Below are 113040 nucleotides of genomic sequence, written 5' to 3'. Positions count from 1 at the left end.
CAGCATGTCGCCGCACCCAGCGCTGCAAGTTCATAAACAGGCATATACGCCGCTCGTCATAATGCACCTGACCGCATGGGGCACCGCATTCCTGTACCGACCGCACTGTTTCAGGACATCTACCGCGCTGGAAGGACAATGCGGCCCGGTTTCAAGCCATGCACAAGATTCGCTGGATACGACAGGTCCAGAACTGGCCAAATCGGGGGTGCCAGCGTTCGGCAGGCGATAGTCGCCGCTGCTGCAGCCTAATCGAGGCGGGAAACGGCTCCAATTCGACGGTCGACCTCGCGGACAACAATGTCGGTGTCGAAGCGAATGACCTCCCCTCCCCGCCACCTTCTGCTCCAGCGCGCTGCTGGGCATGGGTCATATCTTCTCAAGGTGGGCAGCGCGTGGCTACTGAAAACTCAAGGCTGGCGAACGCGACGGCCGCGCGCGAAATGAAACTTAATCACAAAAAGGACTTTGACAATCACGACAATTCCGCGATAGATGAAATTAAATTTCATATCGCAGGAACACCTGATGCGCGCATTTTGTGCCTCGATCGCCACCGAGACGAACACCTTTTCGCCGCTGAGGACCGACTTCGCCGACTTCGCGCAGAGTTTCTACGCCCCTCCGGGCAAGCACCCTGAAACGCCGACTTTATGCAGCGCCGTCTTCCCCGCGTTGCGCGCTTGTGCGGCCACGGGCGAGATTGAACTGATTGAGGGTACCGCGACCTGGGCGGAACCCGGCGGGCTTCTGAACCGGCAGACCTGGGAGACGTTGCGCGACGAGATTCTGGAGCAGGTCAGGGAAGCGCTGCCGCTCGACGTAGCCGTCCTCGGCCTTCATGGCGCGATGATCGCCGATGGCTGTGTAGACTGCGAGGGCGAGTTGATCGCCGCGGTGCGCACGATCGTTGGCCCGGAAACGAAGATCGGCGTCACCTTCGACCCGCACAGTCATCTGAGCGCGCAGCGGGTGGCGAATGCGGACGTCATCGTCGTGTTCAAGGAGTTCCCGCACACCGATTTCGTCAAGGCCGGCGAAGACTGCGTCGATCTCACCCTGAAAGCCGCCAGAGGTGAAATCAGGCCGGAAATCTCGGTCTGGGATGCACGGATGATCGACATCTTCCTGACCAGTCGGGAACCCATGCGCGGTTTCGTCGACCGGCTCCGGACAATGGAAGACCGCGGCGACGTTCTGTCGGTTTCGGTGATCCACGGTTTCATGGCGGGAGACTCACCGGACCTCGGCGCAAAGATCCTGGTCGTCACCGACGGTGACAGGGCCAAAGGCGACCTTATTGCTAGGAAGCTTGGGCAGGAGCTTTTCAGCATGCGGGGCCTGGCTCAGCCAGATTTTCTGACGCCAGAAGAGGCGCTTGACCGCGCATCGGCCGCCGATGCCACTCCTGTCGTGATGGCCGATGTGTGGGACAATCCCGGCGGCGGCGTCGCGGGCGATTCGACCATCCTGCTCGGCGAGGTTCTGCGCCGCGGCATGCCCGGCGTCGCCGTTGGCACGATCTGGGATCCGATGGCGGTGCGCCTCTGCTTTGCTGCCGGCGAAGGCGCCGAGTTCGAACTGCGTTTCGGCGGCAAGACCTCCGCGCATGCCGGCGACCCGATCGATGCACGCGTGACTGTGACAAAGCTTCGCCGTGACACGGTTCAGCGTTTTGGCGCGTCACTGGTACCTCTGGGCGACTGCGCGGCCATTCGGGTCGGCGGCGTCGACATCGTCCTCAACACCAACCGTTCGCAGGCTTTTTCGCCCGACATATTCGACAATCTCGGCATCGAGGCTGTCAGCAGAAAAATCCTGATCGTCAAATCCACCAACCACTTCCACGGTGCCTTTTCGCCCATCGCCGCAGAGATACTTTATGTGGCAGTCGACGGCCCCTACCCCAGCAAGCCTGAAAAGACCCGCTATCGCGAGCTGACGCGGCCAATGTGGCCCATCGTGGCGAACCCTCACGCTGAGGAGGCGGCCGAATGATTGCCGCTGCGATCGACACCCCCGCAGTGCTGATCGACCTCGATACGGCCGAAGCGAACATCCGCGCCTATCAGCGCTATTGCGACGAACACCGGCTGAAGCTGCGGCCGCACATTAAGACACACAAGCTGCCCGGCCTTGCCGAATATCAGCTGGCTCAAGGCGCCGTCGGCATCACCTGCCAGAAGGTGAGCGAGGCGGAGGCCATGGTGAATGCCGGCCGAATGCAGGATGTCCTCATCGCCTACAACATCCTCGGCGAGGCCAAGGTCTCGCGCCTGCGACGGCTGGCCGAGCGCGTCAATATCTCCGTCGTTGCAGACAATATTGTCGTGGCAAACGGCCTCAGCCAGGGATTTGCCGATGCCGACCGCCCGCTGCCGGTTTTGGTGGAGTGCAATACAGGAGCCGAGCGCTGCGGTGTGCCGACACCTGCCGCCGCTGCGGATCTCGCGCTCGACATCGCCGCGCTGCCTGGCCTCGCATTCGCAGGGCTCATGACCTATCCGCCGGCCGGCCAGACCGCCAGCGTTACCGCCTGGCTGAGCCAGGCGCGCGACTTGATCATTTCCCGGGGGCTGGAGGTTCCGGTCATCTCCTCTGGCGGCTCACCGGACATGTGGCACGCGCACGAAAAATCGGCCGCAACGGAGTACCGGGTCGGCACCTATGTCTACAACGACCGCTCTCTCGTCGAGCGCAAGGTCTGCGGCTGGCAGGATTGCGCGCTGACGGTGTTGTCGACTGTCGTCTCTGTCTCCGGCAAACATGCGATCATCGATGCGGGATCGAAAGCGCTCACCTCGGACCTTTTCGGCCTCGAGGGTCATGGCTTTGTGCCGGACCGCCCCAACCTCTTCATAGACCTGTTAAGCGAGGAACACGGTCGCGTCGTTTCTCGCGACGGCGCTCTCGACCTGAAGATCGGAGACCGGCTGAGGATCGTGCCCAATCATGCCTGCGTGGTGTCGAATCTCTTCGACACGGTGGTCCTGTTGCGCGGCGACCGGCATGTCGGAGAAGCCCGCGTGGCCGCACGAGGGCAGGTATGGTGAGCGCGCTCGGAATTGGCATCGACTGGGGTTCCAGCAATATCCGCGCCTGGCTCCTGAGGAAGGACGGAACACCGGCGGCGCAAGGCCGCCTCGCGGTCGGCCTTGGCGAAGCCCGCACCCGCGGTTTCGCGCAGGTTCTTCAGGAGCTCCTCGCCGCCCTGCCCCCAGCGGACAATCTGCCGATGATTGCGTGCGGCATGGTCGGCGCTCGCGACGGCTGGCACGAAGCGCCCTACCTTCCCTGCCCGGTGGAACCGGCTGGGATCGTGCGCGCAGCGCGCACCGTGCCAGGCAGCACCCTGAAAATCCTTCCCGGCATCATACAGCAGGGGCCGCTTCCGGATGTGATGCGGGGAGAAGAAACGCAGCTCATCAGCATGATCGCGCAAATGCGGGATGCGACCTTCTGCATCCCGGGCACTCACAGTAAATGGGTGCAGGCTGAAAGTGGTCGTCTCACCGCGTTTCGCACCTATGCAACCGGCGACCTCTTTGCGGCAGCGCGCAAAAGCGCGGTCTTTGCCGCGTTGACACAAGAAGCCCCGTTCGATGCATCCGCATTTCGCGAAGGCGTCGAGCTCTCGGCAATCGTGCCGCTGGCACGTGCGTTGTTTCAGACGCGCAGCCGCGTCGTGACCGGCAACATGCGACCCGAACAAGCCTACTGGTTCCTTTCAGGCCTCACCATAGGAGCCGAGCTCCGGTGGGAGCTGGAAGGTGCGGCTGAGCCGTTGGTCCTGCTCGCCGAAGGAAAGCTGCGCGAGCCCTACGAATTTGCTTTCGGCGTGCTGAGACGGCCGGTGACATGCGTTTCGTCGGAAGACGCGACGCGCGCCGGCCTCACTCTTGCGCTTCAGCACCAGGCGGGTGCGTTCGCATGAGTTTCGTTTCTTCACATTTCGACGACGCCCCGTTCCTCGCGATATTGCGCGGCATCACGCCGTCCGAAGTTCTTCCGGTCGCCGAAGCGCTGGTCGAAGCGGGAATTCGCGCCATCGAAGTGCCGCTGAACTCGCCCCAACCCTTCGTTTCCGTCGCACGCCTCGCAAAAGCCTATGGCGACGACATCCTGATCGGTGCAGGCACCGTTCTTTCGGCCACCGAAGTAGCGCGGGTGCACGAGGCCGGCGGACGCCTCGTTGTTTCGCCGAACTGCGACCCCTCGGTCATCGCCGAAACGGTCAGGCGCGACATGTTCTCGATACCGGGCGTCTTCACGCCGACCGAGGCATTCTCGGCACTCGCGGCCGGCGCGACGGCGCTGAAGTATTTTCCAGCCGAAGCAGGCGGCCCCGCAGTCATTCGTGCCTGGCGGGCAGTCCTTCCCAATGCTGTGCCGATCGTCGTCACCGGTGGCGTATCGCCGGACACCGCACAAGCCTGGCTCGATGCCGGCGCCGACGTGCTCGCACTCGGCAGTTCGCTCTACAGGCCAGGAACGACCCCAGCTGCTGCGGCCGAAACCGCAAGCCGGCTATTCGAAGCCTGCCGGAGGCAAGCCGATGCATGAGGCGGGCTCTTCAACACTCAAACAAAGACGAGGTGCTGGTTATGGCGATTGAACGGATAGGCCTGGAGCGAACCGGAGCCGGCGGACAGTCATTGCCCTTCTCGCCTGCTGTGCGAGCCGGAGACTTCGTATTCGTATCCGGTCAGGTCGCCATGAACGACCGCGGCGAAATCGAACCGGGCGGCATCGAGGCCCAGACGCGCCGGACCATGGACAACATCGTCAAGGTGCTCGACCAGGCGGGTTGCACGCTGGACGATGTCGCCAAAGTGTCCGTCTGGCTCGACGACACACGCGACTTCTGGACCTTCAACCGAGTTTACGCCGGCTATTTTCCCGACGGAGCGCCCGCTCGTTCCACAGTGCAGGCCAGCCTTATGGTCGACGCCAAGATCGAGATCGACGTGGTCGCCTACAAGCCAGTCTCACAACCAGGTTCGGGCTGACGCCCAACCGGCCGGCGCGGCACGCCGGCCGTCAACTGCGCATAATAATGGGAGAGAGAGAATGAAACCGAATGTAACTTCCATCTCAAGGCGACGGCTGCTGCAAACCGGCGCCATGGCGGCTTCCTTCGCGGCCATGCCGGGACTGGCAATGCGTCCGCTCTTCGCTGCGGAAGCACTTTCCGGCAGCATCACGATGATCAAGGGGCCGCACTCCGCCGACGAGGCGAAATTCGAGGCGATGATCATCAATGACTTCAAATCGGTAGCGCCCGAGGTCGACGTCGCTTTCACGACCTATGACTGGGCAAACATGAATGCCGAACTGACGACGGGCTTCGCCTCCGGCAATCCCTCGGACGTTCTGTATCTCGTGGATCTGATCTATCCGGCCTACGCCAAGCAGGGTGCCCTGCACGACATGACGGCGCTGGTCGACAGCCCGGACTGGGCGGCAGAGCGCGCGCACATTCCCGAGTTCGCATGGGCGCTTGCCAAACAGGGCGGCGGCACCTGGGGCGTGCCCGTTCTGGGCGCGGTGTACAACATCTTCATCAACAAGGACTTGCTCGCCAAAGCCGGCGTCCTGGACAGCTGGAACAAGTCCTATGGCGACATGATGGAAGCTGCCAAGAAGATCACCGGCAACGGCACATACGGCTTTTCCGCCCGGACCCGAACCGGCGACTTCGCGTTCTGGGACTGGCTACCATACGTCCATAATGCTGGTGCGGACCTGCTCAATGATGACTGGACGGCTTGCGGCCTGCAGGGAGCCGAGGCCGCAACCCAGTTCCTCATCGACATGCATCAGGCCGGTGTAACGCCGCCTGTGGGCTCGATGTCGACGCAGGAGCAGTTCGACCTGTTCAAGGCCGGCCGCATCGCCATCTGCCACGGCGAAACGCCACAGATCGGCGAACTTGTCGCCAATTCGCCCGCATTCGAGTGGGACGTCGCCTATGCCCCGCCCGGCGAAAAGGGCCAGACGGTCATGGGCAATTTCGGTATCCTCTCCATCGCAGAGGCAAGCCCCAACAAGGATGCCGCCTGGGCGTTCATCAAGCACTGGGCATCGGGCCCGCAGGTTGGCCGGTTCGCCGAGCAGGTGAACCTGCAGGTGGTGCGCGACGACATCGTGGCGAACATGTTTGCCAACAGCCCGGCGATGCAGAAGGTCCAGCAGGACTTCGTGCCGCGCGTCAAAGGCATTCAGCCGCATCCGCAGATCCTGAAGATGCTGCAGTCGATCTGGCCGGTTGCCGAGCGCGCATATCGCGGCGAACTGTCGGGCGCCGCGACCATCGAGGAGATGTGCGGTATCATCGATGGTATTTTGAAGCAGTAACGACGGGGCGGGGTCCTACGGGATCCCGCCTTCGCATGCTCTTTGGGGGGAGCCATGCCAGGCACCAGCGAACTTATCCGAGCGAGGCGACGTCAGTCGCTGCGGCGCAATCTGACTGCATATGCCTTCCTTGCGCCAGCACTGGCGATGTTCGTGCTGTTTCTGGCCTGGCCGGTGGTGATGCTGTTCATACAGAGCTTTCAGACGGGCGGCGTCATGGGGCCGGCGAAGTTCGTCGGGCTCGCCAACTGGCGGCAGATTTTCTCCGACGATCTCGTACGCCAGACCATCTTCAACACGCTGTTTTACGCCGCCATGGCGATACCTGCGGTGTTCATCATCGCGATGGTTCTGGCACTGTGCCTGAACGCGATCCGCATCGGGCATACGCCGATCAAGACGATCCTTTATTTTCCAACGCTTCAGCCAATCCTGATCGCTGCGCTGATGTTCACATTCGTGCTGCATCAGGACTTCGGCATCCTGAACATTCTCATGCGCGCGATCACCGGCGAGCCGGTCAACTTCCTCGGCAACGCCTCGCTCGCAATGCCGACGATCGCGATGGTCGAGGTGTGGAAAGGCGCCGGCTTCTGGACAATGCTGTTCCTTGCCGGAATCCAGGGCCTGCCGCGCGATCTGTTTCACGCCGCCGAACTTGATGGCGCAGGCCCGCTTCGCCGCTTCTTCGAACTGACGCTGCCGCTGCTCAAACCCACATTCTTCTTCTCGGTGGTCTTCGCGACAATCGTCAATCTCCAGGTGTTCGATTCGGTCTTCGTCCTCACCGACGGCGGCCCGGCCAATGCGACAGCAACGACAGCCTGGTACATCTACCGCAGCCTCTTTTCCTTCAACGAACCGGGTTACGGGGCCACGCTCTCCTTCATCCTGGTGCTGGTCGTATTGGCACTGACCATCGTTCAGAGCTTCTGGTTCCGGGAGAAATAGGATGACGAAGGGACTGTTCAGAAGGCGCAACGCGGTGTCGCTGCAGCCGACGCGTTCGATGACGACGATCGCCTACGGCATCCTTCTCATTGGCGTGCTGATCTCGCTCACCCCATTCTTCTACATCCTCTCCACCTCCCTCAAGGAAACGCGGTCGCTCTTCAGCTATCCGCCGGAATGGATCCCCTCCACGCTGTTCTGGGGCAACTACGCAAAGCTGCTTCAGGAAACCGAGTTCGTGCGGTGGACATTCAACACGCTGTTTGTCGGCGTGGTGGTGACGGCACTCAAGCTGGTGCTCGACGCGATGGCCGCCTACGCGCTCGCGAAGCTGGATTTCTTCGGCAAGCGGGCGATGACGGGAACGCTGCTTCTCGCGGTGGCGGTTCCGGTCGCCGCACTCATCATCCCGCTGTTTTTCATCGTTCGGTCGATGGGGCTTATCAACACCTGGTGGGCGCTCATTCTGCCGGCGCTCGCCAACCCGCTCGGCATCTTCATGCTGCGCAGCTTCATAGTCTCGCTGCCGGATGATCTCGGCCACTCGGCGAGGCTTGACGGCGCCAGTGAATGGCGGGTCTTCACCCAGATCATACTGCCGCTGATCAAGCCCGGACTGGTGGTCCACGCGATCTACACCTTCATGCTGCAGTACACGAGCTTCCTGTGGCCGCTCGTCGCCATCCAGACCGAGTCCCGCCAGGTGCTCACCGTCGGCATATCGGGGCTGAAGGCAAACTTCGTCGTCGATTGGGGTTTGATCTCGGCAGCCTCGCTGCTCGCCACAATCCCCATCACGCTTCTCTTCATCTTCCTGCAGCGGTTTTTCCTCGCGCAGAATCTATCTGGTGCCCTGAAAGGTTGATCATGGCCGGTTCCGCCATCGAATTTCGTTCCGTCAAGAAGTCCTACGGGACGCATGATGTCGTACGCACGCTCGACCTGTCGGTCACGCCGGGTGAGTTTCTCGTTCTCTTGGGCCCGTCCGGCTGCGGCAAAAGCACGATACTGAAAATGCTGGCGGGCATCGAAGAACCCAGCTCGGGCGAAATCTACGTCGACGGCCAGCTGGTCAACTACGCGCTGCCACGCGACCGTAACGTCGCCATGGTGTTCCAGAACTACGCGCTTTACCCGCATATGACCGTGGCTGAGAACATCGCCTACCCCCTCAAAGCTTCCGGCCGGCGATTGTCGCCGGGCGAAAGCCGGACAAAAGTCGAGGAAGCGGCCGAGCTGGTGCGTATCTCGGATCAGCTTCCGAAACACCCGGACGCGCTTTCCGGCGGCCAGCGGCAGCGCGTCGCGCTCGCCCGTGCGCTGGTGCGCGAGCCCGCCGTATTCCTGATGGACGAACCCCTATCCAATCTCGATGCCCAGCTGCGCGACGCCATGCGCCACCAGCTGATCGAGCTGCATCGCCGCATCGGCAAGGCCACGATCTACGTGACCCACGATCAGCTTGAAGCGATGACGATGGCCGACCGCATCATCGTTCTCAATCAGGGGATCATCCAGCAGATCGGAAGCCCGCGCGACATCTACCACTCCCCCGCAAATCTGTTCGTCGCGGAATTCATCGGCCATCCGAAGATGAAGTTCGTGCCGGGCGTTTCGCTTGGTGGCAACAAGGTACGTATCGGCTCCGTCGTGCTGACGGCGACTTCACCCACCGGTGCAGAAGGGCAGGCTCTGACCGTCGGATTGCGGCCGAGCGATTTGCGGATTGAAGGCAGTGGCGAGAACCTCATTGCCGGGCGCGTTGTCTCCAGCGAATTCACCGGCGCCGATACATATCTGACGCTGGCGAGCGACGCTGGTGAAGCGGAACTTTGCGTTCGTTCCGCCAACGCCAATCCACCCGAACCGGGCGCCGCACTTTCAGTGTCGGTTGCCCCGCAGGATGTCCACATATTCGACGCAGACGGACGAAGGATGTAGCCGATGCCGAGCCCAGTCGACGCGAACCCGTTCTCCGGCATCAATGAGGACCATGCCACGCTTTGGAAGGTGCTGGTGCATGACGACATCGAGGCCTTCATCGACTGCGACTGGGAACGTCATGCCGCCGACATCCTGCCCTCGGCATTTTTCGGTATCGATGCCAACGGAGCGCGCAAACCCGAGGCATGGTCGCCAGCGTTCAACTCGCTGGATCAGTACAGGGAAAACTGGCTGGGTTTCGCCAGAAAAAGTGCCGCCCGCGCCGATCGCGCAACGCTGAGGCAGGCCCATTTCGCAGCGTCGAGCCTGCGCAAGATCGAGATCAATGGTGACTTCGCCATGTGCCTGAAACACTTTGACGGCGAAGTCAGATATGCCGACGGCGCGGTCGAGCAGCTCGACTGGGAGACCGCCTATATGTGCAGGAAGCTCGCGGACAGGTGGTACATCGCGGCATTTGTCGGCTTCCTGCCGGCGAACTGACGATCCGGAAAAGATCGCCCGTTCGGCGATCATCCAAGGTCGTAGCTGATCGTCTTCACGTCTGTAACCGCCTCCAGAGTGTGCCGTCCGCCCAGCCGGCCAAGTCCGCTCTGCTTGCCGGACGCACCGCCAAACGGAATATGAAGCTCCCAATAGTGGCTGGGTCCATTGATGTTGACGAGTCCGGACTGAACGGTTTCGGCAAACCGGAAAGCCTTGGCGAGGTCACGGGAGAAGATGCCGGCAGCAAGGCCGTGTCCGGCGCCATTGGCGACGCGAATAAGGTCGTCCTCATCCTTGCAGACGATGATCGGGGCGACCGGTCCGAATGTCTCGGCACGATTGAGGTCGGCATCTTCCCCCAGATCCGCGATAACCGTCGGTGCATAGAACAGGTCGGAGCCCAGTTCGGGCCGCCTGCGGCCGCCGGCGAGCAGCTTGCCGCCACGAGCCAGGCCATCGGCAACATGCGCTTCCACTTTTGTGAGCACCGCCTGGTTGTTGAGCGGCCCGATCGTGGTTTCAGATAAAAGCGGATCGCCCGCAACGCGTTCCCCCGCCGCAACTGTCAGATGGTGGGCGAGCTCCTCATAGGTCTTTCGCGTGCACAGGATACGTCCGGTCGCTGCGCAGACCTGACCTGCATTAAAGAATGCACCGTCCGCGGCAGCACCTGCAGCACGCTCGACGTCGGCATCGTCAAGGACGATGACCGGGCCGTTACCGCCCAGTTCCAACAGCATTGGCTTGCCGGCGCCCCGCTGCGCGATCTTCGCTCCCGTTGCCGGGCTGCCGGTAAAACCAACCCCGTGAGTGCCCGGGTTGGAAACGAACTCGTCGCCGACCACGGCACCGGGTCCGTGAACGAGATTGACCGCCCCGTCCGGCAGGCCGGCTTCGGCGATGCATTGCATGAGCGCCGAAGCGCAAAGCGACGTCGTTGGAGCCGGCGCCCACACCACTGCGTTGCCCGCCGCCAGGCACGGCGCCAGATATTCGACCGGGATGTTGATCGGAAAGTTCCAGGGCGTCACCACAGCATAAATGCCGCGCGCGACGCGGTAGCTGATGACCCGCTTGCCGGGTGTTTCAGCTGCGATGAAATCGCCGTTCATGAATTTGAACAGCTCCGCCGCCTCGCGAAAACCCGTCGCAGCGGCTTCAATCTCTCCGTAGGCTTCGCTTTTGAGAGGTTTGCCCTGTTCGAGCGAAAGAATATAGGCGAGGTAGTTTTTTTGCGCCTCGATACGCTCGGCAACTCGATGGCAAAGGTCGGCACGTTGCCACCGCGTCATGGCTGCGAGTGCATCCTGCCCCGCTTTTGCGGCTTCGATCGCAGCAACCGCGTCCTGCCGGTCGCCTTCCGCGACCTCGCCAATCGTTTCGCCCGTTCCGGGAGACTTGGCGGGACGATACGTTCCTGATGCCGGCGCGCGCCAGGCACCCCCGATGAAATGCTGCCGATGTTGTTCCGGGATTTGCATGGTGAGCGGCTCCGCTGATTTGAGATGAATGATCGCGAATCCACGGCTGTCCCGCGCACGGCACGGGCCATCCTCCGCAATCAGCGCGGACAGGTCAGTGAATTCGAATGGTGTTTCGGATCAGTCGCCGAGCGGCACCGACGCGTCATATGCGTCGGAAATCGTCAGCGTCTGCTTGATGCGTCTCAGGTTTTCGAGCACTTCCGGACCGAGCATCTGTGCTGTGCGATAAGCCAGACAATCGACCAGAACCATCAACGCGAAGCGTGATGAATTGGGTTTATAGACATGGCCGTCCTCGATGTATCGATATGGGATGACGTGGTTTGCTATGCGGGCGAGTTGCGTATCGCTGGGCGCAATCGCGATCGTGCGTGCGCCGTACTGCCGGGCAATCGACAGCGCATCGATGACCGACGTCGCGCCTCCCGAAAGCGAGAACCCGATCGCAACGGTGTCGGTATCTGACAGCGCAGCCGTCATGCGCTGCATGCGCCCCTCGACCTGAGTGACCACGTTTAGGCCGAGCCGGAACAGCCGGAATTCCATCTCCTGAACGGTGGCTGAGGAGATGCCGCCGGAACCGAAAAGCTGAATGCGCTTGGCCCTGGCAATATGGCCGGCGACCTCGTCCACGAGCGCTGGCTCTACCTGAGACTGAAAATCGTGAATCGCCTTGGCTGCGTAGTTCGCGATGAACTGTAGGGCGTCGCCGTCCTCGTTTGGTTCGGCGTACTCCTTGCCGGCGAGGTAAGCGCCTCCGATAACCAGAGCCTGCGCCAGCTCGAGCTTGAGCTCCTTCGTGCCGCTTAATCCGAGACTTGCAGTCAGGCGCGAAACCGTGGGTTCGCTGACCTCGGCTTTCCTGGCGAGATCCGAAATCGAATTGCGCGCCGCCCAGGACACGTCGTCCAGAATGACCGCCGCGAGCCGTTGCTCCGCCGGAGTTCCGTCCGACGTCTTCCTCTTCAGGAGGGTGATGATGTCGACTTGCTGGTTCAAATGCGCAATCCGCTTTGGCGGTCGAAGATGTGTATCGTATCGGGTGTAGCACTCAAATGCAGGATATCGCCTGCCGAAATCTCCGGTCGACCTCTGAACGCACAACGTATCGGCCGGCCTGCCACCTGGCCGTATACCAGCACCTCAGAGCCGGTGGGCTCTACGACTTCCACATACAGTTTGATCGGACCGCTTTTTTCGAACAGCAGGTTGTCGGGACGAACGCCGATTTCAACGGCACAGTTCGACTTGTGGCCCGCAGGTTTGCGCACCGGGATCCTGCTCCCTTCATGAAGCTCCACGACCGCATTATTCCCCTCAACGAGCAATTGTCCCTCGATGAATGCCATTGAGGGCGACCCGAGAAAGCCAGCGACAAAGCGGTTTACCGGCGCGTCATAAAGTTCAAGCGGCGTACCGACCTGCTCTATACGGCCTTCGTTCATGATCACGATACGGTCGGCAAGCGTCATCGCCTCGATCTGATCATGCGTCACGTAGAGCACGGTCGCTTTGACGGCGCTGTGCAGCCGCTTGATCTCGGTCCTCATCTCGACGCGCAAATGTGCATCGAGATTGGACAGCGGCTCATCAAACAGAAACACGTCCGGATCGCGAACGATGGCACGCCCCATGGCCACGCGCTGGCGCTGCCCGCCCGAGATTTCGCTGGGCTTGCGGTCGAGATAGGGCGTCAGGTTGAGGATCTCGGCGGCGCGCAATACGCGCTTCTTGGTCTCCGCCCGATCCACGCCCCGCACCTCGGGGCCGAATGCGATGTTCTGTTCAACCGTGAGATGCGGAAACAGCGCGTAGGACTGAAACACCATCGAGATGTTGCGTTTCTGCGGCGGCAGGTCGTTGGCGCGAAGCCCGCCAATCATGAGGTCGCCGCCGGTAATCGGCTCAAGGCCGGCAACCATTCGCAACAGCGTGGACTTGCCGCATCCGGAAGGCCCCACGATCACGACGAATTCGCCATCGGCGACCGTCAGATCCAAAGAAGGAATGATAGTCAACGCGTGGAAGGACTTCTTGATGTCCTTAAGGGTTATGTCTGCCACGGACGATCCATTGAGCTGAAGGTAGTGTTCTTTCGAAGCATACCATCCCGGCAAGATGCCGGGATGGTAGTTTGCGCGCGGGCGTTATGGGAGAAAAACCCCCGCGCAGACTGGCTTAGAAGCCGCGCAGCTTGTCGATTTTTGCCGCCGCGTCGGAGAGCGCCTGCTCGGGCGTCTGATCGCCAAGGTAAATGTGTTGCAACGCGCTCCGGGTGATCTCGATGATCTCATCCCACCGCTCCACATTCGGCTGGAACTTGGCGTAGGCCAGGCCGTCGGCGAATGCCTTGATGTCCTGGTTTTCCTGGTAATACGGATCCTCAACAACGCTTTTTATGACCGGCAACAGCCCGTCCGCCTTGTTGAACTCCAGCCGGAAATCATGCTGGAAGATGAAATCCATGAATTTGCGAACGTCCTCCTTCGCGTCGGACGTCTCGAACACCATGACGGAATCGGTGATTGCCATCGTGCTCTTTTCCGCCTTCACCGGAAACGGCATGACCGAGTATTTCAGTTCAGGCGCTTCCTCCTTGATCTGCGGAACAAGCATGGGAAACGTGAAGATGGTTCCGATTTTTCCCTGCTTGAACATGTTGAACACGTCCTCGCGGCTGTAGGCCGTCGGTGTCGGCTCCGTACTCCCGCTGTGAACCAGGTCAGCGTAGAGCTTGGCTGCGGCAATACCTTCGGGTGACGCGATCGCACTGCGCCCTTCCTCGTCGAAGATCTGACCGCCAAACGACCAGAGGGCGTAGTAGAAATAGACGTCGACCTCTTCTTCCTTACCGGGAAGGCCAAAGCCGAAAACATCCGGCATCTTGGCAATGCTGGCCGAGGCCGCTTCGAGCTGATCCCAGTTTTCGGGCGGCGTCGCGCCGGCTTTCGCATAGAGCTCGGTATTGATCATCATGGCACGCGCCGAAGCTGCGATCGGCAGGCCCATCAGCTTTCCATCGATATAGGAAGGCGTGAGCATCGCCGGTATGAACTTGCCGACCAGGTCGGGCGAAACGACATTCTCGATCGGCTCGACTAGACCCTGGCTTGTGAACTCCGAAAGCCAGATCGAGGCGACAACGGACATGTCCGGCGCGTTGCCGCCTGAAATGTCGGTCGTCAAAGCCTGCAGATAGTTGCTCCACGGAATCACCTCGATGGTGACGTCGATATCCGGGTTCTGCGCTTCGAACGCCTCGACAATGCGGTCGAAAGATTTCTTGGTGTTGGCGGAGTATTCGCCGAGGGTGAACCTGATCTCGCCGGACGAAGCGCTGGCCGTGCCCAGGGCAAGCAGTGCCGCACCCGCCGCCAGCATCTTCGTATGTCTGAATATTCTTTTCATTATGTCCTCCTCTGATCCCCTGGGCGCCCCTGCGCGCCCCTCAAGCGGATGCTCTGACCTAGCAGCCGGCACGAAAACAATCAACAGTTTTGTAAATTATTTTCGCCTCGAACGGCAGTCCGGTCACAATTTCGCATAGATGGCTGCCGGCAGTCTCAGCGTGCCCATAAAGGCATTTACCCGCCAATAGGGCAGATTTCCGAGCTGCGTAGCTGGCTCCTGGTCGCCCTTCATGCGGCTGCCGATCTGTGTTAATAATTTTCATTACTTCAAATTCATGTTGACAAATTTTCATCAATAGAGAAGGCTTGGCATTCGTAATTTGAAGCATGGCAGACGGAAAATGAGCGCGAGGCTCGGGTTCAATCCCTACCTGTTGATGTTACCGGGCCTTCTGATCAGTGGCCTGGTCATCCTGTGGCCGCTGGGGCAGCTTTTTGTGCTGTCCATCAGCGAAGTGAATCGCTTCGGCCAAATCCTCGGCCCCGACGGCATCGACAACTATGCGCGCGTGTTGTCCGATCCGCTGCTTTATCAATCGCTCTGGCGCACGGTTGTCTGGACTGTGGGGATCGTGGGCGGAACCTTCGTGCTTGCCCTGCCTATCGCGATGGCCCTGAGCCAGGACTTCATCGGTCGGGGTCTCGCCCGCCTGCTGGTCATGTTGCCCTGGGCGATATCGCTCGCAATGCTTGCGATCGTCGGCCGCTGGGCACTGAATGGTGAGAGCGGAACGCTCAACATGATCCTGAGCGACGTCGGAATAATCGACGAAAATATCGCCTGGCTCGGACAGTCCGGAACTGCATTTCCAATGCAGATCATCCTCGGCATCATCGCCACGCTGCCATTCACCACCACGGTCCTCATCGGCGGCCTCTCGTCCATCCCGACGGATATCTACGAGGTGGCGAGGATCGAGGGGGCCAGCTGGTTCGCCACCTTCCGGCGGCTGACCCTGCCGCTCCTGCGGCCATTCATCAACATAGCAATCGTGCTGAACACGATCTACGTGTTCAATTCATTCCCGATCATATGGGCAACGACCCAGGGCGGGCCGGCCAACTCGACCGACATTCTCGTAACCTATCTCTACAAGCTGGCGTTCAGGTTCGGGCGTGTCGGCGAGGCGGCTGTCCTTTCACTGGTCATGTTCGCGCTGCTTCTGATCTTCACGCTGTTTTACGTCCGGCTGGCCATGCGGAAAGACGAACAATGACAATGAGCCGCGCGAAAAAATCACTTCTCATCTGGCTCGGGCTGCTGCCGGTGTTCGCCATCACCCTGTTTCCGTTCCTGGTGATGTTGCTGACGGCGATCAAACCGAAGGAAGAGGTCTTCGAACGCAGCTGGGTTCCAAGCAGGATCGCGTTCGAGAACTTCACCGCCATGTGGACGCAGACGGGCTTCGGTCGCGCACTCCTGAACTCCCTCTATGTTTCCACGCTGGCGACGATCCTGGCAATTTTGATTGCGATCCCCGCCGGTTACGCCCTGTCCCGCTACCGTTTCATCGGCAGGAGTTCCTCACGGCGCTTCCTGCTCGTAACGCAGATGCTGTCGCCTATCGTGCTCGTACTCGGCATTTTCCGGTTGCTGGTCATTTTTGGCGTGCTGAACGACGTCAATGTGGTCGCGGTTCTTTACGCCGGCTTCAACATCGCATTTTCGGTCTGGATGCTCGAAAGCTACTTTTCGACCATTCCGCGCGATCTGGAAGAGGCCGCGTGGATGGAGGGCGCGTCGCGCCTGAAGACGCTTGTGAAGGTGTTCCTGCCGCTTGCGCTGCCGGCGATCGCCGTGACGGCGCTCTTCACCTTCGTGAACTCATGGAACGAATTCGTCATCGCACTGACGATGTTGCGGCGCGAAGGCGACTTCACCCTGCCCATCCAGATTCTGTCGATCGTTTCGGGCCGCTATGCAGTGGAATGGCACCTGGTGATGGCGGCGGCCTTTTGCGCCACGCTGCCGGTCGCAGTCGCCTTCGCATGGATGCAGAAATTCATGCTGCGCGGCCTCACAGCAGGGGCCGTGAAATGAACGATCGAAACAAAGATACGCCAATTGCAGCAAGGCCTTGGTGCCTCGCAGCGCATACAGGGATTTGGCCGAAACTTGCGTTTTCGGCAGGAGAGATATTTTGACGATATTCGACCGCTTCAAGCTCGATGGACAGACCGCACTCGTAACCGGCGGCAGCCGCGGATTGGGTTTGGAGATTGCCAAAGCACTGTCAGAAGCCGGCGCAAAGGTTGTCATCTGCGGGCGCAGCCAGTCTTCGCTTGATGACGCAGCCGCCTGCTTCGCGAAGCGGGGCAGCGACGTCCTGACATTCAAAGCCGACTTCGCTTCTCCAGCCGTCGCCGAAAATGCTTTTCAGCAATGCCCTGGCAAGTTCGGCCCTATCGACATTCTGGTCAATAATCTCGGCGGCCGCGGGTGCGCCACACCTTTGCAGGAACAAAGCCTTTCGGATTGGCAGGCCGCGATCGATCTCAACCTGACCACATCCTTTCTTGGAATGCGCACCATCGGCAAAGCACTGATCGAGCAAGGCCGGAGCGGCCGCATAATAAACATCTCGTCCATGAACGCCTTCATCGCCAATCGCGGCATCGGCGGACGCTCCTACGAGGCGGCAAAGGCGGCGGTCGTGCAATTGACGCGGACGGCTGGCGCTGACTGGGCACCGCATGGCATCAACGTCAATGCGATTTGCCCGGGGCTGTTCATGACGGACGCCAACAAGAGCTGGAGCGATTCGAACCCCGAGGTCATCGAAACCATGCTCGCGGCAATTCCGATCGGCCGCGCGGGGCATCCGGAAGAAATCGGGCCGCTGGCAGTATTTCTGGCCAGCCCCGCTGCAAGCTACATCACCGGCTCAACATTCATGATCGATGGCGGATATACGCTTTGGTGAGCGATCGCTGCCGGATTGCCATTCGTGGTCGGCGTGGTAGAACCGACAGGTGCGGAAACTCACCTCGTGGGCACCATTTCAGGCACGAATGTGCATTGTGTTTTCAGGGAGCGTGTTCAGGCCGCGCCCGGCTCAACCATCAGGCTCAAGGTTGATCCCGCCAGCATTCACGTTTTCGAGGGGGATAAAGGGCGTCGCATCTGATCCGGTGGCGGCGTCCGAGATCATATGAACACCGCGCTGGACATCGTTGCCGAGCTGCACCAGCTCGCGGAGGAAGGAAGCAAGCTAGACCGTCACCTGGCCAGGATGGTGTTGGCCGATCCCGAGTTTTTCGTTCACGAATCAATCGCGAAAATTGCCGAACGGGCACAGGTGAGCGAGCCGACGGTCACGCGCTTCTGCCGCTCGCTCGGGCTCAACGGCATGCGCGAATTCAAAGTCAAACTGGCGCAAGCTCTGGCGGTGGGAGCGCGGTTCCTGCAGGTCGCCAACCCCGACCGGGAAACCGCCAACAGGCGGATCCCCGACACGATCGCGGCGTCCGCCTATGACGCGATCAACGTAATCTGCAACAGCATTGATATGACACAGCTGGCCGCCGCAGCAGAAGCAATCGTCACGGCCAAGCTGATCCGCGCATATGGCTCGGGCGGGTCTTCTTCCATGGCGGCGGTTGAACTGGAAAACCGTCTGTTTCGCCTTGGGCTGCCGGTTGCGGCGAGTGTCGACGGCGAAATGCAACGCATGACTGCCTCGGTTGCCAATCCCAAGACCACCATCGTCACCTTCTCGATTTCAGGCCAGTTGCGCTCCACGGTCGACGCGCTGGCGATCGGCCGCCACTATGGCGCCAAGACCATCGCTTTCACGGCACCGGATTCAGAACTCGCGCGGACCGCCGAGATCGTCTTTCCGTTTCATATCGACGAAGGCGACAATGTCTACCGCCCCTCGCCGACCCGCTATGCCATGCTTGCGATCATCGATATGCTGTCGATGGTCGTTGCCGAAAATCTCGGACCCGGCGTGGTTGAAGGCATGCGACGGATCAAGCATCAGCTGAGCGCTTCGGAGCATCGCGATCCACAGCTGCCGCTTGGCGATTAGAGCTGACGAGCAGTTCGAGTCTGCGACAATACAGACAACATCGTCGCTGCACTATAACGAGCCTAAGATTTCGCTGCCAGCTGCTAAGTGCCTGAAATTGTTGGTGGGTGATGTAGGGATCGAACCTACGACCCGCTGATTAAGAGTCAGCTGCTCTACCAACTGAGCTAATCACCCGCCGGGAACCGGCTCTCGAACCGGTCAAGGTGGCGCCTATAGCCGTCCGCGCCGGCAATGTCCAGACTTCCCTGAGCTGATTTCGAACCGCCTAGACGGTCAGCGATCCTTCGGCCACCCGCACGGCATGGCCGCCGATGCGCGCGGCGCTCACCGCGCCGTTCGCCAGCTCAAGTTCAAGCCGCAGCCGCGAAGGCCGATTCGCTTCCACGCCCTGCTCCACCCAGCCCTGCCATGTATCGCCGGCCGGCTGGTCGAATTTGAGCACCGCACCGGAAAAGGCGGCGACAGCAGAACCGGTCGCGGGGTCTTCGTACCCTGCCCCGCCTGCGAACATGCGCGCATGGAAGGCGCAATCGTGATTCACCGTTTCGCGGCAGTAGACATAGGCCGAGGCCGGCACGCCGTTGCCGCGGTCGGGCGCGATCCGGTTCCAGAGCTGACTGTCGAACTTGACCCTGGCCGCAGCCTCGAGCCCGTGCACCGGCACCGTCACATAAGGGACACCTGCCGAAAAGGCCGCGATCCTGTGGTTCTCGAAACCGATTTCGTGCGGCCCCAGCCCGAGCGCTGCGCCCACCTCTTCCGTGCTTGCATTCATCTCATACGGTTCGGACAGGCGGGGCAGATCGAATTCGGCAAACACCCCCGCGTCGGTCCGGTTGACCACACAGCGCACATCGCCGATCTTTTCTTCCAGAACGAGGATCATGGCGCTGCCGCCGATGCCCCTGTCGAGCGCCAGCGAAACCGCGCTGCCGACTGTCGGGTGGCCGGCGAATGGCATCTCGAAATTCGGCGTAAAAATGCGTATCGCCGCGGTGTGCGCGGCATCGCGCGGCGGCAGGACGAACACCGTCTCCGACAAGTTGAACTCACGCGCTATCCCCTGCATGGCCGCATCGTCGAGGCCGTCGCTCTCGTGCACAACCGCCAGCGGATTGCCGGCCAGCGGAGAGGTCGTGAAAACGTCGAGGATTTCGTAGCGGCGCGCGCGCATTGGCTCATCCTGGCGTGTGTTTCGGCGGCCTGCGAACCTGGCCACGCGGTGCGCCTAAAGTGCGAAATGGGCGCCGAGATAATAGGGCCACACCACAAGCCCCCACAGGCCAGCCCAGAAACCGAGCTTCAGATAGCCGATGGTGAACAGCCAGCCGATGAACCAGATCATGCCGGCCGAGGAATGGTTGTTGATGTTGATCTTGCTTCGGTCCATTGGAGCCTCCGGTTGTTCTGCGGCACGATAGGCCACGGCCTCCCCTGCCGGGTTCGCGTCACCGCGGTGCTGCGGGCATGCTCCGGGTCATGCCGAAATGCCAGTCGACGATGGCGCGCATATGCGCCAGCATCCCCTCCGGCGGGTCTTCGCCGCCGCGTATGATAACAGGTTCCGAAATTTCAGGCTCGGCTTCGGCGGCCACGAATCTGCGCACGCGCTCCGCAATCCGCTCCGCCGTGTCCGGCAGATCGTAGCGGCGAAAGATCGCAGTGCCTGCATCGGAGGAATATCCGAGATAACCGGCCGCTTGCGGCGCGTTCGAGATGTCGAGCCCGGTTTCCTCGGCCACCTCGCGCATCATGTTGTGATGGATGTCCACCCGTCCGCGCTTGAAGTCTCCTGGTTCGAAGGAACCGGCGGCAAAATAGACGCTGCCGGCATTCAGCGTATGCGGCCCCATGCGCGCGGCTATGAGCGCATTGTCCGACGATACGAGCATCGCATGCGCGAAGCAGTGCTCGGACGAAACGTGCGCCCGGCTTCCGCGCCAGTAGAGGAACGCAGCAAAACTTACCGCGTGGCAGGTGCCGACCAGCCGCCCCTGTGAGAACCGCAACGAAGAAAGCAGCACCACCGTGCCGTTGAAAAGCGCGGGGTTGCTTTTCGCTTCGCGCTCCCAGTTGCGCTCTATCGCTTCTGTGTTGGCTGCTTCAAACGGCGACGGTCCGTCCTGCAACCGAACGTCTACATCCTCGATGGCGAATATGCGCCCGCGCGGCAGATCGAACGCCAGGCCGGACATCAGACCAGATCCAGCGTTACTGCGACCGGGCAATGGTCCGAAGCCTTGGGGCGGTCCCAGCCGGTGCGGGGGTAGCGGTTCACGTCCTGGCCGGGCGGAAAGATCGTCCGCCATGGCTGGCCGTTGCGAATGATGTCGGGCTTCGCATTGGCGTTGCGCGCAGCCAGCCGCTGCGACGGCAGCAGATAGTCGAGCTGGCAAAGGTGACGTTCGCTGGGCCCGCGCGTGTGAAACAGCGTCCACCGCTCCTCATGCGGCAGCCGCTCGACGATGTTCTCGCAAAAACCGCCGGCCGTCAGTGCGTTGAGCGACGATTCCGTCTCGTGCCTGATCTCGAAATGATGTCCGTTATGCTCGTCGCCTTCGATCACGACACGTTCGCGGTAATCGTTGAGGTCGCCGCAGATCAGCCAGTTCTTGTTTGCAGCCTTGTCGCCGAAGCGCTCTTCGATCACCCAGCGGACGGCCTGCGCTTCCGCCATCCGGATCGGCATGGTCGCCTCGCGGCCGGAGAGCCCGTTGCGGGGGCTGCCCATCGATTTGAAGTGCACGACATAGAGCGTCAGCGGCCTGCCGCCGATCCTGAGATCGACTTCGAAACAGTCGCGGCGGAAAATCCGTTCATTGGCCCGGTTGCCGGTCTCTTCGAGCGCCGGCGTATGCAGCCCAAGCTCCTCATAGGTCAAGTGTGAATGGCTTTGCGCCCGCACGAACTCGATCGGCTCGCCATGCGCGGTCTCTTCGCGCATCATCACGGCTACGTCGATACCGCGGCTGTCATTGCCCTGCGAAACGTATTTCTTGCGGTAGCCGGCGCCGATCATCTTGTAGAGGTAGCCGAACTCGAAAGCGTTCAGGGCATCCTCGTTATCGACCTCCTGCAGACAGAATATGTCGGCGCGCGCAGCCGCAATCGCAAGCGCCGTCAACTGGCGGGTATCGTCGGTATGTGCAATCGCCCGCGCTCTCTCGAGCTGCCGGTACTGCGCCTCATCCTTGATATCGTAGAGTTTGAGAACGCGATCCTGGTAGAGTTCGTTGCGGAACCCCGAAAAATCGAACCTGTTCATCAGGTTTTCGATATTGAACGTGGCGATACGGACAGACATGGCCGAGAAATGCCCCGTGCACGGCAGGAACTCAACCCGGTTCAGGCTACAATTCTGCCATTGATGTCATTCATCACCGGTTCATGTTGCCCGCCACATGCTGGCAAACCGTGCTGGGCTGGTTATGCTCCTGCTCTTCGTCACCTCAGCCCCCAGGAGGAAGACATGAAATCTGCAGTCTCGACGTTTCTCCGCTCCACGCTCCTTGCTGCGGGCCTTTCCGGCATTTCGGCGGGCGCGGCGCATGCACAATCCGCTGGCGCCTTGGCCCTTCCGCACGCCGAGCCGTTACGCGCGGAAGCCGGCATCCGGGCCGAACCGGTTGATCACCGCCATTGGCGCCGCCATCAACGTCGCCACGGCGGCGGCGGCAACATCCAGTTCAATTTCGGCAATGGAAGTGTATGGATCGACGTGCCGCCGCCGCAGCGGCGCTATCATCGCCGCTACTACCGGCGCGATGCGCAATCGCTGCATGTCGAATGGTGTTACGACCGCTACAGGTCCTACCGGCACTGGGACAATACGTTCCAGCCATATCATGGCCCGCGCAGGCAGTGCTATTCGCCCTATTATTGATGGCAACGGGCTGAACTCACGGAAATAACGGGCGGCGCCGCCCCGCCGCCCGCCCCCAGCCCGGGGCCTGCAATGCAGACCGCAGGCCCCAACGGAGAACACAACCGCCTACGCGGATACATGTTGCGGCATGTTCTCCGGGAGAAGTGCCGGACTGCGCCTTATCCACCCCCGCGCAGCCCGGGGACCTCAATTCAAGAATTCGATGCCGACATCCTCAACGCCGCGCCAACGCACCGCTGCGCGCCTCGGTTCGCGGGATCCGGCGATCCAGAAATCGAACTCGGATGGCACTGCGGCCGTTTCGCCGAATGCGAGGCGCGCGCCATTGTCGGTCAGGTTGCGCACAATGCACTCAAGAGCGCCGTAGCCGCGGTTGTATCTGAGCGTCGCGCCTTTCAGCACACGCCGCCGCGTTAGCGCACGGCGCTCCGCAAAGACCTTCCCGTCGATCCCGATTGAGTTCTGGGTGATCGTTTCCATGATCAGCCTCCTTGGCTTCCACGGAACAGTGATGCCAGAACCGTGCCAGCCGGCATTGTGCCGGAATGAGACAGGTGCCCGCTATGCGGCAGTACGCGATTGACCTCTCAACGCGCGCATTGTCTTTTGGGACAAGACGCCAGTGAGGAGAAACGAATGACGCCGCACAACAACGCGAAAAAAGACGATTACGCCGAAGCGGTATTGCTGCCGGGCGACCCATTGCGTGCCAAGTGGATCGCCGAAAACTTCCTCGATGACGTGCGTGCGGTGAACACGGTGCGAAACTGCCTGGGTTTTACCGGCAGCTACCGCGGCAAGCCGGTCAGCGTACAGGCGTCGGGCATGGGCCAGCCATCGCTCGCCATATACGTTCATGAACTGATCAATGTTTACGGCGTGAAGAGCTTTATCCGGGTCGGCACATGCGGCGGACTGTCGGAACGGGTAAAGGTACGCGACCTGGTGCTTGCGCAGACCGCGAGCACCGACAGCGCCATGAACCGCAATACCTTTAAGGCATTCGACTTTGCGCCCGGCGCCGATTTCGAGCTTCTGCGCACCGCGGCGGATGCCGCCGAAACCGGGGGTGTGCGCTGGCATGCCGGCGCAATTGTCTCAAGTGACGTGTTTTACCAGCCCGAAGGCCTCGCCGGATACGCAACCCTGCGCGAACACGGCGTGCTGGCCGTCGAGATGGAAGCGAGCGCGCTCTATACGCTTGCGGCGCGGTTCTCCGTGCGCGCCTTGGCCATCTGCACCATGACCGACTGCCTGGTCACCGGTGACGAACTCAACGCCGATGAGCGCCAGTCATCGCTGGAAGACATGGTGCGCATCGCGCTGGATGTGGCAGTGGGCGGCTAGCCGCCACGCCCCGCAATACCGCACGAAAGCATTGATTTCAAAAGAAAAAGCCGGCGCTCTAGCGCCGACTTTTCCTGACATCCGGTAAACCGGCCAGAGCGCCTAGTTCTTTGCCTTGTCGACCAGCTTGTTGGCCGAGATCCACGGCATCATGCCGCGCAGCTTCTCGCCCACTTCCTCGATCTGGTGGCGGTCGTTGAGGCGGCGCGTCGCCTTGAAGCGCGCAGCGCCCGAATGCCACTCCTGCATCCACTCCGAGGTGAAGCGGCCCGACTGAATGTCTTTCAGAACCCGCTTCATCTCTGCCTTGGTCTCGGCGGTGATGATGCGCGGCCCGGAGACATACTCGCCCCACTCGGCCGTGTTTGAGATCGAGTAGTTCATGTTGGCGATGCCGCCCTCATAGATCAGGTCGACGATCAGCTTCACTTCGTGCAGGCACTCGAAATAGGCCATCTCGGGCGCATAACCGCCCTCGACCAGCGTCTCGAAACCTGCCCGTATGAGCTCGACCAGACCGCCGCAAAGCACCACCTGCTCGCCGAAAAGATCGGTCTCGCATTCTTCCTGGAAGGTGGTTTCGATGATGCCGGAGCGTCCGCCGCCCACACCGCAGGCATAGGAGAGGCCGAGGTCGAGCGCGTTGCCGGACGGGTCCTGATGCACCGCGACCAGGCACGGCACGCCTCCGCCCTTCTGGTATTCGCCGCGCACCGTGTGGCCCGGACCCTTCGGCGCAATCATCAGAACATCGACCGTGTCCTTGGCTTCGATGAGGCCGAAATGCACGTTGAGGCCGTGCGCGAAGGCGATCGCCGCGCCGTCGCGGATGTTCGGCGCGATCTCGTCCTTGTAGATGCCGGCCTGCAGTTCGTCTGGCGTTGCCATCATCATCAGGTCGGCCCATTTTGCGGCGTCGGCAACGCTCATCACCTTGAGCCCGTCGGCCTCGACCTTCTTGGCCGTGGAAGAGCCGGGGCGCAGACCGACCGCCACGTCCTTCACGCCCGAATCCTTCAGGTTGAGCGCATGCGCCCTGCCCTGCGAACCGTAGCCGATAATGGCCACCTTCTTGGATTTGATCAGATTGAGATCGGCATCGCGATCGTAATAGACACGCATGGTTTTTCTCCTGCCTAGCGCCTTGTGTTGTTGATTGCCGGCTTCAATCCGCCGGCGTCTCGGTTCCGAAAAGTACGAAAAACTGGCCGACGGCCTCCTCGGCCATAGCGGCAAACTGGTCGGGCCGGCGTGCACCGGCCTCGCCGAGCAACATGCGTACATGCAGATCGCGCACTATCAGCCCGTAGAAAGTGTGGTAGACCGCTTCACGATCCTCATAGCGAATGTGCCCGCGCCGTTTGCCGGCCTCCAGAAGTGCCATGGCGCGCGCCTCGATGCGGCGCCGGCCGCGTTCCACCATGAGCCGCCCCAGACGGCTGTCCGAATGGCTCGCCTGCCCGATCGCCAGCCGGTTCAGCGCCAGCGACACGTCGCCCGCCAGAACGTCCAGCAGATCATGCGCGAAATCGATGAGATAGCTGCGGAACTGGCCGCCATCCATAGCATGTGCATTATCGGCACCGGCGCGCACCTTGCTTGCCTGATGCGCGATCATCGCCGCGAGCAGCCCGTCACGGTCGCCGAACCATTTGTAGATGCTTTCCTTGGAGCAGTTTGCCGCCCGTGCGAGCCCGGCCGTTGTCAGCCCCTTCTCGCCGCCGCCGACGAGCAGCTGCAGCGCGCAGTCCAGCACCGCCTGCTGGCGGGGCGTGAATTCCTCGTCCGCGATAACTGCCTGATCCACCGGCTTGCTCTCTATGCGTACCGTACCGTTCGGTACTCCATTCGCATGAGACGCGATGCCTTTCAAGGGGCACGGCTCAAAAGCGGGCCGCGAGGCTATGGAACATAGGCTGTGCCGGAGCCCGAACTCCTGGCGCGCCGTGCCCGAGGTTCAGCCGTCGGACGGCCTAAGCTTGAGCAGCAACCCGGAAAGGGTCTTCGTCTCGCGTTCGTTGAGCCGGCTGCCGACGAGTTCGCTGATCTGCCGGCCATAGACCGCCCACATCGCGCGTCTGATGAGCCGTCCCTCGGCAGTCGCGGTGATCATCTGCGCGCGCCCGTCACCTTCGACTGCGCTGCGCGCGATCAGCCCGTCCTTTTCCATGCGGTCGAGCAGCCGCGAAAGATTGTATTGCGCCAGAAGCATCGACTCCATGAGCTGCCCGGGCCGCAAGCCGGCCTCCCCGGCGCCAACGAGTTCATGCAGAACGTCGTACCAGACGAGCGGCGGCAAGCCAGCATCCTTGAGCGCACCTTCGACACGCTCCAGCATCTGCCGTGAAACGCGCTGCAACTGCACCCAGGCGCGTATGGTCTGGTTGGCGGGCATCCCTCCCGCGCCGGAATCGTCCTTCATTCCGCTGGCATAGCATTTCAATGCAGTTGCATCAATCTTGCATCTCCATGCAGGTGCATCTATATCGATGCAATCGCATCTAACGGAGAACAAGCATGAGCGAACTCACCCTCGTCAGCCACAAGCTCTGCCCCTATGTGCAGCGCGCCGCGATCTCACTCACCGAAAAATCCGTGCCGTTCGAACGCCGCTGGATCGATTTGTCGGACAAACCTGATTGGTTCGCCGATATTTCACCGCTCGGCAAAGTGCCGGTGCTGGTCGTCGAAGCGGACGGCGAGCGCACGCCGATATTCGAATCCGCCGCAATCCTGGAATATCTGGAAGACACGCGTCCCCACCCGCTGCACCTGGCCGACGCCGTCAGCCGCGCGCGGCATCGCGCATGGATCGAGTTCGGCTCCGAAACCCTGAACGGCATCGCCCGGCTCTACAACGCGCCTGACGCCGAAGCCTTCACCGCAGCGGCAAACAAGCTTGCGGACATGTTCGACCGCATCGAAAGCGAACTGGCCGCTCACCAGAGCGGGCCATGGTTCGCGGGCGAAGACTTCTCACTGGTCGACACCGTGTTCGGGCCGATCTTCCGATATTTCGACGTCTTCGACCCGATCGGCGATTTCGGCATTCTGCGCGGCAAGCCACTCGTCAACGCCTGGCGCTCCGCACTCGCCGCACGCCCTTCGGTTCGCGATGCAGTTGTTGCCGACTACCCGGACCTGTTGCGCGACTTCCTTCTTCGCCGCCGCTCGCACATTACGTCGCTGATGCGGGAGCCAGCGACCGCCAGTCCGGCTCTGTGAGCCCCGCGCCGCGAAAGGGGTCGAACAGCGTGCCCGACACCATCGCGGCAAGCAGCGCCGGCATTGGCGGCACTTTCGCCACTGTCGCCACCAGCGTGTCGCGCAGATAGGGGATCAGCCGGGAATCCGACTGGTAGAAAGGCGTCAGCGCGTATGAGAGCAGCTGGAACAACGCTACATGCCCGCGCCGCGCCCGCGAGTATGCCGCGAGCGCGGCGCCGACATCATCATGCGCAGTCAATGCTGCGGCAAGCGCGGCGGCGTCGAGCAGCGCCATGTTCGCACCTTGTCCGAGCTGCGGGCTGGTGGAATGCGCGGCGTCGCCGATCACCGCCAGCCGCTCCGCCACCGGCGGGCGCAGCGTATGGTGGCCGTATCGCGCCAGGGCCAGCTGGTCGAAATCGGAAATCTGGTCGAGATAGGGCTGGCATTCAGGCCAATAGCCGGCCACCCGCGCCTTCCAGGCTTCGAGCCCGTCGGCGTAGAGCTGCTCGGCATCGGCCAGCCGCACACTCCAGAAGAATGCAGCAAGTCGCTCCGCGCCGGGCGTTATGCTGCCGATCGGCAGCACGCCGATCATTACGCTTGCGCGTTCGTATCGCTGTTGCAGCGCGTTGGTGAAAAACCCGTCGCCCCGCCACTCGAGCGAAGCCCAGAGCGCACCATAGGCGAGCGGTTTCACTTCGTTTCCGCGCGAAGCCTGGGGTTTGAGAACCGAGCGCGCGCCGCTGGCGTCAACGGCGAGCCCAGCGGCGGCCAATGGCTGCCCGTCGGAAGCCAGGAGCTCGACCCTGTCGTCGATGTACCGCAGCGCGGTGATTTCCGCACTGGTGACAACTGGAATGCCAGCCGCCTTCACCGCCTCATGCAGCACACCGAAAAGGGCTGCGCGGTGAACGCCAAGGCCGAAGCGGCCGTTTCCGTAGCCGTCATACCCGACATCGAGCACCACACGCTTGCTTCCGGCGTCGGTACCGTAAAGCCGCTCGATGCGGTTTCCGCGCTCAAGGATCGCCGGCAAAAGACCCAGCGCATCGAGCGCGGCCAAACCTGTCGGCTGCAGGATCAGCCCCGACCCGACAGGCTTCGGTTCATCGAAACGCTCATAGATCGTCGGGCTGAAGCCGGCGCGTGCGAGAAAAAGAGCGGCAGCCAGCCCCGCCGGCCCGGCGCCGATGATCGCGATGTCCCGCTGCTTGTCCATCGTTTCTGAGTGCCATCCGCGGCAACGATGCACAATCCCGGCATCCGCGAGTAATCCAATTTGCCGCAAGGCACATGATGGCGATAAGAAGTGCTTCCCGCCCTTCAACGGACAGCCCCTGATGAACAGCACAGCCGCCGAGCGCTTTCTGCGTTACGTCACAATCGACACACAGTCGGATCCGAAGTCTCCCAGCCAGCCATCGACCGAGAAGCAGAAGGACCTCGGCCGCCTTCTGGTGCAGGACCTTCTCGCGATCGGCCTCGCCGACGCGCATCTGGACGAACACGGCAATGTCTACGCCACGGTGCCTTCCAACACCGACAAGGCCGTTCCGGTCATCTGTTTCTGTTCGCACATGGACACCGCACCGGATTTCTCGGGCAAAGGCGTCAAACCGCAGGTGGTTGAGAACTATGCCGGCGGCGACATCCAGCTGAAGGGCAATCCGAAGCAGGTCATCCGCGTTGCCGAAAACCCGGAACTCAACAACCAGATCGGCAACGACATCATCACCTCCGACGGCACGACGCTGCTCGGGGCGGACGACAAGGCAGGCATCGCCGAGATCATCGCCGCTGCTCAATTGCTGATGGAGAACCCGGACATCAGGCATGGCACGGTGAAGCTGCTGTTCACCACCGACGAAGAGATCGGACGCGGCGTCGACAAGGTCGACCTGAAGAAGCTCGGCGCTGATTTCGCCTACACGCTGGATGGCAGCACGGCGGGTGAAATCGAGGCCGAGACCTTCTCGGCCGACCGCGTCGACATCGCAATCACCGGCGTCGCCATCCACCCCGGCTACGCCACCGGCAAGATGGAAAACGCGATCAAGATCGCCGCCGCCATCGTCGCCCGCCTGCCGAAAGACGGCGGCCCGGAAGCGACCTCGGGCAAAGAGGGCTTCATCCACCCGACCGACCTCTCCGGCGTACTGGAAAAATCAGAGCTCAGCTTCATCATTCGCGACTTCGTCGATGCCGGCCTGACCGAGAAAGAAGAGATGCTGGAAGGCATCGCCCGCGATGTCATGAAGGACTTTCCGGGCTCGTCCTACAGCTTCAAGGTCACCGAACAGTACCGCAACATGAAGGTGGTGCTCGACCGCCACCCCGAAACCGTTGATTACGCGGTGGAGGCGGTGCGCCGTGCGGGCATGGAGCCGGTGATGAGCAGTATTCGCGGCGGCACGGATGGCTCGCGCCTTTCGCATATGGGGCTGCCCTGCCCCAACATCTTCGCCGGCGGCCATGCCTTCCACTCGCCGCTCGAATGGGTGAGCCGCCAGGACATGGAAAAGGCGGTGGCGACAGTCATCGAGCTGGTGAAAATCTGGGAAGAGAAGGCCTAACTTCTGGCCGTCATCCTCGCCCTTGTGGCGAGGATCTACCAGCGTCGAAATCACAAAGCCGTCGAACAACCGGCCGCCAGATGAGACCCTCGGGACAAGCCCGAGGATGACGCGCCAAGGTCCCTAACCGGCCAGCGCCTTCAAAAACCGGCCGACCGTTCCGGCCATCCCGTACTCCAGCGCGTCCGCCGTCAGCCCGTGGCCGATGGAGACTTCCGAAAGCTGCGGGATACGCCGGCAGAGCGCCGGCAGGTTCGCGACGGTAAGATCGTGACCGGCATTCACGCCAAGCCCGGCGGCGATCGCCGCATCGGCGGTTTTGCCGAGCTTTTCCAGTTCTCTAGCCGCTTTGGCGGAATCATCGTGGCAACCGCCATATGGGCCGGTATAGAGCTCCACCCGGTCGGCACCAGTGGCAACCGCGGCTGCGATCTGCGCCGCCGAGGCATCCGGGTCGCAGAACAGCGACACGCGCGAACCGCCCTTCTTCAGCCGCTTCACGATCGCGACAAGCATCTCGTGGTTGGCAACGAAATCCCAGCCATGATCCGAGGTCGGCTGCTCTGGATCGTCCGGAACCAGCGTGACTTGCTCCGGTTCGGTTTCTTCCACCAGGGCCAGGAAATCGCCGGTCGGATAACCTTCGATGTTGAACTCGGCCTGCGGAAATTCGTCGTCGATCAGCGCTCGCAATTCCGGCAAATCGGTAAAACGCACATGCCGCTGGTCGGGCCGCGGATGAACCGTTAGCCCCGATGCTCCGGCCGCGAGTGCAATGCGGCCGAGGCCCGTCACGCTCGGCCAGGGCAAGTCGCGCCGGTTGCGCAGCAGTGCGACGGCGTTCAGGTTGACGGAGAGCGAGGCAGGCATGGGCGGTTTCCGAACCAAAAAAGTCTGAGCTCCTGTATAGTTGCTGCACCGCGCATGCAAAGTGCCATCGGCGCACAGTGTTGAAGGCCAGGAGACGACGGAGTCGAACCGTGACCGCAATGAACAACCCGCCCAGCATACGCAGGATCGATTCGGCACGGTCGGACCTGTTCGCGGTGGAAGTCGCGGGTCACGTCAGCGCTGCCGACATCGAAAACCTCTACGGCCTGCTCGAAGGGGTCTATGTCACGCAGCAGCGCGTCGATCTACTGATCCGCGTTGTCGGCAATGAGGGCGTGGACTGGGGAGAGGTCTCGCCCGACACGGTCAGGCAGGCGCAGGAACATGCGCGCGAACACATCGGCCGCTGCGCCGCGATCGGCGAGAACGACGCCACGCGCCACATCGCCGAGATATTCTGCCCCTTCGGTGCCGAACTGCGCCACTTTGCCTTAGACGCGGAAGACGAAGCCTGGGAGTGGCTCGCTTAGTTCTGTTTCAGGCATTGTCACAGTTACGACATGGCTGCATGGTCCCCCATCCGCCATGAAGATCACCGTCATCGATTCTCTCTCATTGCCCGGCAGCACGCAGCGTCCCAACGAAGACGCTAGCGGCTGGACCGACAGCGCGGCTTTTGTCATCGACGGCGCAACTGGGCTTGGCCCGGGGATTCTGGTCGGCGACGACAACTCGGACGCCGCCTGGCTCGCTGCTTTCGCGGCCCTCAACATGACCGGCATGCTGGAGCGCGGACACGCGACCGCAGAAATCGTGCGCGCCATCAATACGCTCGTCGGCCGTTTCGTGGATTGCATGTCAAGCGAGCCGCCCAAGGGCTGGCAGTTGCCCGTGGCCGGTTTTCAGATGCTGCGCGTGGAAGATAGCCGCCTCGTCACGTCCGGCCTAGGCGACTGCACGCTGTTCGTGCTTGACGCTGCCGGCAATGCCACGGCCGTGAGCCCTCAGCCGTCACGCGGTGCCGAAAACGCAATCGCCGCGGCGATGATCGAGCGCGCCGGCGGCCTGAGCAGACTGGCAGTGGCTGACCGTGATGCCAAAACCGTAGAGACTTTGCGCGCCGCCCGGTCGATTTTCAACACACAGGGCGGGCCTCTGTGGACGCTTGGCACGGCACCCGACGCCGCGGATCATGTTGTGAGCGCGGCACTCGCCCCTGCCCTGCCGGCTACGGCGCTGCTTGCAAGCGACGGATTTGCGGCACTGGTCGACACCTACCGCCGCTACGACGCCGCCGGGCTCGTTACAGCTGCGCGCGAGCGCGGAGTGGAAGAACTCGGCAGGGAGCTGCGGAGCATCGAGCTTGACGAAGATCCTGAAGGCCGGGTTTTTCCGCGCATGAAGATCAGCGACGATGCTACTGCGCTGCTGATTGCGATCGAACAACTCTAGCGGACGATCGTCAGTCGCTCCGCCGCGCGCGTGATCGCCGTGTAAAGCCAGCGCTGGCGCGTGTCGCGAAAGGCGTAGCTTTCGTCGAACAGCACCACATTGTTCCACTGCGAACCCTGCGCCTTGTGCACGGTCAGTGCATACCCATAGTCGAAGTCGTCGAAGCGCTTTTTCAGCTGCCAGGGAATGTCGGCCTCAGGGTCTTCGAAAGCGGCCTTGAGTAGCTTGATCTTCGCCACGCCGCGGTCGGGGTCGTCTTCTTCAGGCGACACCAGCAGATTGATGCCGGGTTTCACCGTCTCTTTCGACGATGTCATCACCTTCCACAACGAGCCGTTGAGCAGCCCCTTGTTGGGATCGTTCCTCAGACAGACAAGCTTGTCGCCGGCCTGCGGATACATCGCCTCGAAGCCTTTCAGCGTGCGCAGCCGCTGGTTGTAGCGGCGCCTGGTCCTGTTGGTGCCGACAAGCACCTGATCGGCCTCCAGCACCAGTTCCTGGTTCACCGCGTCGCGGCCGATCACCTGCGCAGTGCCATAGTCGCCGTGCATAAATTCACGGCCTTCGCGCACGTCCATGGCGAGCCGGATGATCGGGTTATCGCGTGCCTGACGGTGAATTTCCGTCAGAAGATGGTCTGGTTCGTGCTCGGTGAAGAACCCGCCGCCCGAAATCGGCGGCAGCTGCGCCGGGTCGCCAAGCACCAGTATCGGAGTGCCGAAGCTGAGCAGATCGCGGCCCAGAGCCTCGTCCACCATCGAGCACTCGTCCACGATCACAAGTGCTGCCTTCGCGATCGGACTTTGCCGGTTGAGCGAAAAGGTCGGCGACATGGTCTTTTTGCCGGTGGTTTCGTCTTCCACCTGTTCTTCGCCGCGCGGTCGGTAGATCAGCGAGTGGATCGTGCGCGCGTTCACCGCGCCTTTGGCGCGCAGCACCTGCGCCGCCTTGCCGGTGAAGGCGGCGAACTGCACGCTGCCATCGACATGTTCGGCGAAATAACGCGCCAGCGTCGTCTTGCCCGTTCCGGCATAACCGAACAGGCGGAAAATCTGCGGCTGGCCGTCCTTGAGCCACCGCGAAACCGCCTTGAGCGCCGCATCCTGCTGAGGTGAAACTTCCATCAGCCTGTGAGACAGGATTCGGCCACCACCCGCAAGTGTGATGGCGGCCTATTTGCCGTCCGGATTTTCAGGATTGAGATGGTAGCCTGGCCCGACCGTCAACGCCTTCTCCGGCGTCCGTTCCTGCCCGATCTGGCTCGAATAGCTTCGTGTCGCCGACCAGATTTCCTTTGTTTCCAGCCGGTCGAGCACGCGGATCGTCACTCTGTACGGCTTGTTGGCCTCGATCCCGTGCAGTGCCGGCGTGCGCATTGCGTAGCGATCCGTCATCGGGCTCACGCGTTCGCGCACCATGATCGGGTCGCCGCCGGCAGGGTCTTCGAATTCCGCCTCTATGATTGAGCCGGATTCCAGCGGCCGCCGGACAATCGCGGTGAAGCCGTAGAAATTGTCGGCCACCCGGTAGTTGAAAACGAACCCGCCGCCCAGAATGTCCAGGTAAGGCCGCTCGTCGGGGTCTTGCCGCGTAAGCCAGCCGGCAACGAACAGCAGCGCCACAAGGGCAGCCGCGGCTATCATCGCGCGCAGCGGCGTGACGACGGAAAACACCTCGGCCGCCTATTTCCGGCCCGGCCAGGCCGGGTCATTGCGGAGTTCGATGGCGCTGCCATGCGGCGTTGCGTGCGCGGCGCGTATCCACGCAAGGGACAGCTCTTCAAGCACTGCTTTGCTTGCAATGCCGCGGACAGCAAGCAATGCCTCAAGCGTGGCGACGACACTGTCGTAGTAATCGCTGCCATCGGGCGCTGCATTCGCCGCATCCCGGCGCGCGCCCAGCGCTTCCGACCATTCCTTCGGCGAAATGATGCCGGCGTCCTGTAGCGCCAGAGCGAGCGCGAACGCCTGAGCCTGCCAGGGTTCTTCGAAAACGCTCTCGTCCTTCATCACGCCGCGGGCTCCAGATAGCTTTCCCACGCATCGACGGAAACGCTGAGCCCCTCCTCGCAGTCTTCGCCCCACAGCGTGCGTCCGTCGAACACCACCGTGTAAAGATGTTGCGGCGCCTCGCCTCCGCCATGTGCGTTGACGTCGGGAAACACATAACCGCCATGAACCGCTTCGACCGTACCAGGCTTGTCGCGCGCATAGCGCGGCAGGCGCGTATGCGTATCGGGGTGCCGGTTGCTGGTCCGCACCTTGTCACCCACGGCAAAGCGCGGCTGCGCCTCAACCGGCCGGTCGCAGGCAAACCCCTTCGCGAGCACGCCGGCCACTTCGCCTGCTTTCAACACCCGCTTCGGCTTGGTGCCTGCATTGGCCGCCCTGCCTTCGATAAGCTCTTCGGCGTCCACAAAACCATGCCGCGCAAGCAGCCCTTCCAGCGCCTTGATCCAGATCTCGTAGTAGCTCGACGCGTAATAGTCGACCGGCGCCAGGCTCTCGCGCTGGAACCGGCTTTCATCGATCGTCCAGTGTCCCATCGTGCCGGCAGCGACGGTCATGCCCATGGCCCGCTTTTCCCATTCGGCATGGAACAGAGGCTCGTTCGCTTCCGGGGCAATCGGGCCGAACCCCATCTGGCCACCAAGATCCTGCGGGCCGTTCATGCCGCCTCTCCAGCAGCTATGGCTAACCCGGTGCCGATCATGGAATCGCGCGTCACAAGGTCCGCCAGCGCCTCCTCTTCCAAATGGCCGGTTCCGGCCGGCCGCATCGGCACGACGAGATATCGGAGCTCGGCGGTGGAATCCCACACCCGGATCTGGGTGTCGGCCGGAAGTTCCAGCCCGAACTCGGCGAGCACGCCGCGCGGATCGATGACCGCGCGGCTGCGATAGGGCGGTGATTTGTACCATACAGGCGGCAGGCCCAGCACCGACCACGGATAGCAGGAGCACAGAGTGCATACGACAAGATGATGCTGCTCAGGCGTGTTGAACACGGCGCGCATATGCTCGCCCTGCCTGCCGGTGAAACCGAGCGAGGCAATTGCCGCAGTGGCATCATTTGCCAGCCACGCTGCGAAATCCGGATCCGACCAGGCCTTGGCCACAACGCGGGCCCCGTTTCGCGGCCCGACCTTGTTTTCATAGGTCTCGATGATCGCGTCTATCGCGGCCGCTTCGACCAGCCCTTTTTCGACAAGAATGGTCTCGAGCGCTTTTACGCGAGCTGCCATCGGGTCGAGATGATTGTCATGCTCGTGATCATGGCCCATTCGCGGACCCTAGGACCGGCATGGCCGCCAGGCAAGATGGAGACGCATGGTCCAGAAACCGGGCTGTTCTCACCGCAACATCGGCCAGATCGAGGCCGCCAGCAGCAGCCCCATTGCGATATTGAACCATTTCAGCCGCACGGGATCTGAGAGGAAGCCGCGCAGTGCGGTGCCGAAGGCCGTCCAGCTCGAAACGCAGGGCAGATTGACGATACCGAATACCAGCGCGACGAGCACAACGGAGCCGAAAGGCCGGTCCGCACTCGAATAGAGCGCCATCGCCGTCACGGCCATCACCCAGGCCTTCGGGTTGACCCATTGAAACGCGGTCGCTTCCAGAAAGGTCATCGGCCGCGCCTTTGCGTCTTTATCCGCACCCATCGAGCGCGACATGGCGATCCTCCAGGCAAGATAAAGAAGATACCCGCCACCCGCGATCTTGAGCGCGAGGTTCAGCTCCGGATAGGCCGTCAGCAATGCACCCAGCCCGAGGCCGACGGCAAACAGAAGCGCAACGAAACCCGCGCCAATGCCCAGCATATGCGGGATCGTTCGGCGAAAGCCGAAATTCACGCCCGACGCCAGCAGCATGAAGTTGTTCGGCCCCGGCGTGACCGATGAAACGAAAGCAAAGGTGAAAAGCGCTAGAAATATGTCGGCGGACATGTGCGCCTCCTATTAGGTCAGCAATATTGACATAATAGGAGGGCCCGGCAAGGCCTCAACGCGGCTGGTCAGGTTACTGGCCGTCGCTGGACCAACTAGAAGAACCGGTTACCGCGCGCCAGAAAGGCGGCGATATGGCTGGTTTCAGGTACTCCGCGCCAGCGCGCCGCCAGGTCGGGATTGTGCGATGGAGCTGCGCCCTTGCGCAGCCTTGTCAGGGCGTCAACCAGCACATCCACGGAGAGAAGGCGCAGCGCCCGGTGCTCGGCGGCGAGCCGCCTTTCGCCAATCGCCCGCTTGCGCTGCGCGAGGATCGCGCCACCATCCACCTCATCGGTCATCAGGTGAACAGTTACGCCGCTTTCACGCTCGCCGTCATGCAGTGCCCAGAACACCGGGGCCGGGCCGCGATTGTGCGGCAAAAGCCCCAGATGCACATTCATCCAGACTGCGCGGCTTTTTTCGAGCAGAACCGGCGGCACGATGCGGTTGAATGCGATCGTGACCACCACATCCGGATCAAGTCGCGTCATTTCCGCGGCAAACGCCTCACTGTCGAGATGGTGGAAACCATTTGCTGCAACGCCCCGCTGCCGCAAGACGGTTCCGAGCCTGCGTCGTGGCCGGAGCCGGTTGCCGACAACGACTGCAGCCGCCCGTAGGAGATTGCTCATCCCGTACCTGGTGCCCAGCGCCCGCAGCAGCGTCAGCCGCGAGCCGCGTATCCCCACCGGAGCGAACGCGAGCACCGCCACGCCGACGACGTCGAGCCAGCGCGGAGACACTGCGAAAAGTTTTTCAAAGGTCTCCGCCAGGTGGAACGGTTCGTCTTCGGTGACGATCATCAGCCTGAGCGGTGGTTTGTCCCGCCGCGGCTCGTCGGGCACCGGTCCGGCGGCGGCAGGCAGCTGCTCGGCTGCCAGCCGTTCGTTCAAAGCCCCTCTCCGGCTTTCGCTGTCGCCTCGGGGACCGTACTACATTCCTTCCGCGCCGCGGTTCATGGCGGCAACGCCTGTGCGGCACACCTCGACAAGCCCGAGCGGCTTCATGATCGAGATAAACTGCTCGATTTTTGAGACGCGGCCGGTGATTTCGAAGATGAAGTGCTCCGTGTTGGCGTCGATCACGCTGGCGCGAAACGCGTCGGCCAGCCGCAACGCCTCCACCCGGTCTTCGCCCTTGCCCTGCACCTTCACCAGCGCCAGCTCGCGCTCAAGCGGCCTGTCCTGTCCCCGCTCCCTGGCAACGACCGTCAGGTCGATCACCCGGTGCACCGGCACGATGCGCTCGAGTTGGTGGCGTATCTGCTCGAGCACATGCGGCGTGCCGCGCGTCGCAATCGTGATGCGCGACAGATGCTTCTCGTGTTCGGTTTCGGAAACCGTGAGGCTGTCGATGTTATAGCCGCGGCCGGAAAACAGGCCGATCACGCGCGCAAGCACGCCGGGCTCGTTGTCGACCAGGATCGATAGCGTGTGGTTTTCCGGGTACTCGGTCTCCTTGGCGATGAAATAGGCGGAGCCGGTCGGTTGAAGGTGCTGGGCGTTCATCGTTGAATCACTTTCTGGAAAAACACGGACAAGCTGCTGAAATCCCGTCCGTTCACTAGACCAGCTCGCGTCCCTTGGCGTCGATAGCGGTTGCAACCGCTTCGTCTGTCGCCTCGTCGGGCAGCAGCATCTCGTTATGCGCCTTGCCGGACGGGATCATCGGGAAGCAGTTGGCGAGATTGGCCACCCGGCAATCGAAGATCACCGGCTTGTTCACCTCGATCATCTCCTTGATCGCGTCGTCCAGATCGCCCGGCTTTTCACAGCGAATGCCGTGGCCGCCATAAGCCTCTGCAAGCTTCACGAAATCCGGCAGCGCCTCGGTGTAGGAATGCGAAAGCCGGTTGCCGTGAAGCAGCTGCTGCCACTGCCGCACCATGCCCATGTACTGGTTGTTCAGGATGAAAATCTTGATCGGCGCGTTGTGCTGCACCGCCGCCGACATCTCCTGGATCGTCATCAGCACGGAGGCGTCACCCGCTATGTCGACCACCAGCGCACCGGGATGCGCGATTTGCACGCCGAGTGCTGCCGGCAAACCGTAACCCATCGTGCCAAGGCCGCCGGACGTCATCCAGCGGTTGGGCGCATCGAAGCCGAAATGCTGCGCCGCCCACATCTGGTGCTGCCCCACCTCGGTGGTGATGTAGACATCGCGGTCTTTGGTCAGTTCGTAGAGCCGCTCGATCGCATATTGCGGCATGATCACGTCGTCGGAAGGCCGGTAAGCGAAGGAATCGCGGGCGCGCCAGCCCTCGATCTCTTTCCACCAAGGCGCGATCGCCTTCTTGTCGGCCTTCACGGTCGCGCGCCACAACCGCACCATATCTTCCAGCACATGGCCGACATCGCCCATGATCGGAATGTCGACGCGCACGTTCTTGTTGATCGACGACGGGTCGATATCGACATGGATCTTGCGCGAGTTCGGCGAAAACGCGTCGAGCCGGCCGGTGATCCGGTCGTCAAACCGCGCACCAAGGCACACCATCACGTCGCAGCCATGCATGGCGAGGTTGGCTTCGTAGCTGCCATGCATGCCCAGCATGCCGAGCCAGTTGTCGCCGGAGGCCGGATAGGCGCCGAGCCCCATCAGGGTCGAGGTGATCGGAAAGCCCGTCAGCTCGACGAGTTCACGCAACAGGTGGCACGCTTCCGGGCCGGAATTGATGACGCCGCCGCCGGTGTACAGCACCGGGCGCTTGGCGCCCGCCATCAGCTTCACCGCCTCCTTGATGCGCTCCAGGTCGCCCTGCATCTTCGGCTGATAGCTGGTGCGTGGCGCCGTCTGCGGCGAAACATAGGTGCCGGTCGCGAACTGAATGTCCTTTGGAATGTCCACGACCACAGGACCGGGACGCCCGGTCGAAGCAACGTGAAAGGCCTCGTGAATCGTCGCCGCGAGCTCGTTGACGTCCTTCACCAGCCAGTTGTGTTTGGTGCACGGCCGCGTGATGCCGACCGTGTCGCATTCCTGAAACGCGTCCGAGCCGATCAGCGTGGTCGGCACCTGGCCGGTGATGCAGACAAGCGGAATCGAATCCATCAGTGCATCCTGAAGCGGCGTCACCGCGTTGGTTGCGCCAGGTCCCGAGGTCACCAGCATCACGCCTGTCTTGCCGGTGGAGCGCGCATAACCTTCGGCCGCGTGCCCTGCCCCCTGCTCGTGGCGTACCAGAATGTGCTCAACCTCTTCCTGCTGGAAGAGCTCGTCATAGATCGGCAGAACCGCGCCGCCCGGATAACCGAAGATATGCTTCACGCCGTTGTCGCGCAGTGCGCGCACGACGATTTCCGCTCCAGTCATCTGGTTGTCGTCGCCGTCTGCCTTGCCGTTGCTCATCGTCTTGTCCCGTCTGTCGTCTTGCGCAGCTGTCCTTTAGTCCGCGCGCGGTCAATAAAAAAGGCCCCCGAGGGAGCCTGTTCGTTGCGCATGGTGCTTTCGCCCGGCGGTTACACCGCCTTGCCCATGCGCCTTCCTACTACGAGAATGGTCTTCGTCATCATTGCGCGGACAATAGATTCGAACCGCAACGCAAGTCAACGCGGTTGTTGCGTCGGCGAAAACGGCGCTCGCAAGCCGAACTGAGGTGATTAACAGCCCCTAAACCACCCTCCGACACCGACAATTAACTCTCTTGTGCGATCACTCGCCAGGCGGAAAAGGGGGCAGTTGGTATGTATGTTGAAGGGGGTTCCGTAGACCCCGAGGCAACGAGCCAGGAACGGCGCACGGCGGCGCGGCAGATAGACCGGCTGCTGGGCCGCGTCGTCTATTGCGACGGCGCGCGCGCCACCATCACCGCATTCGCCACCGATACGCAGGGTGAAGCCACCGGCCAGTGGGCTGTCGGCAAGATGATTTCGGTAAATCTGGGCGAAACACGGACCGTCGGTCTGGTTTATTCGATCGACCGCCCGGGACACGGCTGGAGCGAGGCGTCCGAAAACACTGTTCAGGTCAATGTCGAACTGATCGGCGAAATCCGCGATATCGACCGCCGCCCCGTCTTTGATCGCGGCATCACCGTTTATCCGCAGATCGGTGCACCTGCTCATCGCATCCGCGCCGCCGATCTGCGGGCGATTTTCGATCTGGGTAGCAAGCGCAGCATCCAGATCGGAACGCTGTCGCAGGACGACGCGATCTCCGCCTGTGTGTCCATCGACGACACGCTGAGCCGCCACTTTGCCGTTGTCGGAACGACAGGTGTCGGCAAATCCACCGCGGTGTCGCTGCTGCTGCGCAAGGCAATCGCCGCGCGCCCCGACCTGCATGTTCTCATTCTCGATCCGCACAACGAATTCGCCGCCACGTTTCCGGATCAGTCGATCCGCATCGATTCCGGCACGCTCGACCTTCCTTTCTGGCTTTTCCGGCTGGAGGAGCTCATCGAGGTCCTTTATCGCGGCCGTGAACCGGATCCGCAGGAAGTCGACCTGCTTCGCGCCCTTATTCCGCAGGCAAAACAGCTTTTCCGCGGCGGCGGCCAGCAGGTACAGCTGAAACGGAGCACCGAAACCGGCGTCATCACCGCCGACACCCCCGTTCCTTATCGCATGACGGATCTGATCCACCTGATTTCGGATCGCATGGGCCTGCTCGACAGCAAGACCGACCGCCCCGCCTATCGCGCGCTGCGCAACCGGCTGGAATCGGCCATGAACGACCCGCGCTACAAGTTCATGTTCAATTCGCGGCTCTACGAAGACACATTCGACGAAACAATCGGCAACATCTTCCGCATTCCGCACAACGGCCGGCCGATCACCTGCCTGGAAATGGCGGGCATGCCTGCCGAAGTGGTGAATTCGGTCTGTTCCGTGGTCGCGCGCCTCGCCTTCGATGTCGCTCTGTGGAGCGACGGCAGGTTGAAGCTTCTGGTTCTGTGCGAGGAAGCGCACCGCTACATGCCGGCCGATACCCGGCTGGGCTTCGCGCCTACACGCTACGCATTGTCTCGCATCGCCAAGGAAGGCCGCAAATATGGCTGCTATCTCGGCGTGGTGACACAGCGGCCGGGCGAGCTGGATTCGACCATCCTGTCCCAGTGCTCCACGGTATTTGCCATGCGGCTTGCCAACGAGCGCGACCAGGACATCATCCGTTCGGCGATCGCGGATTCCTCCGCCTCAACGCTTTCGTTCCTGTCTTCGATGGGTCAGCGCGAGGCAATCGCTTTTGGCGAAGGCGTCGCCACAACCATGCGCCTGAAGTTCGAAAAGCTGTCGGCCTCGCTGATCCCGGGATCGGCGGCGAAGTCCGGTACGCTGGGCGAGCCGGTGGAATGCAGAATAGACCTGCGCGAGCTGGTCGACCGCATGCGCAATCTGCCGAAACAGACCGAGGAAGACGATGCCTTCGGTGCCGGCACCTCGCTGCGCAGGCGCATGAACGAAGGCTTCCGCCGCGACGACGAAGAAGCCGAGTACAGCCGCGACAGCGTCTATGGCCGCCGGGCCTATGACGGTCCGCCCCGCGACAGGCTGCGCTAAGCCAGCACTGGCTTCTATTTGAAACACGATTGGGCGGCACGCTCGCACGCGCCGCGAACTCTATCCCGTACGTATTTCACAAGAATCAGGCAAAGGGCGGCAGCCCGGCGATGCATTTCAATTCGCTATGCGCAGACCCGGTTACGGCCTTGCCGCTTCGCCTGGTAGAGCTGCTTGTCGGCCCGCCGGAAGAAGTCGTCCGCGGTTTCCTTCCGGTCCCACACAGCCAGGCCGATCGAGGTCGTGACCTTGAGCCTGACATTGCCGGATGTCGTCAGCGTCAGCGCGGCTACCGCCTTGCGGATGCGCTCTGCGAGCTTGATCAGGGCATCGTCTGCCATGTTCGGCGCAACCACCGCGAACTCCTCGCCGCCCAGCCGCGCAACAACGTCATGAAACCGGGTCAGGTCGCGCAGGCAATTGGCAACTTCCTTCAGCACCCGGTCGCCGACATCGTGCCCGTGCGTGTCGTTTACCTGCTTGAAATGATCCAGGTCGAGGATCATCAGGCCCACCGGCTTGTCCACCCGGCGAAACTCGTCGAGATATTCGCGCAGCGCATCGTCGAAGTAGCGGCGGTTCTGCATTCCCGTCAGCGAATCGGTGAGCGCTGCGTGCTCCAGTGTTTCCGAGCGGGCGCTTAGCGATTCCGTCATCTCGCGCAACGCATAACCTTCTCGGGCCTGGGTTCGGATCAGCGGGTAGATCAGGAACATGCCGAAAAACAAAGCCGTCGCCAGCAATACGCCGGAGGCGAACATCAGCTGTCCGATGAAGGAGGCCGCTTCAAACCCGCGCGGTACGGCAAAATAGCCATTCGGGTCGAGAATGATCCCGTATGCATAAACAGTCAGAAGGCCCGCACCGAGGATGAGGGCCATAAAGACGAAGAATGCCGATTCCGACTTGTGAAACCGCATGAATCCCCACGAGAATATTCCCGGCGCTACCTATCTCACAGACCCGCCTTACGTGAGGTTAATTCCAGCGCGAAATTTCAAAATTCACGCAACGTGAGGTCTGCCGGGTCCAGACGTCCTCACCACTGCCCGGTATCGCTGATTTTCTGCCAGGCCGGACCGGTCTGATTGCGAAACCATGTCATTTGCCGCTTGGCATACTGGCGCGTGGCAATGCGCGCATTTTCGATTGCCTGGGCCGGCGTCGCTTCGCCGCGCAGCAATGCCTCTATTTCGCGCACGCCGATCGCCTTCATTGCCGGCTTCGCGGCATCGAGCCCGAGTGCGAGGAGCGCGCGGACTTCGTCAGCCGCGCCTTCGTCCAGCATAGCCGTGAAGCGCTTCACGATCCGGCGGTCGAGTTCGGCCCGGTCCGGTTCGATCAGGATCATCGTTGCGCTCGAGGGATCGACCAGCGGCGAACCCCGGTCGCGCTGCCAATCCAGTATCGAACGCCCCGACGCTTCGAAGACTTCGAGTGCCCGCACGATCCTCTGCCCGTCGCCAGGTGCCAGCTTCGCAGCCGCGCCAGGGTCATCGCGCGCCAGAACTTCGTGGAGTTTCTCCGGGCCTGCCCCCGCAAGCCTTTGCCGCCAGCCCTCGCGAATCGCGGCAGGCACATCTGGCATGCGCGAAAGCCCTTCGAGCAGCGCCTTGAAATAAAGCCCCGTGCCGCCGCAAAAAACCGCCTTGCGTCCGGAGAATTCACCGCGCTCGATCAGTCCGCCGACATCGCGCAGCCAATGGCCCGTCGAATAGTCCTCCGCCGGGTGGACATGGCCGTAAAGCCGGTGCGGTAGGGCTTCGATATCTGCAGCCAGAGGTCTAGCCGTCAGCCGGTCAAGAACCGAGTAGACCTGCATGGAATCGGCGTTCACGATCGTCCCGCCGGTTTCGCGTGCGATCCGCAGGGCCAGCGCCGACTTGCCGCTCGCGGTCGGGCCCGCTATCAGGATCGCGTTCTTCAGCATACTTCCGATCCCCAGATTTCCGGCCGGCCGATGCCCCTTGTCGCCACGCTTATCTCCAATCCCGCAGCCGCCTCGGTTTCGCTCTCGCTCGCAGAGGAAGCCGCCCGCCTGCTCGAAGCGAAGCATATAGAATGGCTCGCAGCCGATGTCGCCTGTGACCTGGCACTGCCGGACGGCGCCACGGCGGCCGATGCGCAGGCCAGGCTTGCACCGCTTCTGGCGAACAAGCCGGTCGACGCGGCCATTCAGGACAGCACCGGGCGCCGCAAGAAGCTGCTTATCGCCGACATGGATTCCACCATGATCGACCAGGAGTGCATCGACGAACTCGGCGACGCTGTCGGTCTCAAATCGCATATCGCTGCGATCACCGCCCGCGCGATGAACGGCGACATCGCCTTCGAGCCGGCGCTGCGCGAGCGCGTCGCACTGCTTGCCGGGCTCGACGAAGCCGTTATCGGTCAGGTGGTTAAATCCCGTATCACGTTGGCAAGCGGCGGGCGCGAACTGGTCGCGACCATGAACCGCGACGGCGCGTGGACGGCACTTGTTTCGGGTGGCTTCGACGCGTTCACAAGCCGCATCGCGGCCCTCCTCGGCTTTCAGGAAAACCGCGCCAACCGGCTGATCGTCGAAAACGGCAAGCTGACCGGCAAGGTCGCCGACCCGATCATGGGCCGCGAGGCCAAGGCCTCAGCATTGCGCGACATATCGGCCGCGCGCGGCATCACACCGGCCGACGCCCTCGCTGTCGGCGACGGAGCAAACGATCTCGACATGATCAACATCGCCGGCACTGGCGTCGCGCTCCACGCCAAACCCGCGGTGGCGGCCGCTGCGCGCATCCGCATCGATCACGGCGACCTCACCGCGCTGCTTTACCTGCAGGGCTACCGGCGCGACCAGTTCGCCGCCTGACACACGGCGTTTCATCGAAGCGAAATGCGTTGAAATTCATAAGGTTGTCCGGAAAACCGGACTCAGTTCATGCGTACAGTTTCAAAGCGCAGATCGCCGTTGCGCGAGGAGAGCATCAGCAGGGCGTTTCTGCGCCCCTGCCCCTTGAGAGCACCGATTCTGTCGAGAACCTCCTGAGGCGTCGATACCGATTCCTGCGCGATCTCGGTGATGACGTCGCCGGCCACGATTCCCTTGTCGCCAGCCGCCGAATTGGGGGCCACTTCGACGATGACCACGCCGTTGACGCCGTCTGATATTTCGAACTGGGCCCGCGTGTCGTCATTGAGCTCCGCGATCGTCATGCCGAGAACCGATGCCGTCGCAAGTTCGCCGGCCTCGCCCTCGCCTTCATGCTCCGACGAAGCGACATCGACGCTTTCTTCCAGCCGCCCCAGTTTTACCGTGACGGTTATCTCCTCGCCTTTGCGCAGGATAACCAGTTCGGCCTCGGAACCGACCGCAGTGTCGGCAACAACACGCCGCAGATCGCGAACCTCGTCGACATTTCTGCCATTGAATTTCAGGATCACGTCACCGGGCTGAATGGACCCGTCATCGACCGGCCCCCCCTTGACGACGCCTGCAATCAGGACGCCCCGCGCGCGGTCCAGCCCCAGGCTTTCCGCCACATCCGCCGAGACCGGCTGAATGCGCACGCCGAGCCATCCGCGCCGCGTCTCGCCGAACTGCCGCAGCTGATCGATGACACCCACGGCCAGTTCGGAGGGAATGGCAAAACCGATGCCGATCGAGCCTCCCGACGGCGATATGATGGCGGTGTTGATGCCGATCACCTCGCCATTCATGTTGAACAGCGGCCCGCCGGAATTGCCGCGGTTGATCGCGGCATCGGTTTGAATGAAATCATCGTAGCGGCCGGAATTGATGTTGCGGTCGCGGGCCGACACGATACCGACCGTCACCGAACCGCCAAGGCCGAACGGATTGCCGATTGCCATTACCCAATCGCCGATTCGGATCGCGTCGGAATCGCCGAACGGGACCGCCGTCAGCTTGTGAGCCGCCGGGTCCACCTTCAGAACCGCAAGGTCGATTTCGGCATCGCGGCCGATGAGTTCGGCTTTCAGCGTCGCGCCATCGGAGAAATTCACCTCGATTTCATCCGCGTCCGCAATCACGTGATTGTTGGTGATGATGATGCCTTCATCGGCGTCAACCACAAATCCGGAGCCGAGCGAATTAACCCGCCGCGGACCGGGCGCCGGGCCGCCGCGGTCATTGAAGAAATCGTCGAAGAAATCCTGGAACGGCGAGCCTTCGGGAACCTGCGGCGGCGGCACGTTCGGCCGCCCGCCGTCCACGTTCTGCGAGGTCGAGATGTTGACGACGGCGGAAAGCAGCCCCTCGGCAAGGTCGGCGACGGATGCTGGACCGTAGGGCCGCACCGCCTCCTGCGCATGCGCAACAGGCGCTACCGCCAGAAACGCGGCAGCTGCCGCCGGTACGATTAGCCTGTTCAAATGTCCCTTGAGAAGGCTGGACAGCATTGGATGCGCTCCCGTGGTCCCGATCGGCCGCTTGCCATATTCGCAACGAATAGGGCCGGTTTGCGGCCTTGCACAGCCGGCACCGATAAATCATCCGTTATCCGCGCACCAGCCACACGATGCCGACGCCGGCTGCGATCGCGATCAGCCCGCCTGCGCGCAGCGTACTTTCGGGTACCCTGAGCACATCCGCCGCCAGCCGTTTGGCCAGCGACGGCATGCCGCCATAGATGATTCCTTCCAGAACCAGCACGAGGCCTAGCGCTGCGAGAAAATCCGTCACGCGGCGCCGGTCGCGCTATTCAGTGGCGCCGGTGGCGATACCTGCGCCGGCCGCCGGCGCGGGTACGCCCGACTGCGAACCGAAGAAGCGGAAGAAGTCGGAAGTCGGCGACAGAAGCATGGTCGTTCCTTCCGGATCGAGCGCCTGTGTGTAGGCCGCCATCGACCGGTAGAAGTCGAAGAACTCCGGGTCGCGCGAGAAGGCATCGGCAAAGATGGCATTGCGCTCACCTTCGCCCTCACCGCGCAGGATCTCCGATTCGCGCTGCGCGTCGGCGATGATCTCGACCACTTCGCGGTCGGCCCGCGCACGGATGCGCTGTGCGGCTTCCCGGCCGCGCGCCCTCAGCCTTTCGGCTTCGGCAAGGCGCTCCGCCTTCATGCGGTCATAGGTCTGCTGCGAGACCTCCTGCGTCAGGTCGGTGCGCCGGATACGCACATCGGCGATATCCAGGCCAAGAGAGTTGGCGTCGGGGCGCAGCTGGTCCCGCACTTCCCGCATCATCGAAGAGCGCTCTTCCGACAACGCTGCCTCGAAGCCGCGCAGACCGTAGACGCGGCGCAGGGCCGCATCGAGACGGGTGCGCAGGCGCTGCTCTGCGAGCGGCACGCTGCCTGAAACCGTCTGCCGGAAACGGCGCGGGTCGGAGATACGATAGGCGACAAAGGCGTCAACCTCATAGAACTTGCCGCCCGAGACCTGCACGCGGATGTCGTCGAGGTCGAAACGCAGCACCCGGTCTTCGAGAATCTGCACATTGTCGGCCTCAAGGAAGCCGAATGGCAGCTTGAAGTAGAGGCCGGGTTCTTCTTTCACATCGACGATCTCGCCGAAGCGCAGAACGATCGCCTGCTCGCGTTCGTTGACCACGAAGATCGACGAATAGCCGATGAAGAGAAGGATGGCGGCAATTACCGCGATAATTGGAAGCCGGTTGCTCATCAGTTGCCTCCCAGGGTGCGGTTGGTGCTGCCCTGCCGCTGGTTGAGTTCAGGCAGCGGCAGATACGGGATCACGCCCGATCCGCCGTTTTCGTCAACAATCACCTTGTTGGAGCCTTTCAGAACGTTTTCCATCGTTTCAAGAAACAGGCGGCGGCGGGTGACGTCGGGAGCCTTGGCGTATTCGTCATAGACCGAGATAAAGCGTTGCGCCTCACCCTGAGCCTCCAGAACGACCCGGTTCTTGTAGGCTGCCGCTTCTTCGCGGATCTGCGCGGCTTCACCGCGTGCCTGACCGAGCTGCTGGTTCGAATACTGGTTGGATTCTTCCACGAAACGGTCTTCGTCCTGCTCCGCGCGCTGCACCTCGTCGAACGCGTCGGCCACTTCGCGCGGCGGTGCGGCATCCTCGATCGAGATGGCGTTGACCGCGAGCCCGGTGCCGTATTCGTCGAGCGTGCCCTGAACGATATCACGCACCTCTTCGGCAATGCCCTGACGGTCGTCGCGGAAGATGTCCTGCGCAGGACGGCGGCCAACCACTTCGCGCACGGCGCTTTCAGCCACCTGTCGAACCATTTCGTCAGGACTGGCGACGATGAAAAGGTAGGCGTTCGGGTCAGCCACCTGGTAAGCGACAGAGAACTTCACGTCGACGATGTTCTGGTCGCCCGACAGCATCAGCCCGGACGATGTGTTACCGCGGACCTCGCCTATGTCGATCAGCTTCTCGGCGACACTCGCCTTTTCGACGGTTTCGACCGGCCACCAGTGGAAATGCAGGCCTGGTTCGGAAATCTGGTCTTTCGGTTTGCCGAACCGCAGTTCAACCGCCAGTTCGTCGGGCTGCACCGTGTAGACGGCCTGGAAAGCCCATACCGCGATCAGGATGACGGCAATGATGCCGAATAGCGCGGGGCTCGCCCGTCCGCCGCCCGGCAGCGCCTGCCGAAGCCGGTCCTGGCCGCGCCGGATGATGTCCTCAAGATCTGGCGGATTGCCTTGCGGGCCGCGTCCGCCGGAGCCCGGGCCCCAGGGTCCGCCACCGCCGCCACCGCCGCTGCCGTTGTTTCCGCCTCCGCCGCCCCAGGGGCCGCCGCCGGTCTGATTGCTCCAGGGCATGAATGTCCTCTTCGCTTTGTCCAGCCCTGCGGCCGGAACTCATCGATTTTGTTCGTTATAGGTACCGGTCATCGCGCTTTCAACGCGCCGCCATATCGGCAGGCATCGTTTTTCGGCGCGTGTCGGACGAATTCCGGCGCCGTCATGGCACGGACGGCCTGCGTTCGTAAACCGTATAGCACGTCGCGTAGTCATCCCGCTCGCCGGCTGGAACGGCCTCTTCGCTCACCTTGGTCCAGATTGCGGGATCGATCTTGGGGAACACGGTATCGCCGGACAGCTCGGCGCGAACATGTGTCACATGCAGTTCGTCGGTCTTCGGCAGCGCCTGAGCATAAATCTCACCACCGCCGAGGACCCAGATATCGTCACCCGCAGCTGCGTCCAACGCGTCGTCGAGCGAGGCAAACAGCTCCGCGCCCGGCGCTGCATAGGCCGGATTGCGCGTAACCACCAGGTTGCGCCGGTTCGGCAGCGGCCGCTTCGGAAAGCTCTCCCATGTCTTGCGCCCCATCACCACGGGTTTCCCCGTGGTCAGCGCCTTGAAGCGCTTGAGATCGGTCGAAAGCCGCCACGGCATGTCGTTATTGACGCCGATCACCCCATTCTCGGCAATCGCGACGATGATACGGACCGTCACGGCTCAGACCGGCCGAGCGGGAGGATGTCGGTATCCTTTTCCGGCAAGGGAACGGAATGGACCAGCCGCCGCGCCATCGCTCCTCCACTCGCCTCGCTGGCGGCAATTGCGGCAGCCACAATCAGCGTTCCGGTCAATTCGACCCTCCCGTAATCCAATGCCCAGTCTTCGCGAGCGGGTTCACACGGCAACGTCGGCCTGGATGGCCGCATGCGGTTCGTAACCGGCGACCTCGAAATCCTCGATCCGGTAGTCGTCGATGCTGGCGGCCTTGCGCGTCAGCCGCATGGTCGGCAGCGGCCTCGGCTGCCGCGAAAGCTGCTCGCGCGCCTGGTCCTGATGGTTCAGGTAGAGATGAACATCGCCACCCATCCACACAAACGAGCCCGGTTGCAGCCCGGCCTGCTGCGCAATCATCATCTGCAGCGCCACCGCGCCGGCGAAATTGAACGGCACGCCGAGCAGAATGTCGGCCGACCGCTGAAACATCAGGCAGGACAGCCGCCCGTCGGCGACATGGAACTGATACACCATGTGGCAGGGCGGCAGCGCCATCTGGCCAAGCTCGGCGACGTTCCAGCCGTGGAACAGAATGCGCCGGCTGGTCGGGTTGGTTCTCAGCAGTTCGATGACTTCGGCGATCTGGTCGTATTCGCGGCCGTCAGCGCCGATCCAGCGCCGCCACTGCTTGCCGTAAACGGGGCCGAGCTCACCCCAGCGCGCGGCGAATTCGGCATCATCGATGACACGCTGTTCGAAATCGGCCTGGCCGATCGCCTCTCCGGTCTCGCGGCGGTATTTGGCGAGCGGCCAGTCGCTCCAGATGCGCACATTGTTTTCAAGCAGCGGCCGGATGTTGGTGCCGCCGGTCAGAAACCAGAGCATCTCCTTCACCGCGGTCTTCCAGTAGACGCGTTTGGTGGTCAGGATCGGCACCTGGCCGGTGCTGATGTCGAAACGCGCCATAGCACCGAGCAGCGACAGCGTTCCGACGCCGGTACGGTCGACCCGCCGGTCGCCATTTTCCAGCAGGTCCTGCATTAGGTCGAGATATTGCTGTTCGGGATGTCGCATGGGTCTGCCGATTCGTCTCGGCGCCAAGCATAACGCCGCTGGCCCCATCGCGCATCAATGCGCGTGCCGCCAACCGTGGATAATGGCGCTTTGCGCCAGGTGCGGCCCGTATGACCGGATCAGATATCGCCGAGTTTGCCCAGATGCTTGGCAACCAGGTAATAAAACGTCACCCGGCTCTTCGAGTTGTCGCGCGCCATTGTCTGGCACACCAGGTCGATTGCGCTGTCGGCACGGTCCGCGTCCATATAGCCGAGTTTCTTTTCGCACCATTTCTCGCGCACGCGCTCGCGCTCCGAAACATCGGAGCAAGCGACGAGCGAGGAATCGCGGTTGTGCAGCGCGACGCCGAGATATTTCACGATCCGGCCTACAGTTTCGGGATCCGCAAGCGCGTCGTATTTGCGCACGTCTGCCAGATAGTCGGTCATGGACGCCCCCCATTTCCGCAGCAATGCGAAATGGTCGCCCACAGGGATTGTAAGGTCAATCGTTGACGACGAAGCCCTTTCAATACGGCCATTCAGGCACTATATTCGGCCTGTCGGTTTCGGCCGACTATGGCGATAAACTGCCGATGTAATAAACCATTCGGACCCGGGGGCGGTACCCGGCGCCTCCACCAAGAACCGCCGGCCACGGCGGCTGTTGATGGGGGCGAAATAGGATCGACGAGGGTGTAAAGATCGGACTTTTGCCCGGCATTGTACCACCGTTATCGGGCTATCTTGTAGTTGCAAACGACAACTATGCTGAGGCACGTCTCGCTGCTTAATGCGGCGCGATAGTCTCGAATTAAGTCCTGTGGGTTAGCCCCTGCAGGCGGGGTCCGGAGGCACCTGGCAACAGAAGCCTCCACTTCCATATTCAGGCTTCGCGAAAGATCCCGGTGCAACGCGCCACTGCTCCGCGCTGCCTGTTTCGGGCCACACCCGCCACATTCGGGCACAGAACTGTTTCACTGCGGGCGGAACTTGGTCTAAACCTGATGTCGCGAGTCGAGGAACCGCTGGCACAAATGGCAGACGATCATATTAGATACGACATTCTGGCGCAGGAAGCGCTGCGCGGCGTCATGCGCAAAGTGCTTGCGGAAGTGGCCCGGACCGGGCTGCCCGGCAACCATCATTTCTTCATCACCTTCGTCACCGACGCCCCGGGCGTACGCATCTCTTCGCGCCTGCGCGAGCGGTACCCCGACCAGATGACGATCGTGATCCAGTACCAGTACTGGGACCTGAAAGTCTCCGACACCGGCTTCGAGATCGGTCTTTCCTTCTCGGATGTGTCAGAGAAGCTCGAAATCCCCTTCTCCGCCGTGCGCGGCTTCTACGATCCGTCGGTCAGCTTCGAGCTGGAATTCGACGTGAAACCGGAAGCCGACGCCGCAAACGAATCCGTGCAGAGCCTGCCGGCCGCAAAGCCCGCGAAGGACAAGGCACAGGAGACTGAGACCGAGGACGAGAAGGCACCGGCGGCGAAAAAAACGAAAAGCAAGAAGGACGCCGAACCCGACCCGGAGCCCGCCGGCAAGGGAGCCGAAGTTGTCTCGCTGGATTCGTTCCGCAAGAAATAGGCCCCGCGCATGGCAGAGGTCGTCAATCTCCGTCAGTTCCGCAAGCAGCGCAAACGTGAGGACCGGGCTATGCGGTCCGATGAAAACCGCGCCCTCTTTGGGCAGGCGGCTTCGGTACGCAAATTGCGGAAAGCAGATGAGGAGCGTCAGGCAAGGCTGCATGAGGCGCATCGCCTCGACGAACAGGACGGCACGGATTGACCGTGGTCCGCAAACGGTCGGTTTCGATTGGCGGCCACCGCACGAGCTACTCGGTCGAAGATGAGTTTCAGGTCGAACTCAGCGCACTCGCGGCAGCCCGCGGTCTCTCGCTTGCAGCGCTCATTGCCCAGGTGGATGCCGGTCGTTCGTCCGAAACCAACCTTTCTTCTGCACTTCGGCTGTTCGTGCTCGCAGAATTGAAGGCCGGCGCGTCAGCTGACATCGTTACCGGTGCCGGGCAAAGTTCGTCTGATTTCAGCAGCTTGGGCAACGCACGGGAATCAAACTGACAGCGACTTGATTCAACGCATGAGGTAGCCCCGATGCGCGATCACTCCTCGATCGCCCGCAAAAGGCCATCGAGAGTGAGGTTGCTGCGGCTGGGCGGCGGCAACGGCTGGCGCTGAACGTCCGACCCTTCGTCCACGGCTTCGTTTGCACGCAGCCGTGTTTCCAGTTCGGCTTCGCGACGCGCCTCCTCTTCCGCTTTCAGCCGCGCGGCCTCCTCCGCCTGGCGGCGTGCCTCGGCTTCTTCGGCGGCCTTGCGCGCTTTATCGGCGGCGCGCGCCTGTTCGTCAGCACGGCGTTGTTCCTCGGCCAGGCGGTCGCGCTCAAGTTGTAGCGAGGCGTAATAACGCACCTCGCGCCGCAGCCGCTGGCGTTCAAGAAGCAGTGCCTGCATGGCTTCAACGCGGGCCTGCTCGCGCTCAAGGGCGCGCTGGGTGAGAAACTGTGCCAATGGCCCGGTGTCGAGCCTGACCTCTATCGCACCGGGCTGGCCCTGCGCCTCGAAGCGCACGCCGGGTTCCGCGCCCACCACCGCCTCCGCGCCGGCATCGTAGATCAGCTCGCCGGACGCGCCCACTGTGCCCGAGCCCAGATCGGCCCGCGCCTCGACGCTGAGCGCCGCTTCCGCCCGTTCAAGCATCACCGGCGGTGCACGCAGAACGCCTCCCGCAATCGTAATGGCGAACTCCGTTTCGCCAGCCGCAAACGAGCCGCTGCGAATGAACTCCGGCGCAAATGCCGCCGTGCGTTCATTGTCGATATCGGTGCCGGCAGCATCCGCCGCCGCCAGGATCGGCTGCAGCGCATCGGGCGAAAGCCCGGGAATGACGATGTCGCGCACGATTGCCGTGCCGGAGCCCGAAAGCGATGCCATCATGCCTTCGACCGATTTGCCGTTGGCGGTGAGGCTTGCGGAGAGGTCGGCTTTGCCATCGATACCGGTGCCCGGCAGCAGTTCGGACGCCGGCGCGTTGGCGATCTTGAGCTGGCCGGAAAACAGTCCCGAACCGTTGTTGTTGCTCAGTTCGAACAAGCCGCCGATTGTGCCGCCGTGATACGCGGCGGTTGCGTTGGATAGTCTTGCGCCTTCCCGGTTGATCCTGGCCGACATTTTGGCGTCCCGCGCCGTCTCCACCCCGTTCAGAAGCAGCGTCGCGGCATCGAGTTCCAGCTCGGCCGTGAACGGCGGGCGGGCCGCGGGCTCGAACGGAATACGTGGCCACACGCCGCCGGCCTCCATGTCCATCGACGCCTCCCCGAGCACTGAAGCGATTGCCAGCCCGGCATCGAATGCCTGAAGTCTCAGCGCGCCCGTAAGATGTGGCAGGCCGTCGCGCACAGTGGCGTTGATATCGCCCGCAAGTTCGTTGCCGCCAATCGAACCGGCCAGGCCGGAGGCGATCAGAACGCCGTCGGCGAGGTCGAGATTGGCCGATAGCGCGGCCGGCACGCCAAGCCCCATGCCGGGCAGCGTAACGCCCGCGGTCATCAGGTAGGGTTCCAGGTCTTCGGCATCGAGCTTGCCGTCGCCGCTCAGCTCGAACCCGGCCGCGTCCGCACGCACCGTACCCTCGAATGTGGCGGTAATCCCTTCTCCTGCCGCCCGGAACCTTGCCGCAGCGCCCTCATCGAGAACGCCGGCGACTTCGAGTTCGGTTCCAAGTGCTCCCGCAAACCCGAAGGGCAGCGCCGGAATGCCGTAAAGCGCATAAATTGCGCCGGGCTCCTCGTTGCTTGCGGTCAGGAACAGATCGGCCGAGGCGGAATACGGGTCGGCAATCGACCCGGTCGCCGTCAGCCCGAGATCGATAGTGCTGCCGCCAAGTGCGCCGTTCCTGATATTGAAGGCAAGCCGCTGGCGGTCGCCGGCTTTCGCGAGCTGCACGTCCAGGTCGAGATTGGCATCGCTGTATATGCCCGGGAACGCTGCCGCGCGGTCGCTGAGTGCCGCCAGCAGCGTGTTTTCAGGAAACCGCTCCGAGGCGGCCAGGATCAGCGGTGCCAGATCGCCGGCGATAACCGAAGCGCCCAGTTTACCGGTCGGAGACCCGCCAACATCGTCGACCGAGCCGGTCGCACTGATCGAAACGCCTTCAACGCCGGCAAGTGCCAGTCGGTCGATCTCCAGCCGCCCGTCACGCAGCCGCAACGCCGTGTCCGCACCTTCTGCAGTGATTCCGGCCACCGTGACCGGTCCTGCCTTGATCTTGAAATCGAGGTCATGGTCGGCAAGCCGCGCCGCACCGCTATCGTTCACGAACAGCGACGCAAACGCTGCCAGACCTTCGACATCTAGCCTGCCGCCACTCAGCTCCACGAGCATCGACGGTCGCCTGTCGGCCGGCTGCTCGTTGACGACCCGGCCGCTGAACCCGGCATCGCCCAGCCGCAGTTCCAGATCCTGAAAAACCTGCCGCTCCTCTGTCAGTTCGACATTCGCCTCGAACCCGGCTGCCGGCAGCCTGCGGATCGCCTCATCCACGTCCTTCGAGAGCCAGGCCGCAAATCCTGAAGGCTGCCCGACCGCCAGCAGCAGCTGGCCTGAAAATCCGAACTCGCCGAACGTTGCGTTGAGGAAGCCGCTGCCTTCCAGTGTCGCCCGGCCCGGCAGCGTTGCGGAAGCCGATGCGATCGCCCAGCCCTTCTCCACCGGTTCCGCCGACAGCGAAACATTGCGCACGGTCGTGTCGCCGGCAACGATGGCCGGCAATTTCACTTCGATCTTGCCGGGAATTTCGGGCTTCGGCAGATCGAACATCACCTCCTTGAAAGCCGCAAGCCTGGTCGACAGCGCGAGCGAGCCTTCGGCGGCATCTTTCACATCCTCGAAACGCAGCTGCGCCCCATCGGCCGAGATATCGAAGCGCGGCTCGGTCCCGAGCGTAATCGCCGCGCTGCCGTTGGCGACGTAGGGATCGGCGAGCGGCCCGGTCTCGAACCTGAACGCACCGACCTCGATCTTCTCGTGGTTGAGGCCGAAGCTGCCCGACACGCGATAGGCAGGCGGCACGCTCCCTTGATCACCGCCGTCGCTGAGCTCAAACGTCGCACCATCGGCGCCGCGCAACCGCTCCGCCTTACGCGCCTCAAGTTTGAAAGTGCCGTCATAACCGAACACGCCTTCGCGCAACCCGGCATGGCCGTCCGTTTCCAGCCCGAAACCGTATCGCTCGGGTTCGGCCCGCACGCGCAGCCGCATCGTGCCGCTTTCCTGTTCTAGTGCACCGGTCGAGACCGAGAGCGCCGTCAGCGACCCGTCAACACGCATGGAACCCGTCATGCGCCAGGGCCCGGCGAGCGTGCGCGCCGAAATGTCGGCATTGACCTCGGTCAGCTCATGCGTGCGTCCGCTGGCCGAATGGTCGACGTCGATGCGGCCTTCGATGATCGTGACCTTTTCAAGCGTCACTTGCCTGGCGTCGAATGGTGTCGAGGGCCGCAGCGCCCAGTCTACCGTACCGTTCTCGTCGATCGCGATCCGCGCTTTCGGCCGCTCGATGCGCATGTCGAAAATCAGCAGCTCGCCGCGCAGGAACGGCGCCAGCTCGGCGTCCATGGAAAAGGTTTCAACGGTAATCGCCGGTTGGCCGGGTTCCCGGCCGGCAACTTCGACGTCGGTGAAACTGACGGAGGGCAGCGGCAGAAGCCGCGCCCGCGCATCGCCGCGCACGACGACCTCGCGGCCGAGAATGCGGCTCGCCTCGCGCTCGAATTCGGCTTTGTAGCTCGTCCAGTCGACAAAATAGGGCACGACCAGCACTGCGGTCAGCGCCAGGACGATCAGGCCGCCGATGATGACGAAAAGCCGGGCCAGGTGAATTCTCCGCTTTCAGCCGGGATTGCCTGTAGACCGGCTCACTTTACCCGCATCACTCTGTCGATAAAGTGGCAATCGGCCGCGGCAGGCCCCGCTTGAATGGATCGCGCGTGTGCAAGTGCGCAATGTAGCGCCCCAGTGGTGGGGCGTCCGGCGGCGCAACGGGGTTTCAAAGCGCCTTCCTCCCTCCCCGCACCTCGTGCCGGCCGGGCGAAGCGCATATGCGCGGGCATCACCCCTTCATCGAAAAAATCTTGCCGGGGTTCATGATGCCCTTGGGGTCGAGCGCCTGTTTCACGGCGCGCATGTAGTCGACAGCTGGCCCAAGCTCATGGGTCAGAAACTGCATCTTGCCCTGCCCGATGCCGTGTTCGCCGGTGCAAGTGCCGTCCATGGCTATGGCGCGCATGTTGAGCCGCGCCACAAATTCCTCCGTACGTGTCACCTCGTCGGCATCGTCGATATCCACCAGCACCATGACGTGGAAATTGCCGTCGCCGGCATGGCCGACAATCGGCGCGATGAGTTTCATCTCGTCGATATCGGCCTCGGTTTCCACAATGCAGTCGGCGAGACGCGAAATCGGCACGCAGACATCCGTCGACAGCGCTTTTGCGCCCGGCCGCATGGCCAGTCCCGACCAGTATGCGTCGTGCCTTGCCTTCCAGAGCTTTGTGCGTTCTTCGGCCACGCTGGTCCAGTTGAACGGTCCACCGCCGAATTCGTCTGCTATCTCCGCGAACATCTGCGCCTGCTCCGCGACGCCCGCATCCGAGCCGTGGAATTCCAGAAACAGGCACGGCCCTTCCGGATAGTCCAGCTTGGAATAGGCGTTGATCCCTTTCATGCCGAGCCCGTTAATGAGCTCGATCCGCGCCACCGGTATGCCCATCTGGATCGTCATGATGACCGCATTGCAGGCTGCCTCTACCGTCGGGAACGGGCACACGCCGCCGGAGACCGCCTGCGGAATGCCATGCAGCTTGAGCGTCAGCGACGTTATGATGCCGAGTGTGCCTTCCGACCCGACGAGAAGCCGTGTGAGATCGTAACCGGCAGACGATTTGCGCGCCCGTTTTGCGGTCGTGATCAGCCGCCCGTCGGGCATCACAGCGCTCACCGACATCACATTGTCGCGCATTGTGCCGTAGCGTACCGCATTCGTGCCCGATGCACGGGTCGAGGCCATGCCGCCGAGGCTGGCATCCGCGCCCGGGTCGATCGGGAAAAACAGCCCGGTGTCGCGCAGATAGTCGTTGAGCTGGGTCCGAGTGACGCCGGCCTCGACGGTGCAGTCGAGGTCTTCGGCGTGCACGGCAAGTATCCTGTTCATCCGCGACAGGTCGACCGATACGCCGCCGCCGGGCGCATTCACATGACCCTCCAGCGAACTGCCGGTACCAAAAGGGATCACTGGCACATTGTGGTCGGAGCAGATGCGAACGGCCTCCTGCACGTCCTCGGCTGCTTCGGCGAACAAAACGCCGTCCGGCGCCTGACCCGGTATATAGGTCGTCGTGTGGCCGTGCTGCTCGCGGATCGCCTGCCCGGTCTGGAAGCGCTCGCCGTAGCGCTGGCGTAATATGCCGAGCACCGCTTCGATACCGGTCTCGTTACGTTTCATTTTCTCGATGCCATCAAGCGCCATGGCGCGTCTCCCTCGCGGCCCAGAACCTGCCGCGTCAATATCTCTGGTACGGAATTTCGTAGCCGCTTGTTTTGCAACCGTCAAAACGCGATCTTTGGCGCGAGGACAAAGGAACCGTTGCGCGATGAATCTGACTGACGCCCCCCTTATCACCTCCGAAATGGGCATCCAGCCCGACTGGATCGACTATAACGGCCATCTCAACATGGCTTACTACAGCGTGCTCTTCGATCGGTCCGTTGACGACGCATTCGAATTGCTGGGCATGGGACCGAATTACGCGAAGAAGAGGCGACACACCACTTACACTGCCGAGTTCCACATCTGCTATTTGCGTGAACTGCATCTGGAGCATCGTGTTTGCGGCAGGTTTCATCTGCTCGATTACGACGCCAAGCGGCTGCACATCTTCCAGGAGCTGTATCACATTGACGGGTGGCTGGCGGCAACGGCCGAAACCCTCACGCTGCATATCGACATGTCGGGTCCGAAGGCCGCCCCCTTCCCGCCCGACATCCTCGAGCGGGTGGAAACGATGTACGGGACGCATAAATCGCTGCCGCGGCCCGAACGCGCCGGCCACTCTATCGGCATCAAACGCCGAAGCGCCTAGGCAAGCTTCTCCTTGAAGAAGGCGACCGTCCGGCCCCAGGCCAGGTCGGCTGCCTCTTTGTTGTAGCGCGCTTCCGAGGTGTCATTGTTGAAGGCGTGATTGACGCCTTCATAGACATGGATGGTGAATTCCTTGCCCGCCGCGGCAAGTGCCTCGCGATATGCGTCGATGCCGGCATTGATGCGCTCGTCGAGCCCCGCATAATGAAGCATCAAAGGGGCCTCGATACTGCTTACTGCGTTGGCCGGCGCCTGGCGTCCGTAATAGGCAACGCCGGCATCAAGATCGGGCGCGTTGACGGCGAGATCGTTCACCGCCCCGCCACCCCAGCAGAAACCGACCGCGCCGACATTGCCGTTGGCGGCCTCGTGCCCGCTCAAAAACGCAACCGTTGCCACCAAATTGGCGATGCGCTGCGCGCCGTCGAGCTGGCCGATCATCTCTCGCGTCTTGTTTTCATCGTCAGGCGTTCCGCCGAGCGGTGACAGAAAATCAGGCGCCAGCGCCACGAACCCTTCCAGCGCCATGCGGCGCGCGACATCCCGGATATGCGGATTGAGGCCGCGATTCTCGTGGATCACAATCACCGCCGGCAACGGACCAGTGCGCTCGGCCGGCATTGCCAGATAGCCGCGCATTTCGCCACCAGCGCCTGACCAGCTGGCTTCGCCGGTTTGAAGCCGCGCATCGCCCGGCTCCACCATTGCCGCCTGTGCCTGATTGGCCGCAAGTAACGGCATGATGGCAGCGGCGGCAGCGCCCGAGCCGGCAAGTTTCGTCAGCTTCTCCATGAAGCCCCTGCGGTCGAGCGTCAGATGCGTGTATTCGTCATAGGCATCGACCATCGCCTGCGTGATCGACGGTTGCTTTATGCCCTGCATGCGATTTCCTCCGAGCGGCAGCCCTGCCCTGTCGGCAATTTGTCAGCGAGCCGCGTCGGTCGGTCCAGTCAAAGCGGCGTGATCGCCTCACCCGTGCTGATGCCCGTGATCATGCGCTTCACCGCCTTGCCGCCATTCGCGCATGGACTGCCGCAATATCTGCACGGAGGATGAAAGGAACAGACCCGACATCACGCCGGCCACGATCAGATCCGGCCAGGCAGTCGCGGTGAACCACACGCCGGCGGCCGCGATCATCACCGCCACATTGCCGATGGCGTCGTTGCGCGAACACAGCCAGACCGAGCGCACATTGGCGTCGCCGTCCTTGTAGCGCACCAGGATGAGCACGCTGGCGACGTTGGCAATCAATGCCAGGAAGCCGACCACGCCCATCACCTGATGTTCGGGCACGCCGAGCACCAGCACCTGGTACAGCGTGCTGCCCGCTACCCACAGCCCCATGCCGAACAGGCTGAGCCCTTTGGCGAAGGCAGCGGTGGTGCGCACCCGCACAGCCTGGCCGATCACCATCAGCGAAATGAAATAGGTTGCAGCATCGGCAAAGAAGTCCAGCGCGTCGGCCTTCAGCGCCTGCGAGCCGGATAGCTGGCCCGCCGTCATCTCGACGCCGAACATCGCCGCGTTGATGGCGATCACCGCCCACAGCCGCCGCTTGTAGTCGTCCGACACGCCGTCGAAATGGTGGTCATGTCCGCAGGATGCGCTCATTGCTCTGCCTCTTGAATTCAAACTGCGGGCACTCTAATTCCTCTAGCGACTAGAGGTTCAAGAGGTTTTTTCGTGATGCTCACGATAGGCCAGCTTTCGCGCCGCACCGGGGTCAAGGTTCCCACCATCCGCTGGTATGAGCTGGCCGGCCTGATCGATGAGCCCGGTCGCACGGAGGGCAATCAGCGCCGTTATGGCGGTGCCGATCTCGAACGCCTCGCCTTTATTCGCCACGCCCGCGATCTTGGCCTGGGCATTGAAGCCATCCGCGAATTGATCGAACTCGGCGCGCATCCCGAGCGTCCGTGCGCGGATGCCGACCGTATCGCCAAATCGCATCTGAAAAACGTGAGAGAGCGCATCGCGCGACTTCGCAAGCTGGAAAAAGAACTCGCCCGTATCTCGGCCTGTCATGGAGATACGATTGGCGAATGCCATGTGCTGAGTGCGCTTGCCGATCACGATCAGTGCGCCGGCGAACACTGAAGGCCGGTGTCAGTTCCGCCGCTCGTCGAGGATCTTGCGCACCTGCTCCAGAAGCGGCATCGCCGCCGCCATATCCTCAAGCGAAATCCGCTCGGCCAGCCAGCCGAGCTCCGGCATCAGCGCGGCAATAGCCGTATTGCGGGCTGCGAGACCTAACGGCGTGATGTCCACGCGTTTCGAGCGACCGTCCCGCTCGTCGGGACGCACGAAAATATGCCCTGCGCGCTCGAGATGGCCGAGCGTATTGGTCATTGTGCCCTTGGTCACCTGCATGGCGCGCGCGATCTGAAGCGGCGTGCGGTCGCCGCCGAGCCGCGCCAGATGGTTCAGTACCGAAAACTGCGACAGTGTCATGCCGCCGGTCATCACCTTTTCGAAGGCGTTGCCGGAAAGCTGGGCGATGATGCCGATTTCGTTGAAGAAACCGAACATCAGCTCGCCCTGCCTGCCATTGTCTTCGCTCATGCGGTCCTGATCCTGGTCTCGTACGGCCACCGCGGACTGGCCGCGAGTCTCGGACCATAGCCGAGCCGGACGAACATTTGCAGCGTCTCGCCGGGCGCCATCCCCGTTGCTGCGCGCATGCCATCGAAATGCGGCTGCATTTCGGGATATTCCTGCAGCGCCTGGCTCATCGGATGCATGTCGACGCCGAGCCCGGTTGCCGCGAGATTGAGCCGAACATAGTCGCGGCCCGCGCGGATCTGATCCGCGCGGCTGTTGCCGGGCGTCGCCAGCCACATGAACGCCATCGCAGTGTCGAAGGACGGTTTCAGCGCCTCCGCCTGCTGCCGGAACACGGTTGAATTCACGTCAAGCATCGCTTCTCGGTCAAGCAGACCTGTGACCGACAATGCCTCCATCAGCGGGCCGGCCAGATCGATACCGTCGGGATTGGCCTCGATTTCTGCCTTGCCGATCCGCAGCAGATCGACGCTCTCCTTGGCGGTGCGATAGGTGCGGAGCTCGACGTCCATCGCCGCCCAGGCTTTCGCCCGGAGAGCCTCAACTTCCGCTCGTTCGTTCGTGAATGCGATACGGCTGGTTCGCGCAGCGCTTGCGATTTCGCCGAGCAAGCCGGTGTCGACGGCACGGGAGCTGTCAAACGCCTCCTTGTTTGAGCGGCGCTGAAGAACATGACCGAAAAGCGGATCAGGCTGCGCATTGCTTTGTGCGGCAAACCGAACGCGGGCGACCGGCCGTCCGTCGAGCCGGGGCTGCGGTTCGCCTTCGGGGAAAAATTCGATGTCCGCGCGCCAGCCATCCTGCGCAGCGGCCTGCGAGAACAGTTCGAGAAAGCAGCCGAGCCCCACCGTGATCTGCCGGTCATAAGGGTCGGTGTGCGGCAGGCGCCTATCCTGCTGGCAATAAAGCGTGATCTCGTCCGGCACCGAAAGATCCGCGAGCCAGGGCTGCCGGTTGTGCGGGTTGGGCGCCAGAATAGCGTAGGAAAGCGCCTTGCGACGCGGATCGTCTTCCGTCTCACCCGCCTGCTCCCAGGGCAATCGCGCCTGCGCCGGGTCGCGCGTCATTGCCCATGAACCGGCGCCGCCGGCTGCCAGCACAGCTCCGCCGCCGACAAGCGCCAGGAATTTCCGTCTGTTGGTCATCGTTCAGACTCCATATAGTTTGATGTCATACCATATAGTTTGCTATCAAACTATATTCAAGAAGCCGGACGTTATTCCTGCGCACTCCTGACATCTTGCCGGCCCCGCTGCTGGTTTTTCGGAGCCGAATCGCTACATTCAGGGCAATGTCCAGCGATTACGATCAGTCGCCTTTCCCCCTGGACCGGGAAGGCTCAGCGCCCGCGCCCGGCGGCGGCATTGCCGCGCGCGCGATGGCCGCAAGACAAAGGCCCGCCACACCGTCCTATCTCGAAGGGCTGAACCCCGAGCAGCGGCAGGCGGTGGAGACGACCGAGGGCCCGGTTCTGGTGCTGGCAGGCGCGGGCACCGGCAAGACCCGCGTACTCACCACCCGCATCGCACACATTCTGGCGACCGGCCGTGCATGGCCCTCGCAGATCCTCGCCGTCACCTTTACCAACAAGGCCGCGCGCGAGATGAAGGCGCGCATCGGCGTTCTCGTCGGCGAGCAGGTCGAAGGCATGCCCTGGCTCGGCACCTTCCACTCGATCGGCGTCAAGATATTGCGCCGCCATGCCGAGCTTGCCGGCCTCAAATCCGGCTTCACCATCCTCGACACCGACGACCAGATCCGCCTGATGAAGCAGATCATCCAGGCCGAGGGACTGGACGACAAGCGCTGGCCGGCGCGCCAGTTCGCGCAAATCGTCGATGGCTGGAAGAACCGCGGCTACGGGCCGAAGGATATTCCCGAAGGCGACGCCCGCGCGTCCATGAACGGCCGGGGCCGCGAGCTCTACCAGGCCTATCAGGACCGGCTGGCGACACTGAACGCGGTCGATTTCGGCGACCTTCTGCTGCATCCGATCCGCATCTTTCGCGAACACCATGACGTGCTCGCCGACTACCATCGCCGGTTCAAATACATCCTCGTCGACGAGTATCAGGACACCAACACCGCCCAGTATCTGTGGCTGCGGCTGATCGCTCAGCGGCCAAGCTCAACGGGGAGCGCACTTCGGACCGCAGGTCCGCAAGGCCAAGCGGCCGTCGCGCCCGATGGCGCGCCCTCGCGGAGCGAGCCGCGAAGCGGCGACAGCGTGAGCGAAAACAAAAAGCAGCAAATAAATATTTGCTGCGTCGGCGATGACGACCAGTCGATCTATGGCTGGCGCGGTGCCGAGGTGGACAACATCCTGCGCTTCGAAAAGGACTTTCCGGGCGCCACCGTCATCAGGCTGGAACGCAACTACCGCTCCACGGCACATATTCTCGGTGCGGCTTCGCACCTCATCGCTCACAATGAAGGCCGGCTCGGCAAGACGCTGTTCACCGACGCTGCCGACCCCGACGACGCGCTGGTCAAGGTGCATGCCTCGTGGGATTCCGAAGAGGAAGCCCGCGCGGTCGGCGAGGAGATCGAGGCTGCGCAGCGCCGCGGCGAAAACCTCAACGACATGGCCATCCTCGTGCGCGCGTCCTTCCAGATGCGCGAATTCGAAGACCGCTTTGTCACCCTTGGGCTGAACTACCGCGTCATCGGTGGCCCGCGCTTCTACGAGCGCATGGAGATTCGCGATGCGATGGCCTATTTCCGCGTGGTCGCGCAGGGCGCCGACGACCTTGCCTTCGAGCGTATCGTGAACACGCCGAAGCGCGGACTAGGCGAAGCGACCATCCGCCAGGTGCATGATGCCTCGCGCGCCCTGGGCGTGCCGATGCTGGAGGCCGCCGCGCGTCTCGCCGAAAGCGACGAACTCAAACCGAAGCCCCGCGCTGCGCTACGCGAAGTTGCAGCAAATTTCGCCCGCTGGCAGGGCCTGCTTGACACCACACCGCACACTGAGCTCGCAGAGATCATTCTCGAAGAGAGCGGCTACACCGACATGTGGAAGAACGACCGCAGTCCGGAAGCGCCCGGCCGGCTCGACAACCTCAAGGAGCTCATCCGCTCAATGGAGGAGTATGAGTCGCTGCGCGGCTTCCTGGAGCATGTCGCGCTGGTCATGGACGCGGAGCAGAACGAGGAGATGGACGCCATCTCCATCATGACGCTGCATTCCGCCAAGGGGCTGGAGTTTGGCACCGTTTTCCTGCCCGGCTGGGAGGAAGGGCTGTTCCCGCATCAGCGCGCGCTGGACGAAGGCGGCCGCTCTGGCCTCGAGGAGGAACGTCGCCTCGCCTATGTCGGGCTCACCCGCGCCAAGCGCAATCTGCACATCTGGTTCGCCTCAAACCGCCGCATTCACGGCCTTTGGCAGTCGACCATCCCTTCCCGTTTCATGGACGAGCTGCCGGAAAAGCATGTCGAGGTGGCAGACGAAAGCGCCTCCTATGGCGGCTACGCCTCGCAGGGAGGCGGCAGCTTCGGCCGCCGCAACCCGTATGGCGCATCGCGCTTCGACGAGCAGCCGTCAACCTTCTCCAACACTTACGCCACGCCGGGTTGGCAGCGCGCGCAGCAAAACCGTACCGAAGCGACGGACCGCAACTGGGGCTCGCGCTCCGGCCACGCGGTGGAGCGCATAGGCTATGGTGAGGTGGATTCAGGCTATGGCGCCGGGCGCGGCTCGGTGAAAAGCCGCACCATCGAAGGCGAGCTGGTCGCGAAATCCGTCTCCGACACGCCGTCGGCCTTCACTGTCGGCGACCGAGTGTTCCACCAGAAATTCGGTAATGGCAACATCGCTGCCATCGACGGCAACAAGCTCACCATAGACTTCGACAAGGCCGGCCAGAAAAAGGTGCTGGACGGGTTTGTGAAGGGGGTGTGAGAGAAGCCCGGCTTCAAAGCTCCGGGTTCACCCAGCCAAACGCTCGCGCAGCACATTGTAGAGGTGGTCGGCGAGTGCGCGCGTCTTGCCCTGCACATGCCGCCCGCCGGCCATCACGACATGGACCGGGATGCCCTGCGGTTCGTAGCGCTCAAGCACGCGCACCAGCGTGCCAGCCGCCAGATCCGCTGCCGCCTGATAGGATAGCACCCGTGCAATTCCGCGCCCGGCACGCGCTGCGTCGAGCTGAATATCGATATCGTTGGCGATAAGCCGCGGTTCGAGCCGCACAGGCTGCTCCCTGCCCTCGATCGGAAACCGCCAGTTCGGCGGGCCGCTCGCCCAGGATTCTACAATGGTCGGCAGGCTGGAGAGCTCAGCAGGGTGGCGTGGTTCGCCCTGGCGCACCAGATAGTCGGGGCTGGCGACGGTCAGCCATTGCACGGTTCCCGCACGCCGTGCTCGCAGGCCCGAATCCGGCAGAGATCCGATACGCACCGCCACGTCGAGCTGGTGTTCGATGAAATCCAGATACCGGTCGTTGAGCAGGATTTCCGCCGAAACCTCGGGCCATTTCTCGAGGAAGGTGCGGATCGCGGGCGCTATATGCAGCCGGCCGAACACCGGCGGCGCCGTCACCCGCACAAGGCCGCGCACGGTACGCGCATCCGCATCGCGCGACAAAAGACGGTAGCGCTCCAGAATGTCGCTGGCCTCTTCCGCCAGTTGCAGGCCGGCCTCGGTTGGCGCGATGCGCCGCGTCGTCCGGTCGACCAGCGTCACGCCCAGCCGTGCCTCGAGATCGGCAAGCGCACGCGTCACAGATGCCGGCGATTTGCGCAGCCGGGCAGCGGCCTGCCGCAGGCTCCCCGCATTGACCACAGCAACCAGATTTTCGAGTTCGCCCAACCGATCCATTGTTTCAGCTTATGCAATTATAACTTGCCATGAAAGAAGCTATGACATTCGAAATGAAACAATAATGTCCCGGCAGACATTCAACAGAAGGAGAACTCAGATGTCGGGAAAAATCATAGCAACGCAGTACATGTCCCTCGATGGCGTGATCGAGGATCCGGTCGGAATGGAAAACACCGGCCTCGGCGACTGGACGGGACCTTTTTCGCGCGGACCGGAAGGCGACAAGTTCAAGGAAGACGAACTTCTCGACGCCGGCGCCATGATCTTCGGCCGCCGCACCTATGACGGTTTCGCCGCCGTCTGGCCGCTGGTCGACACGCCTTATGCGGAGCGCATGAACGCACTGCCGAAATTTCTCGCCTCCAGCACGATTTCGGCGCCGGAATGGAACAACACCACCCTGCTTGGCAAAGACCTGCCGGCTTCGGTCCGCAAGGTCAAAGCGTCGGTCGACGGCAACATTCTGATCTTCGGCAGCGCCTCGGTCTGCCATACGCTGCTGGCCGCCGGCCTGATCGACGAATTGTCGCTGATGGTCTACCCGACCATCCTTGGCAAAGGCATACGCCTGTTTCCGGACGGCGTGCAGACCCGCCTGGAGCAGATCGAGAATGTCCGGCTCAATGACGGCATCGCCCTTCTGCGCTACCGGACCGTAGCCTGACGAAGCAACCGAAGCCGGCGCTGCGCCAGTCGCGCGCCGGTCCTTCCCCGGTTCATCGGGCGAACCGATTGACCTTTCACACACTTCAACCGACAGTGTATCGAGAGGCGAACATGGGCAAATACAGCTACCGCGCCGGAGCGGTTTTCTACGTTCTCTGGGGCTTGCTCCATATTTACGCAGCGTGGCTTGGCTTCGAACTCGCCGCCGGCGAGGGAACCGGCATGGCGCAGGGAAAGCTCTATCAGAATGCCTGGAATCTTGGCTACATCGCGCTCTTTTCGATAGTTGTCGGCGCAGCCTTCAACTGGCGCAACAGCACCCTCGGCTACTGGCTGAACATCATCACCGTGTCGGTTACCGACATTGGCTTCGTGATTTTCATTCTTTTGCCCGGGTACAGCAGCGATCTGCTGGGGCCGATCCTGTGGCTGATTGCGGCAGTGCTGACCACAGTCGGCTATTTCACGCAGCCGCGCACACCTTGATGCTGCAACTACGTCGAAATGCAACTTATGCGTGAATCCCTACGCTAGTATTTGTTCGCACCTGCCATCCATTATCGAAGCCGGAGCAGGCGACAACCTCACTCCGGCTCCGCACTGCAAACACCCCTTCCGGCGCGCCCCCAGCTAACCCGGAAGGGGTAAATGCAGCCCTCCCGCTACTAACCCGCGCCGACTAGGAGTTGGCTTTCCGTTTCATTTCGCGGTCCTGCAGCGAAATCCACCACAGAACGCCGATCCCAGCGAAGAACACGCCGAGACCGCCGAAAAATCCGGCGAAGAAAATCCCGATTGGAATGAGACCGTTCATGACACGTCTCCTTTCGCCATCAAGGTAGCGCAGCCGCGTCAGACAGGATTGATCGGCATCAATCCTCACGGGGATTGTCGTATCAGCCCTCCCAGCGGTCGAGAAACGCCTCAATGGAAAGCGTCTGCATGTCGGGAATTGCCTCGTGTAGGCGTTCCCGCGGCCAATCCCACCAGGCAAGCGCTTCGATCCGGGCTGCTATCTCCGACGGAAAGCGCGGCTTCAGGCTGCGGGCCGGCGCGCCGGCAACGATCCGATAGGCGGGAACATCGGCGCTGACGACAGCATTCGCCCCGACCACGGCACCATTGCCAACCGTGACACCGGGCAGGATCACCGCGCCATGGCCGATCCATACATCATGTCCGATGGTGACGTGCTTGCCGCGCCGCCGCTCCAGAAATTCGCTGTCGACACCGAGATAGCGAAAATACTCGTTCGGCCGGTAGCTGATCTTGTGTTGCGTGACCCGCTCGATCGGGTGTTCCAGCGCGTTGATGCGGGTATTGGCCGCTATGGAGCAGAACTTGCCGATTGTCGCGTAGATGGCCTCCGCATGACGTTCGAAATAGGAATAGTCGCCAACGTCGACCTCGCGCAACACCACACGCTCGCCAACCGCAACATGACGTCCGAGCCGGCATGATTTGAGCTGCGCCGTCGAATGAATGCGCGGCTGCGGGTCGGTGAACCGCAGATCCTCCGTCACCGTCGGCACTCCGCGGCCATGGCTCACCCCGCTCGTTCGGGCCGTACCATGCGCCGGACGACGTCGCTCTTCAGCACGAAATGCTGGAACAGCGCACCCGCGATGTGGATCGCGACAAGCAACATGAGAACGTTGAAGAGCGTTTCATGCACCTCGCCCGCCGCCGCGATGCCGAACTGCCACGCGGCCGCCCCCGAAAGCGGGATCAGAATGATCAGGGCATAGATCAGGAAATGTGTCGCGTGGGCGGCAAGTTTGAGCAGCGGCCCTTCCGCCTCCGGCAGCGCGGGAACGCCGCGTGTGAACCTCAGCCAGAGCCGCACCAGCGCGCAGGCCAGAACCAGCAAACCGGCAGCGACATGGAGATAGGCCCCATAGAGCGCCGCGGACTCTGGAGACTGCCCGCGCTCGAAGGCATCGACGCTCCGCTCCATGCCCTCATGCGCAAGGAACTGAAATACGATCAGCAGAACCACGATCCAGTGCAATGCGATCTGGAGTTTCGAATATCCGGCAACCTTGTTCGCCACTGCGCCACTCCCCGTTATGAGACCCCGCTGCAACGGCTATAGATCAGCGGGAGGAAGGATGGCAACGCAGCTCGGCAAGGCCGCGTCACCTGGACACCTTTCTGGCGAAAGCCGGCGGCGCTATATAGACATCATGAAGACACCGACAGGCCGATCCCTCCAGCCGGCGGCAATCATTGCCCTGTCCGCGCTCGTGCTCGCGGCGGCGACAGGCGTTGCGTTCTCTGCCTGGATGGAAAAAGGCGCGGCGATCTTCATGACATATGCGCAAGCCGGGCTTGCCTGGTGTTTCTGACTGCTTTCAGATTCTTTTCCGGACCCAACACAAATGATGCGTTTCATACTGGTCGGCATTCTGGTGATCATGGCCGCCGCTGTCGGGCTGATGACTTTTCAGTGGTATCAGCGTGTATATGCCGGCGGCCCGTTCGGTGAACCCTTTACGCTCGTCGATCATAGCGGCGAAGAAATCACCCAGGCTGCGTTTCGCGGCCAGCCGACGGCACTGTTCTTCGGCTTCACGCACTGTCCGGAGGTTTGTCCGACAACGCTGTTCGAGCTCGATGGCTGGCTGAAGCAGCTTGGCGACGAGGGTGCGGATATCGATGCCTACTTCGTCTCCGTGGATCCCGAACGCGACACCCCCGAAATCCTCGGCGACTACGTTTCCAACGTCTCGGACCGCATTGTCGGCATCACCGGCGAGCCGGAGAAGGTGTTCGCGATGGCCAAGTCGTTTGGCATCTACTTCAAGAAGGTGGAGCTGGAGGGCGGCGGCTACACGATGGACCACACAGCGTCGGTTCTGCTGCTAGACAGTTCCGGCGACTTCGCGGGCACGATCGCCTATGGCGAAAACCCGGAAAACGCTGTCGCCAAACTGAAGCGTCTGGCGGCCAAATCGTGAGCACCGATGGCGCTGGCGCGCATCGCCAGGTTCGCTATTTCGCATCGGGACCGCGGAATGAGGCAGAGGCGCTATACACCCGCCTCGACGCCGCGTTCGAGGATGATGGTTTGCCCCTGTCGATTTTCGAGGTGGACGAGGCGAAGGCCATCCACGAAATATCGCTCTATGCGCCGGCGGACGACACGAGCATAGAGCGGCGCTTTCGAGACATACTCCGGGACCTTGGGCAGGCGCTTCAGGTCGGCTCCGAAGTTCTGCCGGAAATCGACTGGGTCGCGCACACGCTGGCCGGGTTGAAACCGGTCGCCGCCGGTCCCTTTCTTGTTCATGGCGCACATGATCGCGTCAAACGCAGGCCCGGCCTGATCCCGATCGAGATCGAGGCCGGGCTCGCGTTCGGAACCGGCCACCACGGCACCACCGCAGGCTGCCTTGAGATGATCGCGCGTCTCGCGCGGCAGCGGTGTCCACGGCACATTCTCGATCTGGGTACCGGCAGCGGTGTTCTGGCCATCGGCACCGCCAAGCTTCTGCGAAAGCCTGTACTGGCCACGGACATCGATCCGGTTGCAACGCGTGTTGCGGCGGCCAATGCGCGGCTGAACGGCGTTGCCGCCCTTGTGCGCACGGTCACCGCGCCGGGAATGAGCTCCGCCGTGATCCGCAATTCTGCGCCATTCGATCTGGTGGTCGCCAACATTCTTGCCCGGCCGCTGATTGGCCTTGCACCGGCCATTGCGCGTGCCGTTGCTCCTGGCGGATCTCTGGTACTTTCCGGCATTCTTGCCGAACAGCGCCGGGCCGTCTTAGCCGCCTATGCAGGGCAGCGTTTCGCCCATGTAGCCACTATCTGGCGCGAAGGGTGGGTGACGATACAGTTCAGGCGCTGACGCGCGCCGGAAATCGTAGTTTGGCCCGCCTGGCACAAGAAGAAGAGGCGGCCGAAGCCGCCCCGTCAATCCGATCTGACTGGAGTGATCAGATAATGCTGGTAAATCTGCCGCGGGCGGCAACCTGGTCGCGCGAGATGCCGTTGGCACGCAGAGTTTCATCGTCGAGCAGCATGAGCGTGCTGTTGACATAACGCTGTGCCTGACGCTCCTGCGCGGCAATCATCGCGTTGAACGCACTGCGGAAAAATCCGGGATTTCCCTTGCTGGCCATGGCAGTTCTCCTGAAGAAGAATAATCCTCCACTGCGCGCAAGATAGGCACTGCCGGCAGGCTGAACCACTCCCAATAACGCATGGCACCCATTCGATATTGCAGTGCGTCATTGACCAGACCAGCCGCTGCCCGATTGCACCGGCCCTGCTCAGCCGGTACCGTCCACGCTATCTCAAACGTTGAATGTCGCTCTCCCATGTTTCAGGAATTTGATTCGGTCGCCAACCCGGCCCAGGGGCCAGCACGCGTGACGCTGCTGCGCGAAAAGCTCGCGGAGCTGGACCTCGATGGGTTTCTGATACCGCGCGCCGACGAACATCAGGGCGAATACGTCGCGCCGCGGTCGGAACGCCTGCAGTGGATGACCGGCTTTACCGGTTCGGCCGGCGCCGCGCTCATACTTCGTAGCTCGGCGCATCTGTTCGTCGACGGGCGCTACACCCTGCAGGCAAGACAGCAGAGCGACCCTGCAACGTTCACTGTCGAGGATTTGGTGGCCGCACCGCCGTCGAAATGGCTGGCCGAAAATACCGCGAAAGGGTGGAAGATCGGGATCGACCCCTGGCTGCACACGATCTCCGAGACCAGGGCGCTGCGCCAGGCACTCGAAGGCAAAGGCGGATCCCTTGCCGTCCTCGATGCGAATCCGGTCGATTTGATCTGGGAAGACCAGCCGCAGCCGCCGCTCGGTGCCGTAACCGTGCATCCGCTCGCTTTCAGCGGAGAAGAGGCGGCCGCCAAGCTTGCCCGCATCAACGCAGCAGTGTCCGATGCCGGCGCACGATATGTGGTGTTGACCGACCCGGCTTCGCTTGCCTGGGCGTTCAACATTCGCGGCTCCGATATTGCCCACACGCCCGTTCCTCTCGGTTTTGCGATCCTGGACACAAACGGCCGGGCCTCCGTCTATGCCGACGCGCGCAAGTTCGACGGCGAAAGCCGCGCGCATCTTGAGCCGCTGGCTGACCTGCGCCCGCCGAACGCATTGGAGGACGACCTCCGCAGGCTCTCGGCTTCCGGGACCATGGTCGCACTCGACCCCGCACTTGCGGCGGAGAAGCTGCGCATCGTGGTGGAACAGGCGGGTGGCCGCGTGGTTCCGATGCCGGATCCCGCACGCCTGCCCCGCGCCACCAAGAACAGCGCCGAGCTGGACGGTGCGCGCGCCGCCCATCGCCGCGATGGCGCCGCGGTGGCAAGGTTTCTGTGCTGGCTGGATGCCCAACAGGCCGGAACCGTCGACGAGATCGGCGCTGCCACGCAGCTTGAGGCGGCGCGGCGAAGGCTCGGCGATGAAACGCAGATGCCGCTGCGCGACATTTCGTTCGACACCATTTCAGGCGCCGGGCCGAATGGCGCCGTCATCCACTACCGGGTGACACGCCGGACGAACCGGACGCTCGGCACCGGCGAGCTTTATCTGGTCGATTCCGGCGGCCAGTTTCAGGACGGCACCACCGACATCACGCGCACGGTGGCAATCGGCGCGCCCTCTGCCGAGATGCGCCGGCATTATACCCTTGTCCTTAAGGGACTGATCGGGCTCTCGCTGCTGCGATACCCGGCTGGCACGCGCGGCGCGGACATTGATGCCATTGCCCGCGCGGCATTGTGGAAGGCCGGCCTCGACTATGCCCATGGCACAGGCCACGGCGTCGGTTCGTTTCTGTCGGTTCACGAAGGCCCGCAGCGCATCGCCAAGACCGGAACCGAGAAGCTGCTGCCGGGCATGATCCTCTCCAACGAACCGGGTTTCTACAAGGAGGGCGCCTATGGGATCCGACTTGAAAACCTGATCGTGGTCACGCCCGCGCAGGAAATTGCCGGTGGCGAAACGCCGATGCACGGCTTCGAGACCCTGACCCTCGCGCCATTCGACCGGAGGCTGATCGACACGAGTGTGCTGTCGGAGGAAGAGTGCGACTGGCTGGACGCTTATCACAGCCGTGTGCTGGCCGAGATCGGTCCGATGGTTGATGGCCAGACGCTCCGCTGGCTCGAGAATGCAACCGCAGAGCTTGCGCGCTGATACTCTAGCCCACGAGGTTTCGCAGCGCGACGAGCACAACGGCGCCGGCAACAAAGCCCGTCATCAGGCCGCCGCCGCGCAGATACATAACGCCTGCAACCACAAGAGACGCCGCCTCGGCGACACCGCCGGTCGTTGCCACCGGCGCCACAAGCGTGGTCAGAACAGCCGCCGGAACAGCGTTGAGCGCAGCCTCGACACGCGGATGTATCCGCTCGAACCGCGACAGCACTAGGTCGCCGCCGATACGCGTCAGATAGGTGACCAGGGCGCCAGCCAGGATAATCCAGACGGTCGTGCTCATGCCTGCCGCTCCTCGAGCTCCCGCGCAGCACCCTGCGAGGGCCAGAACGCCGCGAGCGCGATGCCGGCAACCGCGCCGATGGAGACATGCCAGGGCGAACCGACCGTGTAATAGGCTGCGATCGACACGGTCGCGCTCACGGCGACAACGGGCAGCCACAGCGGCCTGTCGCGAAACTCCATCACCAGCCCCAGAAAATAGATCGGCAGGAGGAAGTCGAAACCGAGTGCCTCGGGGTTCGGTATCAGCTGGCCGAAAAGCGCGCCAACCAAAGCTTCGGCGACCCAGAACAGGTAGATCGGCAGGGCAAGCCCCATATACCAGGCCAGGGTGACCGGCCGGCCTTCGGCAACGCGGCGCTCGGCCTCGGCAAACTGGGGGTCTACAAGAAAGAAGAAGGCAAGATAGCGTTTCAACCTCGACCAGTGGCGGGTCGCCCGGCCCGAAACCGCCGAATAGAGCACATGGCGGAAATTGACCGCAAAGATCGACATCACCAGCATCCACGGCGCGATATTCTGGCCGAACAGCTCGATGCCGACCATCTGGCTTGCGCCGGCATAGATGGTGGCGCTCATCAGCACCGTTTCGCCAACAGTGAGCCCGTTGCCCACCGCCAGCGTTCCGTAAAGCAGCCCGAAGGGCGCCGCCGCTATCACAACCGGGATAGACCGGCGCATGCCGCGCCGGAATTCTGCACCTGTATCGTTGAAGTCAATTTTTTCCGACATGGTCGATTCAATAGGGCAGCATGGCTGCCATGTCATACGAATTCCGTTGAGGCATCGATTGGTTTGATTGATGCGGCCCTGCGATGTTAGCCGGCACCGATCAATTCGAACCACCCGTTCTCGTCGATGACCTCGATCCCGAGCTCTGCGGCTTTCTTGAGCTTGGAGCCCGCACCCGGACCGGCGACAACCAGATCTGTCTTGCTGGACACCGAACCGGACACCTTTACCCCGAACCGTTCAGCCATCGCTTTCGCTTCATCGCGTGACATGCGCTCCAGCCCGCCGGTGAAGACAACCGTCTTGCCGGCAACCGGAGAATCCGATTGTGGCATCTCCGCATCGACCACATTGACCTGCGCGGCCAGCTTCTCGACCAGGTCGCGGTTGTGATCCTCGCCAAAATAGCGGGCGACCGCGTCAATTACCGCATCGCCGATGTCGTCGAGCGCATCCATGTCTTCGCGCGCTTGTGTGTCGCCGCGCGCCACGGCAAGTGCGGCATCGTGCACCGCCTGCCAGCTGCCATAGGCCCGCGCCAGCGTGCGCGCGGTCGTCTCGCCGACATGACGTATTCCCAGGCCGTAGATCATGCGGTCCAGCTCGATCGTCCGCCGGGTCTCGATTGCCGCGAAGAGATTGGACGCCGACAGCGAGCCCCAGCCTTCCTTGTCCTTGAGCTTTTTCAGACTGGCGGCATCGCGTTCGGCCAACGTGAAGATGTCGGCAGGGCTTTTGACCGGCAAATCCTCATCGTTGAAAAAGAACTCAATCTGCTTCTCGCCGAGCCCCTCGATGTCGAAGGCGCGGCGCGAAACGAAATGGCGCAGATGTTCGATACGCTGATAGGGGCAGGCAAACTCGCCGCTACAGCGCCGCACCACGCCCTCAACGCCGCCCGCCGTCGTGTCGCGCGCGACAGGGGTTTTCAGATGGCACGGACAGACCTCGGGAAAGGTAAAGTTACGGGCATCCGCAGGGCGCTTTTCCTCAACGAATCCCAGTATCTGCGGGATGACATCGCCGGCGCGCTGGACGATCACCGTGTCGCCGATCTTGATGCCGAGCCGCCCGATCTCCTCGGCATTGTGCAGCGTGGCGTTGGTGACCACCACGCCGCCCACCGTCACCGGCTCCAGCCGCGCGACCGGCGTCAGCGCGCCCGTGCGCCCCACCTGGATGTCGATTCCATTGAGCACAGTCGCGGCCTTCTCGGCCGGAAACTTGTGCGCGATCGCCCAGCGCGGAGAACGCGAAACGAAGCCCAGCCGCTCCTGCAAAGCAATGTCGTCCACCTTGTAGACAACACCGTCGATGTCGTAGGGCAGCGTGCCCCGCTCCACCTCGATCTTACCGTAATGCTCAAGCAGCTCGTCGACATCGTCGAAGCGCTTCATCAGGTCGTTGACGCGAAATCCATAATCCGCCAGTGCCGCGACCATGCCCATCTGGGTGTCGGCGGGCATGGTGCTCACCTCGCCCCACGCATAGGCGAAAAACTTGAGCGGCCGCGATGCCGTGATCGACGGGTCGAGCTGCCGCAATGAACCCGCAGCCGTATTGCGCGGATTGACGTAAAGCGGTTTGCCCTCGGCCTCCTGCTTGCGGTTGAGCTCGAGAAAATCCGCGTGGCTTAGATAGACCTCGCCACGCACCTCGAGCACCGCCGGCGGATTGCCGGACAGTATCTCGGGTATATCGGTAATGGTCCGCGCATTGGCCGTGACGTTTTCGCCAACCTGCCCGTCGCCCCGCGTGGCGGCAACTGCGAGCCGCCCGCCTTCATAACGCAGCGAGAGCGACAGACCGTCGATCTTGGGTTCGGCGGTGATAGGCAACACCGCGTCGGCGGGAAGCCGGAGGTAGCGCCGCACGCGTTCGGCGAAGTCGCGAACGTCGTCGTCGGAAAACGCATTGTCGAGCGAAAGCATGGGCACCGCGTGCCGCACCTTCTCGAATTTCTCCGATACAGCCCCTCCGACCCGCCTTGATGGCGAATCCGCGCGCACCAGGGCCGGAAACGCCTGCTCGATCGCGAGGTTGCGCCGCCGCAGCGCATCGTATTCGGCGTCGGTAACCGTCGGAGCATCGTCGCTATGGTAGCGCCGGTCATGCTCGGCAATCTCGGCGGCCAGCCGCTCGAGTTCCGTCGCGGCCTGTTCGGCACTCAGTTTTTCGACATCGATTTCAGGGGCAGTCATGTAGAGAATCCGCAAGGTGCACTTGCCAAGACCTTAGCCCGGCGGGGCCCGGATTTGGATAGGCAAGCCGCATTATTGGATCACTCTGCTGTCAGCTCGCGACGGAGGTGTTTTCCTTCAGCAGCCGGCCTGCGGCAGCTCGCGCTTCTTCGGTGATCGTCGCGCCGGCAAGCATGCGCGCCAGCTCTTCCTGCCTGCCCGCCTCGTCGATTGCGTGAACGCCCGTCGCCACGCGGTCTTCGCCCCCGCTTTTTGAAATCAGGAAATGCGAGCGCGCCCGCGCTGCCACCTGTGGCGCATGCGTGACGGTGAGCACCTGTATCTTGTCGGAAAGCCGCGCCAGCCGCTGTCCGATCGCGTCGGCAACGGCGCCGCCAACGCCCGTGTCGATTTCGTCGAAGACAAGCGTCGGCGCCGAGCCGCGGTCGGCAAGCGCCACCTTGAGCGCCAGAAGGAAGCGCGAAAGTTCGCCGCCCGAAGCCACCTTCATCATCGGCCCTGCCCGCGTTCCGGGGTTGGTGCGCACCCAGAATTCTATCGAATCGATGCCGGTTTCGGAACGGTCGTCCGCTTCGCTCGTCATCTCGACGATGAACTCCGCCCGTTCAAGCTTCAGAGCCGGCAGTTCGGCAGCGACCGCCTTGACCAGATTGCCGCCGGTGGCGCGGCGCAGTTCCGATAACCTTGCCGCCGCATCGTCATAGCGTCCGACGGCTTCACGGGCGTTCTTTTCCAGTTCCGCAAGCCGGCCCTCGCCGGCATCGAGGTCCGCCAGCTTGGCTGCCATCTCATCGCGCAATGCCGCCAGGTCATCGACCTGAACGTTGTGCTTGCGGGCCAGCGCACGCAGCGCAAAAAGCCGCTCCTCGGCGCGTTCCAGCGCGCCGGGGTCGAACTCCGCCGCGCGCATGGCCTCGTCCGCGGCGGCCTGTGCGCCGTCGAGCGCGATCAATGCCTCGTCCAGCGCCTTCACGATCGGGTCGAGCAACGCGGGCGCGTCGGCGGCCTTTCGCTGCAGCCGGCGCAGCAGGCCCGAAAGAACCGGCAATGGCGACCCGGAACCTGACAGCGTTTCCTGCGCCTCGGCGATATCGGAGGCCGACTTCTCGGCCCGCATCATGTCGGCGCGCCTGTCCGCCAGTTCCGTTTCTTCGCCCGGCTGCGGGTCGGCTTCGACGAGTTCGGCCACCGAGGCGCGCAAAAAGTCGGCCTCGCGCCCCGCGGCGTCCACCATCGCGCGATGCCGCGCAAGCGTACGCTCCGCTTCCCGCAATGCGCGCCACAGCTCCGCGACATGCGCCACCTCGCCAAGGTGCCCGCCAAACGCGTCGAGCAGATCGCGGTGCATTGCTGTATCGACCAGCGCCCGTTCGTCGTGCTGTCCGTGGATCTCGACGAGCGCCCGGCCCGTCTCCCGCATCAGGCCGACGCTGGATGCCTGATCGTTGATGAAAACGCGGGTTCTGCCGTCCACGCTCTGAACCCGGCGCAGGATCACATCGCCTTCGTCATCGATGGCATTGTCACGCAGCAGCACACGCACTGGGTGGTTTGCCGGAACGTCGAATACAGCGGTTACCTGGCCTTGTGTCGCGCCGTTGCGCACAAGTGCGGTATCGCCGCGCGCACCCAGCGCCAGGGAGAGAGCATCGAGCAGTATCGACTTGCCGGCGCCGGTTTCGCCGGTCAGCACTGAAAGGCCCGAATCGAAATCGATATCCAATCTTTCGATCAGGACGATGTCGCGGATCGACAGATGCGCCAGCATGAGTGCCGTGTGTCGCCTAGGTGCTGCTGCCGAAGACGTTCAGGCGCGACAACCACGAACCGCTGTTTTCCCGTGGTTCAAGCCCGCCCGACTGCAACAGCGTGTAGGAATCCTTGTACCAGTCGCTTTCCGGGTAGTTGTGTCCCAGAACCGCGGCGGCGGTCTGCGCTTCCGACGCTAGGCCCATCGCATAATATGCTTCGACAAGCCGCGCCAGCGCTTCCTCCACATGACGCGTATTCGCATAGTTTTCGACCACGATGCGGAAGCGCTTGATGGAGGAGATGTATTCACGCCGTTCGAGATAATAACGGCCGACCTGCATTTCCTTGCCGGCCAGCTGGTCGCGCGCGAAACGAATCTTCGTCTGCGCATCCTCGATATATTCCGATTCGGGCCAGCGCTCGACGAGCTCCTGCATTGCCTCGATCGTCTTTTGCGATTCCGTCTGATCCTGCGTCACGTCGCGAATCTGGCGGAAATAGCTGAGCCCGACGAGATACTGCGCGTAGGCAGCGTCCGGTGTCGACGGGTAGAGCTGGACGTAGCGCCGGCCGCTGTTGATGGCTTCGGCGTATTCGCCCTGGCGATAGTTGGTGAATGTCGCCATTACCATCGATTTGCGGGCATATTCCGAATAGGGATGCTGGCGGTCGACGGCGGCGAACTTCTTCGAAGCCTCGGAGACCTTGCCTTCATTCAGATTGGCAAGCGCCTGATTATAAAGCACGTCCGCCGGATCGACGTTTTCGACATAGGTCGAGAGATCGATATCCTTTTCGCCACAGGCGGCAAGGCCGAGGGGCGCAATCACCACCAGCAACGCGCCGAACCTCACCCGCCAGGTCGCGCTATTCGCCTGTTTCAAGCTTGGCATCGTCAAAAGCGCCCTCCGGTGGCGTCGAACCCCGCAAATTCCGCGCGAGGAAAAGCGTCATAAACCACAAAAGCCCCATCCTGAGCAACGCATGGTCTCTCAATGGCGCATTTTTGTGGCACGGCTGTTTCACCGCGCAAGTTCATTCTGTCGTTATGGTGAAACCGGCGCGGTTCAGATTGCCCAGGGTGCGTAGACCGGCGTGCTGACCTGCACCATCTCGGCGGAACGGCCGCGCTCTCGGCTCACCGTTTCCACGATCTCGAACGCGCTCGAATCGGAGAGCAGCTGCTTCAGTGCGGCGGCATTGAGCTTATGCCCGCCGCGATAGGACCGGAACATGCCGATGAACCGGGCGCCGGCCAGCGCCAGGTCGCCCATGGCATCCAGCGTCTTGTGGCGCACGAACTCGTCTTCGTAGAGCAGCCCCTCGACATTGATGACCTTGTGGTCTTCGCCGATCACCACCGAGTTTTCGAGCGACGATCCGAGCGCATAGCCTGCCGCCCACAAACGCTCGACGTCTTTCAGGAAACCGAAGGTGCGCGCGCGGCTGATGTCGCGGCGGAAAACCTTCGCATCGATGTCGCTTTTGAAAGACTGGCGTCCGATCGCCGGGCTTTCGAAATCGATCTCGATCTCGAACCGCGTACCGTCATAGGGGCGAAACTCCGCCCAGGATGCGCCGTTTTCTATCCGCACGGGTTTGCGGACGCGAATGTAGCGCCGGCGTACCGCTTGCGTCTCGATGCCTGCCTGGTCGAACGCGTCGACAAACATGGCCGCGCTGCCGTCGAGAATCGGCATCTCGGTACCGTCGATCTCGACATGTACATTGTCGATGCCGAGCGCAAAAAGCGCTGCCATCAGATGCTCGACCGTGCCGACATGAAATCCGCGCGGGTCGCCCAGCAATGTGCAGAGGTCGGTACCGGAGATGGCACCTGCGCTGGCACGGATCTCGGGGTCGTCGGCGCCGTCGGAGGGGCCGTGGAAAACAATGCCCGTATCCGGGTCGGCCGGGCTGAACTGAACGGAAACAGGCTTTCCGTTATGGACACCGACGCCGGAAACCGAAATCGACGACTTCAGTGTCGTTTGACAATCAAACAATTCATTCCCCATAGGCCCGTCCCGATTACGACTGCCGCCTTGTACACCACAGCTCAGGCCGTAGAGCGCGAAGCCCAACCCCTCGATGCTTCGCAATTTGTCGCCGCAAAGATAATTGGGAGCAAACAGCGAACCAAATCACGGATTCTTACCCAATGTTACTATTGCCGCGATTTTGTAAGCCGACTTCCCGCACGAACGGCAAAACGGGCGCTTTCGCGCCCGTTTTGGTACTCAAATGTTGGAAACCGGTTAATTCGCCTGGCGCCGCAAAAAGGCGGGGATTTCGAGCTGGTCGTCATCCTGGGCTACCCGCGTCTGCGCGACTGCCCGGCCCTGATCGTCAAGCTGGCCGCGGCGCGGAGCATAGAGGTCCGGGTCGTGCCCATGCTGGCGGCGCGTGTCCTGCACCGGCTGGCGCAGGCGCGGTTCGCGCGGCTGCGCCGGCGTCAGGCGCGGCTCGTCATCGCGGCGCGAAAGGCCGGTCGCAAGGCGCTTCAGCAGGCCGACCGGGCCCCGTGCATCATGGTCCGCATCGTGGTCCGAAGCCTCGATCTCGGCCCGCACCACTGCCGGGAAATCCTCGACGCGCGGCATGCGAGGCGCTTCCTGGAGATGCTGCTGCGGCTGGACGGGAGCTGCCGGCTGTATCGCTGCGGGAGGTGCCTGGAACAGCTTGGAGGCCGGTTTGAACGCTGCATCGGCGTCTTTTGCCTTGGCCTCGACCGGGCTTTCCGCTGCGCGAATCGCCTCTGCAACGGGATCGGCCGATTGTTCGCCGGCAGTCTGCTGCACGACAGTTGCCTCGGCAGGCTGCGCCGGTTTCGCCGGCTGCAGCTGCGGCGCGGGAGCCGGCCGCACTTCCTGCTTGATGGGCTGGGCGGGCTTCGGCGACGGACGGTGGATCGTGGCCGGAGCACCGACCTCGCCGGCAGCCTTGTCGATGCCTGTCGCAACCACCGAAACGCGGATGATGCCTTCGAGTTCCTCGTCGAAAGTGGCACCCAGGATGATGTTGGCATCCTGATCGACTTCCTCGCGGATGCGGGTTGCCGCCTCGTCGACCTCAAAGAGCGTCATGTCGCGGCCGCCGGTAATCGAGATCAGCAGGCCCCTGGCGCCCTTCATCGAGGTTTCGTCGAGCAGCGGATTGGCGATGGCTGCCTCGGCAGCGGCCATTGCGCGGCCTTCGCCGGAGGATTCGCCGGTTCCCATCATGGCCTTGCCCATCTCGCGCATCACCGAACGAACGTCGGCGAAGTCGAGGTTGATCAGGCCTTCCTTGACCATCAGGTCGGTGATGCAGGCAACGCCCGAATAGAGCACCTGGTCGGCCATCGCGAAAGCGTCGGCGAAGGTGGTCTTGTCATTGGCGATCCGGAACAGGTTCTGGTTCGGAATGACGATCAGCGTATCGACGCATTTCTGCAGGTCTTCGATGCCCTGATCCGCGGTCGACATGCGCCGCTGGCCTTCGAAGTGGAACGGTTTGGTGACAACACCGACCGTGAGAATGCCTTTTTCGCGCGCTGCGCGGGCAACAACAGGGGCAGCGCCAGTGCCGGTGCCGCCACCCATGCCTGCGGTGACAAAGCACATATGCGTCGCCGACAGATGATCGACGATCTCGTCGATGCACTCCTCGGCGGCTGCGCGCCCGACTTCGGGCTGCGACCCGGCACCAAGGCCTTCCGTCACATGCGCGCCGAGCTGGATCAGCCGGTCCGCCTTCGACATGGTCAACGCCTGCGCGTCGGTGTTTGCGACCACGAAATCAACGCCCTTGAGGCCCGCCGAAATCATGTTGTTGACCGCGTTGCCGCCGCCGCCGCCAACGCCAAAGACGGTGATGCGCGGCTTCAGCTCGGTAATGTCCGGCTTCTGCAGATTGATAGTCATGTCCTCGTCCTTTCCGCCTTTCGTGCCGCAACGCCGCAGCGGCTTGCTGGTTCGGGAAACCCGTTAAAACTAGAAACTGTCTCTGAGCCATTGGCCCATGCGCTGGAACCGTCCCCCGGTTCCGGTTGCCTGTGTCGGCGCAAAACGGCCGCGCCGCGCGCCCTCGAATCCCGCTGCCTGCGGGTAGATCATCAAACCCACGACCGACGCGAATGCCGGTCCCTTGGCTGCCTCTGGCAGCCCCGATACGCCAAGCGGACGGCCAATGCGCACATTGCGCCCAAGAACCCGCCGCGCCGTCTCCGGCAATCCCGCAAGCTGGCTTGCGCCACCCGTCAGCACCACGCGCTTGCCGATCGTGCCGGCCAGCCCGGACTGGTTGATGCGGTCGCGCACCAGTTCGAATGTTTCCTCGACCCGCGCCCGGATGATCCGGTTCATGGCCGCGCGCGGTATCTGCATCTGCTGGTCCATTTCGTCGCCGGCAAGCGGCTGAATGGTGATCATGTCGCGCTCGTCACCGCCCTCCGGCAGCGCCGAACCGTGCATGACCTTGAGCCGCTCGGCATATTCGGTGCGGGTCGAAAGTCCGCGCGCCAGATCGCCGGTCACATGGTTGCCGCCGATCGGCAGCGATCCGGCGTGCATGAACTTGCCGCCGGAGAAGATCGAGATCGAGGTCGAGCCGCCTCCAAGGTCGATGCAGGCCGCGCCCATGTCGGCTTCGTCCTCTACCAGTGCCGCAAGCCCGCTCGCATAAGGCGTTGCAACCATGTGCTCGACCGACAGATGCGCCCTGTTCACACACAGTTCGAGATTGCGGATCGGAGCCGCATCGGCGGTCAGAACATGCATGTCGACACCGAGCGTCTCGCCGATCATGCCGCGCGGATCGCGTATGCCGCGTTCACCGTCGAGCGAGAAGCCGACCGGCAGCGAATGCAGCACCTGCCGCTCGGCCTGAAGCGCCTGGCGTGAGCCAGCGGCAAGCACCTGGGCGATATCGGACTTGTCGGCTTCCTGGCCGCGCAGCCTGATCGTGGCGGACATCGGCTCGGAGCGCATGCGTCCGGCCGTGACGCTGACCAGCAGCGATTCCACCGTCAGCCCGGCCATGCGTTCAGCGGCATCCACCGCAAGCCGCACGGCGTGCTCGGCGAGATCGAGATCGACAATCACCCCCGATTTCACGCCACGCGATTTCTGGTGACCGATGCCGATGACCTGTATCTGGTGCGTCCGCCCCGGCAGAAGCCGGCTGTCCTGGCATGGCTGCAGCCGCGCGATCACGCAGCAGATCTTGCTCGATCCGATATCCAGCGCGGTGACGATGCCCGACCGGCGCCCTGTTGTTTCCTTACGTCCGCCGAGCCAGCTCATGTACGCCGCCCCGGGTTCTTGGGCATGCCAAGCCGTTCGCGGGTGGAGGCGCGCAGCACTGAGGCTTCGTCGTCGCGTAGCTTGACGACAATGCGATCGGCCAGCCGCATGTCGACGGCGGTCATGCCGCGCGACAGAAACGCCAGCTCGCGGTCGAGTGCGGCGATTTCGGCCAGCGCCTGCTCGGTGCCGCGCTCTGGCAGCTTCACCGTCACGCCATTGTCCAGCCTGATATCCCATCTGCGTTTGGCGACCAGAATATAGGCGCTCACCCGCGCCGACAGCGTCGGGAACTTCGCAACCGTGCCGACAAACTCGGCCGCCCGCTCAGGCGCGCCTGAGCCGATGACCAGCGGCAGGCTTGCATTGCGGCGGTTGCGGAAAGGCGCAATCACGCGCCCGTCGGCCTGCACCACCGAAAGCGCCTCGCCATGCTGCCAGACTGCAAAAGGCTCGCGTTCGGTAATGTTGATGTCGAGCGCCGAGGGGTAGACCTTGCGCACCCGCGCGCTTTCGATCCATGGCAGCATTTCGATGTCGCCGCGCACCTTGTCCACGTCGAGGCCCATCAGCGACGTGAAGCCGGAAAGATCGAGCTGGCCCAGCACGTCGATTTCCGACGTTTCGTGATTGCCCGAAACGCGAATGTCGGACAGCGCGAAACCCGTGCGCGCGGTAACCGTGGAAAGCACCGTCGAGGTGTGCCCGCCGAGCGCCATTCCGTACAGCGCTGTGGCGGCGAAAAATCCTGCAAGAAGCGCGGCGCCGGCGAACCGCGGCGGCTCGTAGTCACCAGCCGTCAGCCGCGCCAGTGCACGCGCAGGACGCCGCAGATAGCGCGGAAAAACAACACCGGTACGCAGCGCGCCGGTGCCGCCGCCATTGCGACTCCCTACAACCGGCACTGCCTTCAACGCGAACACGAGGCGTCCTCCACCATCCAGCGCAACAGCTCACCGAAGGAACGCCCCGAATGAAGCGCAAGCTCGGGTACGAGCGATGTCGGCGTCATGCCCGGCTGGGTGTTGACTTCCAGCCAGACGAGCTCGCCCCCCGCGGAGGCGGTCTCGTCAAAACGGAAGTCAGACCGGGAAATCCCGCGGCAGCCGATTACGTCATGAGCCTTGACCGACAGTGTCTCTATTTTTTGGTAAATATTCGGTGAAAGTTTTGCCGGGCATTCGTGTTTTGAGCCCCCTTCAACGTACTTTGCATCGTAATCGTAGAAGCTGTGTCCAACCGGCACGATTTCGGTCACGCCAAGCGATTCACCGGCCATCACCGCACAGGTCAGCTCGCGCCCCGGTATGAACCTCTCAACCATGACGATGTCGCCGTAGCGCCACTCCGCCGAGCCGATCATCTGCGGCGGATGGGGCTGCTTCGCATCGACGATCACGACACCGAAACTCGAGCCCTCGCGCACAGGCTTCACCACATAGGGCGGCTCCATCGGATGCTCGGACCCGATGTCGTGGCGGTTCATGACGAGCGCGGAGGCAACGGGAATGCCGGCGGCGGCTGCGATGACCTTGGCGCGCTCCTTGTCCATGGCAAGCGCCGAGGCAAGCACGCCCGAATGCGTATATGGGATCTGCAGATATTCCAGAATGCCCTGTATGGTACCGTCTTCGCCGAACGGCCCATGCAGCGCGTTGAATGCGACATCGGGGTTGAGCCGCTTCAGCACCTCGGCGACGTCGCGGCCGACATCCACGCGGGTGACCCGGTAGCCTTCGGCCTCCAGGGCATCGGCACAGGCGTTGCCCGAAGACAGGCTGACCGGGCGTTCGGAAGAAAACCCGCCGTAAAGCATCGCCACGTGCTTGATCGTCATGCCCCGGTCTACCCCTCTGCTCGGTCGCACCATGGGCGTCACTGAATCGGATTCCGAGTCCCCTCCGAGTCACGCCTGTGCCCGAAGGTTGACGCGTTACGCGCTCAAAAACCGACTCAAATCAGGAAACGCCGCTGACCCAAAGAATCAGAGAGTTGATTCTGTGGCAAGTGCTTGTTGCGCAAAGCTTGGATTTCGATGGCCGGGCACGAGCGTCGAGCTAAAGCAGCAGCCCTTGAAACTCGTCGATCTCGTGCCCCGGTCGGAAATTGCCGACGCGCTTGATTTCCCACTCCAGCTTGGTGCCGGAATGCTCAAGAACACGCGCGCGCACCGTCTCGCCGAGATATTCCAGGTCGTAGCCGGTCGCCGCGCCGGTGTTGATGAGGAAGTTGCAGTGCATCGGCGAAACCTGCGCCCCGCCGATGTGGAGCCCGCGGCAGCCGGCAGCGTCGATCAGCTTCCAGGCCGAGCCATCCGGCGGGTTCTTGAAAGTCGAGCCGCCGGTTTTCTCGCGGATCGGCTGCACGGTTTCACGGTGGTTCTGAACCGCGTCCATCGCCGCCTTGATGTCCGCCTGATCGGCCTTGGCGCCCTCGTAGACGGCGGCCGTGAAGATCAGCTCCTTCGGCGCCGAGGAATGGCGGTAGGCATAACCCATCTCGTCGCGTGAAAGCACATGCCGCTCGCCCTTGCGGTCGATGGCGTGAACTTCGACGATATGGTCCCTCGTTTCCACGCCGTTCGCGCCGGCATTCATGCGGATCGCGCCGCCGATCGCTCCGGGAATGCCGTGATAGAAGTGCAGCCCGCCGACCCCTGCTTCCAGCGCAGCCGCCGCGAGGCGCTTGTCGGGCACCGCAGCCCCCGCCTTGAGGCGCGTATCGGAAACCTGCTCGACTTCGCCGAAACCTTTGGCCGAAAGCCGCACGACGAACCCCGGAATGCCGCCGTCGCGCACCAGAAGGTTGGAGCCGATACCGACTGCCATCACCGGCACGCCCGCTGGAACGGCTTTCAGGAAGTCCGCGAGGTCGTCTGCATCGGCCGGCTGAAACAACACCTCTGCCGGACCGCCGGCGCGAAACCAGGTTATCTTGTCCATGCCGGCATCGGGCGTCATCCGCCCGCGGATCGCCGCGAGCGGCCCGGCCAGCCGTTCAAGAAGCGCTTTGCCGTCGGTCATGCAGCTTGCTCGGATGCCGCGAGTTCGCCGGGCAGTGCATTGGCCCATTGGGTGATGTTGCCCGCGCCCAGATAGATCACGAAATCGCCCGGCTTGGCATTGGCGCGCACAAACGGCGCCACTGCCTCCGGCCCTTCGATATGGCGGGCATCGCGATGGCCGCCGGTGCGGATGCGTGTCACCAGCGCCTCCGATGTAACACCTTCGATCGGGTTTTCGCCAGCCGTGTAGACCGGCGCCACCATGATCGTGTCTGCATCGTTGAAGCAGGAGGAAAAATCGTCGAACAGGTCGCGCAGGCGCGTGAAGCGGTGCGGTTGCGCAATCGCGATGACCCGGCCCGAGCAGGATTCGCGCGCTGCCCTCAGCACGGCCTTGATCTCCACCGGATGGTGGCCGTAATCGTCGAATATCTTAACGCCGTTCCACTCGCCGGTCAGCGTGAAGCGCCGCTTGACGCCGCCGAAGCCGGAAAGCCCCTGGGCGATCTTGTCCTCGGAAATGCCGAGCTCATGTGCAACCGCAACTGCCGCCGTGGCGTTGGCGATGTTGTGCCGTCCAGGCATTGGCAGTTTGAGATTTTGCATGGTCGACGTCTCACCCGTCTTGCGGTCGCGGATCGTGACGTCGAACTGCGATGCGCCATCGGCCATGCTGATATTGGAGTAACGCACGTCGGCCTGCGGGTTTTCGCCGTAAGTGACGACACGCCGGTCCTCGATGCGCGAGACCAGCGCCTGCACCTCGGGGTGATCGATGCACATCACGCCAAAACCGTAGAATGGCACGTTCTCGACGAATTGCGCGAAAGCGCGGCGCACTTCCTCGAACGTCCCGTAGTGGTCGAGATGTTCGGGATCGATATTGGTGACGACGGCTATTTCGGCCGGCAGCTTCAGGAAGGTGCCGTCGCTCTCGTCCGCCTCGACCACCATCCAGTCGCCCTCGCCCATGCGCGCATTGGTGCCATAGGCGTTGATGATGCCGCCATTGATGACGGTCGGGTCGAGCCCGCCGGCTTCGAGAAGTGTGCCCACCATCGAGGTCGTCGTGGTCTTGCCATGCGTTCCGCCGATGGCGACCGCCTGCCCGAAACGCATAAGCTCGGCCAGCATCTCGGCGCGCCGAACAACCGGCAAAAGGCGCTCGCGCGCCGCGACGAGCTCGGGATTGTCCTTGCGGATCGCAGTGGAAACCACCAACACCTCGGCACCGCCGAGATTTTCCGCCTTGTGGCCGACATGGCAGGTAATGCCCTTGTCGCGCAGGCGCTGCACATTCGCATTCTCCGACTGGTCGGAGCCCTGCACTGTGTAACCCAGATTGTGCAGCACCTCAGCGATGCCGCTCATGCCGATGCCGCCGATGCCGACAAAATGCACGACGCCGATGGTCTCAGGCATTTTCATTCCGGATGTTCCTTCTTCAACGCCGCCACTGACTTGCCGTCCGCAATAGCTTCTACCATATCGGCGAGCAACCGCGTGGCTTGCGGCTTTCCGGCGTTGCGCGCTGCCATGGCGCGCCGGTCGAGCTCTTTCGGATCGTTCATCGCGGTGCCGACAAGATCGGCGAGCCGCTGCGGCTCAAGTGTGTCCTGAGCATGCAGTTCGGCGCCGCCGGATGCCGCGAGTGCCGCCGCGTTTGCCGCCTGATCGTGGTCGAGCGCGTAGGGGTATGGCACCAGGATCGCGGGGCGCCCGATCACGGCAACCTCGGAAACGGTGGAGGCGCCGGACCGGGAAATAACCAGATGCGCTGCCGCCATACGTTCGGCCATGTCGGTGAAGAATGGGGCGACTTCGGCAGCCAGGCCGAGCTTGGCGTAGGCACTTCGTGCCGCCGCCTCGTCTTCCGGCCGCGCCTGCTGGGTGACACGAAGCCGCTTGCGCTGGCTTTCCGGCAGCAGTTCAAGCGCCTCGGGAAGCGCCTGCGAAAAGAACTGTGCGCCCTGGCTGCCTCCGAACACGAGCAGATTGAAGGGCTTTCCTTTTGCAGGCGCCTTGAACGGCACCTCGCGCGCCGCCATCACTGCCGGCCGCACCGGATTTCCGGTCTCCACGATCTTGGAGGCGTGAGCGCCCTCGGCCTTCAGGAAACCGCCGGCTATGGCCGTCACACGGGCCGCGAGCGCACGGTTGGCGCGACCCATGACGGCGTTCTGCTCGTGAAGCATTGTCGGTACGCCGCGCCGTGTTGCTGCATAGACCGGCGGCAATGTCGGGTAGCCGCCGAAGCCGACCATCGCCTTTGGTCTCGCCGTCTCGATCAGCTTGGATGCCTGGCGCACGCCCCTCCAGATCGCCCAGCCGGCGCGCATCAGAGCGACGGGGTTTCGCGCCCCGATCGTTGCCGACGACACGATGTGGGTTTCGGTGGCCGGAAACGTCCCAGCATAACGTTCGGCGCGGTGGTCTGTGACCAGATCGACGCGCCAGCCGCGCCGCTGCAGCTCATGCGCCAGCGCTTCGGCTGGAAACAGATGACCGCCGGTGCCGCCGGCAGCCAGGAAGATCGTTCCTTTGTCCATCTAATGCGACACGGCCGCGCTTTGCCAACTGCGTGTCACGCTGTGCTGCATGCGCTTTTCTGGATGCCTGCGGGTCAGCGCCAGCACCATGCCGGTCGAAATCGCCATGGCCAGAAGCGACGAGCCGCCCGACGAAATGAAGGGCAGTGTCATGCCTTTTGCCGGCAGCAGCTGCACATTGACGCCCATATTGATGATCGACTGAAAACCGAACACGGTCACAAGTCCGGCGATGGCGTAGCGCGGAAAATCGTCCGCCTCCCGCGCGGCAATGACGAGGCCGCGAATGACCACGAACGCGAACAGCGCGGCTATCGCAATACAAAGCAGCAGGCCGAATTCTTCAGCAGCCACCGCGAAGATGAAATCGGTGTGGCTGTCCGGCAGGATGCGTTTGACCGAACCCTCGCCCGGCCCCTGACCGAACCAGCCGCCGCGCATCATCGCCTCACGCCCGACATCGACCTGAAATGTGTCGCCCTCGCCGGTAACGAACCGGTCGATGCGCTCGGCCACATGCGGAAACGCTCCATAGGCCAGAACCAGCCCGCCCATGGCCACCGCGCCCAGGAGAACGATCCATATCCATGAAAGACCGGCCATGAAGAACATGACGCCCCAGGTGGCCAGAACCAGCAGTGACTGTCCCAGGTCCGGCTGCGACACGAGCAGCGCCAACACCAGACCGAGCAGGATCATCGCAAACAGATTGCCGGGCACTTCGGGATGTTTGCCGTTTTCGGCGAACAGCCACGCACAGATGATGACAAAGGCCGGTTTGAGATATTCCGACGGCTGCACCGACACGCCGGCAATGTAGATCCAGCGCCGCGAGCCCTTGACCTCTATGCCGAGATAGAGCGCGGCCAGCATCAGCACCAGCGAGCCGACAAGCATCAGCAGCGCAAGCCGCCTGATGTTGCGTTTGTTGAGGAATGACACACCGATCATCACCGCCAGTGCCGGCAGCATGAAGAAGAGCTGCTTCGAGACGAAATGATAGGGGTCGAGCCCCAGCCGCTCGGCCACGGGCGGGCTGGCGGAAAACGACAGGACAATGCCCAGCACCATCAGCGCCACGAACGCCGCCAGCAGCCAGCGGTCGACTGTCCACCACCAGTTCGCAACCGGTCCGCGGTCCACACGGCTTACCATCAGGCACTCCCTCCGATCGGTTCAACGCCTTGCAGCGCCAGCACGGCGGTGCGGAAGGCATCGCCGCGCACTTCAAAATTCCTGAACTGGTCGAAACTCGCACAGGCCGGCGAAAGCAGAACAACGCTTTCGGCGCTTTCGTCATGTGACGAATCAGCTGCTGCATGATGTACCGCAGCATTTAACGTTCCGGAAATCTCGAATTCGACGGCATCGCCCAGCGTGGCGGCAAAGGCCGGCGCGGCCTCGCCGATCAGATAGGCCCGCGCAATCCTGCCGAACAAAGGCCGCAGGGCCTCGATGCCGCCTTCCTTGGGCAGTCCACCGGCTATCCAGTAGACGCGTTCGAAGCTCGACAGCGCGGGCGCTGCGGCGTCGGAATTGGTCGCCTTGGAATCGTTGACGAAAAGCACCTTGCCCCGCCGCGCAACAGGCTCCATGCGATGCGCAAGCCCCGGGAAGCTGGCGAGCCCGGCCCGGATTTCCTCCGGTTCCAGTCCGACGGCGAGACAGGCCGCAACCGCGCCGAGCGCATTCTGCGCATTGTGCTCGCCGCGCAGCGTGGCGATGCCCGCCAGCGAGGCTATGTGTTCACGCCGGCCATCCGTTGCGCGATAAACTTCGCTGCCTTCCGCGAACAACCCTTCCTCGAGCGGCATGTGTTTGGAAATCCGGACGACCGTCCTTCCTGCTTGCGACAGGCGGTCGGCTATCGCTGCCGAATATTTGTCGTCCACGCCGATCACCGCGGTTCCGGCTTTGTCGACCAACTGCGCCTTAACATCGGCGTAGTGGTCCATACTGCCGTGTCGGTCGAGATGGTCGGGCGACAGATTGAGCAGCAGGCCAACGCTTGCGTCCAGCGACGGTGCCAGGTCGATCTGGTAGGAAGAGCATTCGACCACATAAAAACGCTCGGCCAGCGGCGGTTCGAGCGTCATCACCGCGCGGCCGATATTGCCGCCCATCTGGCAGTCCCGCCCGCTCGCGGAGATGATGTGGGAGACAAGCGCCGTCGTCGTCGATTTGCCGTTTGTGCCGGTTATAGCGATCAACGGCGCTTCGGGCGCCATTGCGCGCCGCTCGCGTGCGAACAGCTCGATGTCGCCGATGATTTCCACGCCGGCCGCATGTGCCAGCTCAACGGTCCAGTGCGGCTTCGGATGGGTCAGAGGTACGCCCGGTGCAAGCACCAGCGCCGCAAACTCCGTCCATGAGGCAGCACGCAGGTCGCAGGTCGCGATGCCGTCGGCTTGCGCCTTCGCGACACTTTCGGGGTTGTCGTCCCAGGCAAGCACGGAGGCGCCGCCGGCAACGAGCGCACGCGCCGTAGCCAGACCCGAACCGCCGAGCCCGAAAAGGGCAACCTTCCTGCCAGCGAAGCTGCGCGCCGGGATCAAATGCGCCCTACCTCAGCTTCAGGGTTGAGAGGCCGACCAGCGCCAGCACGACCGCGATGATCCAGAAGCGGATCACGATCTGGCTCTCGGTCCAGCCGAGCCGCTCGAAATGGTGATGGATCGGCGCCATCAGGAAAACGCGGCGGCCGGTGAGCTTGAAAAAGAACACCTGGATGATGACCGAGAGCGCTTCCATCACGAACAGGCCGCCGATGATGGCAAGAACGATCTCGTGTTTGGTGGCAACCGCCACCGTTCCGGTCAGCCCGCCCAGTGCCAGCGAGCCGGTATCGCCCATGAAGATTGCCGCCGGCGGCGCGTTGAACCACAGGAAGCCGAGGCCCGCCCCGATCACCGCGCCCAGAATGACCGCAAGTTCGCCCGTGCCTGGCACGAAATGGATCTGCAGATAATCGGCAAAAACGGCATTGCCCGAAAGATATGCGATGGTGCCGAAGGCGGCTGCCGCCACCATGATGGGCACGATCGCCAGCCCGTCGAGACCGTCGGTCAGGTTCACGGCGTTGCCCGCGCCGACGATGACGAATGCGCCGACCGGGATGAAGAACCAGCCGAGATTGACAATCCAGTCCTTGAAGAACGGGAAGGTCAGAGATGAGGAAAACTCGGGCGTGCCCGCCCGCATGATCACCCAGGCGGCGATGCCGGCGATCAGGAACTCCGCGCCGAGCCGGAACTTGCCCGAAACGCCGAGATGCGTCTGTTTGGTCACCTTCAGATAATCGTCATAGAAGCCGATGATGCCGAAGCTGACGGTGACCAGAAGCACCGTCCAGACATAGACGCTGGTCAGATTGCACCACAGCAGCGCCGATCCGATGATGCCGCACAGGATCATCAGCCCGCCCATCGTCGGCGTACCCGCCTTCTTGAAATGCGTCTGCGGCCCGTCGGCCCGGATCGGCTGGCCTTTGCCCTGCCTGATCCGCAGGGCGGCGATGATACGCGGCCCGAACAGGAAAACGATGATCGCCGAGGTTATCAGCGCGCCGCCCGTGCGGAACGTGATGTAGCGAAACACGTTGAACACCGACACCTGGTCGGCGAATTCAACTAAGGCGATGAGCATGTTACCGGTCTCCCCGCTCTCCGGCCGCTGCGGCGCGTCCCTCACCCGCCGGCGGAAATTTTTCAACCAAGGCCTTAACGATGCGGGCGAAGCCAATACCGTTCGAGGATTTGATCATCAAGACGTCCCCCGGCCGCGCCGCCGAAACAACCTGCGGCAGCAGCGCGTCGACAGTGGGCTGATAGTCCACCTTCATCGTTTCGCGGAGCTTGTCGCGAAGGGTGGCCATTTCCGCCCCGCCGAGAAAGACCCGGTCGATGCCGGCTTCCTGCAGCGGCTCAGCGAGCCCCGCATGCAGCTTCTGCGAATGGTCGCCGAGTTCAAGCATATCGCCCAGAACCGCGATGCGGCGGCCGTTGGTGCCCACCGGCATCTGCGCCAGCAATGTTATGGCAGCGCCCATGGAAGCCGGATTGGCGTTGTAGCTTTCGTCGACGAGCGTGAACTTGCCGCGCGGATGTTTGAGCCGCTGGATGCGCCCGCGCCCCGCTTCTGCCCTTAGCCCGGCAAGCGCCGCAACCGCCTTGTCGACGTCAGCGCCGGCCAGTTGCGCGGCACCCAGAACCGAGATCGCGTTCTGCGCCATATGGCGGCCCGGCGCGCCGACCGTGACCGCCAAATCGCGGCCGCCCATGCGGGCGGTGAATTCCGACCCGGTTTCGGTCGGCTTGAACCCGACGATCTTGTATTCGGCACGTGCATGTTCGCCGAATCCGTGAATATGCTCCACACCGGCCTGGCCGGCTTTCTTTTCCAGCAGCTTCCAGCGTTCGTCGTCGCGGTTGATCAGCGCATGACCGCCCTTTTCGATCCCCTCGAATATCTCGGCCTTGGCGTCGGCGATCTCGTTGAGGTTCTTGAAATGGCCGAGATGCGCGGCCGCGATCAGCGTCACCATCGCAATGTGCGGGCGAACCATCTTGACCAGCGACCGTATCTCGCCGGCATGGTTCATGCCGATCTCGAAGATCGCGTAGTCCGCATCCGCCGGCAGCCTTGCAAGCGACAGGGGCACGCCCCAGTGGTTGTTGTAGGAACGGTCCGACGCATGGACCTTGCCCGACGGCGACAGCGCCGCCCGCAGCGCTTCCTTGGTTGTCGTCTTGCCCGCCGAGCCTGTGACCGCGATCACTTTTGCCGTGCTGCGCGCCCGTGCCGCCGCTCCGACCGCGGCGAGCGCGGCAAGCACGTCCGACACCACGATCATCGGCATTGCGAGCCGCCCGAGCGCGGGCAGCTTTTCTTCCGCGACAACAAGTAGGCCAGCACCCGCCGCCATGGCGGCCGACGCGAAGTCGTGCCCGTCCACGCGGTCGCCCTTGATGGCAAAAAAGGCATCGCCAGGATTCAGCGAACGGCTGTCGATAGAGATGCCCGATATCTCTTCAGGCAGCGTGCCCAGCGGACGGCCGCGCGTGGCGGCCAGAAGCGCCTCGACTGTCCACAATGCACTCACGCCGCGACACTCTTCAGCGCGTTGCGGGCTTCCTCGTGGTCGGAAAAATGCAGCGTCTTGTCGCCGATAATCTGGCCTTCCTCATGTCCCTTCCCGGCAATTATGAGCGTATCGCCCGACTGCAGCATCGTCACCGCATCGCCGATCGCCTGCCTGCGGTCACCAATCTCGCGTGCGCCGGGCGCCGCAGCCATGATCGCCGCACGAATCGTGGCCGGCTCCTCGCTGCGCGGATTGTCGTCGGTCACGATCACGACGTCGGCCAGCCGAGCGGCGATTTCGCCCATGATCGGACGTTTGCCCGCATCCCGGTCGCCCCCGCAGCCGAACACGACGATCACGCGCCCGGTCGTGAAGGGCCGTACGGCCGCAAGCACGTTTTCCAGCGCCTCGGGTTTGTGCGCGTAATCGACATAGACCGGCGCACCGTTGGTTTTCGCGCCGACGAGTTCAAGCCGTCCCGACGCGCCCTTGAGATGCTCAAGGGCTTCGAGCGACGTTTCGATCGGCATACCCGTCGCAACCGCCATGCCGGCCGCCACCAACGCGTTCGCCATCTGGAACTCACCCGCCAGCGGCAGGTTGATCTCATATATATGCCCGTCGGCCTCGATCTCCGCACGCTGCCGTGCACGCTCGTGCTCAAGCCGCTTCAGCGTCAGGAGCCCGCCCTTGCGTCCGACGGTCAGCACGACGCGTCCGGCCTGCTGCGCTGCCCTCTCGGTAGCCCCTGACCATGCATCGTCGGAGAAAATCACCGCCGGCGCCGATTTCGGCAGAAGCGTATCGAACAGCCGCATCTTGGCGCGGTGATAGTCCTCGACTGTGGGGTGATAGTCGAGATGGTCGCGGCCGAGATTGGTGAACCCGCCAGCCGAGAGCTTCACCCCGTCCAGCCGCCGCTGGTCCAGCCCGTGGCTGGAGGCTTCCATTGCTGCGTGAGTGACGCCGCTGTCGGCCAGTTCCTTCAGGAGCCGGTGCAGCACGACCGGATCGGGTGTCGTCAGCGAACCGTACTCCGTCCGGTCCGGTGCAATCACCCCGACCGTACCGATGCTGGCGGCCTGTTTGCCGCCGTGCTTCCATATCTGGCGGAGGAAAGACGCGACCGAGGTCTTGCCTGCGGTACCGGTGACGGCAGCGATCGTTTCAGGCTGTGCGCCGAAGAACCGTGCGGCGGCGAGCGCCAGGGCGCGGCGCGGGTCGTCGACTTCGATGACCGGTACGCCGCCGTCTGCAATTGCGCCGGGCGCCGCGATGATTGCCGCGGCACCCTTTTCCACCGCGTCGGCGGCAAAGGCCGCACCGTCGGTTTTGGTACCCGAAAGGGCGGCGAAAAGGTTACCCGGCGTCACCTGCCGCGAATCGGAAGCGATACCGGTGATTGCCGTATCGGCAACGGCGGAGCCCTCTCCGATTGGCAAAATATCTGAAAAATCACTGAGATTCATGATGTCAGCACCGTCCGCTGCCCCCTCGCGGTGGAGGATTCACTGAGTGGATATAAGCAGGGCTGTACTTTCATGGCCAAATTCCGGCATCACGCCAAGAAGCGGTGCGGAACGTCGCACAACATTGGATACTACGGGCGCCGTGTTGAGGCCCGAAGTCGCGCTCATTCCCGGCTGCTCCGGTTTCGGTTCATCGAGAATGACCAGGACGACATATTTCGGGTCGTCTACCGGGAAAGCCGAAAGAAACGCATTGAAGCGCTTGTCGGTCGAGTAGCGTCCGTTCACAACCTTTTCCGCCGTGCCCGTTTTGCCGCCGACGAAATAGCCAGGCACTTCAGCGCGCCGGCCCGAACCCTTTTCCACATTCAGCCGGAAAAGATAGCGCATGGCCGCGCTGGTTTTGTCGCTGAGAACCTGTTTCGCCTGTCCCGCCGCCTGCGAGGCGGAACGCGGCAGGAATGTCGGTTCGATCAACATGCCTCCATTGACCAGCGCCGAGGCCGCAACGGCCGTCTGCAGCGGTGTCGTCGCCACACCGTGGCCGAAGGAGATGGTGATGCGGTTGATGCGTTTCCATTCGGCCGGCCCGGTCGGCGTTGCGACCTCGGGCAGTTCGGTGGTCATGCGGTCAAGCAGGCCGATGCGCCTGAAGAAGGCCTGATGCTGTTCGATCGGTATCTGCTCGGCCATGCGTGCGGTACCGATATTGGACGAGTAGATGAAGATCTCCGGCACGCTCAGTACCCGGCCCTTGCCGTGGAAATCCTTGATCGTGAACTTGCCCACCCTGAGCGGCTGCCGCGCGTCGAAACTGTCGTTCAGCCCGACCGCACCGGAATCCAGCGCCATCGCGGTGGTGAACCCCTTGAAGGTCGACCCCATCTCGAACACGCCGCCCGACATGCGGTTGAGGCGGTCCTTCTTGTGTGCATCGACCGGGTTGTTCGGGTCGTAATCCGGCAGCGATGCCATCGCGACCACCTCGCCGGTGCGTGCATCGAGCACCACACCGCCGGCGGCGACCGTCTGGTACCGCTCCATCGCACGCTTCAGCTCGTCATGCAGGATATGCTGCACGCGGATGTCGATCGACAGCTGGAACGGCTTGAGCGTCTCGCGCTCCGCCAGCCCGATTTCGCGCAGGTCCGCAAGGCCGAGCGAGTCGATGAACTTCTCGATCCCGGCGATGCCCTTGTTGTCGATATCGACCAGCCCCATGATGTGCGAAGCTGTCGGGCCTCCGGGATAAAAGCGCCGGTTTTCCGCCCGGAACCCGATGCCGGGAATGCCCAGCGCCATGATTTCCGCCTGCTGGCGCGGCGAAAGATGCCGCCGCAGCCACACGAAGCCGGCATCGGTGCGCAGCCGGTGATAAACCTGCTCATATTGGATGTCAGGCAGTACCGTGAGCAGCTTCTCGATGGCCTCGTCCGCATCCACGATGCGCCGGGGTTCGGCGAACAGCGAGAATGTCTTGATGTCGGTCGCCAGCAGTTCGCCATTGCGGTCGATGATGTCGGGCCGCGACGCTGTGTTGTGCGGCGCCGGGCCGCTGCCGTCAGCCGGTTCCTGAAAGCCGAGATAGACGAGACGTCCGGCGATCGCGCCGTAGAGCGCCAGAAACACCGCGATCGTCATGATCAGGCGGTTTCGCGCCCGCCCGTTTCCGGTGCGCGCGCCGTCGAGAACGATCCCCCCATCGGAGGCTTTTGATTGGGCGCGCCCTGCAAGCCGCCTGAGATGTTCGGTAATCACTGCGACACCGCGCCGGTTTGAACGTCGTCGGTAATCGCCTCCTCGAGGGCGCGCGCCGAAACGATCTCGCCGATCTGGCGCAGCGTTTCGGGAAGGCGGTCGAGCGAGCCGATCTGGTCGGGTTCCACGCTTTGCAGCTGCAATTCTTCCGCATAGGCGTCAACGAGCGTCTGCAGCCGGGCCGGCTGCGTCAGTACGCTGAGATCCGCCTCCAATACGTCGATCGTGTCGCGCTCGGTGCGGATTTCGGCTTCCAGCCTGCGAACTTCCTCATACTTCAGTTCTGCGTCGTATTTGATCTTGAAGGTCACGGCAGCCGCAGCGACCATGACCCCGATCAGTATGACGTCTGTGGTTCTGAACATGGATCAGGCGCCCTCCGCCTCACTGGCGACCGGCAGGCCGGCAATGCGCACCGCTTCCAGTTCCTCGCGGTTCGCCGCCGCAGATGCGTCGGTGCGTACCGCCCAGCGCAGCTTGGCCGAACGCGAGCGGGGATTGCGGGCGATTTCTTCCGCCGAAGCCTCGACTGCCTTCGAAATCGCTTCGAACCGCGCCGCCTCCGCCGTGACGGCGGGTTGATGGCGCGAGCCGGATGCCTTGCCGGACCGCGCGGCGAAGAACCGTTTCACTATCCTGTCCTCGAGCGAATGGAACGTCACCACCGCCAGCCGCCCGCCGGGCTTGAGCGCGCGTTCGGCTGCCTGGAGCCCCAGCACCAGCTGTCCGAGTTCGTCGTTCACGTAGATACGCAGCGCCTGGAATGTCCGTGTCGCTGGGTCAATCTTTTCTTTCGGGTTGCGGCCGAGCACCGCCTCGATCGCATGCGCGAGCTGTTCGGTCCGCGTGAACGGCCGCTCCTCGCGCTTGCGCTCGATCATGCGGGCGATCCGGCCTGCCTGCCGCTCCTCGCCGTAGATGCCCAGAATGCGCGCGATGTCGCCGGCCTTGAATGTGTTCACCACATCCGCCGCGCTCAGCCCGCGCCCGCTCATGCGCATGTCGAGCGGCCCGTCGGCGCGGAAGGAAAAGCCGCGCTCCGCCTCGTCGATCTGCATGGACGATACGCCGATATCCAGAACCACGCCGTCGAGATCGTTTCCGGCAAGCGTGTCGAGATCGGCAAAGGCGCCGTGAATGAGTTTCAGCCGCCCGCCGGACGCTTCCACCAGTTCGGCCCCGCCCGCGATGGCATTGGGGTCCCGGTCGATGGCGACCACCTGCGCGCCGGCAGCCAGCAGCGCACGCGTGTAGCCGCCCGCACCGAACGTGCCGTCAACCAGGGTCTGCCCTTCGCCAGGCGCAAGAGCCGCGACCACCTCATCCAGGAGAACCGGAATGTGGCGGGCCGGTCCGCCACCGGCGTGGATATCCGCGCCGGGGCCCGCCATCATTCCGTGTCCCCTGCCTGTATGCTGCCCGATTGCCTGCGTTTGAGTTGCCGCAGCCGCTCGCGTGCCTGCGCCGCGTAATCCGCAAGCTGTTTCGGCTCCCATATCTGGAAGTAGTGGCCGCGCCCCACAAACGCGACCTCGCCCGAAATGCCGGTATGCTCGCGGATGAAATCCGTCAGGGTGATACGGCCGTCCTGGTCGAGTTTCAGGAACGCCCCGTCGCCATAGTAGAGAAAGGACATGTCGTCCGCCGTCTGCAGGAACGGATCTTCCTCCGCGATGCGCCTCTCGAAGGCATCCAGAAGGTCCGGCCCGCCGACATCCATCGATGGCGTGTCCAGCGACCGAAGCAGATAGAGCTCGCCGTAGCCGCGCGCCTGGATGATTGAGCGAAAAGCGGCCGGGACCGAAACGCGACCCTTCGCGTCGATCCTGTTGGTCGCGCTCGATAGAAACCGGCCCATGGCTGAATTCGACACGGTGATCCGCCGTTCCCCTCGTCATTGCCTCGCTCGTGCCTGCGCGTCCAATCAACCGATCCGGCTCCGGACCGGTCGAAATCCGTCGGCGCCGGCCGCGGCTTTCGCGGCCGGATGGAACCTGTATCCACCGGATTTCGGATCGTCGCTCTGACTGGTTCTGAGGGATATCATGGGCTGATATGGGCGTCAACGGGACACAGCCCCACGAAGTGGCCCTGGCCGGGCGGATGGAAGTTCACCGCCCTTTATGTCTTGTTAACCCTAACAAACCGTTAGGAACGCCATCCCTCCCGCAGGTTGGCCCAGCAAATGGCCCTTGTTGCGGCACGCACCACTGGCTAACTCTTCAGCCTGGATTTTCAGCCACCCGGAGACCGGAATGCCGGACGACATGATGGACCGCGCCGCACGCCTGCTGCATGCCAGACAGGCGCGGCTTGCCAAGGGCGAGCCTGTGTCGCTGCCGCTCGAAATGACCTCGGTCTACCACCTCGCCGGCGACCCGGCGGGTCACAAGCAATATGGCCGCTTCGACAATGCGACCTGGGAAGCGACGGAAGAACTGCTTGGCCTGCTGGAAGATGCCGCCTGCGTCGCGTTCCCGTCCGGCATGGCTGCAATCGCGGCATCGCTGCTTGCGTTCGCACAGAGCGGAGACCGCATTCTCCTGCCTTCGGACGGCTATTACACACCGCGTGTCCTGGCTGACCGTTTCCTGACCAGGCTCGGCCTGCAATTCGATCTGCGGCCCACGGCATCCTTCCTCGATGGCGGCTTCGACGGCTACCGGATCGTCTTTGCCGAAACACCGTCTAATCCGGGCCTCGATATTTGCGACCTCCAAGCAGTGAGCCGGGTAGCGAAAGCGGCCGGCGCGATCGTGGTTGCCGACAACACGACCATGACACCCTTCGGCCAGCGCCCGCTCGATCTCGGCGCCGACATTGTCGTTTCGGCCGATACGAAAGCCGCGAACGGCCATTCCGACGCGCTGTTCGGCCATGTCACCACACGCGACGACGCATACCTCGCCGCTCTGAGGGAATGGCGCAAACTCTCCGGCTCCATCCCCGGCCCTTTCGAGGCCTGGCAGGTTCATCGCGGACTGGAGACACTGGAGGTGCGGTTCGCCCGCATGTGCGACAATGCCGAGATGCTGGCGCCGCGTTTGCGCAACCACAAGGCGGTATCCGCACTGCGTTACCCCGGCCTCGCCGACGACCCCTCTCACAATCTGGCGCGCGCGCAGATGGACCGTTTCGGATTTCTGATCGGACTGACCTTGAAGGACGCCGATGCCGCCGAGGCGTTCATCGAACGCTGCAGCCTGTTGCTGCCGGCAACCTCGTTCGGCGGCCTGCACAGCTCCGCCGAACGCCGTTCCCGCTGGGGCGATGATGTTGCACCGGGTTTCGTGCGGCTGTCGGTCGGCTGCGAGCCGCCCGGGCCTTTGTGGGCAGCGATCGAAGATACGCTGGACACGCTCTAGCCGGTGAAAAGTGCCAGCCGGCCTGTAAGCCGGGTTCTGTATGGCCCCGTGCCTTGCGGCGCGGAACGTGGCGGCCATTCCTCTGGGACGGATGTTGCCATCCGCCTCAAGCAACCAACCCGGATGGCTCGGCCGGAAACGCCTGAAGGTTGCCCTTCGCGCCATCCCTATTTGGTCTTGCTCCCGGTGGGGTTTGCCGTGCCGCGTCCGTTGCCGACCGCGCGGTGGGCTCTTACCCCACCCTTTCACCCTTACCCCGCCGGCAAATCGGCCCGTGGCCGAACTGTGGCCGATTTGCAGGCGGGGCGGTTTCCTTTCTGTGGCACTTTCCCTGAGGTTGCCCTCGCCGGAAATTATCCGGCACCGTTCTTCCGTGGAGCCCGGACTTTCCTCCCCGCATCCTTGCGGAAGCGGAGCGGCCGCCCGGCCGACTGGCAGACCGTATAAAGAGATTTATGCGCGCCAGCGCAATGGGGTAGCCGTGCCGATCCGCTCAGCTTGCACCGAGCCGCTTCTCGACCTTCTCGCAGTAGGCAGCCGAAATCGGGTTCATGCGCTTGGCGCCATGGCCGGCATTGTATTTCAGGATCGTACCGCAGATCGTGCCGTCGCTGCGCTTGCGCGCGCCGCCCAGATATTTCATCCCGTATCTGATGTTCGTCTCGGGATGGAAGAGTTTCTTGATCGAGCCGCGATAGCCCATCAGCTCCGCCGTCGCCGGCATGATCTGCATCAGCCCCACCTCGCCGGCGGCACCCCGCACATTGGTGCGGTAGCTGCTTTCGGCCCACACCACCGCATGCGCCAGCTCCAGCGGCACGCCGTTCGCCCGCGCATGCCGAGCGATGATCTCGCCGAGATTAACCGCCTTGGCGCTGCGTTTGAGATTGTCTTCCGCAATCTCGTCGCGTGCCTTTGTATCGACCGAGCCGGTGGTGATCGTGTCGATGCGGTTGCCGTTGCCGTCGAAGCAGCCCAGCAGGCGGCATTCGATTGCAATGTCGGCTGTCGCAGCTTCGGCGCTGAGCACCGCCTGCTGGCCCATCTGGCTGAGCGCGGAAATGGCAAGCATGACAGCCGCGACAAAGATCGCGGCGCGATAATAATTCAGCGTCATAATCGTTCAAATCGTGTTTGTGGCACGGGTCGCTGTTTGGAAGCGCGCCGTGGCGGCCGGTTTTTACTCAGTGACGAGCAAACTCAAGTCTTGGGAGACGCGGCGCACTAAACAGCCAAATCAGGCGTAAAAAGAGCAAATTTGATCAAAAATTGTTTCAAAATGTAACACATTGGACTGCCGCATCGCCGGCGGTCCAACACACGCCGGCGATGCGAACTGGATATTCCATGCCTCAGCTTATGCCGAGATGCTTCTTCACCTTGCTGCAATAGGCCGCCGAAATGCGGTTCATGCGCTTGGCGCCATGGCCGGCATTGTATTTCAGGATAGTGCCGCACACCGAGCCATCGCCCAGCTTGCGCGCCTGCCCGAGATATTTCATGCCGTATTTGATGTTGGTTTCGGGATTGTAGAGCCCCTTGACCGAACCGCTGTAGCCCATGGCGCGGGCTGTCGCCGGCTTGATCTGCATCAGCCCCACCTCGCCTGCACGGCCGCGCGCATTTGCACGGAAATTGCTCTCGATGCGGATAACCGCATGCGCGAGATTGACGGGCACGCCATTGGCGGTCGCATGCTTGACGATGATCGAGGAATAGCGGCTGGTGGCCGTATTCGTCGCGGCAGGCTTCGCGGCCGTCCTGTTGCCGGCCATGGCCGTCTTCACGGCAGCGGGCGCGGCAGCATCCACGCGTTTGCCTTCCTTATCGTAGCAGCCGAGCAGATAGCACTTGGTGTCGGCCTGCGGTTTCTGCTCGGACGCGTTTGCGCCAAAGCTCACCGCTGCGGCGGCAAGCGCTGCCGCTGCAAAAGTCAGTCGATTCATGTAGGTCTTTTCTTGAGTTCGTGGCCTCTGGGAGGGGAGGCGCGATTGCACTGTACGGGCGGCCGGTTTCGATCACGCCCGCATACGGGTGCGCGCCGCTTGTCGCCCAAATCGGGCGTCAAAAAGGGCGGGCCCGTTCAAAAAAGATGACCGAATGTTACCGCCGGCCGCCCGGCGCCGGTTTGTTACGCAACGTCAGTCAGCGCCGCCAGAAGTCGCGAGAGCGTGTCGATCGTCGAGCGATCCGCCACGCCATCGACGCGTTCGGGGCGGAAATGGCGCTGGAACGCCTCGACCACGATCCGCGTCCTTTCGCCGAAAGTTCCGTCGGTGTCGACGCCGTAGCCATAGCGAAAAAGCAGCGATTGCAAAGACTTGACCTCTTCGCCTGAAGCGCCTTCGCAAAGCCCGAGATCATCGCCCGCCGGCTCAGCCCGCACCCAGTGGCCGACTCCGGCGTCCGCCAGCCTTCCCCAGGGGAACTTTTCGCCGGGGTCGATCTTGCGCCCGGGCGCCACGTCGGAGTGAGCGAGCACGCGCTGCGGCGAAATATTGTGACGAGTCACGATGTCGCGGCAGAGCGAAATGACGGCTTCGACCTGCAAATCCGCAAAATCGTCATAGCCGAGATCGTGCCCGCGGTTCACGATCTCGATGCCCACCGAGCATGAATTGATGTCGGTCACACCGGCCCAGAAACTCTTCCCCGCATGCCACGCGCGGTCGGCCTCGCGCACCATCTGCACCACCCGCCCGTCCTCGTGCACGAGATAGTGCGACGACACCTGGCTCTCGGCATTGCACAGCCAGGCTTGCGCCGCCGCTCCGCTCGCCATGCCGGTGTAATGAAGGATAATCGTATCGGCCCGCGCATTCTCACGCCGGCTGCCGAAGTTTGGCGAGGCGCAGACCTTGGCGCCCGCAAAGTCAGGCCCGAACGCTTTCACGCGAACTTCCAACCCGCTTCGATGGCCGCATAGGCCACGTTGATCGCCGCCATGCGCTCATTCGCGATGCCGATGAACTCGGCTGGCAGGCCGCGCCCGATCAGCCTGTCCGGGTGGTTCTCTGCGACGAGTTTCCGGTAGCGGCTTGTCACCTCCGCGCGGCTCGCGTCGTGCGAAATGCCCAGCACCAGAAACGGGTCGCCTTCCCCGCTTGCGGCATGGCGCGCCACGATCCGCTCGAAATGCGCTTCGTCGAGTTCGAATATTTCAGCGACCCTGTGCAGATATCCGAGCTCGCGCTCGTGGATCACCCCGTCCGATTTGGCGATATGGAAAAGTCCGTCGAGAATATCTTCCAGCATCAGGCAGTTGGGCGAGCCCGAGCCGCACAGACGCGCCATCTGGCCGGCATAGGCTTCGAAGCCTGCGACGTCCTGCTGCGCCAGATTGTAGAGCCGCGAAACATTGCGCTCCTCTTCCTCCGGCACGTGGAATATTTCGCGAAAGGCGCCGACCTCGGAGGCCGTCACCACGCCGTCGGCTTTGGCCATCTTGGCCGAAAGCGCGATCATGGCCACCGAAAAGGCGACTTGCCGCCTCAGCTCGGGATCGGCCACGAAAGCGCTGCGCAGCGCCTCCACGATCGCCGAAAGCGAAGGAACTTGGATGCGCGATGCGAATGCGCCGAGATTCGTCCAGATGCTCATGCGATCCAAAATAGGGACATTGGCGTTGCCACGCGAGGGGCAGATTGGAGATCGTGTCCGCTCAGACGGTTTTGCGCTTGTAGAACCAACCGAGCAGCGCCGGCGTCAGGTACATCGGGATCTGATAGCAGCCGACGAACAGCAGCACGGGGTCGATGACCTGTTGCGGCAGAACTGTCAGAAACAGCGCGATATTGCGGTTTCCAGCCACGATACCTAGTGCCGCCGCGTCGGCGGTCCAGCGCGCGCGCCGGCAAACGAGCGCGGCCACGATCTGCAGGCCGAGATTGGCGGCCATTACCGCCGCCAGCATCGCAACAAGCCTCAGCGGTTCGCCGGTGAGTGCCGGGCCGACTGCCGACATCAGCCCGACGACGACCACGCCCATGACGATTGCCGACAGCCCGTCGATAGCCTGCAATGTCGGAACCGGGGGATGACGCATTACGGTCGCGCGCAGGCCGAACCCGGCACAGGCGGCGACCGCGATCAGCGCCAGCAGGATCGCCGCGGCCCCCAGCACCTCCTTCGCCCCCCCAAGGCCGGGCCAGAGCCAGAAAACCGGAATGACGGTGAGCGGCAGCATTGCCGTGCCGATCACCAGCTGCCGCAGCGCCGCCGAGGGCTCGTTGCCGGTCATGATCGTCAGATTGGGACTGCCCGATACGGGTGCGGCCGCAAGCATCAGGATCAGCCCCAGCGCGACCGGGCCGGTAAAGCCGGTTGCTAGAAAAACCAGGATCGCGGCCACCGGCATCGCCAGCTGAAAAACGAATGCCAGCATGACCGATCGGCCGAGATCGCGGATCGAGCCGGCAGCCTGGCGCGGCCCGACCCGAAGTGCGGCCAGAAACAACAGCACCCCGACCATCGCGCCGATATGGGGTTTCAGTGCATCGGCAAGCGCGGGAAGCGCAATTCCGGCCGCAAGACCCAGGACTAGCAGCGCCTTGCCATGCCTGGCGGCAAGCTGAAGAAGGCGCATCGTCACAACTCCGTCAGAGCGAGGCGGCGGCTCGCGCTGCCTGATCGTAGTGCCCCGACAATGCGCGCAGCATCGCCGCGACCGTGGAGGTCACCTTGGGGTCGAGGCCGAGCCCGCGCACCGATTCCACCAGCAGTTCTTCGCGGATCTCGCGGTAGCGCATACAGGTCTCGACGCCCTTTTCCGTTGTGCCAATCAGCTTTTCCTTGCCCGAGCGGGTGCCTTTCAACAGTCCCCGTTTCTCCAGCTTCTTGATCGCGTAGATCACCACATGCGTGTCCTCGATGCCGAGCACGATGCACAGATCGGAGATGCGCTTCGGTCGGCCGCGATGGTTGGCCGAGTGCAACACCAGCACGTCGATTGCCGTCAGGCCCGGTTCGCCCGCCGCGGTCATGCAGTGAACCATCCAGCGCTCGAACGCGTGCCCGGACAGGATCAGCCCGAACTCCAGCTCCGACAACGCCGGTAGTGCGCTGTCGGCCAGATGCGCGGACGACACGATCGGCCCGAACTGTTTCTTTCCGTCCATGCGCCCTGTCTCCGTCAGATTTTAGAAGCCGCTGAACATCGTGCGGGGCAGCCACAATGCGATGTCCGGAAACGCCGCCAGCAGCGCCACCATCACCACCATCAGCAGGAAAAACGGCGTCGTTGCGCGTGCGATATCGAAGAGGTTGCGCCCCGTCAGCCCCTGAATGACGAACAGGTTGAAACCGACCGGCGGCGTGATCTGCGCCATCTCGACGACGATGACGAGATAGATGCCGAACCAGACGAGATCGAAGCCGGCCGCCGCAACCAGCGGCATGATCACGGCGGTCGTCAGAACCACCATCGAAATACCGTCGAGAAAACAGCCGAGCCCGATGAAAAGCAGTGTGAGAGCCGCCAGCAGCATCATCGGCGAGAGGCCGAGTTCGCCGATCCAGCTGGCCAGCTGTCGCGGCAGGCCGGTGAAGCCCATTGCGGTGGTAAGCACGGCCGCACCTGCAAGAATGAAGGCGATCATGCATGATGTGATCGTCGCCGCCATCAGCCCTTCCCTGAAGAGACGCCGGTCGAGCGCGCCTTGCAGCCGCGCCATCATCAGGCTGAGCGCGACGCCGACGACCGCCGCTTCAGTGGGCGAAGCCAGCCCCCCATAAATCGCACCGATAACGCCGGCGATCAGCAGGAACACCGGCAGCAGGCTGCGTACGGCCTTGAATTTCTCGCGCCAGGGCAGGCGTTGCTCCGCGGGCGGCATTTTCTTCGGGTTGAGCAGTGACCAGACGACGACATAGCCCATGAAAAGCACGGCCAGAACGATGCCCGGCACGACGCCGGCCACGAAAAGCCGCGCAATCGATTCCTCCACCGCCGCTCCATAAACGATCAGGATGATCGACGGCGGTATCAGGAGCCCGAGCGTGCCCGACCCGGCCAGGCTGCCGATGGCAAGGCGGTCGTCGTAGCCGCGCTTCTGAAGTTCCGGCAGCGATATCTTGCCGATGGTCGCCGTCGTCGCAGCGGACGAACCCGAAACCGCCGCGAACACCGCACAGCCAAGTACGTTCACATGCGTCAGCCGGCCGGGCAGCCGCCGAACGAACGGCGAAATGCCGGCGAACATGTCCTCCGACAGGCGCGACCGGAACAGGATTTCGCCCATCCAGATGAACATCGGCAGCGCCGTCAGATCCCATGAGGTCGACGCGCTCCAGAACGATGTCGCAAGCACCTGCGCCGCGGGTATGGCCGGCTTGGATGCCAGCGCCACAAGCGCCACAAGCGACAGCGAGAAAGCGACCCAAAGGCCGAGCGCCAGCGCGCCGAGCATGACGGCGACAAGCAGTGCGGAGAGTTCGAAAACGCCCATCGCCTATTGCTCCGGCCCGCTGCGCAGCACGATCTCGCCGCGCGCGACGCGGATCGTAATGTCGATCAGCGCAATCGTGAGGATGGCAAGTCCCAGCGTCATCACGCCTTGCGGCAGCGCCAGCGGCACTGGCACGACGCCGTAGGACACATCGTTGAAGGTGAAACTTTTCAGCGTCAGCCGCGCCAGCGCGACCGTGGCGTAGATGCCGATGATGCTCGCAGCCGCGCCTGCCAGAGTTTCGGTCCACCGCCGCGGCGTTGGCGCAAACCGGTCGACCAGCATGCCGACCCGGATATGCGCGAACGAGGTCAGCGTCTTGGCGAGCGCCAGAAAGCTGGCGGCTGCCAGCAGAAAACCGCAGATTTCGGCAATCGACGGAACCGCGAAACCGACCGATTCAAATCCCAGTATGCGCAGCCCGCCGTCGAGAAGGCGGGCCAGAACCTGGATCGCCACCAGACCGAATATCGCAAGCAGCGCGCAGGCCGCCGCATAACCGGAAAGATCGTAAAGCCTGTCGAGAAAACGTCTCATGCTGCCCTCCCCTCAGAAGTGCGGGCGGGGCATCCACTGCCCCGCCCGTTCAAGGAGACGTCAGTTCGACTGGTAGGCTTTCAGCAACTCCTCGCCCTCGGCGCCCGCCTTTGCCTTCCACTCTTCGGTCATCGTCTTGCCGATTTCGGCAAACTCGGCCTTGAGCGTGTCGGAAGGCATGACGACCGTGATGCCGTTATCGACCAGCACCTTGGTTTTTGCGGCGGTTTCTTCCTGCGACATTTCCCAGCCGCGCGTTTCGGCAGCAGCAGCCGCTTCGGTGATCGCCGCCTGCTCTTCAGCAGACAGGCCGTCGAAAGCAGCCTTGTTCACGATCACCATGTTGCGCGGCAGCCATGCCTGCGTGTCGTGATAATGGCTGAGGAAATCCCAGGCCTTGGAGTCGGCGCCGGTCGACGGCGAGGTGATCATGGCGTCGACACGGCCGGTCGCAAACGCGGTCGGAATGTCGGATGCCTCGATCTGCGTCGGCACCATGCCGGCAAGCTCGGCCACACGCTCGGTGCCGAGATTGTAGGCACGGAACTTCAGACCGGCGAGATCGGACAGAGAGTTCACTTCCTTCTTGGCGTAGATGCCCTGCGGCGGCCACGGCACCGAGAACAGAAGCTGCAGCCCCTGCTCGGCAAGCAGCTTTTCGAGGTGAGGTCGCTGCGCGTCGTAGAGCTTCTTGGAGCCCTCGTAGCTGGACGCGAGGAACGGCACGGAATCGACCCCGAAGATCGCGCTTTCGTTTTCAAGCCGCGACACCAGAAGTTCGCCAGCCGGCACGATGCCGTCGCGAACCGAGTTCTTGATTTCGGGGTGCTTGATCAGCGACTGGCCGGAGTGAACCGTGATCGTCAGGCTGCCGCCGGACTTCTCGCCGACCTCTTCGGCAAACTGCGCAATGTTGCGGGTGTGGAAATTGCCGTCGGGATACGGCGTCGGCAAATCCCAGCTGGTCTGCGCGAACGCGGCGCCTGCGAACGTGACGCCGGCGGCAATGACGCTGGATTTCAGAAATGCTCCGTATTTCATGTCATCTCACTCCCATTTCATCCTGTTTGGATGGGTCTCCTGCCCAGGCCGAAGCGCCTGTTGGCGTTCCGGAATTCGTTAACGTTGACATTTTATCGATAAATCGTCAATAAGATTTCCGACATCTGGGAGGACCGCAATGTCTGGCAACTGGGATTTCTGGATCGACCGGGGCGGCACATTCACCGACGTGATCGGCCGCGACCCACAGGGCGCCCTGCACGCCCGCAAGCTGCTTTCGGAAAACCCGGAAGCCTATCCCGACGCCGCCATTCAGGGCATTCGCGACCATCTGGGCATCGCTGCCGGCGATCCCATTCCCGCCGGTCTGGTCGGCGAGGTGAAGATGGGCACCACCGTCGCCACCAACGCGCTTCTGGAGCGCAAGGGCGACCGCGTTCTGCTGCTCATCACAAAGGGTTTTCGCGATGCGCTGAAGATCGCCTATCAGGCGCGGCCCGACATTTTCGCCAAGGAAATCATACTTCCTGAACAGCTCTATGAGCGCGTCGTCGAGGTCGAGGAGCGCGCGCGCGCTGACGGCACTGTCGAAACCGAGCTCGATCCGGCCTCGCTCGCAAGTCATCTGCAAGCTGCCCGCGAGGATGGCATCGACGCCGTCGCCATCGTTTTCATGCATGCCTGGAGCCACCCGGCGCATGAGCTTGCTGCTGAAAAGGCATGCCGGGATGCCGGCTTCGGCCAGATCTCCGTCAGCCACAAAACCTCGCCGCTGGTGAAGCTTGTCGGGCGCGGCGACACCACCGTGGTCGACGCTTATCTGTCGCCGATCCTGGCGCGTTATGTTGCGCGCGTGGCATCGGAGCTAGGCGCAGCCCCGATCTCCCCCCTTGAGGGGGAGATCAGCTCTTCCGACAACCCCCGCCTCATGTTCATGATGTCGTCTGGCGGCCTCACCGCCGCCGATCTGTTCCAGGGCAAGGATGCCATATTGTCCGGCCCTGCGGGCGGCGTGGTCGGCATGGCCGAGACGGCGCGCATTGCCGGCTTCGAACAGGTGATCGGCTTCGACATGGGCGGCACCTCTACCGACGTCACGCATTATGACGGCGACTATGAGCGCGCCTTCGACACGGAGGTCGCCGGCGTGCGCATCCGCGCACCCATGATGCGCATTCACACCGTCGCGGCGGGCGGCGGCTCGATCCTGCATTTCGAGGACGGCCGTTTCCAGGTCGGCCCTGATTCCGCGGGCGCCAACCCCGGCCCTGCGTGCTACCGGCGCGGCGGGCCGCTTGCCGTCACCGACGCCAATGTCATGCTCGGCAAGCTGCAGCCCGACTTCTTTCCGGCAATCTTCGGCCCCGGCCAGAATGAGCGCATCGATGCCGACGTGGTGCGCGCGCGCTTCGCCGAACTTGCCGCGCGTACCGGCGGCGAGCGCAGTGCCGAGCAAGTAGCGGAAGGCTTCGTCACCATCGCCGTTGAAAACATGGCGAACGCCATCAAGAAGATTTCGGTCCAGCGCGGCCATGACGTGACGGGCTACTTGCTCAATTGCTTTGGCGGCGCGGGCGGCCAACACGCCTGTCTGGTCGCCGATGCGCTCGGCATGGAATCCGTGCTCATTCACCCATTCTCGGGGCTGCTGTCCGCTTACGGCATCGGCCTGTCGACCGTCTTCGCCTCGCGGCAGCAGGGGCTGATGGAGCCGCTGGCGGAAAACACGCTGCCGGCGATCGAAAAGGTCGGCGAGACGCTGTCGAAGGAGATCGCGGAAGAGCTCGGCGCCCAGGGTGTCGCGCAGGCCGATATCGCATGGCGGCCGATGCTGCATATTCGTTATGGCGGTACAGATACCAGCCTGCCCGTCGATTTCAGCTCCGGCTCGCTGGCCGATGCGCGTAGGGCCTTCGAGGCGGCGCACAAGGCGCAGTTCGGCTTCATCTACGACAATAAGGAAATGATCGTGGAGGCCGTCGCTGTCGAAGGCAGCGACGCCCGCAGCCGCGGCCGCGACGAACCCGACAACGAACTTGCGGAAGGCTCGGCCGCGGCCGGCGAAACCCGACGCTTCTTTGCCGAGGGCGAATGGCATGACGCCGCTGTCTACCGCCGCGAAGGCATCGCGCCCGGCGAACGCATGTCCGGCCCCGCTTTGATTATCGAACAGCATCAGACCATCGTGGTCGAACCCGGCTGGCAGGCCGAGATCACGGTGAAGAACCACGTGCTTCTGCGTCGCGTCGAGCGCAAGGCACGGCAGGCCGCGCTCGGCACCGAGGCCGACCCCGTGATGCTCGAGGTCTTCAACAATCTCTTCATGTCGATCGCCGAGCAGATGGGCGTGACGCTGCAGAACACCGCCTATTCGGTGAACATCAAGGAGCGGCTGGATTTCTCCTGTGCGGTATTCGACCGCGATGGCGCGCTGGTTGCCAACGCGCCGCACATGCCGGTGCATCTGGGCTCCATGGACCGCTCGGTCGAAACGATCATCCGTCTCAACGAGGGCAACATCCATCCTGGCGACGTCTTCGCGCTGAATGCGCCCTACAATGGCGGCACGCATCTGCCGGACATCACCGTCGTTACGCCGGTGTTCTCGGACGACGAAAAGACGATCCTTTTCTGGTCGGCCTCGCGCGGCCACCATGCCGACGTTGGCGGAACGGCGCCCGGCTCCATGACCCCGCTTGCCACCACTGTGGACGAGGAAGGCGTGCTGTTCGACAATTTCCTGATCGTCGAAAAGGGCAAATTCCGCGAAGACGCGCTGCGCGACCTGCTGACAGACCACCCCTACCCGGCCCGCAACCCCGATCAGAATATCGCCGACCTCAAGGCGCAGATCGCGGCCAATGAAAAAGGCGTCGCGGAACTGAGGAAGATGGTCGCCCAGTTCGGGCTCGACGTGGTCGAGGCCTATATGGGCCACGTCCAGGACAACGCCGCTGAAAGCGTGCGACGCGTACTGGAGCGCCTGCCGGACAGCGCCCAGTACGAATACCCGACAGACACCGGCCAGGTGATCCGCGTCAAGATCACCGTAGATCGCGAAAAGCGCGAAGCTGCAGTGGATTTCACCGGCACGTCGCCGGTGATGAAAAACAACTTCAACGCGCCGGAGCCGGTGGCCCGCGCAGCAGTGCTTTATGCTTTCCGCGTCATGGTCGAGGGCTCGATCCCGATGAATGCAGGCTGCCTGCGGCCGATAAACATCATCATCCCCGAAGGCTGCATGCTGCGCCCCGCCTACCCGGCCGCCGTCGTGGCCGGCAATGTCGAGACCTCGCAGCACGTCACCAACGCACTGTTTGGCGCGATGGGCGCGCTCGCCAATTCGCAGGGTACGATGAACAATCTGACGTTCGGCAATGACGAATATCAGTATTACGAGACGATCTGCTCGGGCTCGCCGGCCGGCCGCATGAATGACGGCCGCGGTTTTGACGGGACGTCGGGCGTTCACGTCCACATGACCAATTCGCGGCTGACCGATCCGGAGATCCTCGAGCTGCGCTTCCCGGTCCTGCTGGAAGATTTCCACATCCGCGAGGAAACCGGCGGCAGGGGCAAGTGGAATGGCGGCAACGGCACGCGCCGCACGCTGCGCTTCCTTGAAAAAATGGATTGCGCCATCCTGTCGTCGCACCGGGCGGCACCGCCACGTGGTGTTGCAGGCGGCGGCGATGGCAAGGTCGGCACCACCCAAGTGCGCCGTAATGACGGTGCGGTGGAAACGCTGAAGGCCTGCGACCAGACAGTGTTGGAGGCCGGCGAAGCCGTCATCCTGACCACGCCGACCCCGGGCGGGTTCGGCCGAGCCTAGTTCGCAGCGGCCCTTACTCCAGGTTCGTCTGAATCCACTTCGGCGACATGTGGATGTCGACTGTCTGCAACCGGCCCGGGCCGAGGTTCTCGAACCGGTGCGGCAGGCCGGCCGGGCCGAGCACCGTCTCGCCGGCCTCGGCGTCGATGACTTCATCACCGACGAAGAACCGCGCCCGTCCCTCCTGAACGACGAACACTTCGTCATATGGGTGCACATGCAGCGGCGGCCCCACGCCGACCTCGTCATTGCCATAGGTGAGGATGGTCACGTTCGCACCTATTGCCTCGCCATTCACAGAACCGCGATACGGACCTGGCTGCGTTCCATCGAAGAGCCTCGCCTTGGCCGGCGGGCGGCCGTCGGGCGTAATGGTGGTGGGATCGAAGTCATGTCGGGACATGGGAAACCTCCAGATGTTGGGACGGCGGGCAAGCTTTGTTCGAGGACGGCTCGCCCGGCCGGTATCCGACATGCCGGACGGATTTTCCGCATCACGCGATCAGAAGCAGTTCGATCGGTGGATGCGCGCTCGGATCAGGCCGCAAGCTCGCCCTTGGCCATCAGTTCTTCCATACGCGCGTAGCTGTTTTCCATACCCTGATCCATACCCGTTGCGAGCATTGCTTCGCGGGTGGCAGCGTCCGGCAATGTCATCCGCATCGTCATCAGCGTGCCGGTGCCATCCGCCTCAAAACGCGTCTCGATATGATTGTCGGGGGTCGGGTCGGGCAAGTGCATGCGCTCGACATGTACGATGCGGCTGCTCTGCTCAACCTCCACGAATTCACCGGTGAGGTGGAAACCATTGCCCTTGCCGTCCGACCACTCGTAACGAATGCGCCCGCCTGGCTTCGGTTCGCAGACGCATACCGGCATCTGCCAGCCATCCGGCCCGAGCATCCATTTCTGGATGAGCCGCGGTTCGGTATGTGCCCGGAACACACTTTCAGGCGCGGCGGCAAAGCGCCGCTTTACGATGACATGCGTATCGCCTTCGGTCCTGAGTGTAAGCTTATTCGACATTCTTTTCTCCCTTGGGGTTCTCGAGTTCGGCCAGCACATTGTCGAGCCGGTCGAAGTTGCGTGACATCGCCTCCCTCAGCCAGCTCAGCCACTGGTCGATTTCAGCAATCGCGTCCGGTGCCAGGCGGCATGGCCTTTTTGTGCCTTCCGCCCGGCGGATAATCAGCCCTGCCCCCTCCAGCACCTTCAGATGCCTGGAAACTGCCGGCTGGCTCATCTCGAAAGGATCCGCCAGCTCCATCACCGTCGCCTCGCCAAGCGCCAGCCGGGCAAGGATCGCGCGCCTTGTCGGGTCGGCCAGAGCGGAAAACGCAGCGTTGAGATTCTTCATAACGAATCCTTTCTATAACAAACTTATTATATAGCAGTAATGTTATGGTCAAGCGGTGCGGCTGATCTTTTTCTGCTGACGGCCGACGGCGC

116 protein-coding genes, 1 tRNA gene and 2 other RNA genes (1 of these 119 cut by a window edge) are annotated in these 113040 nt (G+C 62.8%); 38 read left to right on the top strand and 81 right to left on the bottom strand.

Annotation, left to right across the window (positions count from 1 at the left end; all coding sequences use genetic code 11):
• A protein-coding gene (locus EP165_RS12540) for a DMT family transporter (protein WP_127523060.1) crosses the window boundary here: on the bottom strand, positions 1-44 show its beginning. The gene continues 850 nt to the left of window position 1, outside the view; the window shows 44 of its 894 coding nt (coding positions 1-44); the start codon lies at positions 42-44; its stop codon lies beyond the left edge, outside the window.
• Positions 45-528: 484 nt separating this feature from the next.
• On the opposite strand from EP165_RS12540, the gene EP165_RS12535 reads away from it, so the two are divergent.
• The 10 genes from EP165_RS12535 (at position 529) to EP165_RS12490 (ending at position 9735) form a co-directional block, all read left to right on the top strand.
• Positions 529-1998 (top strand): M81 family metallopeptidase, encoded by a 1470-nt coding sequence (locus EP165_RS12535; protein WP_127523058.1) that lies wholly within the window; start codon positions 529-531, stop codon positions 1996-1998.
• Positions 1998-3053 (top strand): alanine racemase, encoded by a 1056-nt coding sequence (locus EP165_RS12530; protein ID WP_127523523.1) that lies wholly within the window; start codon positions 1998-2000, stop codon positions 3051-3053. Before EP165_RS12535 ends, EP165_RS12530 begins: the two co-directional genes overlap by 1 nt.
• A complete protein-coding gene (locus EP165_RS12525; RefSeq protein ID WP_127523056.1) occupies positions 3047-3934 on the top strand; it encodes a 2-dehydro-3-deoxygalactonokinase in 888 nt (295 codons plus the stop codon). Before EP165_RS12530 ends, EP165_RS12525 begins: the two co-directional genes overlap by 7 nt.
• Positions 3931-4563 (top strand): 2-dehydro-3-deoxy-6-phosphogalactonate aldolase, encoded by a 633-nt coding sequence (locus EP165_RS12520; protein WP_127523054.1) that lies wholly within the window; start codon positions 3931-3933, stop codon positions 4561-4563. Before EP165_RS12525 ends, EP165_RS12520 begins: the two co-directional genes overlap by 4 nt.
• Positions 4564-4604: 41 nt before the next feature.
• A complete protein-coding gene (locus tag EP165_RS12515) occupies positions 4605-5009 on the top strand; it encodes a RidA family protein (RefSeq protein WP_127523052.1) in 405 nt (134 codons plus the stop codon).
• A gap of 61 nt (positions 5010-5070) precedes the next feature.
• Entirely contained in the window at positions 5071-6357 is a 1287-nt protein-coding gene (locus EP165_RS12510; protein ID WP_127523050.1) for an ABC transporter substrate-binding protein, read from the top strand.
• 54 nt (positions 6358-6411) lie between these two features.
• Complete coding sequence (locus tag EP165_RS12505; protein ID WP_127523048.1) at positions 6412-7308, top strand: carbohydrate ABC transporter permease; 897 nt, start codon at positions 6412-6414, stop codon at positions 7306-7308.
• Between the two features lies 1 nt (position 7309).
• Positions 7310-8173, top strand: a complete 864-nt coding sequence (locus EP165_RS12500; RefSeq protein WP_127523046.1) for a carbohydrate ABC transporter permease — start codon at positions 7310-7312, stop codon at positions 8171-8173.
• A 2-nt stretch (positions 8174-8175) separates the two neighbouring features.
• Positions 8176-9249, top strand: coding sequence for an ABC transporter ATP-binding protein (locus tag EP165_RS20755; protein ID WP_127523044.1), 1074 nt, complete (start codon positions 8176-8178; stop codon positions 9247-9249).
• Positions 9250-9252: 3 nt separating this feature from the next.
• Positions 9253-9735: a hypothetical protein gene (locus EP165_RS12490; RefSeq protein ID WP_127523042.1), complete on the top strand. Its 483-nt coding sequence runs from the start codon at positions 9253-9255 to the stop codon at positions 9733-9735.
• A 29-nt stretch (positions 9736-9764) separates the two neighbouring features.
• On the opposite strand, the gene EP165_RS12485 is transcribed toward EP165_RS12490, so the two are convergent.
• From EP165_RS12485 to EP165_RS12470, 4 genes are all read right to left on the bottom strand, one after another.
• Positions 9765-11219: an aldehyde dehydrogenase family protein gene (locus tag EP165_RS12485; RefSeq protein WP_127523040.1), complete on the bottom strand. Its 1455-nt coding sequence runs from the start codon at positions 11217-11219 to the stop codon at positions 9765-9767.
• A gap of 120 nt (positions 11220-11339) precedes the next feature.
• Positions 11340-12221, bottom strand: a complete 882-nt coding sequence (locus tag EP165_RS12480; RefSeq protein ID WP_164743028.1) for a MurR/RpiR family transcriptional regulator — start codon at positions 12219-12221, stop codon at positions 11340-11342.
• Complete coding sequence (locus tag EP165_RS12475) at positions 12218-13285, bottom strand: ABC transporter ATP-binding protein (protein WP_127523036.1); 1068 nt, start codon at positions 13283-13285, stop codon at positions 12218-12220. The genes EP165_RS12480 and EP165_RS12475 overlap by 4 nt, the downstream gene beginning before the upstream one ends.
• A 115-nt stretch (positions 13286-13400) precedes the next feature.
• On the bottom strand, positions 13401-14630 hold the full coding sequence (locus EP165_RS12470) for an ABC transporter substrate-binding protein (RefSeq protein WP_127523034.1): 1230 nt from the start codon (positions 14628-14630) through the stop codon (positions 13401-13403).
• 343 nt (positions 14631-14973) lie between these two features.
• Between EP165_RS12470 and EP165_RS12465 the strand changes: the two genes are divergently transcribed.
• The 5 genes from EP165_RS12465 (at position 14974) to EP165_RS12445 (ending at position 18666) form a co-directional block, all read left to right on the top strand.
• Complete coding sequence (locus EP165_RS12465; RefSeq protein ID WP_127523032.1) at positions 14974-15849, top strand: carbohydrate ABC transporter permease; 876 nt, start codon at positions 14974-14976, stop codon at positions 15847-15849.
• Positions 15846-16673, top strand: a complete 828-nt coding sequence (locus tag EP165_RS12460; RefSeq protein ID WP_127523030.1) for a carbohydrate ABC transporter permease — start codon at positions 15846-15848, stop codon at positions 16671-16673. The genes EP165_RS12465 and EP165_RS12460 overlap by 4 nt, the downstream gene beginning before the upstream one ends.
• A gap of 100 nt (positions 16674-16773) precedes the next feature.
• The gene (locus tag EP165_RS12455) at positions 16774-17556 is read left to right on the top strand and encodes an SDR family NAD(P)-dependent oxidoreductase (RefSeq protein ID WP_127523028.1); all 783 of its coding nucleotides are present in this window, start codon (positions 16774-16776) and stop codon (positions 17554-17556) included.
• Positions 17557-17580: 24 nt separating this feature from the next.
• Complete coding sequence (locus EP165_RS20845; RefSeq protein WP_164743027.1) at positions 17581-17760, top strand: P-loop NTPase family protein; 180 nt, start codon at positions 17581-17583, stop codon at positions 17758-17760.
• Between the two features lie 24 nt (positions 17761-17784).
• Complete coding sequence (locus EP165_RS12445) at positions 17785-18666, top strand: MurR/RpiR family transcriptional regulator (RefSeq protein WP_127523026.1); 882 nt, start codon at positions 17785-17787, stop codon at positions 18664-18666.
• Positions 18667-18767: 101 nt separating this feature from the next.
• On the opposite strand, the gene EP165_RS12440 is transcribed toward EP165_RS12445, so the two are convergent.
• The 5 genes from EP165_RS12440 to EP165_RS12425 form a co-directional block, all read right to left on the bottom strand.
• Positions 18768-18843, bottom strand: a tRNA-Lys gene (locus EP165_RS12440).
• Between the two features lie 91 nt (positions 18844-18934).
• Positions 18935-19843 (bottom strand): PhzF family phenazine biosynthesis protein, encoded by a 909-nt coding sequence (locus EP165_RS12435; RefSeq protein WP_127523024.1) that lies wholly within the window; start codon positions 19841-19843, stop codon positions 18935-18937.
• 54 nt (positions 19844-19897) lie between these two features.
• Positions 19898-20059 carry a hypothetical protein gene (locus EP165_RS20395; RefSeq protein ID WP_164743026.1) on the bottom strand — a complete coding sequence of 54 codons (162 nt, stop codon included), beginning with the start codon at positions 20057-20059 and terminating at the stop codon, positions 19898-19900.
• Positions 20060-20117: 58 nt separating this feature from the next.
• A complete protein-coding gene (locus EP165_RS12430; protein ID WP_348629560.1) occupies positions 20118-20864 on the bottom strand; it encodes a hypothetical protein in 747 nt (248 codons plus the stop codon).
• Complete coding sequence (locus EP165_RS12425; protein ID WP_127523022.1) at positions 20864-21973, bottom strand: endonuclease/exonuclease/phosphatase family protein; 1110 nt, start codon at positions 21971-21973, stop codon at positions 20864-20866. The genes EP165_RS12430 and EP165_RS12425 overlap by 1 nt, the downstream gene beginning before the upstream one ends.
• 165 nt (positions 21974-22138) lie before the next feature.
• Between EP165_RS12425 and EP165_RS12420 the strand changes: the two genes are divergently transcribed.
• A complete protein-coding gene (locus EP165_RS12420) occupies positions 22139-22552 on the top strand; it encodes a BA14K family protein (protein WP_127523020.1) in 414 nt (137 codons plus the stop codon).
• Between the two features lie 189 nt (positions 22553-22741).
• Here the strand turns inward: EP165_RS12420 and EP165_RS12415 are convergent, their stop codons facing one another.
• Complete coding sequence (locus EP165_RS12415; protein WP_127523018.1) at positions 22742-23035, bottom strand: hypothetical protein; 294 nt, start codon at positions 23033-23035, stop codon at positions 22742-22744.
• A 156-nt stretch (positions 23036-23191) separates the two neighbouring features.
• On the opposite strand from EP165_RS12415, the gene deoD reads away from it, so the two are divergent.
• Positions 23192-23902: a purine-nucleoside phosphorylase gene (gene deoD / locus EP165_RS12410; RefSeq protein WP_127523016.1), complete on the top strand. Its 711-nt coding sequence runs from the start codon at positions 23192-23194 to the stop codon at positions 23900-23902.
• Positions 23903-24004: 102 nt separating this feature from the next.
• On the opposite strand, the gene ilvC is transcribed toward deoD, so the two are convergent.
• The 3 genes from ilvC to EP165_RS12395 all read right to left on the bottom strand — a co-directional run bounded on the left by ilvC (position 24005) and on the right by EP165_RS12395 (position 26324).
• On the bottom strand, positions 24005-25024 hold the full coding sequence (gene ilvC, locus EP165_RS12405; RefSeq protein WP_127523014.1) for a ketol-acid reductoisomerase: 1020 nt from the start codon (positions 25022-25024) through the stop codon (positions 24005-24007).
• 43 nt (positions 25025-25067) lie between these two features.
• On the bottom strand, positions 25068-25709 hold the full coding sequence (locus EP165_RS12400) for a TetR/AcrR family transcriptional regulator (RefSeq protein WP_127523012.1): 642 nt from the start codon (positions 25707-25709) through the stop codon (positions 25068-25070).
• 150 nt (positions 25710-25859) lie between these two features.
• Positions 25860-26324, bottom strand: a complete 465-nt coding sequence (locus tag EP165_RS12395; protein ID WP_245440124.1) for a MarR family winged helix-turn-helix transcriptional regulator — start codon at positions 26322-26324, stop codon at positions 25860-25862.
• Between the two features lie 95 nt (positions 26325-26419).
• Here EP165_RS12395 and EP165_RS12390 point away from each other — a divergent pair, with 95 nt between their 5' ends.
• Positions 26420-27127, top strand: coding sequence for a glutathione S-transferase family protein (locus tag EP165_RS12390; protein WP_127523010.1), 708 nt, complete (start codon positions 26420-26422; stop codon positions 27125-27127).
• Here the strand turns inward: EP165_RS12390 and EP165_RS12385 are convergent.
• Complete coding sequence (locus EP165_RS12385) at positions 27081-28331, bottom strand: FAD-dependent oxidoreductase (RefSeq protein WP_127523007.1); 1251 nt, start codon at positions 28329-28331, stop codon at positions 27081-27083. The genes EP165_RS12390 and EP165_RS12385 overlap by 47 nt on opposite strands.
• A 121-nt stretch (positions 28332-28452) precedes the next feature.
• Between EP165_RS12385 and pepT the strand changes: the two genes are divergently transcribed.
• Positions 28453-29685, top strand: a complete 1233-nt coding sequence (pepT, locus tag EP165_RS12380) for a peptidase T (RefSeq protein WP_127523005.1) — start codon at positions 28453-28455, stop codon at positions 29683-29685.
• 123 nt (positions 29686-29808) lie between these two features.
• Here pepT and EP165_RS12375 read toward each other — a convergent pair whose 3' ends face one another.
• Positions 29809-30555, bottom strand: a complete 747-nt coding sequence (locus tag EP165_RS12375; protein WP_127523003.1) for a pyridoxine 5'-phosphate synthase — start codon at positions 30553-30555, stop codon at positions 29809-29811.
• 119 nt (positions 30556-30674) lie between these two features.
• Here EP165_RS12375 and EP165_RS12370 point away from each other — a divergent pair, with 119 nt between their 5' ends.
• Together EP165_RS12370 and EP165_RS12365 are read left to right on the top strand one after the other, a co-directional pair.
• Positions 30675-31046 carry a SpoIIAA family protein gene (locus EP165_RS12370; RefSeq protein ID WP_348629563.1) on the top strand — a complete coding sequence of 124 codons (372 nt, stop codon included), beginning with the start codon at positions 30675-30677 and terminating at the stop codon, positions 31044-31046.
• Between the two features lie 55 nt (positions 31047-31101).
• Complete coding sequence (locus tag EP165_RS12365; protein ID WP_127522999.1) at positions 31102-31968, top strand: hypothetical protein; 867 nt, start codon at positions 31102-31104, stop codon at positions 31966-31968.
• Here EP165_RS12365 and EP165_RS12360 read toward each other — a convergent pair.
• From EP165_RS12360 to EP165_RS12320, 9 genes are all read right to left on the bottom strand, one after another.
• On the bottom strand, positions 31965-33092 hold the full coding sequence (locus EP165_RS12360; protein ID WP_127522997.1) for an ATP-dependent DNA helicase: 1128 nt from the start codon (positions 33090-33092) through the stop codon (positions 31965-31967). The genes EP165_RS12365 and EP165_RS12360 overlap by 4 nt on opposite strands.
• Before the next feature lie 48 nt (positions 33093-33140).
• Positions 33141-33641 carry a hypothetical protein gene (locus tag EP165_RS12355; protein WP_245440123.1) on the bottom strand — a complete coding sequence of 167 codons (501 nt, stop codon included), beginning with the start codon at positions 33639-33641 and terminating at the stop codon, positions 33141-33143.
• Positions 33642-33650: 9 nt separating this feature from the next.
• Positions 33651-33977, bottom strand: coding sequence for a nitrile hydratase accessory protein (locus EP165_RS12350; protein WP_127522995.1), 327 nt, complete (start codon positions 33975-33977; stop codon positions 33651-33653).
• On the bottom strand, positions 33977-34639 hold the full coding sequence (gene nthB / locus EP165_RS12345) for a nitrile hydratase subunit beta (RefSeq protein ID WP_127522992.1): 663 nt from the start codon (positions 34637-34639) through the stop codon (positions 33977-33979). The genes EP165_RS12350 and nthB overlap by 1 nt, the downstream gene beginning before the upstream one ends.
• A complete protein-coding gene (nthA, locus tag EP165_RS12340) occupies positions 34636-35250 on the bottom strand; it encodes a nitrile hydratase subunit alpha (protein ID WP_127522989.1) in 615 nt (204 codons plus the stop codon). The genes nthB and nthA overlap by 4 nt, the downstream gene beginning before the upstream one ends.
• A 69-nt stretch (positions 35251-35319) precedes the next feature.
• Complete coding sequence (locus EP165_RS12335; RefSeq protein ID WP_127522986.1) at positions 35320-35916, bottom strand: LysE family translocator; 597 nt, start codon at positions 35914-35916, stop codon at positions 35320-35322.
• Between the two features lie 95 nt (positions 35917-36011).
• The gene (locus EP165_RS12330; protein ID WP_127522983.1) at positions 36012-36851 is read right to left on the bottom strand and encodes a formyltransferase family protein; all 840 of its coding nucleotides are present in this window, start codon (positions 36849-36851) and stop codon (positions 36012-36014) included.
• A gap of 39 nt (positions 36852-36890) precedes the next feature.
• Positions 36891-37466 (bottom strand): acetolactate synthase small subunit, encoded by a 576-nt coding sequence (ilvN, locus tag EP165_RS12325; RefSeq protein WP_127522980.1) that lies wholly within the window; start codon positions 37464-37466, stop codon positions 36891-36893.
• A 55-nt stretch (positions 37467-37521) separates the two neighbouring features.
• Complete coding sequence (locus EP165_RS12320; RefSeq protein WP_127522977.1) at positions 37522-39309, bottom strand: acetolactate synthase 3 large subunit; 1788 nt, start codon at positions 39307-39309, stop codon at positions 37522-37524.
• 335 nt (positions 39310-39644) lie between these two features.
• Here EP165_RS12320 and EP165_RS12315 point away from each other — a divergent pair, with 335 nt between their 5' ends.
• Positions 39645-41462 carry an ATP-binding protein gene (locus tag EP165_RS12315; RefSeq protein ID WP_127522974.1) on the top strand — a complete coding sequence of 606 codons (1818 nt, stop codon included), beginning with the start codon at positions 39645-39647 and terminating at the stop codon, positions 41460-41462.
• A 125-nt stretch (positions 41463-41587) separates the two neighbouring features.
• Here EP165_RS12315 and EP165_RS12310 read toward each other — a convergent pair whose 3' ends face one another.
• Together EP165_RS12310 and miaA are read right to left on the bottom strand one after the other, a co-directional pair.
• Positions 41588-42382, bottom strand: a complete 795-nt coding sequence (locus EP165_RS12310) for a GGDEF domain-containing protein (protein WP_127522971.1) — start codon at positions 42380-42382, stop codon at positions 41588-41590.
• A gap of 119 nt (positions 42383-42501) precedes the next feature.
• Entirely contained in the window at positions 42502-43392 is an 891-nt protein-coding gene (miaA, locus tag EP165_RS12305; protein ID WP_127522968.1) for a tRNA (adenosine(37)-N6)-dimethylallyltransferase MiaA, read from the bottom strand.
• Positions 43393-43422: 30 nt separating this feature from the next.
• Between miaA and serB the strand changes: the two genes are divergently transcribed.
• Positions 43423-44310 carry a phosphoserine phosphatase SerB gene (serB, locus tag EP165_RS12300; protein WP_127522965.1) on the top strand — a complete coding sequence of 296 codons (888 nt, stop codon included), beginning with the start codon at positions 43423-43425 and terminating at the stop codon, positions 44308-44310.
• A gap of 62 nt (positions 44311-44372) precedes the next feature.
• Here the strand turns inward: serB and EP165_RS12295 are convergent, their stop codons facing one another.
• The 8 genes from EP165_RS12295 to EP165_RS12265 all read right to left on the bottom strand — a co-directional run bounded on the left by EP165_RS12295 (position 44373) and on the right by EP165_RS12265 (position 50351).
• Positions 44373-45860 (bottom strand): Do family serine endopeptidase, encoded by a 1488-nt coding sequence (locus tag EP165_RS12295; protein WP_127522962.1) that lies wholly within the window; start codon positions 45858-45860, stop codon positions 44373-44375.
• A gap of 97 nt (positions 45861-45957) precedes the next feature.
• Positions 45958-46143, bottom strand: coding sequence for a DUF2065 domain-containing protein (locus tag EP165_RS12290; protein ID WP_127522961.1), 186 nt, complete (start codon positions 46141-46143; stop codon positions 45958-45960).
• 15 nt (positions 46144-46158) lie between these two features.
• Positions 46159-47085, bottom strand: coding sequence for a protease modulator HflC (hflC, locus tag EP165_RS12285; protein WP_127522958.1), 927 nt, complete (start codon positions 47083-47085; stop codon positions 46159-46161).
• Positions 47085-48206 (bottom strand): FtsH protease activity modulator HflK, encoded by a 1122-nt coding sequence (gene hflK, locus EP165_RS12280; RefSeq protein ID WP_127522954.1) that lies wholly within the window; start codon positions 48204-48206, stop codon positions 47085-47087. The genes hflC and hflK overlap by 1 nt, the downstream gene beginning before the upstream one ends.
• A gap of 142 nt (positions 48207-48348) precedes the next feature.
• Positions 48349-48846, bottom strand: a complete 498-nt coding sequence (locus EP165_RS12275; protein ID WP_127522951.1) for a dihydrofolate reductase — start codon at positions 48844-48846, stop codon at positions 48349-48351.
• Complete coding sequence (locus tag EP165_RS20390; protein WP_164743025.1) at positions 48843-48983, bottom strand: hypothetical protein; 141 nt, start codon at positions 48981-48983, stop codon at positions 48843-48845. Before EP165_RS20390 ends, EP165_RS12275 begins: the two co-directional genes overlap by 4 nt.
• Positions 48984-49026: 43 nt before the next feature.
• Positions 49027-49920, bottom strand: coding sequence for a thymidylate synthase (locus EP165_RS12270; RefSeq protein WP_127522948.1), 894 nt, complete (start codon positions 49918-49920; stop codon positions 49027-49029).
• A 119-nt stretch (positions 49921-50039) separates the two neighbouring features.
• Positions 50040-50351, bottom strand: coding sequence for a DUF2853 family protein (locus EP165_RS12265; protein ID WP_127522946.1), 312 nt, complete (start codon positions 50349-50351; stop codon positions 50040-50042).
• A gap of 73 nt (positions 50352-50424) precedes the next feature.
• On the opposite strand from EP165_RS12265, the gene ssrA reads away from it, so the two are divergent.
• The 4 genes from ssrA (at position 50425) to EP165_RS12245 (ending at position 51987) form a co-directional block, all read left to right on the top strand.
• Positions 50425-50780: a transfer-messenger RNA gene (ssrA, locus tag EP165_RS12260) on the top strand.
• Positions 50781-50938: 158 nt separating this feature from the next.
• Positions 50939-51496 carry an SspB family protein gene (locus tag EP165_RS12255; protein ID WP_127522943.1) on the top strand — a complete coding sequence of 186 codons (558 nt, stop codon included), beginning with the start codon at positions 50939-50941 and terminating at the stop codon, positions 51494-51496.
• 9 nt (positions 51497-51505) lie between these two features.
• Positions 51506-51697, top strand: a complete 192-nt coding sequence (locus EP165_RS12250) for a DUF4169 family protein (protein WP_127522940.1) — start codon at positions 51506-51508, stop codon at positions 51695-51697.
• Between the two features lie 2 nt (positions 51698-51699).
• On the top strand, positions 51700-51987 hold the full coding sequence (locus tag EP165_RS12245) for a ribbon-helix-helix domain-containing protein (protein WP_206075916.1): 288 nt from the start codon (positions 51700-51702) through the stop codon (positions 51985-51987).
• 41 nt (positions 51988-52028) lie between these two features.
• On the opposite strand, the gene EP165_RS12240 is transcribed toward EP165_RS12245, so the two are convergent.
• Both EP165_RS12240 and EP165_RS12235 read right to left on the bottom strand, forming a co-directional pair.
• Positions 52029-55799: an AsmA family protein gene (locus EP165_RS12240; protein ID WP_127522935.1), complete on the bottom strand. Its 3771-nt coding sequence runs from the start codon at positions 55797-55799 to the stop codon at positions 52029-52031.
• Between the two features lie 235 nt (positions 55800-56034).
• The gene (locus EP165_RS12235; protein WP_127522932.1) at positions 56035-57450 is read right to left on the bottom strand and encodes an FAD-binding oxidoreductase; all 1416 of its coding nucleotides are present in this window, start codon (positions 57448-57450) and stop codon (positions 56035-56037) included.
• A gap of 124 nt (positions 57451-57574) precedes the next feature.
• On the opposite strand from EP165_RS12235, the gene EP165_RS12230 reads away from it, so the two are divergent.
• Entirely contained in the window at positions 57575-58063 is a 489-nt protein-coding gene (locus tag EP165_RS12230) for a thioesterase family protein (protein WP_127522929.1), read from the top strand.
• On the opposite strand, the gene EP165_RS12225 is transcribed toward EP165_RS12230, so the two are convergent.
• Positions 58060-58935: a dienelactone hydrolase family protein gene (locus EP165_RS12225; protein ID WP_127523518.1), complete on the bottom strand. Its 876-nt coding sequence runs from the start codon at positions 58933-58935 to the stop codon at positions 58060-58062. The genes EP165_RS12230 and EP165_RS12225 overlap by 4 nt on opposite strands.
• 96 nt (positions 58936-59031) lie before the next feature.
• Positions 59032-59676: a cation efflux transmembrane domain-containing protein gene (locus EP165_RS12220; RefSeq protein ID WP_127522926.1), complete on the bottom strand. Its 645-nt coding sequence runs from the start codon at positions 59674-59676 to the stop codon at positions 59032-59034.
• 75 nt (positions 59677-59751) lie between these two features.
• On the opposite strand from EP165_RS12220, the gene EP165_RS12215 reads away from it, so the two are divergent.
• Positions 59752-60162, top strand: coding sequence for a MerR family transcriptional regulator (locus EP165_RS12215; protein ID WP_127523517.1), 411 nt, complete (start codon positions 59752-59754; stop codon positions 60160-60162).
• A gap of 9 nt (positions 60163-60171) precedes the next feature.
• Here EP165_RS12215 and EP165_RS12210 read toward each other — a convergent pair whose 3' ends face one another.
• Positions 60172-60627 (bottom strand): MarR family winged helix-turn-helix transcriptional regulator, encoded by a 456-nt coding sequence (locus EP165_RS12210; RefSeq protein WP_206075908.1) that lies wholly within the window; start codon positions 60625-60627, stop codon positions 60172-60174.
• On the bottom strand, positions 60624-61772 hold the full coding sequence (locus EP165_RS12205; RefSeq protein ID WP_127522924.1) for an Acg family FMN-binding oxidoreductase: 1149 nt from the start codon (positions 61770-61772) through the stop codon (positions 60624-60626). The genes EP165_RS12210 and EP165_RS12205 overlap by 4 nt, the downstream gene beginning before the upstream one ends.
• A 146-nt stretch (positions 61773-61918) precedes the next feature.
• Here EP165_RS12205 and EP165_RS12200 point away from each other — a divergent pair, with 146 nt between their 5' ends.
• Positions 61919-64528 carry an ATP-dependent helicase gene (locus EP165_RS12200; RefSeq protein WP_127522921.1) on the top strand — a complete coding sequence of 870 codons (2610 nt, stop codon included), beginning with the start codon at positions 61919-61921 and terminating at the stop codon, positions 64526-64528.
• Between the two features lie 27 nt (positions 64529-64555).
• Here EP165_RS12200 and EP165_RS12195 read toward each other — a convergent pair whose 3' ends face one another.
• Complete coding sequence (locus tag EP165_RS12195) at positions 64556-65446, bottom strand: LysR family transcriptional regulator (protein ID WP_127522918.1); 891 nt, start codon at positions 65444-65446, stop codon at positions 64556-64558.
• Between the two features lie 100 nt (positions 65447-65546).
• Here EP165_RS12195 and EP165_RS12190 point away from each other — a divergent pair, with 100 nt between their 5' ends.
• A complete protein-coding gene (locus EP165_RS12190) occupies positions 65547-66113 on the top strand; it encodes a dihydrofolate reductase family protein (RefSeq protein ID WP_164743024.1) in 567 nt (188 codons plus the stop codon).
• A gap of 113 nt (positions 66114-66226) precedes the next feature.
• Positions 66227-66601, top strand: coding sequence for a hypothetical protein (locus EP165_RS12185; protein ID WP_127522913.1), 375 nt, complete (start codon positions 66227-66229; stop codon positions 66599-66601).
• A 193-nt stretch (positions 66602-66794) separates the two neighbouring features.
• Here the strand turns inward: EP165_RS12185 and EP165_RS20750 are convergent, their stop codons facing one another.
• From EP165_RS20750 to EP165_RS12175, 3 genes are all read right to left on the bottom strand, one after another.
• Positions 66795-66929, bottom strand: a complete 135-nt coding sequence (locus EP165_RS20750) for a hypothetical protein (protein WP_281040005.1) — start codon at positions 66927-66929, stop codon at positions 66795-66797.
• An 82-nt stretch (positions 66930-67011) separates the two neighbouring features.
• Positions 67012-67638: a DapH/DapD/GlmU-related protein gene (locus tag EP165_RS12180; RefSeq protein WP_127522911.1), complete on the bottom strand. Its 627-nt coding sequence runs from the start codon at positions 67636-67638 to the stop codon at positions 67012-67014.
• A 23-nt stretch (positions 67639-67661) separates the two neighbouring features.
• On the bottom strand, positions 67662-68168 hold the full coding sequence (locus EP165_RS12175) for a cytochrome b (protein WP_164743023.1): 507 nt from the start codon (positions 68166-68168) through the stop codon (positions 67662-67664).
• A 58-nt stretch (positions 68169-68226) separates the two neighbouring features.
• On the opposite strand from EP165_RS12175, the gene EP165_RS12170 reads away from it, so the two are divergent.
• The 3 genes from EP165_RS12170 to EP165_RS12160 are packed head-to-tail and all read left to right on the top strand — an operon-like array spanning position 68227 to position 69968.
• Complete coding sequence (locus tag EP165_RS12170; RefSeq protein WP_127522908.1) at positions 68227-68463, top strand: hypothetical protein; 237 nt, start codon at positions 68227-68229, stop codon at positions 68461-68463.
• Positions 68464-68496: 33 nt separating this feature from the next.
• On the top strand, positions 68497-69075 hold the full coding sequence (locus EP165_RS12165; protein WP_127522907.1) for an SCO family protein: 579 nt from the start codon (positions 68497-68499) through the stop codon (positions 69073-69075).
• Positions 69072-69968 carry a 50S ribosomal protein L11 methyltransferase gene (locus EP165_RS12160; RefSeq protein ID WP_127522906.1) on the top strand — a complete coding sequence of 299 codons (897 nt, stop codon included), beginning with the start codon at positions 69072-69074 and terminating at the stop codon, positions 69966-69968. The genes EP165_RS12165 and EP165_RS12160 overlap by 4 nt, the downstream gene beginning before the upstream one ends.
• A gap of 88 nt (positions 69969-70056) precedes the next feature.
• On the opposite strand, the gene EP165_RS12155 is transcribed toward EP165_RS12160, so the two are convergent.
• The gene (locus tag EP165_RS12155; RefSeq protein WP_127522905.1) at positions 70057-70242 is read right to left on the bottom strand and encodes a hypothetical protein; all 186 of its coding nucleotides are present in this window, start codon (positions 70240-70242) and stop codon (positions 70057-70059) included.
• Between the two features lie 198 nt (positions 70243-70440).
• Here EP165_RS12155 and EP165_RS12150 point away from each other — a divergent pair, with 198 nt between their 5' ends.
• Positions 70441-72273 carry an aminopeptidase P family protein gene (locus EP165_RS12150; RefSeq protein WP_127522904.1) on the top strand — a complete coding sequence of 611 codons (1833 nt, stop codon included), beginning with the start codon at positions 70441-70443 and terminating at the stop codon, positions 72271-72273.
• 4 nt (positions 72274-72277) lie between these two features.
• Here the strand turns inward: EP165_RS12150 and EP165_RS12145 are convergent, their stop codons facing one another.
• From EP165_RS12145 to mraZ, 22 genes are all read right to left on the bottom strand, one after another.
• Complete coding sequence (locus EP165_RS12145; RefSeq protein WP_127522903.1) at positions 72278-72577, bottom strand: AzlD family protein; 300 nt, start codon at positions 72575-72577, stop codon at positions 72278-72280.
• Positions 72574-73308, bottom strand: coding sequence for an AzlC family ABC transporter permease (locus tag EP165_RS12140; RefSeq protein WP_127522901.1), 735 nt, complete (start codon positions 73306-73308; stop codon positions 72574-72576). Before EP165_RS12140 ends, EP165_RS12145 begins: the two co-directional genes overlap by 4 nt.
• A gap of 86 nt (positions 73309-73394) precedes the next feature.
• Complete coding sequence (gene ligA / locus EP165_RS12135; protein ID WP_127522899.1) at positions 73395-75509, bottom strand: NAD-dependent DNA ligase LigA; 2115 nt, start codon at positions 75507-75509, stop codon at positions 73395-73397.
• Positions 75510-75600: 91 nt separating this feature from the next.
• Positions 75601-77277: a DNA repair protein RecN gene (recN, locus tag EP165_RS12130; RefSeq protein WP_127522897.1), complete on the bottom strand. Its 1677-nt coding sequence runs from the start codon at positions 77275-77277 to the stop codon at positions 75601-75603.
• A gap of 16 nt (positions 77278-77293) precedes the next feature.
• Positions 77294-78154, bottom strand: a complete 861-nt coding sequence (locus tag EP165_RS12125) for an outer membrane protein assembly factor BamD (RefSeq protein ID WP_127522895.1) — start codon at positions 78152-78154, stop codon at positions 77294-77296.
• Between the two features lie 174 nt (positions 78155-78328).
• Positions 78329-79279, bottom strand: a complete 951-nt coding sequence (lpxC, locus tag EP165_RS12120) for a UDP-3-O-acyl-N-acetylglucosamine deacetylase (protein WP_127522893.1) — start codon at positions 79277-79279, stop codon at positions 78329-78331.
• Between the two features lie 240 nt (positions 79280-79519).
• Entirely contained in the window at positions 79520-81166 is a 1647-nt protein-coding gene (gene ftsZ / locus EP165_RS12115; protein WP_127522891.1) for a cell division protein FtsZ, read from the bottom strand.
• 69 nt (positions 81167-81235) lie between these two features.
• Complete coding sequence (gene ftsA / locus EP165_RS12110) at positions 81236-82546, bottom strand: cell division protein FtsA (protein ID WP_127522889.1); 1311 nt, start codon at positions 82544-82546, stop codon at positions 81236-81238.
• Entirely contained in the window at positions 82543-83469 is a 927-nt protein-coding gene (locus EP165_RS12105) for a cell division protein FtsQ/DivIB (RefSeq protein ID WP_245440121.1), read from the bottom strand. Before EP165_RS12105 ends, ftsA begins: the two co-directional genes overlap by 4 nt.
• The gene (locus EP165_RS12100; RefSeq protein WP_127522887.1) at positions 83457-84383 is read right to left on the bottom strand and encodes a D-alanine--D-alanine ligase; all 927 of its coding nucleotides are present in this window, start codon (positions 84381-84383) and stop codon (positions 83457-83459) included. Before EP165_RS12100 ends, EP165_RS12105 begins: the two co-directional genes overlap by 13 nt.
• 220 nt (positions 84384-84603) lie before the next feature.
• Positions 84604-85569 carry a UDP-N-acetylmuramate dehydrogenase gene (gene murB / locus EP165_RS12095; RefSeq protein WP_127522885.1) on the bottom strand — a complete coding sequence of 322 codons (966 nt, stop codon included), beginning with the start codon at positions 85567-85569 and terminating at the stop codon, positions 84604-84606.
• A complete protein-coding gene (gene murC / locus EP165_RS12090; protein ID WP_127522883.1) occupies positions 85566-86978 on the bottom strand; it encodes a UDP-N-acetylmuramate--L-alanine ligase in 1413 nt (470 codons plus the stop codon). The genes murB and murC overlap by 4 nt, the downstream gene beginning before the upstream one ends.
• Positions 86975-88099 carry an undecaprenyldiphospho-muramoylpentapeptide beta-N-acetylglucosaminyltransferase gene (gene murG, locus EP165_RS12085; RefSeq protein WP_127522881.1) on the bottom strand — a complete coding sequence of 375 codons (1125 nt, stop codon included), beginning with the start codon at positions 88097-88099 and terminating at the stop codon, positions 86975-86977. Before murG ends, murC begins: the two co-directional genes overlap by 4 nt.
• Positions 88100-89254 (bottom strand): putative lipid II flippase FtsW, encoded by a 1155-nt coding sequence (ftsW, locus tag EP165_RS12080; RefSeq protein ID WP_127522879.1) that lies wholly within the window; start codon positions 89252-89254, stop codon positions 88100-88102.
• On the bottom strand, positions 89254-90654 hold the full coding sequence (gene murD, locus EP165_RS12075; RefSeq protein WP_127522877.1) for a UDP-N-acetylmuramoyl-L-alanine--D-glutamate ligase: 1401 nt from the start codon (positions 90652-90654) through the stop codon (positions 89254-89256). The genes ftsW and murD overlap by 1 nt, the downstream gene beginning before the upstream one ends.
• 7 nt (positions 90655-90661) lie before the next feature.
• Entirely contained in the window at positions 90662-91744 is a 1083-nt protein-coding gene (mraY, locus tag EP165_RS12070; RefSeq protein ID WP_127522874.1) for a phospho-N-acetylmuramoyl-pentapeptide-transferase, read from the bottom strand.
• A gap of 1 nt (position 91745) precedes the next feature.
• Positions 91746-93200 (bottom strand): UDP-N-acetylmuramoylalanyl-D-glutamyl-2,6-diaminopimelate--D-alanyl-D-alanine ligase, encoded by a 1455-nt coding sequence (locus EP165_RS12065; RefSeq protein ID WP_127522872.1) that lies wholly within the window; start codon positions 93198-93200, stop codon positions 91746-91748.
• Positions 93197-94651, bottom strand: coding sequence for a UDP-N-acetylmuramoyl-L-alanyl-D-glutamate--2,6-diaminopimelate ligase (locus EP165_RS12060; protein WP_127522870.1), 1455 nt, complete (start codon positions 94649-94651; stop codon positions 93197-93199). Before EP165_RS12060 ends, EP165_RS12065 begins: the two co-directional genes overlap by 4 nt.
• Positions 94652-94690: 39 nt before the next feature.
• The gene (locus tag EP165_RS12055) at positions 94691-96406 is read right to left on the bottom strand and encodes a peptidoglycan D,D-transpeptidase FtsI family protein (RefSeq protein WP_245440154.1); all 1716 of its coding nucleotides are present in this window, start codon (positions 96404-96406) and stop codon (positions 94691-94693) included.
• A complete protein-coding gene (gene ftsL, locus EP165_RS12050; protein WP_127522868.1) occupies positions 96406-96774 on the bottom strand; it encodes a cell division protein FtsL in 369 nt (122 codons plus the stop codon). The genes EP165_RS12055 and ftsL overlap by 1 nt, the downstream gene beginning before the upstream one ends.
• 3 nt (positions 96775-96777) lie before the next feature.
• A complete protein-coding gene (rsmH, locus tag EP165_RS12045) occupies positions 96778-97803 on the bottom strand; it encodes a 16S rRNA (cytosine(1402)-N(4))-methyltransferase RsmH (RefSeq protein WP_127522866.1) in 1026 nt (341 codons plus the stop codon).
• A complete protein-coding gene (mraZ, locus tag EP165_RS12040) occupies positions 97800-98267 on the bottom strand; it encodes a division/cell wall cluster transcriptional repressor MraZ (protein WP_127523513.1) in 468 nt (155 codons plus the stop codon). The genes rsmH and mraZ overlap by 4 nt, the downstream gene beginning before the upstream one ends.
• A gap of 397 nt (positions 98268-98664) precedes the next feature.
• Between mraZ and EP165_RS12035 the strand changes: the two genes are divergently transcribed.
• Complete coding sequence (locus tag EP165_RS12035; protein ID WP_127522864.1) at positions 98665-99774, top strand: cystathionine gamma-lyase; 1110 nt, start codon at positions 98665-98667, stop codon at positions 99772-99774.
• Positions 99775-99783: 9 nt separating this feature from the next.
• Here EP165_RS12035 and rnpB read toward each other — a convergent pair.
• The 10 genes from rnpB to EP165_RS11985 form a co-directional block, all read right to left on the bottom strand.
• An RNA gene (gene rnpB / locus EP165_RS12030) (RNase P RNA component class A) lies at positions 99784-100209 on the bottom strand.
• A 58-nt stretch (positions 100210-100267) separates the two neighbouring features.
• On the bottom strand, positions 100268-100891 hold the full coding sequence (locus tag EP165_RS12025; protein WP_245440120.1) for a lytic transglycosylase domain-containing protein: 624 nt from the start codon (positions 100889-100891) through the stop codon (positions 100268-100270).
• Between the two features lie 235 nt (positions 100892-101126).
• Complete coding sequence (locus EP165_RS12020) at positions 101127-101720, bottom strand: lytic transglycosylase domain-containing protein (protein ID WP_127522862.1); 594 nt, start codon at positions 101718-101720, stop codon at positions 101127-101129.
• A gap of 185 nt (positions 101721-101905) precedes the next feature.
• Complete coding sequence (locus tag EP165_RS12015) at positions 101906-102667, bottom strand: N-acetylmuramoyl-L-alanine amidase (RefSeq protein ID WP_127522860.1); 762 nt, start codon at positions 102665-102667, stop codon at positions 101906-101908.
• Positions 102664-103374: a J domain-containing protein gene (locus tag EP165_RS12010; protein WP_127522858.1), complete on the bottom strand. Its 711-nt coding sequence runs from the start codon at positions 103372-103374 to the stop codon at positions 102664-102666. Before EP165_RS12010 ends, EP165_RS12015 begins: the two co-directional genes overlap by 4 nt.
• 61 nt (positions 103375-103435) lie before the next feature.
• A complete protein-coding gene (locus EP165_RS12005) occupies positions 103436-104359 on the bottom strand; it encodes a hypothetical protein (protein ID WP_164743022.1) in 924 nt (307 codons plus the stop codon).
• A 13-nt stretch (positions 104360-104372) separates the two neighbouring features.
• The gene (locus tag EP165_RS12000; RefSeq protein ID WP_127522853.1) at positions 104373-104891 is read right to left on the bottom strand and encodes a winged helix DNA-binding protein; all 519 of its coding nucleotides are present in this window, start codon (positions 104889-104891) and stop codon (positions 104373-104375) included.
• A gap of 21 nt (positions 104892-104912) precedes the next feature.
• Positions 104913-106220 carry a TRAP transporter large permease gene (locus tag EP165_RS11995; RefSeq protein ID WP_127522851.1) on the bottom strand — a complete coding sequence of 436 codons (1308 nt, stop codon included), beginning with the start codon at positions 106218-106220 and terminating at the stop codon, positions 104913-104915.
• A gap of 3 nt (positions 106221-106223) precedes the next feature.
• The gene (locus EP165_RS11990) at positions 106224-106757 is read right to left on the bottom strand and encodes a TRAP transporter small permease (RefSeq protein ID WP_127522849.1); all 534 of its coding nucleotides are present in this window, start codon (positions 106755-106757) and stop codon (positions 106224-106226) included.
• A gap of 60 nt (positions 106758-106817) precedes the next feature.
• Positions 106818-107798 carry a TRAP transporter substrate-binding protein gene (locus tag EP165_RS11985; RefSeq protein ID WP_127522847.1) on the bottom strand — a complete coding sequence of 327 codons (981 nt, stop codon included), beginning with the start codon at positions 107796-107798 and terminating at the stop codon, positions 106818-106820.
• A gap of 139 nt (positions 107799-107937) precedes the next feature.
• On the opposite strand from EP165_RS11985, the gene EP165_RS11980 reads away from it, so the two are divergent.
• Positions 107938-111591: a hydantoinase B/oxoprolinase family protein gene (locus tag EP165_RS11980; protein WP_127522845.1), complete on the top strand. Its 3654-nt coding sequence runs from the start codon at positions 107938-107940 to the stop codon at positions 111589-111591.
• 13 nt (positions 111592-111604) lie between these two features.
• Here EP165_RS11980 and EP165_RS11975 read toward each other — a convergent pair whose 3' ends face one another.
• The 3 genes from EP165_RS11975 to EP165_RS11965 form a co-directional block, all read right to left on the bottom strand.
• Positions 111605-111994: a cupin domain-containing protein gene (locus EP165_RS11975; protein ID WP_127522843.1), complete on the bottom strand. Its 390-nt coding sequence runs from the start codon at positions 111992-111994 to the stop codon at positions 111605-111607.
• A 134-nt stretch (positions 111995-112128) separates the two neighbouring features.
• Positions 112129-112617 carry an SRPBCC domain-containing protein gene (locus tag EP165_RS11970; RefSeq protein WP_127522841.1) on the bottom strand — a complete coding sequence of 163 codons (489 nt, stop codon included), beginning with the start codon at positions 112615-112617 and terminating at the stop codon, positions 112129-112131.
• Entirely contained in the window at positions 112607-112948 is a 342-nt protein-coding gene (locus EP165_RS11965; RefSeq protein ID WP_127522839.1) for an ArsR/SmtB family transcription factor, read from the bottom strand. Before EP165_RS11965 ends, EP165_RS11970 begins: the two co-directional genes overlap by 11 nt.
• Positions 112949-113040: the final 92 nt, after the last annotated feature.

Source organism: Mesorhizobium sp. Z1-4 (assembly GCF_004000235.1).
Taxonomy (GTDB): domain Bacteria; phylum Pseudomonadota; class Alphaproteobacteria; order Rhizobiales; family Rhizobiaceae; genus RCIO01.
The sequence above is the reverse complement of the archived record's forward strand: the minus strand, read 5'-3'. Positions and strand labels throughout refer to the sequence as shown.

Bases quoted from the DNA above. Each gene is read 5' to 3' on its own strand.
- EP165_RS12215 (WP_127523517.1), top strand. From the start codon at position 59,752: ATGCTCACGATAGGCCAGCTTTCGCGCCGCACCGGGGTCAAGGTTCCC.
- EP165_RS12430 (WP_348629560.1), bottom strand. From the start codon at position 20,864: ATGTCCGGCCTGGCGTTCGATCTGCCGCGCGGGCGCATATTCGCCATC.
- EP165_RS12515 (WP_127523052.1), top strand. From the start codon at position 4,605: ATGGCGATTGAACGGATAGGCCTGGAGCGAACCGGAGCCGGCGGACAG.
- EP165_RS12205 (WP_127522924.1), bottom strand. From the start codon at position 61,772: ATGACCAACAGACGGAAATTCCTGGCGCTTGTCGGCGGCGGAGCTGTG.
- EP165_RS12170 (WP_127522908.1), top strand. From the start codon at position 68,227: ATGGCAACGCAGCTCGGCAAGGCCGCGTCACCTGGACACCTTTCTGGC.
- EP165_RS12100 (WP_127522887.1), bottom strand. From the start codon at position 84,383: ATGACGATCAAGCACGTGGCGATGCTTTACGGCGGGTTTTCTTCCGAA.
- hflK (WP_127522954.1), bottom strand. From the start codon at position 48,206: ATGCCCTGGAGCAATCAGACCGGCGGCGGCCCCTGGGGCGGCGGAGGC.
- EP165_RS12210 (WP_206075908.1), bottom strand. From the start codon at position 60,627: ATGAGCGAAGACAATGGCAGGCAGGGCGAGCTGATGTTCGGTTTCTTC.
- ilvC (WP_127523014.1), bottom strand. From the start codon at position 25,024: ATGCGTGTCTATTACGATCGCGATGCCGATCTCAATCTGATCAAATCC.
- EP165_RS11980 (WP_127522845.1), top strand. From the start codon at position 107,938: ATGTCTGGCAACTGGGATTTCTGGATCGACCGGGGCGGCACATTCACC.
- EP165_RS12485 (WP_127523040.1), bottom strand. From the start codon at position 11,219: ATGCAAATCCCGGAACAACATCGGCAGCATTTCATCGGGGGTGCCTGG.
- EP165_RS12235 (WP_127522932.1), bottom strand. From the start codon at position 57,450: ATGGCGCTTGATGGCATCGAGAAAATGAAACGTAACGAGACCGGTATC.
- lpxC (WP_127522893.1), bottom strand. From the start codon at position 79,279: ATGGGGAATGAATTGTTTGATTGTCAAACGACACTGAAGTCGTCGATT.
- EP165_RS12185 (WP_127522913.1), top strand. From the start codon at position 66,227: ATGGGCAAATACAGCTACCGCGCCGGAGCGGTTTTCTACGTTCTCTGG.
- EP165_RS12505 (WP_127523048.1), top strand. From the start codon at position 6,412: ATGCCAGGCACCAGCGAACTTATCCGAGCGAGGCGACGTCAGTCGCTG.
- EP165_RS11985 (WP_127522847.1), bottom strand. From the start codon at position 107,798: ATGAAATACGGAGCATTTCTGAAATCCAGCGTCATTGCCGCCGGCGTC.
- ligA (WP_127522899.1), bottom strand. From the start codon at position 75,509: ATGACTGCCCCTGAAATCGATGTCGAAAAACTGAGTGCCGAACAGGCC.
- EP165_RS12365 (WP_127522999.1), top strand. From the start codon at position 31,102: ATGAAGATCACCGTCATCGATTCTCTCTCATTGCCCGGCAGCACGCAG.
- EP165_RS12525 (WP_127523056.1), top strand. From the start codon at position 3,047: ATGGTGAGCGCGCTCGGAATTGGCATCGACTGGGGTTCCAGCAATATC.
- EP165_RS12020 (WP_127522862.1), bottom strand. From the start codon at position 101,720: ATGAATCGACTGACTTTTGCAGCGGCAGCGCTTGCCGCCGCAGCGGTG.
- EP165_RS12470 (WP_127523034.1), bottom strand. From the start codon at position 14,630: ATGAAAAGAATATTCAGACATACGAAGATGCTGGCGGCGGGTGCGGCA.
- EP165_RS12230 (WP_127522929.1), top strand. From the start codon at position 57,575: ATGAATCTGACTGACGCCCCCCTTATCACCTCCGAAATGGGCATCCAG.
- EP165_RS12435 (WP_127523024.1), bottom strand. From the start codon at position 19,843: ATGCGCGCGCGCCGCTACGAAATCCTCGACGTTTTCACGACCTCTCCG.
- EP165_RS12460 (WP_127523030.1), top strand. From the start codon at position 15,846: ATGACAATGAGCCGCGCGAAAAAATCACTTCTCATCTGGCTCGGGCTG.
- hflC (WP_127522958.1), bottom strand. From the start codon at position 47,085: ATGAGCAACCGGCTTCCAATTATCGCGGTAATTGCCGCCATCCTTCTC.
- ftsW (WP_127522879.1), bottom strand. From the start codon at position 89,254: ATGGTAAGCCGTGTGGACCGCGGACCGGTTGCGAACTGGTGGTGGACA.
- EP165_RS12395 (WP_245440124.1), bottom strand. From the start codon at position 26,324: ATGAAGGACGATTCCGGCGCGGGAGGGATGCCCGCCAACCAGACCATA.
- EP165_RS12145 (WP_127522903.1), bottom strand. From the start codon at position 72,577: ATGAGCACGACCGTCTGGATTATCCTGGCTGGCGCCCTGGTCACCTAT.
- EP165_RS11990 (WP_127522849.1), bottom strand. From the start codon at position 106,757: ATGAGACGTTTTCTCGACAGGCTTTACGATCTTTCCGGTTATGCGGCG.
- EP165_RS12535 (WP_127523058.1), top strand. From the start codon at position 529: ATGCGCGCATTTTGTGCCTCGATCGCCACCGAGACGAACACCTTTTCG.
- EP165_RS12510 (WP_127523050.1), top strand. From the start codon at position 5,071: ATGAAACCGAATGTAACTTCCATCTCAAGGCGACGGCTGCTGCAAACC.
- EP165_RS11995 (WP_127522851.1), bottom strand. From the start codon at position 106,220: ATGGGCGTTTTCGAACTCTCCGCACTGCTTGTCGCCGTCATGCTCGGC.
- EP165_RS12420 (WP_127523020.1), top strand. From the start codon at position 22,139: ATGAAATCTGCAGTCTCGACGTTTCTCCGCTCCACGCTCCTTGCTGCG.
- ftsA (WP_127522889.1), bottom strand. From the start codon at position 82,546: ATGAGCTGGCTCGGCGGACGTAAGGAAACAACAGGGCGCCGGTCGGGC.
- mraZ (WP_127523513.1), bottom strand. From the start codon at position 98,267: ATGGGCCGGTTTCTATCGAGCGCGACCAACAGGATCGACGCGAAGGGT.
- EP165_RS12255 (WP_127522943.1), top strand. From the start codon at position 50,939: ATGGCAGACGATCATATTAGATACGACATTCTGGCGCAGGAAGCGCTG.
- EP165_RS11965 (WP_127522839.1), bottom strand. From the start codon at position 112,948: ATGAAGAATCTCAACGCTGCGTTTTCCGCTCTGGCCGACCCGACAAGG.
- mraY (WP_127522874.1), bottom strand. From the start codon at position 91,744: ATGCTCATCGCCTTAGTTGAATTCGCCGACCAGGTGTCGGTGTTCAAC.
- EP165_RS12490 (WP_127523042.1), top strand. From the start codon at position 9,253: ATGCCGAGCCCAGTCGACGCGAACCCGTTCTCCGGCATCAATGAGGAC.
- nthB (WP_127522992.1), bottom strand. From the start codon at position 34,639: ATGAACGGCCCGCAGGATCTTGGTGGCCAGATGGGGTTCGGCCCGATT.
- EP165_RS12270 (WP_127522948.1), bottom strand. From the start codon at position 49,920: ATGCGACATCCCGAACAGCAATATCTCGACCTAATGCAGGACCTGCTG.
- EP165_RS20750 (WP_281040005.1), bottom strand. From the start codon at position 66,929: ATGAACGGTCTCATTCCAATCGGGATTTTCTTCGCCGGATTTTTCGGC.
- miaA (WP_127522968.1), bottom strand. From the start codon at position 43,392: ATGCTGAAGAACGCGATCCTGATAGCGGGCCCGACCGCGAGCGGCAAG.
- EP165_RS11975 (WP_127522843.1), bottom strand. From the start codon at position 111,994: ATGTCCCGACATGACTTCGATCCCACCACCATTACGCCCGACGGCCGC.
- EP165_RS12375 (WP_127523003.1), bottom strand. From the start codon at position 30,555: ATGCCTGCCTCGCTCTCCGTCAACCTGAACGCCGTCGCACTGCTGCGC.
- ftsZ (WP_127522891.1), bottom strand. From the start codon at position 81,166: ATGACTATCAATCTGCAGAAGCCGGACATTACCGAGCTGAAGCCGCGC.
- EP165_RS12025 (WP_245440120.1), bottom strand. From the start codon at position 100,891: ATGACGCTGAATTATTATCGCGCCGCGATCTTTGTCGCGGCTGTCATG.
- EP165_RS12155 (WP_127522905.1), bottom strand. From the start codon at position 70,242: ATGGCCAGCAAGGGAAATCCCGGATTTTTCCGCAGTGCGTTCAACGCG.
- EP165_RS12520 (WP_127523054.1), top strand. From the start codon at position 3,931: ATGAGTTTCGTTTCTTCACATTTCGACGACGCCCCGTTCCTCGCGATA.
- EP165_RS12370 (WP_348629563.1), top strand. From the start codon at position 30,675: ATGAACAACCCGCCCAGCATACGCAGGATCGATTCGGCACGGTCGGAC.
- ftsL (WP_127522868.1), bottom strand. From the start codon at position 96,774: ATGTTCAGAACCACAGACGTCATACTGATCGGGGTCATGGTCGCTGCG.
- nthA (WP_127522989.1), bottom strand. From the start codon at position 35,250: ATGGGCCATGATCACGAGCATGACAATCATCTCGACCCGATGGCAGCT.
- EP165_RS12140 (WP_127522901.1), bottom strand. From the start codon at position 73,308: ATGTCGGAAAAAATTGACTTCAACGATACAGGTGCAGAATTCCGGCGC.
- EP165_RS12150 (WP_127522904.1), top strand. From the start codon at position 70,441: ATGTTTCAGGAATTTGATTCGGTCGCCAACCCGGCCCAGGGGCCAGCA.
- EP165_RS12425 (WP_127523022.1), bottom strand. From the start codon at position 21,973: ATGTCTGTCCGTATCGCCACGTTCAATATCGAAAACCTGATGAACAGG.
- EP165_RS12320 (WP_127522977.1), bottom strand. From the start codon at position 39,309: ATGAGCAACGGCAAGGCAGACGGCGACGACAACCAGATGACTGGAGCG.
- EP165_RS12220 (WP_127522926.1), bottom strand. From the start codon at position 59,676: ATGAGCGCATCCTGCGGACATGACCACCATTTCGACGGCGTGTCGGAC.
- EP165_RS12465 (WP_127523032.1), top strand. From the start codon at position 14,974: ATGAGCGCGAGGCTCGGGTTCAATCCCTACCTGTTGATGTTACCGGGC.
- pepT (WP_127523005.1), top strand. From the start codon at position 28,453: ATGAACAGCACAGCCGCCGAGCGCTTTCTGCGTTACGTCACAATCGAC.
- EP165_RS12310 (WP_127522971.1), bottom strand. From the start codon at position 42,382: ATGCGGTTTCACAAGTCGGAATCGGCATTCTTCGTCTTTATGGCCCTC.
- EP165_RS12295 (WP_127522962.1), bottom strand. From the start codon at position 45,860: ATGCTGTCCAGCCTTCTCAAGGGACATTTGAACAGGCTAATCGTACCG.
- murB (WP_127522885.1), bottom strand. From the start codon at position 85,569: ATGACCGACGGCAAAGCGCTTCTTGAACGGCTGGCCGGGCCGCTCGCG.
- EP165_RS12190 (WP_164743024.1), top strand. From the start codon at position 65,547: ATGTCGGGAAAAATCATAGCAACGCAGTACATGTCCCTCGATGGCGTG.
- serB (WP_127522965.1), top strand. From the start codon at position 43,423: ATGCCCCTTGTCGCCACGCTTATCTCCAATCCCGCAGCCGCCTCGGTT.
- EP165_RS11970 (WP_127522841.1), bottom strand. From the start codon at position 112,617: ATGTCGAATAAGCTTACACTCAGGACCGAAGGCGATACGCATGTCATC.
- murC (WP_127522883.1), bottom strand. From the start codon at position 86,978: ATGAAAATGCCTGAGACCATCGGCGTCGTGCATTTTGTCGGCATCGGC.
- rsmH (WP_127522866.1), bottom strand. From the start codon at position 97,803: ATGATGGCGGGCCCCGGCGCGGATATCCACGCCGGTGGCGGACCGGCC.
- EP165_RS12010 (WP_127522858.1), bottom strand. From the start codon at position 103,374: ATGAGCATCTGGACGAATCTCGGCGCATTCGCATCGCGCATCCAAGTT.
- EP165_RS12250 (WP_127522940.1), top strand. From the start codon at position 51,506: ATGGCAGAGGTCGTCAATCTCCGTCAGTTCCGCAAGCAGCGCAAACGT.
- EP165_RS12360 (WP_127522997.1), bottom strand. From the start codon at position 33,092: ATGGAAGTTTCACCTCAGCAGGATGCGGCGCTCAAGGCGGTTTCGCGG.
- EP165_RS12415 (WP_127523018.1), bottom strand. From the start codon at position 23,035: ATGGAAACGATCACCCAGAACTCAATCGGGATCGACGGGAAGGTCTTT.
- EP165_RS12500 (WP_127523046.1), top strand. From the start codon at position 7,310: ATGACGAAGGGACTGTTCAGAAGGCGCAACGCGGTGTCGCTGCAGCCG.
- EP165_RS20755 (WP_127523044.1), top strand. From the start codon at position 8,176: ATGGCCGGTTCCGCCATCGAATTTCGTTCCGTCAAGAAGTCCTACGGG.
- EP165_RS12165 (WP_127522907.1), top strand. From the start codon at position 68,497: ATGATGCGTTTCATACTGGTCGGCATTCTGGTGATCATGGCCGCCGCT.
- EP165_RS12125 (WP_127522895.1), bottom strand. From the start codon at position 78,154: ATGCCAAGCTTGAAACAGGCGAATAGCGCGACCTGGCGGGTGAGGTTC.
- EP165_RS12315 (WP_127522974.1), top strand. From the start codon at position 39,645: ATGTATGTTGAAGGGGGTTCCGTAGACCCCGAGGCAACGAGCCAGGAA.
- recN (WP_127522897.1), bottom strand. From the start codon at position 77,277: ATGCTGGCGCATCTGTCGATCCGCGACATCGTCCTGATCGAAAGATTG.
- EP165_RS12445 (WP_127523026.1), top strand. From the start codon at position 17,785: ATGAACACCGCGCTGGACATCGTTGCCGAGCTGCACCAGCTCGCGGAG.
- EP165_RS12385 (WP_127523007.1), bottom strand. From the start codon at position 28,331: ATGGACAAGCAGCGGGACATCGCGATCATCGGCGCCGGGCCGGCGGGG.
- EP165_RS12000 (WP_127522853.1), bottom strand. From the start codon at position 104,891: ATGGACGGAAAGAAACAGTTCGGGCCGATCGTGTCGTCCGCGCATCTG.
- murG (WP_127522881.1), bottom strand. From the start codon at position 88,099: ATGGACAAAGGAACGATCTTCCTGGCTGCCGGCGGCACCGGCGGTCAT.
- EP165_RS12390 (WP_127523010.1), top strand. From the start codon at position 26,420: ATGAGCGAACTCACCCTCGTCAGCCACAAGCTCTGCCCCTATGTGCAG.
- EP165_RS12060 (WP_127522870.1), bottom strand. From the start codon at position 94,651: ATGAATCTCAGTGATTTTTCAGATATTTTGCCAATCGGAGAGGGCTCC.
- EP165_RS12195 (WP_127522918.1), bottom strand. From the start codon at position 65,446: ATGGATCGGTTGGGCGAACTCGAAAATCTGGTTGCTGTGGTCAATGCG.
- EP165_RS12035 (WP_127522864.1), top strand. From the start codon at position 98,665: ATGCCGGACGACATGATGGACCGCGCCGCACGCCTGCTGCATGCCAGA.
- deoD (WP_127523016.1), top strand. From the start codon at position 23,192: ATGACGCCGCACAACAACGCGAAAAAAGACGATTACGCCGAAGCGGTA.
- ilvN (WP_127522980.1), bottom strand. From the start codon at position 37,466: ATGAACGCCCAGCACCTTCAACCGACCGGCTCCGCCTATTTCATCGCC.
- EP165_RS12265 (WP_127522946.1), bottom strand. From the start codon at position 50,351: ATGACCGACTATCTGGCAGACGTGCGCAAATACGACGCGCTTGCGGAT.
- EP165_RS12350 (WP_127522995.1), bottom strand. From the start codon at position 33,977: ATGAAGGACGAGAGCGTTTTCGAAGAACCCTGGCAGGCTCAGGCGTTC.
- EP165_RS12200 (WP_127522921.1), top strand. From the start codon at position 61,919: ATGTCCAGCGATTACGATCAGTCGCCTTTCCCCCTGGACCGGGAAGGC.
- EP165_RS12005 (WP_164743022.1), bottom strand. From the start codon at position 104,359: ATGCGCCTTCTTCAGCTTGCCGCCAGGCATGGCAAGGCGCTGCTAGTC.
- EP165_RS12335 (WP_127522986.1), bottom strand. From the start codon at position 35,916: ATGTCCGCCGACATATTTCTAGCGCTTTTCACCTTTGCTTTCGTTTCA.
- EP165_RS20395 (WP_164743026.1), bottom strand. From the start codon at position 20,059: ATGGACCGAAGCAAGATCAACATCAACAACCATTCCTCGGCCGGCATG.